At 72.1% G+C, this 111,973-nt stretch carries 103 protein-coding genes, 5 tRNA genes and 2 pseudogenes (2 of these 110 running past the window's edge); 53 read left to right on the forward strand and 57 right to left on the reverse strand.

Features of this window, described 5'->3' with window-relative positions; all coding sequences use genetic code 11:
* On the reverse strand, positions 1-583 hold the 5' portion of the coding sequence (locus RWE79_RS14595) for a glycoside hydrolase family 48 protein (protein ID WP_475940501.1). The gene continues 2,330 nt to the left of window position 1, outside the view; only the first 583 of its 2,913 coding nucleotides appear in the window; the start codon lies at positions 581-583; its stop codon lies beyond the left edge, outside the window.
* Positions 584-807: 224 nt separating this feature from the next.
* Here RWE79_RS14595 and RWE79_RS14600 point away from each other — a divergent pair, with 224 nt between their 5' ends.
* Positions 808-2,301: a cellulose binding domain-containing protein gene (locus RWE79_RS14600; protein WP_475940502.1), complete on the forward strand. Its 1,494-nt coding sequence runs from the start codon at positions 808-810 to the stop codon at positions 2,299-2,301.
* A 94-nt stretch (positions 2,302-2,395) separates the two neighbouring features.
* Here RWE79_RS14600 and RWE79_RS14605 read toward each other — a convergent pair whose 3' ends face one another.
* Positions 2,396-3,424, reverse strand: coding sequence for a LacI family DNA-binding transcriptional regulator (locus RWE79_RS14605; protein WP_475940503.1), 1,029 nt, complete (start codon positions 3,422-3,424; stop codon positions 2,396-2,398).
* Between the two features lie 233 nt (positions 3,425-3,657).
* Here RWE79_RS14605 and RWE79_RS14610 point away from each other — a divergent pair, with 233 nt between their 5' ends.
* The 4 genes from RWE79_RS14610 to RWE79_RS14625 all read left to right on the forward strand — a co-directional run bounded on the left by RWE79_RS14610 (position 3,658) and on the right by RWE79_RS14625 (position 8,624).
* Entirely contained in the window at positions 3,658-4,941 is a 1,284-nt protein-coding gene (locus RWE79_RS14610) for an ABC transporter substrate-binding protein (RefSeq protein WP_475940504.1), read from the forward strand.
* A 181-nt stretch (positions 4,942-5,122) separates the two neighbouring features.
* Positions 5,123-6,127, forward strand: coding sequence for a carbohydrate ABC transporter permease (locus RWE79_RS14615; RefSeq protein ID WP_475940505.1), 1,005 nt, complete (start codon positions 5,123-5,125; stop codon positions 6,125-6,127).
* Positions 6,128-6,153: 26 nt separating this feature from the next.
* Positions 6,154-7,074 (forward strand): carbohydrate ABC transporter permease, encoded by a 921-nt coding sequence (locus tag RWE79_RS14620; RefSeq protein ID WP_475940506.1) that lies wholly within the window; start codon positions 6,154-6,156, stop codon positions 7,072-7,074.
* 86 nt (positions 7,075-7,160) lie between these two features.
* A complete protein-coding gene (locus RWE79_RS14625; RefSeq protein WP_475940507.1) occupies positions 7,161-8,624 on the forward strand; it encodes a GH1 family beta-glucosidase in 1,464 nt (487 codons plus the stop codon).
* Between the two features lie 46 nt (positions 8,625-8,670).
* On the opposite strand, the gene RWE79_RS14630 is transcribed toward RWE79_RS14625, so the two are convergent.
* Entirely contained in the window at positions 8,671-10,002 is a 1,332-nt protein-coding gene (locus tag RWE79_RS14630; RefSeq protein ID WP_475940508.1) for a tetratricopeptide repeat protein, read from the reverse strand.
* Positions 10,003-10,264: 262 nt separating this feature from the next.
* Here RWE79_RS14630 and RWE79_RS14635 point away from each other — a divergent pair, with 262 nt between their 5' ends.
* Together RWE79_RS14635 and RWE79_RS14640 are read left to right on the forward strand one after the other, a co-directional pair.
* A complete protein-coding gene (locus RWE79_RS14635; protein WP_475940509.1) occupies positions 10,265-10,690 on the forward strand; it encodes a hypothetical protein in 426 nt (141 codons plus the stop codon).
* Positions 10,691-10,714: 24 nt separating this feature from the next.
* The gene (locus RWE79_RS14640; RefSeq protein ID WP_475940510.1) at positions 10,715-11,590 is read left to right on the forward strand and encodes a spermidine synthase; all 876 of its coding nucleotides are present in this window, start codon (positions 10,715-10,717) and stop codon (positions 11,588-11,590) included.
* On the opposite strand, the gene RWE79_RS14645 is transcribed toward RWE79_RS14640, so the two are convergent.
* A complete protein-coding gene (locus tag RWE79_RS14645; protein ID WP_475940511.1) occupies positions 11,572-12,126 on the reverse strand; it encodes a hypothetical protein in 555 nt (184 codons plus the stop codon). The two genes, RWE79_RS14640 and RWE79_RS14645, sit on opposite strands and share 19 nt — an antisense overlap.
* 60 nt (positions 12,127-12,186) lie before the next feature.
* On the opposite strand from RWE79_RS14645, the gene RWE79_RS14650 reads away from it, so the two are divergent.
* The 3 genes from RWE79_RS14650 (at position 12,187) to RWE79_RS14660 (ending at position 15,895) form a co-directional block, all read left to right on the forward strand.
* The gene (locus tag RWE79_RS14650) at positions 12,187-12,873 is read left to right on the forward strand and encodes a response regulator transcription factor (RefSeq protein WP_475940512.1); all 687 of its coding nucleotides are present in this window, start codon (positions 12,187-12,189) and stop codon (positions 12,871-12,873) included.
* Complete coding sequence (locus RWE79_RS14655) at positions 12,870-14,264, forward strand: sensor histidine kinase (RefSeq protein WP_475940513.1); 1,395 nt, start codon at positions 12,870-12,872, stop codon at positions 14,262-14,264. The genes RWE79_RS14650 and RWE79_RS14655 overlap by 4 nt, the downstream gene beginning before the upstream one ends.
* A gap of 104 nt (positions 14,265-14,368) precedes the next feature.
* Positions 14,369-15,895: a cellulose binding domain-containing protein gene (locus RWE79_RS14660; RefSeq protein WP_475940514.1), complete on the forward strand. Its 1,527-nt coding sequence runs from the start codon at positions 14,369-14,371 to the stop codon at positions 15,893-15,895.
* Positions 15,896-15,915: 20 nt separating this feature from the next.
* Here the strand turns inward: RWE79_RS14660 and RWE79_RS14665 are convergent, their stop codons facing one another.
* Together RWE79_RS14665 and RWE79_RS14670 are read right to left on the reverse strand one after the other, a co-directional pair.
* Positions 15,916-16,509 carry a histidine phosphatase family protein gene (locus RWE79_RS14665; protein WP_475940515.1) on the reverse strand — a complete coding sequence of 198 codons (594 nt, stop codon included), beginning with the start codon at positions 16,507-16,509 and terminating at the stop codon, positions 15,916-15,918.
* A gap of 49 nt (positions 16,510-16,558) precedes the next feature.
* Complete coding sequence (locus RWE79_RS14670; RefSeq protein WP_475940516.1) at positions 16,559-17,299, reverse strand: TetR/AcrR family transcriptional regulator; 741 nt, start codon at positions 17,297-17,299, stop codon at positions 16,559-16,561.
* A gap of 264 nt (positions 17,300-17,563) precedes the next feature.
* On the opposite strand from RWE79_RS14670, the gene RWE79_RS14675 reads away from it, so the two are divergent.
* Positions 17,564-18,499: a phosphatase PAP2 family protein gene (locus RWE79_RS14675; RefSeq protein WP_475940517.1), complete on the forward strand. Its 936-nt coding sequence runs from the start codon at positions 17,564-17,566 to the stop codon at positions 18,497-18,499.
* On the opposite strand, the gene RWE79_RS14680 is transcribed toward RWE79_RS14675, so the two are convergent.
* Genes RWE79_RS14680 through RWE79_RS14690 form a run of 3 tightly spaced genes read right to left on the reverse strand, consistent with a single transcriptional unit; the run spans position 18,420 to position 22,491 of the window.
* Positions 18,420-19,772 (reverse strand): AAA family ATPase, encoded by a 1,353-nt coding sequence (locus tag RWE79_RS14680; RefSeq protein ID WP_475940518.1) that lies wholly within the window; start codon positions 19,770-19,772, stop codon positions 18,420-18,422. The genes RWE79_RS14675 and RWE79_RS14680 overlap by 80 nt on opposite strands.
* Positions 19,769-21,379, reverse strand: a complete 1,611-nt coding sequence (locus tag RWE79_RS14685) for a hypothetical protein (protein WP_475940519.1) — start codon at positions 21,377-21,379, stop codon at positions 19,769-19,771. Before RWE79_RS14685 ends, RWE79_RS14680 begins: the two co-directional genes overlap by 4 nt.
* On the reverse strand, positions 21,370-22,491 hold the full coding sequence (locus RWE79_RS14690) for a hypothetical protein (protein WP_475940520.1): 1,122 nt from the start codon (positions 22,489-22,491) through the stop codon (positions 21,370-21,372). Before RWE79_RS14690 ends, RWE79_RS14685 begins: the two co-directional genes overlap by 10 nt.
* Positions 22,492-22,603: 112 nt before the next feature.
* On the opposite strand from RWE79_RS14690, the gene RWE79_RS14695 reads away from it, so the two are divergent.
* The 3 genes from RWE79_RS14695 to RWE79_RS14705 all read left to right on the forward strand — a co-directional run bounded on the left by RWE79_RS14695 (position 22,604) and on the right by RWE79_RS14705 (position 23,818).
* Positions 22,604-22,972 (forward strand): hypothetical protein, encoded by a 369-nt coding sequence (locus tag RWE79_RS14695; RefSeq protein ID WP_475940521.1) that lies wholly within the window; start codon positions 22,604-22,606, stop codon positions 22,970-22,972.
* Positions 22,973-23,154: 182 nt separating this feature from the next.
* Positions 23,155-23,727: a bifunctional DNA primase/polymerase gene (locus RWE79_RS14700; RefSeq protein ID WP_475940522.1), complete on the forward strand. Its 573-nt coding sequence runs from the start codon at positions 23,155-23,157 to the stop codon at positions 23,725-23,727.
* Between the two features lie 18 nt (positions 23,728-23,745).
* Positions 23,746-23,818, forward strand: a tRNA-Lys gene (locus tag RWE79_RS14705).
* 169 nt (positions 23,819-23,987) lie between these two features.
* Here RWE79_RS14705 and RWE79_RS14710 read toward each other — a convergent pair.
* The 3 genes from RWE79_RS14710 to RWE79_RS14720 form a co-directional block, all read right to left on the reverse strand.
* Positions 23,988-24,395, reverse strand: coding sequence for an anti-sigma factor antagonist (locus RWE79_RS14710; RefSeq protein WP_475940523.1), 408 nt, complete (start codon positions 24,393-24,395; stop codon positions 23,988-23,990).
* 94 nt (positions 24,396-24,489) lie between these two features.
* Complete coding sequence (locus tag RWE79_RS14715) at positions 24,490-25,734, reverse strand: M6 family metalloprotease domain-containing protein (RefSeq protein WP_475940524.1); 1,245 nt, start codon at positions 25,732-25,734, stop codon at positions 24,490-24,492.
* Positions 25,731-26,987, reverse strand: coding sequence for a M6 family metalloprotease domain-containing protein (locus RWE79_RS14720; RefSeq protein WP_475940525.1), 1,257 nt, complete (start codon positions 26,985-26,987; stop codon positions 25,731-25,733). Before RWE79_RS14720 ends, RWE79_RS14715 begins: the two co-directional genes overlap by 4 nt.
* A 375-nt stretch (positions 26,988-27,362) precedes the next feature.
* Between RWE79_RS14720 and RWE79_RS14725 the strand changes: the two genes are divergently transcribed.
* Positions 27,363-29,102 carry a putative bifunctional diguanylate cyclase/phosphodiesterase gene (locus RWE79_RS14725; RefSeq protein WP_475940526.1) on the forward strand — a complete coding sequence of 580 codons (1,740 nt, stop codon included), beginning with the start codon at positions 27,363-27,365 and terminating at the stop codon, positions 29,100-29,102.
* A gap of 66 nt (positions 29,103-29,168) precedes the next feature.
* Here the strand turns inward: RWE79_RS14725 and RWE79_RS14730 are convergent, their stop codons facing one another.
* From RWE79_RS14730 to RWE79_RS14740, 3 genes are all read right to left on the reverse strand, one after another.
* Positions 29,169-30,899, reverse strand: a complete 1,731-nt coding sequence (locus RWE79_RS14730) for a glycosyl hydrolase family 18 protein (RefSeq protein WP_475940527.1) — start codon at positions 30,897-30,899, stop codon at positions 29,169-29,171.
* Positions 30,900-31,166: 267 nt separating this feature from the next.
* Positions 31,167-32,231 carry an LLM class flavin-dependent oxidoreductase gene (locus tag RWE79_RS14735; protein WP_475940528.1) on the reverse strand — a complete coding sequence of 355 codons (1,065 nt, stop codon included), beginning with the start codon at positions 32,229-32,231 and terminating at the stop codon, positions 31,167-31,169.
* Positions 32,232-32,330: 99 nt separating this feature from the next.
* Entirely contained in the window at positions 32,331-33,824 is a 1,494-nt protein-coding gene (locus tag RWE79_RS14740) for an NAD-dependent succinate-semialdehyde dehydrogenase (protein ID WP_475940529.1), read from the reverse strand.
* A gap of 412 nt (positions 33,825-34,236) precedes the next feature.
* On the opposite strand from RWE79_RS14740, the gene RWE79_RS14745 reads away from it, so the two are divergent.
* On the forward strand, positions 34,237-34,992 hold the full coding sequence (locus RWE79_RS14745; protein ID WP_475940530.1) for an IclR family transcriptional regulator: 756 nt from the start codon (positions 34,237-34,239) through the stop codon (positions 34,990-34,992).
* A 49-nt stretch (positions 34,993-35,041) separates the two neighbouring features.
* Here the strand turns inward: RWE79_RS14745 and RWE79_RS14750 are convergent.
* Positions 35,042-35,114 (reverse strand) — tRNA-Lys (locus tag RWE79_RS14750).
* Between the two features lie 18 nt (positions 35,115-35,132).
* Positions 35,133-36,191, reverse strand: a complete 1,059-nt coding sequence (locus RWE79_RS14755) for a LuxR C-terminal-related transcriptional regulator (protein WP_475940531.1) — start codon at positions 36,189-36,191, stop codon at positions 35,133-35,135.
* Positions 36,192-36,989: 798 nt separating this feature from the next.
* Here RWE79_RS14755 and RWE79_RS14760 point away from each other — a divergent pair.
* A tRNA-Lys gene (locus tag RWE79_RS14760) sits at positions 36,990-37,062 on the forward strand.
* A 179-nt stretch (positions 37,063-37,241) separates the two neighbouring features.
* Complete coding sequence (locus RWE79_RS14765) at positions 37,242-39,404, forward strand: SpoIIE family protein phosphatase (RefSeq protein WP_475940532.1); 2,163 nt, start codon at positions 37,242-37,244, stop codon at positions 39,402-39,404.
* A gap of 49 nt (positions 39,405-39,453) precedes the next feature.
* On the opposite strand, the gene RWE79_RS14770 is transcribed toward RWE79_RS14765, so the two are convergent.
* From RWE79_RS14770 to RWE79_RS14790, 5 genes and pseudogenes are all read right to left on the reverse strand, one after another.
* Positions 39,454-41,961 (reverse strand): beta-glucosidase, encoded by a 2,508-nt coding sequence (locus tag RWE79_RS14770; RefSeq protein WP_475940533.1) that lies wholly within the window; start codon positions 41,959-41,961, stop codon positions 39,454-39,456.
* A 156-nt stretch (positions 41,962-42,117) separates the two neighbouring features.
* Entirely contained in the window at positions 42,118-43,590 is a 1,473-nt protein-coding gene (locus RWE79_RS14775; RefSeq protein WP_475945816.1) for a M1 family metallopeptidase, read from the reverse strand.
* A 153-nt stretch (positions 43,591-43,743) separates the two neighbouring features.
* Positions 43,744-44,835: pseudogene (locus tag RWE79_RS14780) on the reverse strand (penicillin-binding transpeptidase domain-containing protein); the annotation flags it as partial.
* Positions 44,836-44,897: 62 nt separating this feature from the next.
* Positions 44,898-46,484 carry an IS1182 family transposase gene (locus RWE79_RS14785; protein WP_475938642.1) on the reverse strand — a complete coding sequence of 529 codons (1,587 nt, stop codon included), beginning with the start codon at positions 46,482-46,484 and terminating at the stop codon, positions 44,898-44,900.
* 75 nt (positions 46,485-46,559) lie between these two features.
* A pseudogene (locus tag RWE79_RS14790) lies at positions 46,560-46,907 on the reverse strand (penicillin-binding protein 2); the annotation flags it as partial.
* Positions 46,908-46,998: 91 nt separating this feature from the next.
* Between RWE79_RS14790 and RWE79_RS14795 the strand changes: the two are divergent.
* The 7 genes from RWE79_RS14795 to RWE79_RS14825 all read left to right on the forward strand — a co-directional run bounded on the left by RWE79_RS14795 (position 46,999) and on the right by RWE79_RS14825 (position 53,990).
* Complete coding sequence (locus RWE79_RS14795) at positions 46,999-48,090, forward strand: PP2C family protein-serine/threonine phosphatase (RefSeq protein ID WP_475940534.1); 1,092 nt, start codon at positions 46,999-47,001, stop codon at positions 48,088-48,090.
* An 83-nt stretch (positions 48,091-48,173) separates the two neighbouring features.
* Positions 48,174-49,256 (forward strand): Gfo/Idh/MocA family oxidoreductase, encoded by a 1,083-nt coding sequence (locus tag RWE79_RS14800; RefSeq protein ID WP_475940535.1) that lies wholly within the window; start codon positions 48,174-48,176, stop codon positions 49,254-49,256.
* 305 nt (positions 49,257-49,561) lie between these two features.
* Positions 49,562-50,596: a glycoside hydrolase family 6 protein gene (locus RWE79_RS14805; protein ID WP_475940536.1), complete on the forward strand. Its 1,035-nt coding sequence runs from the start codon at positions 49,562-49,564 to the stop codon at positions 50,594-50,596.
* Positions 50,597-50,684: 88 nt separating this feature from the next.
* A complete protein-coding gene (locus RWE79_RS14810) occupies positions 50,685-51,611 on the forward strand; it encodes a hypothetical protein (protein ID WP_475940537.1) in 927 nt (308 codons plus the stop codon).
* 9 nt (positions 51,612-51,620) lie between these two features.
* The gene (locus RWE79_RS14815) at positions 51,621-52,400 is read left to right on the forward strand and encodes an HAD-IIA family hydrolase (RefSeq protein ID WP_475940538.1); all 780 of its coding nucleotides are present in this window, start codon (positions 51,621-51,623) and stop codon (positions 52,398-52,400) included.
* Between the two features lie 121 nt (positions 52,401-52,521).
* Positions 52,522-53,325 carry a hypothetical protein gene (locus tag RWE79_RS14820; protein ID WP_475940539.1) on the forward strand — a complete coding sequence of 268 codons (804 nt, stop codon included), beginning with the start codon at positions 52,522-52,524 and terminating at the stop codon, positions 53,323-53,325.
* On the forward strand, positions 53,322-53,990 hold the full coding sequence (locus RWE79_RS14825; RefSeq protein ID WP_475945818.1) for a class F sortase: 669 nt from the start codon (positions 53,322-53,324) through the stop codon (positions 53,988-53,990). Before RWE79_RS14820 ends, RWE79_RS14825 begins: the two co-directional genes overlap by 4 nt.
* A gap of 72 nt (positions 53,991-54,062) precedes the next feature.
* On the opposite strand, the gene RWE79_RS14830 is transcribed toward RWE79_RS14825, so the two are convergent.
* The 3 genes from RWE79_RS14830 to RWE79_RS14840 all read right to left on the reverse strand — a co-directional run bounded on the left by RWE79_RS14830 (position 54,063) and on the right by RWE79_RS14840 (position 57,118).
* Positions 54,063-54,917 (reverse strand): fumarylacetoacetate hydrolase family protein, encoded by an 855-nt coding sequence (locus RWE79_RS14830; RefSeq protein ID WP_475940540.1) that lies wholly within the window; start codon positions 54,915-54,917, stop codon positions 54,063-54,065.
* A gap of 119 nt (positions 54,918-55,036) precedes the next feature.
* A complete protein-coding gene (locus RWE79_RS14835; protein WP_475940541.1) occupies positions 55,037-55,768 on the reverse strand; it encodes a class E sortase in 732 nt (243 codons plus the stop codon).
* 33 nt (positions 55,769-55,801) lie between these two features.
* Positions 55,802-57,118, reverse strand: a complete 1,317-nt coding sequence (locus RWE79_RS14840; protein ID WP_475940542.1) for a DUF445 domain-containing protein — start codon at positions 57,116-57,118, stop codon at positions 55,802-55,804.
* Between the two features lie 276 nt (positions 57,119-57,394).
* On the opposite strand from RWE79_RS14840, the gene RWE79_RS14845 reads away from it, so the two are divergent.
* Genes RWE79_RS14845 through rdgB form a run of 5 tightly spaced genes read left to right on the forward strand, consistent with a single transcriptional unit; the run spans position 57,395 to position 61,612 of the window.
* Entirely contained in the window at positions 57,395-58,705 is a 1,311-nt protein-coding gene (locus RWE79_RS14845) for an SGNH/GDSL hydrolase family protein (RefSeq protein ID WP_475940543.1), read from the forward strand.
* Entirely contained in the window at positions 58,702-59,823 is a 1,122-nt protein-coding gene (locus RWE79_RS14850) for an aminotransferase class V-fold PLP-dependent enzyme (RefSeq protein WP_475940544.1), read from the forward strand. The genes RWE79_RS14845 and RWE79_RS14850 overlap by 4 nt, the downstream gene beginning before the upstream one ends.
* Before the next feature lie 10 nt (positions 59,824-59,833).
* The gene (gene rph, locus RWE79_RS14855; protein ID WP_475940545.1) at positions 59,834-60,571 is read left to right on the forward strand and encodes a ribonuclease PH; all 738 of its coding nucleotides are present in this window, start codon (positions 59,834-59,836) and stop codon (positions 60,569-60,571) included.
* A gap of 43 nt (positions 60,572-60,614) precedes the next feature.
* Positions 60,615-61,001, forward strand: coding sequence for a hypothetical protein (locus RWE79_RS14860; RefSeq protein ID WP_475940546.1), 387 nt, complete (start codon positions 60,615-60,617; stop codon positions 60,999-61,001).
* Positions 61,002-61,009: 8 nt separating this feature from the next.
* Positions 61,010-61,612 carry an RdgB/HAM1 family non-canonical purine NTP pyrophosphatase gene (gene rdgB / locus RWE79_RS14865; protein WP_475940547.1) on the forward strand — a complete coding sequence of 201 codons (603 nt, stop codon included), beginning with the start codon at positions 61,010-61,012 and terminating at the stop codon, positions 61,610-61,612.
* Between the two features lie 49 nt (positions 61,613-61,661).
* On the opposite strand, the gene RWE79_RS14870 is transcribed toward rdgB, so the two are convergent.
* From RWE79_RS14870 to bcp, 4 genes are all read right to left on the reverse strand, one after another.
* Positions 61,662-61,745: transfer RNA gene (locus tag RWE79_RS14870), tRNA-Leu, on the reverse strand.
* 10 nt (positions 61,746-61,755) lie between these two features.
* On the reverse strand, positions 61,756-62,469 hold the full coding sequence (locus RWE79_RS14875; RefSeq protein WP_475940548.1) for an HNH endonuclease signature motif containing protein: 714 nt from the start codon (positions 62,467-62,469) through the stop codon (positions 61,756-61,758).
* The gene (locus RWE79_RS14880) at positions 62,466-63,104 is read right to left on the reverse strand and encodes an HNH endonuclease signature motif containing protein (RefSeq protein ID WP_475940549.1); all 639 of its coding nucleotides are present in this window, start codon (positions 63,102-63,104) and stop codon (positions 62,466-62,468) included. Before RWE79_RS14880 ends, RWE79_RS14875 begins: the two co-directional genes overlap by 4 nt.
* Before the next feature lie 150 nt (positions 63,105-63,254).
* Positions 63,255-63,722 (reverse strand): thioredoxin-dependent thiol peroxidase, encoded by a 468-nt coding sequence (gene bcp, locus RWE79_RS14885; protein ID WP_475940550.1) that lies wholly within the window; start codon positions 63,720-63,722, stop codon positions 63,255-63,257.
* A 100-nt stretch (positions 63,723-63,822) separates the two neighbouring features.
* Between bcp and RWE79_RS14890 the strand changes: the two genes are divergently transcribed.
* Both RWE79_RS14890 and RWE79_RS14895 read left to right on the forward strand, forming a co-directional pair.
* Positions 63,823-64,155, forward strand: a complete 333-nt coding sequence (locus RWE79_RS14890) for a DUF3618 domain-containing protein (RefSeq protein ID WP_475940551.1) — start codon at positions 63,823-63,825, stop codon at positions 64,153-64,155.
* A 73-nt stretch (positions 64,156-64,228) separates the two neighbouring features.
* Positions 64,229-64,531, forward strand: a complete 303-nt coding sequence (locus tag RWE79_RS14895) for a GroES family chaperonin (RefSeq protein WP_475945820.1) — start codon at positions 64,229-64,231, stop codon at positions 64,529-64,531.
* Positions 64,532-64,689: 158 nt separating this feature from the next.
* Here the strand turns inward: RWE79_RS14895 and RWE79_RS14900 are convergent, their stop codons facing one another.
* Entirely contained in the window at positions 64,690-66,897 is a 2,208-nt protein-coding gene (locus tag RWE79_RS14900; RefSeq protein ID WP_475940552.1) for a transglycosylase domain-containing protein, read from the reverse strand.
* Positions 66,898-67,148: 251 nt separating this feature from the next.
* Here RWE79_RS14900 and RWE79_RS14905 point away from each other — a divergent pair, with 251 nt between their 5' ends.
* Genes RWE79_RS14905 through RWE79_RS14915 form a run of 3 tightly spaced genes read left to right on the forward strand, consistent with a single transcriptional unit; the run spans position 67,149 to position 69,803 of the window.
* Positions 67,149-67,976 carry an ABC transporter permease gene (locus tag RWE79_RS14905; RefSeq protein WP_475940553.1) on the forward strand — a complete coding sequence of 276 codons (828 nt, stop codon included), beginning with the start codon at positions 67,149-67,151 and terminating at the stop codon, positions 67,974-67,976.
* Between the two features lie 46 nt (positions 67,977-68,022).
* The gene (locus tag RWE79_RS14910; RefSeq protein WP_475945822.1) at positions 68,023-68,787 is read left to right on the forward strand and encodes an ABC transporter permease; all 765 of its coding nucleotides are present in this window, start codon (positions 68,023-68,025) and stop codon (positions 68,785-68,787) included.
* A complete protein-coding gene (locus tag RWE79_RS14915) occupies positions 68,784-69,803 on the forward strand; it encodes an ABC transporter ATP-binding protein (protein WP_475945824.1) in 1,020 nt (339 codons plus the stop codon). Before RWE79_RS14910 ends, RWE79_RS14915 begins: the two co-directional genes overlap by 4 nt.
* Before the next feature lie 133 nt (positions 69,804-69,936).
* On the opposite strand, the gene RWE79_RS14920 is transcribed toward RWE79_RS14915, so the two are convergent.
* Positions 69,937-70,170, reverse strand: a complete 234-nt coding sequence (locus RWE79_RS14920) for a PTS sugar transporter subunit IIB (protein WP_475940554.1) — start codon at positions 70,168-70,170, stop codon at positions 69,937-69,939.
* Positions 70,171-70,313: 143 nt separating this feature from the next.
* Between RWE79_RS14920 and RWE79_RS14925 the strand changes: the two genes are divergently transcribed.
* Complete coding sequence (locus tag RWE79_RS14925) at positions 70,314-71,639, forward strand: PTS transporter subunit EIIC (RefSeq protein WP_475940555.1); 1,326 nt, start codon at positions 70,314-70,316, stop codon at positions 71,637-71,639.
* Between the two features lie 110 nt (positions 71,640-71,749).
* Entirely contained in the window at positions 71,750-73,003 is a 1,254-nt protein-coding gene (locus RWE79_RS14930) for a PTS transporter subunit EIIC (RefSeq protein ID WP_475940556.1), read from the forward strand.
* 90 nt (positions 73,004-73,093) lie between these two features.
* Here the strand turns inward: RWE79_RS14930 and RWE79_RS14935 are convergent, their stop codons facing one another.
* The 8 genes from RWE79_RS14935 to clpS form a co-directional block, all read right to left on the reverse strand.
* Positions 73,094-73,846, reverse strand: a complete 753-nt coding sequence (locus RWE79_RS14935) for an MBL fold metallo-hydrolase (RefSeq protein ID WP_475940557.1) — start codon at positions 73,844-73,846, stop codon at positions 73,094-73,096.
* A gap of 244 nt (positions 73,847-74,090) precedes the next feature.
* A complete protein-coding gene (locus RWE79_RS14940) occupies positions 74,091-75,041 on the reverse strand; it encodes a PLP-dependent cysteine synthase family protein (RefSeq protein ID WP_475940558.1) in 951 nt (316 codons plus the stop codon).
* On the reverse strand, positions 75,041-75,319 hold the full coding sequence (locus RWE79_RS14945; RefSeq protein WP_475940559.1) for a MoaD/ThiS family protein: 279 nt from the start codon (positions 75,317-75,319) through the stop codon (positions 75,041-75,043). The genes RWE79_RS14940 and RWE79_RS14945 overlap by 1 nt, the downstream gene beginning before the upstream one ends.
* Before the next feature lie 45 nt (positions 75,320-75,364).
* Positions 75,365-75,469 (reverse strand): putative leader peptide, encoded by a 105-nt coding sequence (locus RWE79_RS14950; RefSeq protein WP_475940560.1) that lies wholly within the window; start codon positions 75,467-75,469, stop codon positions 75,365-75,367.
* Between the two features lie 66 nt (positions 75,470-75,535).
* Positions 75,536-75,961 (reverse strand): M67 family metallopeptidase, encoded by a 426-nt coding sequence (locus tag RWE79_RS14955; RefSeq protein ID WP_475940561.1) that lies wholly within the window; start codon positions 75,959-75,961, stop codon positions 75,536-75,538.
* Positions 75,962-76,026: 65 nt separating this feature from the next.
* Complete coding sequence (locus tag RWE79_RS14960) at positions 76,027-77,478, reverse strand: amino acid permease (RefSeq protein WP_475940562.1); 1,452 nt, start codon at positions 77,476-77,478, stop codon at positions 76,027-76,029.
* Between the two features lie 269 nt (positions 77,479-77,747).
* A complete protein-coding gene (locus RWE79_RS14965; RefSeq protein WP_475940563.1) occupies positions 77,748-78,299 on the reverse strand; it encodes a DUF2017 domain-containing protein in 552 nt (183 codons plus the stop codon).
* Positions 78,300-78,307: 8 nt separating this feature from the next.
* Positions 78,308-78,613: an ATP-dependent Clp protease adapter ClpS gene (gene clpS / locus RWE79_RS14970; RefSeq protein ID WP_475940564.1), complete on the reverse strand. Its 306-nt coding sequence runs from the start codon at positions 78,611-78,613 to the stop codon at positions 78,308-78,310.
* A 91-nt stretch (positions 78,614-78,704) separates the two neighbouring features.
* On the opposite strand from clpS, the gene RWE79_RS14975 reads away from it, so the two are divergent.
* Both RWE79_RS14975 and RWE79_RS14980 read left to right on the forward strand, forming a co-directional pair.
* Positions 78,705-80,033, forward strand: coding sequence for a nicotinate phosphoribosyltransferase (locus RWE79_RS14975; RefSeq protein WP_475940565.1), 1,329 nt, complete (start codon positions 78,705-78,707; stop codon positions 80,031-80,033).
* A gap of 100 nt (positions 80,034-80,133) precedes the next feature.
* Entirely contained in the window at positions 80,134-80,730 is a 597-nt protein-coding gene (locus tag RWE79_RS14980) for an isochorismatase family protein (RefSeq protein WP_475940566.1), read from the forward strand.
* Between the two features lie 113 nt (positions 80,731-80,843).
* Here RWE79_RS14980 and RWE79_RS14985 read toward each other — a convergent pair whose 3' ends face one another.
* Both RWE79_RS14985 and RWE79_RS14990 read right to left on the reverse strand, forming a co-directional pair.
* Positions 80,844-81,143 (reverse strand): hypothetical protein, encoded by a 300-nt coding sequence (locus tag RWE79_RS14985; RefSeq protein ID WP_475940567.1) that lies wholly within the window; start codon positions 81,141-81,143, stop codon positions 80,844-80,846.
* Between the two features lie 69 nt (positions 81,144-81,212).
* The gene (locus RWE79_RS14990; protein WP_475940568.1) at positions 81,213-83,546 is read right to left on the reverse strand and encodes an immune inhibitor A domain-containing protein; all 2,334 of its coding nucleotides are present in this window, start codon (positions 83,544-83,546) and stop codon (positions 81,213-81,215) included.
* A gap of 385 nt (positions 83,547-83,931) precedes the next feature.
* On the opposite strand from RWE79_RS14990, the gene RWE79_RS14995 reads away from it, so the two are divergent.
* Positions 83,932-84,207 (forward strand): hypothetical protein, encoded by a 276-nt coding sequence (locus RWE79_RS14995; RefSeq protein ID WP_475940569.1) that lies wholly within the window; start codon positions 83,932-83,934, stop codon positions 84,205-84,207.
* 75 nt (positions 84,208-84,282) lie between these two features.
* On the opposite strand, the gene RWE79_RS15000 is transcribed toward RWE79_RS14995, so the two are convergent.
* From RWE79_RS15000 to RWE79_RS15010, 3 genes are all read right to left on the reverse strand, one after another.
* The gene (locus tag RWE79_RS15000; RefSeq protein ID WP_475940570.1) at positions 84,283-84,807 is read right to left on the reverse strand and encodes an RDD family protein; all 525 of its coding nucleotides are present in this window, start codon (positions 84,805-84,807) and stop codon (positions 84,283-84,285) included.
* A gap of 50 nt (positions 84,808-84,857) precedes the next feature.
* Complete coding sequence (locus RWE79_RS15005) at positions 84,858-85,541, reverse strand: RDD family protein (RefSeq protein ID WP_475940571.1); 684 nt, start codon at positions 85,539-85,541, stop codon at positions 84,858-84,860.
* 83 nt (positions 85,542-85,624) lie between these two features.
* Complete coding sequence (locus tag RWE79_RS15010; protein ID WP_475940572.1) at positions 85,625-86,695, reverse strand: RDD family protein; 1,071 nt, start codon at positions 86,693-86,695, stop codon at positions 85,625-85,627.
* A 278-nt stretch (positions 86,696-86,973) separates the two neighbouring features.
* Here RWE79_RS15010 and RWE79_RS15015 point away from each other — a divergent pair, with 278 nt between their 5' ends.
* A complete protein-coding gene (locus tag RWE79_RS15015) occupies positions 86,974-87,453 on the forward strand; it encodes an SsgA family sporulation/cell division regulator (RefSeq protein ID WP_475940573.1) in 480 nt (159 codons plus the stop codon).
* A gap of 83 nt (positions 87,454-87,536) precedes the next feature.
* Here RWE79_RS15015 and RWE79_RS15020 read toward each other — a convergent pair whose 3' ends face one another.
* Positions 87,537-88,904, reverse strand: coding sequence for an FAD-binding oxidoreductase (locus tag RWE79_RS15020; protein ID WP_475940574.1), 1,368 nt, complete (start codon positions 88,902-88,904; stop codon positions 87,537-87,539).
* 137 nt (positions 88,905-89,041) lie between these two features.
* Here RWE79_RS15020 and RWE79_RS15025 point away from each other — a divergent pair, with 137 nt between their 5' ends.
* Complete coding sequence (locus tag RWE79_RS15025; RefSeq protein WP_475940575.1) at positions 89,042-89,416, forward strand: hypothetical protein; 375 nt, start codon at positions 89,042-89,044, stop codon at positions 89,414-89,416.
* A gap of 102 nt (positions 89,417-89,518) precedes the next feature.
* Here RWE79_RS15025 and RWE79_RS15030 read toward each other — a convergent pair whose 3' ends face one another.
* The 3 genes from RWE79_RS15030 to hppD all read right to left on the reverse strand — a co-directional run bounded on the left by RWE79_RS15030 (position 89,519) and on the right by hppD (position 91,360).
* Positions 89,519-89,785, reverse strand: coding sequence for a hypothetical protein (locus tag RWE79_RS15030; RefSeq protein WP_475940576.1), 267 nt, complete (start codon positions 89,783-89,785; stop codon positions 89,519-89,521).
* Positions 89,778-90,080 (reverse strand): hypothetical protein, encoded by a 303-nt coding sequence (locus tag RWE79_RS15035; protein ID WP_475940577.1) that lies wholly within the window; start codon positions 90,078-90,080, stop codon positions 89,778-89,780. The genes RWE79_RS15030 and RWE79_RS15035 overlap by 8 nt, the downstream gene beginning before the upstream one ends.
* A gap of 146 nt (positions 90,081-90,226) precedes the next feature.
* Positions 90,227-91,360, reverse strand: a complete 1,134-nt coding sequence (gene hppD / locus RWE79_RS15040; protein ID WP_475940578.1) for a 4-hydroxyphenylpyruvate dioxygenase — start codon at positions 91,358-91,360, stop codon at positions 90,227-90,229.
* Between the two features lie 113 nt (positions 91,361-91,473).
* On the opposite strand from hppD, the gene RWE79_RS15045 reads away from it, so the two are divergent.
* The 8 genes from RWE79_RS15045 (at position 91,474) to RWE79_RS15080 (ending at position 97,835) form a co-directional block, all read left to right on the forward strand.
* Positions 91,474-91,941, forward strand: a complete 468-nt coding sequence (locus RWE79_RS15045) for an Lrp/AsnC family transcriptional regulator (RefSeq protein ID WP_475940579.1) — start codon at positions 91,474-91,476, stop codon at positions 91,939-91,941.
* A gap of 22 nt (positions 91,942-91,963) precedes the next feature.
* Positions 91,964-92,611, forward strand: coding sequence for an ABC transporter permease (locus RWE79_RS15050; RefSeq protein ID WP_475940580.1), 648 nt, complete (start codon positions 91,964-91,966; stop codon positions 92,609-92,611).
* A complete protein-coding gene (locus RWE79_RS15055) occupies positions 92,604-93,824 on the forward strand; it encodes a betaine/proline/choline family ABC transporter ATP-binding protein (protein WP_475940581.1) in 1,221 nt (406 codons plus the stop codon). Before RWE79_RS15050 ends, RWE79_RS15055 begins: the two co-directional genes overlap by 8 nt.
* Positions 93,821-94,630: an ABC transporter permease gene (locus RWE79_RS15060; protein ID WP_475940582.1), complete on the forward strand. Its 810-nt coding sequence runs from the start codon at positions 93,821-93,823 to the stop codon at positions 94,628-94,630. The genes RWE79_RS15055 and RWE79_RS15060 overlap by 4 nt, the downstream gene beginning before the upstream one ends.
* Complete coding sequence (locus RWE79_RS15065; RefSeq protein ID WP_475940583.1) at positions 94,630-95,652, forward strand: glycine betaine ABC transporter substrate-binding protein; 1,023 nt, start codon at positions 94,630-94,632, stop codon at positions 95,650-95,652. The genes RWE79_RS15060 and RWE79_RS15065 overlap by 1 nt, the downstream gene beginning before the upstream one ends.
* Positions 95,653-95,739: 87 nt before the next feature.
* Positions 95,740-96,324: a helix-turn-helix domain-containing protein gene (locus RWE79_RS15070; RefSeq protein WP_475940584.1), complete on the forward strand. Its 585-nt coding sequence runs from the start codon at positions 95,740-95,742 to the stop codon at positions 96,322-96,324.
* 12 nt (positions 96,325-96,336) lie between these two features.
* Positions 96,337-96,540 (forward strand): hypothetical protein, encoded by a 204-nt coding sequence (locus RWE79_RS15075; protein WP_475940585.1) that lies wholly within the window; start codon positions 96,337-96,339, stop codon positions 96,538-96,540.
* 56 nt (positions 96,541-96,596) lie between these two features.
* Complete coding sequence (locus RWE79_RS15080; RefSeq protein WP_475945826.1) at positions 96,597-97,835, forward strand: MFS transporter; 1,239 nt, start codon at positions 96,597-96,599, stop codon at positions 97,833-97,835.
* A gap of 12 nt (positions 97,836-97,847) precedes the next feature.
* On the opposite strand, the gene RWE79_RS15085 is transcribed toward RWE79_RS15080, so the two are convergent.
* The 4 genes from RWE79_RS15085 to RWE79_RS15100 form a co-directional block, all read right to left on the reverse strand.
* Positions 97,848-98,660 carry a S16 family serine protease gene (locus tag RWE79_RS15085; RefSeq protein ID WP_475940586.1) on the reverse strand — a complete coding sequence of 271 codons (813 nt, stop codon included), beginning with the start codon at positions 98,658-98,660 and terminating at the stop codon, positions 97,848-97,850.
* Between the two features lie 26 nt (positions 98,661-98,686).
* Positions 98,687-99,355, reverse strand: a complete 669-nt coding sequence (locus tag RWE79_RS15090; RefSeq protein ID WP_475940587.1) for an IclR family transcriptional regulator — start codon at positions 99,353-99,355, stop codon at positions 98,687-98,689.
* A gap of 280 nt (positions 99,356-99,635) precedes the next feature.
* Positions 99,636-101,444 carry a DEAD/DEAH box helicase gene (locus RWE79_RS15095; RefSeq protein ID WP_475940588.1) on the reverse strand — a complete coding sequence of 603 codons (1,809 nt, stop codon included), beginning with the start codon at positions 101,442-101,444 and terminating at the stop codon, positions 99,636-99,638.
* 110 nt (positions 101,445-101,554) lie between these two features.
* Positions 101,555-102,934 carry an MFS transporter gene (locus RWE79_RS15100; protein WP_475940589.1) on the reverse strand — a complete coding sequence of 460 codons (1,380 nt, stop codon included), beginning with the start codon at positions 102,932-102,934 and terminating at the stop codon, positions 101,555-101,557.
* A gap of 215 nt (positions 102,935-103,149) precedes the next feature.
* Between RWE79_RS15100 and RWE79_RS15105 the strand changes: the two genes are divergently transcribed.
* From RWE79_RS15105 to RWE79_RS15115, 3 genes are all read left to right on the forward strand, one after another.
* Positions 103,150-104,010, forward strand: a complete 861-nt coding sequence (locus RWE79_RS15105) for an alpha/beta fold hydrolase (protein WP_475940590.1) — start codon at positions 103,150-103,152, stop codon at positions 104,008-104,010.
* Between the two features lie 38 nt (positions 104,011-104,048).
* The gene (locus RWE79_RS15110) at positions 104,049-104,267 is read left to right on the forward strand and encodes a DUF6296 family protein (RefSeq protein WP_475940591.1); all 219 of its coding nucleotides are present in this window, start codon (positions 104,049-104,051) and stop codon (positions 104,265-104,267) included.
* Between the two features lie 88 nt (positions 104,268-104,355).
* Positions 104,356-104,430, forward strand: a tRNA-Cys gene (locus tag RWE79_RS15115).
* Positions 104,431-104,547: 117 nt separating this feature from the next.
* On the opposite strand, the gene RWE79_RS15120 is transcribed toward RWE79_RS15115, so the two are convergent.
* The 5 genes from RWE79_RS15120 to RWE79_RS15140 all read right to left on the reverse strand — a co-directional run.
* Positions 104,548-106,878: a xanthine dehydrogenase family protein molybdopterin-binding subunit gene (locus tag RWE79_RS15120; protein WP_475940592.1), complete on the reverse strand. Its 2,331-nt coding sequence runs from the start codon at positions 106,876-106,878 to the stop codon at positions 104,548-104,550.
* Between the two features lie 106 nt (positions 106,879-106,984).
* Positions 106,985-108,091, reverse strand: coding sequence for a (2Fe-2S)-binding protein (locus RWE79_RS15125; protein WP_475940593.1), 1,107 nt, complete (start codon positions 108,089-108,091; stop codon positions 106,985-106,987).
* On the reverse strand, positions 108,088-109,029 hold the full coding sequence (locus RWE79_RS15130; RefSeq protein ID WP_475940594.1) for an FAD binding domain-containing protein: 942 nt from the start codon (positions 109,027-109,029) through the stop codon (positions 108,088-108,090). Before RWE79_RS15130 ends, RWE79_RS15125 begins: the two co-directional genes overlap by 4 nt.
* A 273-nt stretch (positions 109,030-109,302) precedes the next feature.
* Complete coding sequence (locus tag RWE79_RS15135) at positions 109,303-110,925, reverse strand: beta-N-acetylhexosaminidase (protein ID WP_475940595.1); 1,623 nt, start codon at positions 110,923-110,925, stop codon at positions 109,303-109,305.
* A gap of 46 nt (positions 110,926-110,971) precedes the next feature.
* Positions 110,972-111,973, reverse strand: partial view of a hypothetical protein gene (locus RWE79_RS15140; protein WP_475940596.1) — the 3' portion only. 69 nt of this gene lie beyond the right edge of the window; the window shows 1,002 of its 1,071 coding nt (coding positions 70-1,071); the start codon falls outside the window, past its right edge — the gene reads right to left on this strand; its stop codon occupies positions 110,972-110,974.

The raw sequence follows: 111,973 nt of genomic DNA on the forward strand, positions 1-111,973 counted from the left end.
TGGTGTCGGTCCCCAGCAGGGTGGTGTCGCTGTAGAACTCGACCTTGGAGACCGTCGCCCCGTCCGAGGCCGAGGCGGAGGCGGCCAGCGGCACGGTGTCGCCCGCGGTGTACGTGGCACCGGCGGCGGGGCTGGTCAGGGTGGCCACAGGCGGGGTGTGGGCACCGGTGCAGGTGGTGCCGTTGACGGCGTACGAGGTGGGAGCGGTGTTCGTGCCGCTGTAGTTGAAGTTGGCGCCCGCGCTGACGGCGGCGCCGGCGGCGATGGTCTTGTTCCAGTCGAGGTTGGTGACGGTGACGTTCTTGCCGGACTGCGACCAGTTGCCGCTCCAGCCGCTGGTCAGCGTCTGGTTGCCGGTGTAGGCGTACGCCAGCGACCAGCCGGAGATGGCGTCGGCGCCCCGGTTGGTGATGGTGACGTTCGCGGTGAAGCCGGAGCCCCAGTCGTTGGTCGTGTAGTCGACGCTGCACTGTACGGTCGCGGCCTGGGCGGGGGTGCCACCTCCCGCGGTGGTGGTGGCCAGCGGCAGCGCGAGCGCGGCCGCTCCCACCACCAAGAGTCTTCCCGGTCGTCCTCTGGGCATACGAAAGCTCCTCGTGACCTAGGCGGGTGCGTGAACCAGTGGGAGCGCTCCCAAGCGTCGATCCGGCCTGACGCGGTGTCAAGAGACGAAGCAGAAGCCCTGTCGGCGGCCACAACTCCCGAACTCGCGCCGACTCCCTTTCCGCACCGGCCACTTGGCGCTATGGTCTGCCGCGAACCAGTGGGAGCGCGCTCATCCCGACCCCCACCATTGAGGAGTCGCACATGCGACGACCACCGCGCCCTGCGGCACTGGCCTGTGCCGCTGTTCTCGTCGCGGCCGGCGGCAGTGCCCTGCTGCCCTCCGTCACGGCCTCTGCCGCGACGGCCTGTTCCGTCGCCTACTCCGTCACCAGCCAGTGGAGCGACGGCTTCCAGGGCAACGTTGTCATCACCAACGGCAGCGCCCCCACCACGGCCTGGACGCTCGGCTTCGACTTCCCCGGCACCCAGAAGGTCACCCAGGGCTGGAACGGCAAGTGGTCCCAGTCCGGGAAGACCGTCACCGTCACCAACGAGAGCTGGAACGGCGCGATCGCCACCGGCGGCAGCGTCACGGCGGGCTTCATCGCCGGCTGGTCGGGCTCGAACCCCGCCCCGTCCGCCTTCACTCTCAACGGGACCACCTGCAACGTGGACGCGAACCCCACCCCCACCACCAGCCCCACCACGACTCCGACCAGCGGCCCGAGCAGCCCCGCCACCGCCGCGCCGAAGCTGCACGTCTCCGGCGACAAGATCGTCGACGCCTCCGGCAGCACGCACCTCCTGCACGGGGTGAACCGTTCCGGCACCGAGTTCATGTGCGTCCAGGGACGAGGGATCTTCGACGGCACCGTGGACGACGCCGCCATCGACGCCATGCTGACCTGGAACATCGACGCCGTACGGATCCCCCTCAACGAGGAGTGCTGGCTCGGCCTGTCCAACATCGCCAGCGCCTACCGGGGCAGCACGTACATCGACGCGATCAAGGACTACGCCACCCGGCTGGAGGCCCACGGCATCACACCGATCCTGGAACTCCACTGGAGCCACGGCCAGTACACCGGCAACTCCGCCGGCTGCTCCGACCTCTACGCCTCCTGCCAGAAGCCGATGCCGGACACCGAGTACACCCCGTCCTTCTGGCGCTCGGTCGCCACCACCTTCAAGTCCGACCAGGCCGCCGTCTTCGACCTGTTCAACGAGCCCTATCCCGACCGCGCCACCTCCACACTCGACCAGGCCTGGACCTGCTGGCGCGACGGCGGCACGTGCCCCGGCATCGGCTATCCGGTGGCCGGCATGCAGACCCTGGTCGACTCCGTACGAGCCACCGGGGCGCAGAACGTGATCCTGCTCGGCGGCGTCGCGTACTCCAACGACCTGGGCCAGTGGCTCGCCCACCGGCCCACCGACTCCACCGGCAACCTCGCCGCCGCCGTCCACGTCTACAACTTCAACACATGCGCCTCCAGCTCGTGCTGGGACAGCACCCTGGCCCCCGTCGCCGCCCAGGTCCCGCTCGTCGCCGGCGAGATCGGCGAGAACACCTGCGGCCACGGCTTCATCGACTCGTTCATGGCCTGGCTCGACACCCACGGCTCCTCGTACCTCGGCTGGACCTGGAACACCTGGGACTGCTCCTCCGGACCGTCCCTGATCACCGCGTACGACGGCACACCGACGGCGTACGGAGCAGGCCTGAAGGCCCATCTGCTGGCCCTCGACGGCTGACGGGGCAGCGGAACGTGCGCGAGGACGTGGCCCGCGAGCCGGGGGAGGCGGCGCGCGGGTCCGGCCACACCGGGCCCCGCCACACCGGGCCCCGCTACACCGAGTCCCGCTTCACCAGCTCGGTGGCGAGCACGACGTGCCGCCGGCTGACGGTCCGGGCCGCGATCTCCTCCAGCAGCACCCGGGCCATGGTCCGGCCCATCTCCTCCGTGGGCTGCCGCACCGAGGTCAGCGGCGGATCCGTGTGCCGGCAGATCGCCGAGTCCTCGAAGCCCACCAGCGCCACGCCGTCCGGCACCCGACGGCCCGTCTCGCGGAGCACCTGGAGGGCTCCGGAGGCCATCACGTCCGAGGCCGCGAAGACCCCGTCCACATCCGGCCGCCGCTCCAGCAGCGCCCGCATCGCGGCCCGCGCGCCGTCCTCGGTGAAGTCGGCCCGCGCCACGAGCGCCTCGTCGGCGTCCGCGCCGGCCGCCTCCACGGCCTGCCGGTAGCCGTCCAGCCGGCAGCGGGCGACGTACATGTCCAGCGGTCCTGTGATGGTCGCGACCGCGCGCCGTCCCCGGCCGAGCAGGTGCGTGACGGCGGACCGGGCACCACCCACATTGTCGGCGTCGACGTACGACACCGACTCCAGATCGGACCGCCGGCCGTTCAGCACGGCCGGCATCTCCAGCTGCTCCAGGAGGTCGGGCAGCGGGTCGTTCTCGTGCACCGACACCAGCAGAACGCCGTCCACCCGGTGCGCCGCGAGGTACTGCGCGAAGCGCTGCCGCTCCTTGGGCGTCCGTATCAGGGTCAGCAGCAGCTGCATGTCGGTGTCGGCCAGCTCGGCACTCACACCCCGGATGATGTCGGAGAAGTAGGGTTCGGCGAAAAGCCTGGTCTCCGGTTCCGGGATGACCAGCGCGATGGCATCCGTGCGATTTCCGGCCAGAGCCCGGGCGGCCCGGTTCGGCACATATCCCAGCTCCGCGACGGCGGCCTCGACGGCCGTCCTGGCCCGGTCGCTGACCCGCGGCGAGCCGTTGATGACCCTGGACACCGTGCCACGGCCGACACCGGCCCGTGCGGCGACCTCCTCCAGGGTCGGCCTACCGCTGTGCCGTCCGCTCACCGCCATTGCGGCCTCCCAATCGATGCCACCAACGTAGCCAACTGCGCCAACTTAGAACGTCTGCTCCCTTGACACTCCACCGGGGAACAGCCAACCTTCAACACATCACGCATGGGAGCGCTCCCACAGTACCGAATGCATACACATCCCGCACGTATCCCGTCCCGGAGGAACGAATGGGCACGACAACGAAGTCGCACCGAGACCGAAGCAGAACCGCAGCAGTCGCCCTGACCGCAGTGGCCGCACTGGGGGCGAGCCTGCTGGCCGGGTGCTCCAGTGACGGCGACTCCAGCGGCGGATCCGACGACAACGCCGGAACGATCACTCTGAAGGTCGGTGACTTCGGCACCTTCGGCTACAACGAGAAGGGTGCGGGGCTCTACGCGGAGTACATGAAGGCGCACCCCAACATCAAGATCGTCGAGGACAACAACGCCAACGAGCAGAACTACTGGAACGCCACCCGGACCCACCTCGCGGCCGGCTCCGGCGCCGCCGACATCCAGGGCTTCGACGTGTCCCGGATGGGCCAGGTGACCACGACGCTGGCCGGCAAGTTCGTGGACCTCTCCAAGGCCAAGGGTGTCTCCGAGGCCAACTGGGCGCCGTTCAAGTGGGCCCAGGGGAAGTCCAAGGACGGCAAGGTCATCGGGCTCGGCACCGACATCGGCCCGGAAGCGGTCTGCTACAACACCAAGCTGTTCAAGGCGGCCGGCCTGCCGACGGACCCGACGGCCGTCGCCGCCCTGTGGGCCGGCAGCTGGGACAAGTTCGTCAACACGGTGGGCAAGCAGTACCAGAAGAAGGCCCCCAAGGGCACCCACTTCCTGGACAGTGGCGAGGGCCTGTTCAACAGTGTCGTCGGCAGCGGCGCGCAGCAGTACTACGACGACAGCGGCAACCCGATCTACGAGACCAACCCCGCGGTGAAGGCGGCCTGGAAGCTGGCCGGCCAGGCGGTCGCCGGCGGGCAGACCAACGGCATCACCCAGTTCTCGACGCAGTGGGCCTCGGGCTTCGCGAACAACAAGTTCGCGACCACCATCTGCCCCGCGTGGCAGATGGCCAACATCGTCAACAACTCGGGCCCCAAGAACAAGGGTGTGTGGAACATCGCCACCGCCCCGCAGGCCTCCGACTGGGGAGGCTCCTACCTGGCCGTCCCGGCGCAGGGCAAGCACGTCAAGGAGGCCACGGCGCTCGCCGTGTGGCTGACCTCGGCCGCCCAGGAAGCGAAGATCTTCACCACGCCCAACGTCGGCAACTTCCCGTCGAACGTCAAGGCGTACGATCTGCCGGCCGTGTCCGGCGCGAAGAACGAGTTCCTCTCCGACGCCCCGATCGGAAAGATCTTCTCCGAGGCGGCGAAGAGCATCCCGGCCGCGCCGATCGGCCAGTACGACGGCGTGATCCGCAATGACATGGGCAACGGTGTGCTGCTGATGGAGCAGAAGCACAAGAGCGCCGCCGACGCCTGGGAGGCCACGATCAAGCAGATCAAGACGGACATCACCGGCTGATGCCGGCTGCCGGAGCCGCCGCCCGGCCGGCGGCTCCGGCGCTCGTCCCGTGGGGCCGGGAACCCGGCCCCACGCACACCCGTGGGGCCGGCGGACCCGGCCCCGCAACCCGCACCGTCAACCGCACCCGCACCCGCACCCGCACCGCCAGATGCCATAACACCTGGGAAGGACGCCGCTCGTGGCCACCTCCACCACCGCGACGGGGAGCCGCCCCCCCTCTCCACCGCCGCCGACCGAGGAGGCCAAAGCCTCCGACCGGGCCCGCCGGGCGCGGCAGGGTCGCCTGTACCGGTGGGACGTCAAAGCCTCGCCGTACCTGTTCATCGCGCCGTTCTTCCTGCTCTTCGCGGCCTTCGGGCTCTTCCCGCTGATCTACACGGGCTGGGTCTCGCTGCACGCGGTGAGCACGCTCGAACCGAACAAGATGACGTGGAACAGCTTCGACAACTACTCGATGCTGTGGGACGACGAGTTCTTCTGGAAGTCGTTGCGGAACACGCTGACCATAGGGCTGATGTCCGCCGTCCCCCAGTTGCTGGGCGCGCTGGGGCTGGCCCACCTGCTGAACTACAAGCTCCGTGCCCGGGGCTTCTTCCGAGTGGCCCTGCTCGCCCCCTACGCGACCTCGGTCGCCGCGGCGGCACTGATCTTCCAGTTCATCTTCCAGCAGGACGACGCCGGTTTCGCCAACTGGGCACTGCACCTGTTCGGCTTCCAGCCCATCGCCTGGCAGGCCGGCAACTGGTCGTCGCAGTTCGCGGTGTCGTTCATCGTGATGTGGCGGTGGACCGGCTACAACACGTTGATATACCTGGCGGCGATGCAGGCGATCCCCGGCGAGCTGTACGAGGCCGCGGAGCTGGACGGCGCCAGCCGCTGGCAGCAGTTCCGCAATGTGACCATCCCGTCGCTGCGGCCGACCATCCTGTTCACGGTCATCATCTCGGCGATCGGCTCGCTCCAGCTCTTCGGTGAGCCCTTCCTCTTCGGCGGGAGCGGGCAGGGCATCAACGGCGGTGCCGACAGCCAGTACTCGACCCTCGCCCTCTACGTGTACCGGCTCGCCTTCAGCGCCGAGCACCTGGGACGGGCCGCCGCCGTGGCCTGGGTCATCTTCTTCATCGCCGTGATCGTGGGCGGTATCAACGCCCTGATCGTCCGACGCCTTCGCAAGTCCGCGTGACGGGGAGCCGAGCCATCATGACGACCATGTCCACCGTGACCCCGGCCCCGGCCGATCAGAGCACAACCGGCCGAGGGCCGCGCAGGAACCCCTTCAAGAGCCGCGCCGGCCGTCAGGGGCACGGCGGCCCGCTGACCTACGTGATCCTGTCCGTCGTCGCGGTCGCGTCACTCTTTCCGCTCTATTTCGCCATCGTGGCCGCGTCCACCTCGCAGACCCGCATCGTGCAGACCCCGCCGCCTCTCCTGCCGGGCGGGAACCTCCTGTCGAACCTGCGCGACGTGTGGAACTACAACGGGGAGGGCGGCCACTCCCTCGGCCTGGCGATGGTCAACTCGGTGATCGTGGCCGGGGCCATCACCGTGTCGACGGTGCTGTTCTGCACCTTCGCCGGTTTCGCCTTCGCCAAGCTGCGCTTCACCGGGCGCAACGCCATGCTGGTCCTGGTCATCGCGACCATCGCCGTACCCCCGCAGCTCAGCGTGCTGCCGCTGTTCCAGGTCATCGCGGGCCTGCACTGGACGGACCATCTCCAGGCGGTGATCCTGCCGGGTCTGATCAGCGCGTTCGGCGTCTTCTTCATGCGGCAGTACCTGTCCGAGGCACTGCCCTTCGAGCTGCTGGAGGCGGCCCGGATCGACGGGGCGAACTCACTGCAGATCGTGTGGCACGTGGTCTTCCCCGTGGCCAGGCCCGCCATGGCGGTGCTGGGCATGCTGACCTTCGTCCAGGCCTGGAACGACTTCCTGTGGCCGCTGATCGCGCTGACGCCCTCCGGCAACCCGACCCTGCAGGTGGCTCTCGCCAGCATCGGCGGCGGGTACAACATCAACGAATCGGTCATCATGGCAGGTGCCGTGATCGCCACCGTGCCCCTGCTGATCGCTTTCGCGGTCTTCGGCAAGCAGATCGTCGGCGGTGTCATGCAGGGAGCGCTGAAGGGCTGACCCCCGTCCGGCGCCGTCCTGTCCGGCCTTTTCTCCCTTTCCCTCCACCCCCCTCGCACCACCACTAGAGACGGGAGCGCTCCCACATGACCGCGTCCGATATCCGGCCCACCCCCACCGCGACCACCAGCCGCCAGTTCCCGCCGGGCTTCCTCTGGGGCGCGGCCACCGCCGCCTACCAGATCGAGGGCGCCGCGGCCGAGGACGGGCGCACCCCGTCGATCTGGGACACCTTCAGCCGCACGCCGGGGAAGGTCTTCGAGGGCCATACCGGCGATGTGGCCGCCGACCACTACCACCGTTTCCGTGACGACGTGCGGCTGATGGCCGACCTCGGTCTGAGCTCCTACCGGTTCTCGGTCTCCTGGTCCCGGGTGCAGCCGACCGGCCGCGGTCCGGCCGTCCAGCGGGGGCTGGACTTCTACCGGGAACTGGTCGACGAGCTGCTCAAGCACGGCATCGAGCCCGCGGTGACGCTCTACCACTGGGACCTCCCGCAGGAGCTGGAGGACGCCGGCGGCTGGCCGGAGCGGGACACCGCGGAGCGCTTCGGTGACTACGCCCGGCTGGTCGGCGAGGCCCTGGGGGACCGTGTCCAGCGGTGGATCACCCTCAACGAGCCCTGGTGCAGCGCCTTCCTGGGCTACGGATCCGGAGTGCACGCACCCGGCCGTACGGACCCCGTGGCGGCGCTGCGCGCCGCTCACCACCTCAACCTCGCCCATGGCCGGGCGGCGACCGTCCTGCGCGAGACGCTGCCCGCCCGCGCGCAGGTGGCGGCCACCCTCAACCTGCACCAGATCCGCCCGCTGACCGACTCCCCCGAGGACCGGGACGCGGCGCGCCGGATCGACGCGGTCGGCAACCGGGTCTTCACCGGCCCGCTGATCCAGGGCGCGTACCCGCAGGATCTGCTCCGCGACACCGAACGGCTCACGGACTGGTCCTTCGTACGCGAGGGCGACCTCGCCGCCATCCGCCGTCACCCCCTCGACTTCCTCGGCATCAACTACTACTCACCCACAGTGGTATCAGCCACCACTGACAGTGACCCCGTCAACGCCCGCAACGACAACCACGGCGCCAGCGACCACTCCCCGTGGCCCGGCGCCGACAACGTCGCCTTCCACCAGGCCGACGGCCCGCGCACCGCGATGGGCTGGCCCGTGGACGCCACCGCCCTGTCCGACCTGCTGCTGCGCTGCACCCGGGACTTCCCCGGCCTGCCGCTGGTCATCACCGAGAACGGCGCCGCCTACGACGACGCGCCGGGCCCGGACGGCTCGGTCCACGACCCGGAGCGGATCGCCTATCTGCACAGCCACCTCGACGCCGTCCTCAAGGCCGTCGACAACGGCGCCGATGTGCGGGGCTACTTCCTGTGGTCCCTGATGGACAACTACGAGTGGGCCTACGGCTACAGCAAACGCTTCGGCGCGGTCTACATCGACTACGAGACCCAGGCCCGGATCCCCAAGTCCAGCGCCCACTGGTACGCCCAGGTCGCCCGTACGGGTGAACTTCCGGCGCCGCCGGAATCGGGCGCGTAAAGCGCGGTCCGGCGCGGTGGAACGAGGGTGCTGCCGCGCCGGACCGTCACCACGGGCCGTGCCGCAGGAAGTCGGCGACCCCGGCTTCCCTGTGGTGCGGCCGCAGGCTGCGGGCGGCGGTGTCGAGCATGGAGCGGATCCGGGTGGAGCACACCCGGCCCCGGCCGCCGGTCCGGCTGTCGGTCCGGCCCCGGCCGCCCAGCAGGTCCAGGACCCGCGTTCCGACGGCGGCGGCCTCGTCGGGCCGGCCGGCCGCGGCCAGGTCACAGGCGAGTTCGGCTCCGTACAGGGCGGTGTTGCGGGTGAAGTGCGGGTCCTGGAGGCCGACCGCCCGGCGGGCCTGTTCGACGGCGCGCCGGTGGTCGCCCAGGGCGGCCCAGGACTGGGCCTCCAGGCCGGCGAGTTCGGCCTCGCCGTAGAAGGACATCCACTCGGGGTCGGCGTCACGGGTGCCCCGCCCGAAGAGCGACTGGGCCCGGAGCAGGGCGCGTTCGCAGGACGCCCGGTCGCCCAGCCCGGCCCAGCCACCGGCCTCGCGCAGCGCCAGCAGGGACAGCAGCCGGGGTGAGCCGAGCCGCCGGGCCGCGTGCTGGGCGGCCTGGGCGGCGCGCAGCGCCTCGCGGGGCCGGCCGGCGTCCCGGGCGAGGAAGGCGGCGTTGCAGAAGGCGTGCGCCTCCAGGGCCGGGTCGCCCCGGCCGTCACCCGCCGTACGGGCGGTGGCCAGCGCCTCGGCGTAGGAGGAGCGGGCGTCGGTGAAGCGGCCCGAGTCGTGTGCCAGCCAGCCGACGGAGATGGCCAGTTCGCCCGCGCCGGAATGCAGGGCGTCGGCGACGGACTGGCTGTAGCTGCCCTCGTCGAGCAGCCGGTAGGCGCTACGGAGGGACTGCCCGGCCTGCCGGTGCAGACCGTCGGCGCCGTGCCGGTCGTCGTGCAAGCGGATGCTCCGGACGGCCTCCTCGACGGCCCGTACCTCGGATCCGCCGACCCGGTGGCCGCTCGGGGCGGCCCCGAGGGCCAGGGCCGATGCCACCGCGGCCGCGGGGCCGGCCGTCATGAACGCGCGACGCCGCACGTCGCTCTCCTCGTCGGTCTCGTGTGCGGGTGGGACACCGCGCCGCCCCCGGACCGCCTCCCTGCGCTCGAAGCCCAGGTCGCCGAGCGCGTACCCGGGGAACATGTGCCGGAACACCCGCTCGTAGGCGTAGTTGGGGCATCTGATCTCCCCGGACTCCACCCGCCCGATGTAGCGGGCGTCGCAGCTGACCTGCTCGCCGATCTCGCGAGCCGCCCGCCGGACGGCCGCGGCGAACTCTCCGGGCGAGAGGCCGCCGCGCAGGTGCCGGAAGACCCTGTTGGGACTGGAAGGTGACGACGCCATGGCCGAACTCCCGTTGCGCGGTGCGGTGCTGCTGTGCTTGCCGGTGTGCTTGCTGCGGTGTTGGCAGACCGTACTCGCTGTCACCGGTGGACTACCGGTCGATCATCGGTAATTCAGTTACAAAAGGGATATCTCACCTCTCATTCGCCATGAAACGCCACCCCTGACGGCGTCACGGGGGCGTAGCCGTTGACGCTCCGGCGCGTTGAACAGGGTGCAACGGGAACGGTGACCGGTGGTCCGGATCCGAGGAGGATGTGCCGTGTGGGACACCAGTGCGTCGCAGAGGTCGGCCCTCGCGGGCCGGCGCACCCCAGGCGAGGAGCGGAGCGTGCTGCCACCGGGCGAGCCGGAACCGTGCGACCTGGTCACCGTCCCCACCCGGCAGGGCCTGGAGGCGGTGGACATCCTGCGCCTGCGGACCGCCGTCGGCCCGGTGCTGCACGACAGCTCCGGCAACAGCCTCGGCTTCCTCGTGCCGCCCGGCACCGCCGACGGCTGGGACATGCCGGGCAGCGCCTGTACGCAGACCAACGGGCGCGGGCTGACGCTGGCGGGCGAGCCCCCGGTCGCCGGGACGGGATGGCTGGTACCCCCGCACACGGACACCCCGGTCACCGATCCCGCCGTGCTGCGCGCCGCGCTGGGCGAGGCGGCCCGGACGATCGAACTGGTCGACGGATTGTGACCGCCGCCCCCTGATACTGGTGGGGTGGCAGGGAGAAGCAAACGGCAGCGCACCCCCGACAGCGTCAGCGTCCCGGTGGACGGCGGTGTCGCCGAACTCGTACCGGACCGGGAGCGGGCCCGGGCGTGGTCCCTGCTGATCGACGGGGCCCCGCAGTCCCATGTGGACCTGGACGACCCGGAGTACCTGGACTTCGCCTACCAGCGCAGGCTGGGGCATGTCATCGATCTGGCGGCGCCGCCCGGACGGCCGCTCCAGGTGCTGCACCTGGGCGGCGGCGCGATGACCCTCGCCCGGTACGTGGCGGCGACCAGGCCCCGCTCGACGCAGCAGGTCGTGGAGGTGGACGCGGCCCTGGTGGAGCTGGTCCGGCGGGAGCTGCCGTGGGACCGCACCTGGCGGATCAGGGTGCGCGGCGGGGACGCGCGGGCGGGTCTGGCGAAGACACCGGAGGGCTGGGCGGACCTGGTGATCGCCGACGTGTTCAGCGGGGCGCGCACCCCGGCCCATCTGACCAGCACGGAGTTCCTGGCCGAGGTGCGGCGCGCGCTGCGCCCCGGCGGCCGGTACGCGGCGAACCTCACGGACGGGGCGCCCCTGGCGTTTCTGCGGTCGCAGATCGCCACGGTCCGGTCGGCCTTCCCGTACGCCTGCGCGGCGGCCGATCCCGCGGTGCTGCGCGGGCGGCGCTTCGGCAATGTGATCCTGCTGGCCGGTGACACCGCGCTGCCGGTCGCGGAACTGACCCGGCGGGTGGCGTCGGACCCGCATCCGGGACGGGTCGAACACGGCCGCGGGCTGGACGACTTCACGGGCGGCGCGGCGCCGGTCACCGACGCGTCCGCGGCGGCGTCACCGGCACCGCCGGAGGGCGTCTTCGGTCAGCCCCCGGCGACATAGGTCTGGACCGTGGGCGGATGGCCGTTCCAGGTGCAGAAGACCGAGGACGTGGTCGCGTTGTCGGTGGAGGTGAAGTCGACCCGGATCCAACCGTCCTGGGTCCAGACCTTCATCTCCCAGCCCGGCTCCGGGGTCGCGGACACCAGGGTCGCCGCGCTCTCGCCGAGATCCAGTGTGACCCGGCCGCCCTCGACCGGATAGCTGTGCACCTGGCCCGTCGTACCGGCCGCGTAGGTGGCCGCCGCCGAACCGCTGCCCCGGGGGCGCTCCGGGGTGCTCGACGCGGAGACCGGCCCCGATGGAGACGCCGACGCCGAGGGCGAGGCGGAGGACGGCGAGGCCGACGGCGGGGCGGTCGTCCGCTTCGCCGGGCCGTCCGGGACTGCGGTCGCCGCCACCTGTTCGGTGATCGGCAGCGCGCGCGGCGGGTCGTAGACGGTGCCCGCGAGTACGTGATGCACCCCGAACCACGACATCGCCATTGCGGCGCCCGTGGCCATCGTCCACGCGCCGGCGTGCGCCAGTCCCTTCCACATTCGACCTATGGTGCCGTACGCGCCCCCGTTCATGTCCCCCGGATGGGCTACCGTGCGGCCATGGCAAGTGTGCTCGTCGTCGAGGACGACCAGTTTGTGCGGTCCGCGCTGATACGGCATCTCACGGAGGCGGCGCACTCGGTACGCAGTGTGGGCACCGCCCTCGAAGCACTGCGGGAGGTGGCCCAGGTCGGCTTCGACGTGGTGATCCTGGATCTCGGCCTGCCGGATCTGGACGGTGCGGAGGCGCTGAAGATGCTGCGCGGCATCACCGACGTCCCGGTGATCATCGCCACCGCGCGGGACGACGAGACCGAGGTCGTACGGCTGCTCAACGCCGGTGCCGACGACTACCTGATCAAGCCCTTCTCGGTGGAACACCTCTCGGCCCGAATGTCGGCCGTGCTGCGGCGCTCGCGCGCCCGCGAGGACACGCAGGTGATGCGGGTCGGGGGCCTGCAGATCGACACCCTGCGGCGGCAGGCCGCACTGGACGGCACCCGACTGGACCTGACGCGGCGGGAGTTCGACCTGCTGTCCTTCCTGGCCGCGCGGCCGGGTGTGGTGGTCGCGAGGCGCGAACTGCTCGCCGAGGTGTGGCAGCAGTCGTACGGGGACGACCAGACGATCGACGTCCATCTGTCCTGGCTGCGCAGAAAGCTGGGCGAGACCGCCGCCCGGCCCCGCTATCTGCACACCCTGCGCGGGGTGGGCGTCAAGCTCGAACCACCGGAGCCGCCGGCATGAGATGGGCACTGGTCAAGGTGTGCGTGGCGGTGACCGCCATGGTCGTGCTGGCGTTCGCGGTGCCGCTCGCGCTGGTGGTGAAGGAGATGGCCCGCGACCGGGCCTTCACCAACGCCGAGCGCCAGGCGGCGGCGATCGGCCCGGCGCTGGCCATCACCACGGACCGTACGGAACTGGAGAAGGCCGTCGCCTCCACCCAGGCGGGGGCCGACGGGCGGATCGCCGTCCGGATCCCCGCCACCGAGGACGCCGCCGGGGTGGGGATCGGCGACACCCACACCACCGAGGCCGCCCTGGACACCGCGTCCGAACTCGGCCGGGCCTCGACGGTGCCGGTGCCCGGCGGCTTCGCGCTGCTGCAACCGACCGCCGTCTCCTCCGGCTCGGTGGCGGTGGTCGAGGTCTTCGTGCCCGACACCGACGTCACCCGGGGCGTGACCGCCTCCTGGCTGGTGCTCGGGGCCGTGGGCATCGGGCTGATCATCGGCTCGGTGGCGGTGGCCGACCGGCTCGGCACCCGCATGGTCCGCCCGGCCAAACGGCTCGCCGGGGCCGCGCACGACCTGGGGCGCGGGGATCTGGCGGTACGGGTACCGGAGGAGGGGCCGACCGAACTGCGGTCGGCGGCGGCCGCGTTCAACGCCATGGCCGCCCAGGTCGACCAGCTCCTCGCCAACGAACGCGAGCTGGCCGCCGACCTCTCGCACCGGCTGCGCACCCCGCTGACCGTGCTCCGGCTGAACGCCGCCTCCCTGGGCGACGGCCCGGCCGGTGAGCAGACCCGGCAGGCGGTGGCCCAACTGGAGCGCGAGGTCGACCAGATCATCCGTACGGCACGCGCCCAGCAGTCCGCGTCGGGCGGCCCGCTGGCCGTGGGCTGCGACGCGGCCGAGGTCATCCGCGAACGCATGGCCTTCTGGTCCGCGCTCGCCGAGGACCAGGGCCGTACGGCCCGTACGGCGGGCGTCGAACACCCGGTACGGGTCCCGGTCGCCCGGGCGGAACTGGTCGCGGCGCTCGACTCCATGCTCGGCAACGTCTTCCGCCACACCCCGGAGGGCTCCGCCTTCGCCGTCGACGTCCACAGCAGCGACGACGCGGTGATCGTGCTCGTCTCCGACGCCGGGCCCGGCATCAAGGACCCGGCCACCGCGCTGCGCCGGGGCCAGGGCGCCGGCGGTGACGGCTCCACGGGGCTGGGCCTGGACATCGTGCGGCGGGTCGCCGAGTCGACCGGCGGTGACGTACGGGTCGGGCCCTCCGTCCTCGGCGGCGCCGAGATCCGGGTCTGGCTGGCCCTGCGGGCCCCCACCGGGGGCACCCGGCGCGGCCACAAGCTGGCGCGCGGACGCAAGGCCCGGCCGGTCCGGTCCGGAGCAAACGTGGTCTGAACCTTTAACCGGTTCCGATGCGTTGCTCAAGCGCGGCATAAGTCCGTCAACCCCCGCCCTGAACAGGGGGTTTGTCCGAATCGGCCACGCTAGCGTCCCGCTTCATGAGGAATTCGCACCGCAGCCGTAACACCAGCCGCAGGACAAGGCTCCTCGCCGGGCTCGCCGCGGGCGCCGCTGTCGCCGGCGGGGGGTTCGTGCTCGCGGGGACCGCGCAGGCCGCCACGGTGGGCGCCGCGTACAGCAAGACCAGTGACTGGACCAGCGGGTACACGGGCCAGTACGAGATCACCAACTCCGGCGGCGCGCCCCTGTCGGGCTGGACGCTGCGGTTCGATCTGCCGGCGGGTACGACGCTCAGCTCGCTGTGGAACGGGACGTTCACGACGTCCGGCCGGCATGTCACCGTGACGGCGGAGGACTGGAACAAGGACATAGCCGTCGGCAGGTCGGTCAGCGTCGGCTTTGTCGCCTCGTCGTCGTCGAGGGCGGCCGATCCGGTCAACTGCCTGATCAACGGCGTGGCATGCTCGGTCGACGACGGCGCGACCGCGACCCCGAGCAGCCGTCCCTCGGCCTCGGCGTCGGCCTCGGCGTCCGTGTCCGTGTCCGTGTCCGCCTCGGCGTCGGCGTCCGCGTCCGCGTCGCCCTCGGCGTCCACGACGGCGAGTGCCACCCCCACCGCCACCGCGAGCGCGACCTCCACCTCCGGTTCCGGTACCGGTTCCGGCTCGTCGTCGAGCGCCGGCTTCGCCCCCTACGTCGACACCTCGCTCTACCCGGCGTTCGACCTGCTCGCCGCCTCGCGGGCGACCGGTGTGAAGCAGTACAACCTGGCCTTCGTGGTGGACGGCGGCGGCTGCACCCCGAAGTGGGGCGGGGTGACGGACCTGGCGAGCGACGCGGTCGCGGCGCGGATCGGCTCGCTGCGGGCGGCCGGCGGCGATGTGCGGGTCTCGTTCGGCGGCGCGTCGGGCTCGGAGCTGGCGACCACGTGTTCGTCGGCCTCCGCGCTGGCGGCGGCGTACGGGAAGGTGATCGACACGTACGGCCTGACGAAGGCCGACTTCGACGTCGAGGGCGGCGCCATCACGAACTCCGCCGCCAACACCCTGCGGGCGAAGGCCATCGCGCGGCTCCAGGCGAGCCACAGCGGTCTGGACGTGTCGTACACGCTGCCCGCCATGCCGACCGGGCTGACCCAGGACGGGATCGACCTGCTCGCCGACGCCGCCTCCAACGGGGTCGGCATCTCGGCGGTGAACATCATGGCGATGGACTACGGGGCCTCGTTCAGCGGCGACATGGGCGGCTACGCGATCGACGCGGCCACCGCGACGCAGGCGCAGGTCAAGAGCGTGCTGGGGCTGTCGGACGCGGCGGCGTGGCGGACCGTGGCGGTGACGCCGATGATCGGGGTCAACGACGTGGCGACGGAGATCTTCACGGTGGGCGACGCGTCGCAGCTGGTGGAGTTCGCCGAGTCCAAGGGGCTGGGGTGGCTGTCGATGTGGTCGGCGGCCCGCGACAAGCAGTGCGCGGGCGGCGCGAAGTCCTCAGCGGACGCGACGTGCAGTTCGGTCGTGCAGGACGCGGACGCCTTCTCCAAGGCCTTCGCGGCGTACAACTGACACCGGCCCCGCCGAACCGGTCAGTCCAGGTGCCCCGTGTCGTTCCACCGCTCGACGGCCGGGGCACCGTAGGCCCATCCCAGCACCGACAGCGAGGCCGGCTCCAGCCGGAAGAGCGCGCCGCCCGAGGCGGGGAGGCCAAGCCAGCGGGCGGCGAGCATCCGCAGGAAGTGGCCGTGGGCGAAGACCAGGACGTCCCGGTCGGCGGAACGGGCCCAGGCGACGGCCTCGTCGGCGCGGGCCGCGAGTCCGTCGGGGGTCTCGCCGCCGGGGACGCCGTCGTGCCAGATGTTCCACTCCGGCCGTTCGGCGCGGATCCGCTCCGGGGGGAGGCCCTCGTAGGCGCCGTAGTCCCACTCCATGAGGGTGTCCCACTCCTTGGCCCGGTCGCCGAACCCGGCCAGCGCGCAGGTCTCGCTGGCCCGCACCAGCGGGCTGGTGCGGACCTCGACGTGCGGCAGGCCGTTCCAGGGCGCGCGGTGCAGCCGCTCGCCGAGCCGTCGCACGGTGTCCCGGCCGGCGTCGGTGAGCGGGATGTCCGTACGGCCGGTGTGGCGGCCGGTTACCGACCACTGCGTCTGGCCGTGCCGGACGAGCAGGATGCGCGGAGCCATGCGGGAGAGGACCTTCCAGGAGGGCGGGGCGATGCCCTCCCATCATCCCTCACGTCTTCGGCGGACCGGTCGGCGGACCGGTCGACAGGCCGGTCGACAGGCCGGTCAGCAGGCCGCTCAGCAGGCCGTTCAGCCCGTGCTCGTAGCTGTCGGCGCACTCGTCCTGGGCGGCGGTCAGCTCCGGCACCAGGCAGGTGAGGGACGGATAGCGGTCCGGGGGCAGATGGGCGAGCCGTTCACGGATCCGCTCGCGCACCCCGGTCCCCTCGCAGACGCCCTGTTCCGCCTGGCGGCGCCGGACCGCCCACAGCGCGGCGCCCACGGTGTACTGCATGACCGCCACCTGGGCGCGGGCCGCGCCGGCCCGGTCGAGCCCGCACTCCAGCAGCAGCCCGAGCTGGCGGTCGATGACGGCGATGGCCTCGTCACCGCGCATGGGGCGGCTGGTGAGCAGGGGCAGGGCGGCCGGGTGTTCGCTGAAAAGCCGGTATACGCCGCAGCACAGTTCCGTAAGCTGCCTGCGGGGGTTGCCGCCGGTGGGGGCGGGGAGTTCGATCTCGCCGAGCAGGCGTTCGTTCACCGCGTCGTTGATCTCGTCCTTGTTGCGGAAGTGCGAGTAGACGGCCATCGTGCCGACGCCGAGTTCGCCCGCGAGGGCACGCATGGTGAAGGCCTCGGGGCCGTCGCGGTCGAGCAGGGTGACGGCGGCGTCGAGAATGCGGTCGGGGTTCAGCGAGTTGCGGGGCGCACGGTGGCGCCGGGGTGTGCGGGCCGGTTCGGTGACAGTCATGGGGGGATGTCCGGTCGGGGGCGATGGGGGCGTGGACGGTGGGCGGTCGTAGTTCGATTCTCCCGCTTCGGGGAGCAACCCGGGGAATCTCCCCGGCGTCCTTCTGCTCACATGCCCAAGCCAACAGCTTGTTGAACTTGGCACGAATGGTGGGTTTCCAGCAATAACCGGGGCGCCTCTGCGATTGCCTAGCGTACGACGTACGGTAGAGCCTATGACACCGCCGAGCAGCTTCCGCTCAGGAAGAACGGGGAGAACGCTCGCATGACGATCACCGCCACCGCGCCTCGCGCCTCGGCGTACCGGGGCCGGCTCCGCTGGTGGACCGAACTGCCGCTGATCGCGGTCGTCTACGGTCTCTACACCTCGGGCCGGCTCCTCGTACGCGGCGACGTGGACGACGCCCTCGGCCACGGCATCGACGTCCTGCGGGTCGAGCAGGCCTTCGACCTCGATCCCGAACGGTGGCTCAACTCCCTCTTCACCAGGTACCAGGCGCTCGGCATACCGGCGGACTTCTGGTACGCCTCCCTGCACTACCTGGTCACCCCGCTGGTACTGGTCTGGCTCTGGAAGCGCCGCCCCACGGCGTACCGCTTCGCCCGCACCTGGCTGATGATCTCCACCCTCATCGGGCTGATCGGCTTCACCCTGATGCCGACCGCCCCGCCCCGGCTGCTCTCCGCCGGGCACGGCTTCATCGACACCATGGCCCAGTACGGCTCGTACGGCTGGTGGGGCGCCGAAGCCAGCGCCCCGCGCGGCCTCGGCGGCCTCACCAACCAGTACGCGGCCATGCCCAGCCTGCACGTCGGATGGGCGCTGTGGTGCGGCATCATGCTCTGGCGGTACGGGCGTTCACCGCTGGTCCGGGCGCTGGGCGTGGTCTACCCGACCGGCACCGCCCTGGTCGTCATGGGCACCGCCAACCACTATCTGCTCGACGCCGTCGCCGGGATCGCCGTGATGGGCATCGCGTACGCGCTCGCCCGGCCCGCCCTGCGGCTGGTCGACGAGGCGCGGGACGCGCTGCGCCGGCGCCGTCCGGCCACCGGGACGACGGTCTCCGGCTCGGTGGTCGTCGCCACCTCCCGGGACGTCGCCCCCGCCGGCCCTGGCCCTAGGGCCGCCAGCTCACCCGGTGCTCGGCCAGGTGCGCCAGCACCGCATGGTTCGCCTCCCAGCCGTCCGGGAACTTGACGGTGACGCCGAGCTGCACCGGCTCGGTGGACGGATGCTCGTCCAGCAGCTCGGCCACGCCCGCCCGGCAGACCACCACGCACGCGTGACGGTGCCGCGAGGCGAGCACGCACAGCCGCCCGGTCTCCAGATGGAAGGCCGTCGCGTCGGGCCGCCCGGACAGCGGATGCAGGACGACGGTGACGTCGAACTCCCGCCCCTGGAGCCGGTTCGCGGTGTCCACGGCGACACCGGGGACCCCCATCCCGGCCAGCGCGGCCCGCACCGCCGCCGCCTGGTCGCGGTGGGCGGTCCCGACGGCCACCCGGTCCGCGGTCAGCGGTGACGTACCCCGTTCCGAGACGGCGACGCCGCCCCGGTCCAGCAGCCTGCGCACGACGAGGGCGACCGCCCGCACCGCCTCCGGGTCGGTACGCGGGGTGTGCCGGGCCGGGAGCTCCAGCAGCCCCCAGCCGGACGCGGCGGCCTCGTCGAGCACCCGGTCGGGCCCGGAACCGTCCCCGGGGACACCGAAGGAGAGCCGGCGGTCACCGGGACCGGTGCCGCTGCGGAAGGACGTGTACGGATAGAAGGCGTCGGAGACCAGCGGCGCGGCGGAGGCGGGGAGCCGCCACGAGACCGGCAGCCGGTGCTGGGGAAGACCGGGGTTGTGGGCGAGCAGGGTGACCACGGCGCTGGCCGACGGGTCGTAACTGAGCCCGGCCCACTGGTCGGCGCCGACCACGCTGAAGGGGTCGAGCTGGCCGGGGTCGCCGACGAACAACGCCCGCTCGAAGAGCCCCGCGACCTGCAACAGGGCGTCGGAGCGCATCTGGTAGGCCTCGTCGACGATGGCGTGCCGCCATGGCTCGACGTCCTTGACGAAGGCCCACTTGGCGGCGGTGGCGATCACCACCTTCTGCTGGACCAGGTCACCGGCCTTGGCCGACTTCATGATCGACGGATGGCGGTCCAGCACCGGATCCGGGAGCGAGTCGCTGCCGTGCAGCCGCCCGACCGGCAGGCCCGGGTCGGCGGTGGCGAGGCGGTCCGCGAGGTCGTCGACCTGGGCGTTGGTCTGGGCGACGACCATGATCGACTCCCCCGCCGCGACCAGCTCCTGGGCCGCGCGCACCACGAGCGTGGACTTGCCGGCGCCGGGCGGCGAGTCCACCACGACGCCGCGCGCGGTGCCGTGGAGGGTGTCATGGAGGATGCGCTCGGTCGCCCGGGCGGCCGCCGCGGCCGGATCCGGGCTGTCGCGGCCCTCGCGGGACTCGTACGCCTGGCTCACAGATAGTCCTCCGGGGTCACGGGATCGGGGGCGCCGGAAGCCGGCGCGGCGCCGGGGGCTCCGGGGGCGCCGGCTGCGTCACCGGCGGCACCGGCGGCACCGGCGGCACCGGCGGCTGCGTCGGCGGCCGAAACCGGCGGGCCGCCGTGGGTCCACGGCGTGTCCTCCGGGTCGGGCAGCTCGGCGCCGCCGCGCGGAGCGTGCTCGAAGAGAGTCCAGCAGATCCGGTCGCCCTTGTCCGGAACCGACCCGGGCTCGGGCTCCCTGCCGCGCCCCATCCCGTTGACGATCCGCACCACCACCGCCCCGGCGCCGGGGGACGTACCGGGAATCCACTCCACGAACTGCCCCTGCTGCGTCCGGCCCCCGGGCAGCACACGGAACACCTTCACCCCGGGGTCGAGATGCGGCCGGTCCCCGGTGAGCAGCGTCACCAGCGGCCGGGGCTTGGGGATCTTCCCCTCGCTCCAGGCCGCCTCCACCTCGGTGACCTCACCCGCGAACGCCTCCCCGGCCAGCCGCCGGCCGGCCATCACCAGCGGATCGTCCAGCGCCTCGCCGGCCTCCAGCCGGACCTGCGCCGTCTCCCGCCCGGCGAGCTTCTGCGCCGCCGCGACGGCGTCGTCACGGCGCGGCTGCGGCGGCTCCCCGGCCCGCACCCGGTCCCGGTGGCCGGTGTACGACCAGCGGTCCCGCTTCCAGCGCTCCTCGACCCGGCCGCCCGCCGGAAGCGCCCGCAGCAGGTCCAGGCCCTGCCAGACGGCGTCCCAGGACGGGCGGAGCTGGGAGGCGACCAGATCCCGTATCTCCCGCTCGGCACCGGTCAGCCCGGCGTCGTAGCGCTTCATGGCGGGGGCCAGCCGGATGTTGTCGAACACCGGGTCGGTGGCGGGACCGGCCGGCGGACACAGCAGCAGCCCGTCAGGACCGCGCTCGGACTCCGCCCGGCGCGCGGCCGCCGCCCCGGTCAGCCCCCCGGACGGCTCGATCCAGGCCAGCAGGGCACCCAGGTGCTGGTCCTCCAGATTGCTCTGGCCGGTCGCCCAGTGCCGGGTCAGCAGCTCGGTCATGGCCAGCAGCAGCGACGAGCCGGGGGTACGGGCCCGCTCGCCGTAGTGCGTCAGCCAGCGCCCGAGCAGCGGCACCCGGGCCGGGACCGGGAAGGGCGTTTCGGGGTCCTCCTCGGCGGTGCGGCGGAAGCGCGTGGAGCGGCCGAGCAGCCGTACGTACTCCACGGCCGCCGCGTTCGGCACGATCAGCTGCGGGGCGTCCGCACAGACCTCGGTCTCCGCCCGGTTGCGCGTGGCGGGCTCGGTCTCGACCTCGTCCGCGTACGACTCCAGGTACGGCAGCACCATCCGCGCCAGCTCGGCCAGGAACGCGAACCGCAGATCCCGGTCGCGCGGCTGGGGCACCACCAGCAGCCGCGGCTCGTCCCGCTCGGTGCCGAGCAGGGCCCCGAGCGGGGCACCGACCTCGCCGGCGGTGGTGAGCGGGACGAGGACCAGCGGCCGGGGCGACAGATGTCGGTGCCGGACGGTCGCCAGCGGCGTGGCCCGGCCGGCCGCCACCGCCTCCGCGCGGGCCAGCGTCGTGATCAGCGACATCCCTGGACCTCCTGGACCTCGTGGGCCTCCTGGACCTCGTGGGCCTCGTGGAGGGCCTCCGTACGCAGCGCGGCCGCCCGGCGCAGCGCGTCCACCGCCGGATCGGCCGGGTCGCCGTCCCTGCCCAGGGCGGCCGCCAGCACCTGCTCGACCGTGGTCAGGGTGCCCAGCTCGCCGCGCACCCCGCGGCCCAGCGTCTCCACGGAACCGCAGGAGCGGGCCCGGTCCCGGCAGTGGAAGGCCAGCTCACAGGCGGCCAGGCACTCCGGGGCGTACGCCGCCGGGACCGCGTCCACCGCGTCGTGCAGCCGGCTCCCGCCGGCGCCCGGGTCGAAGGTGGCGCCCTCGGGCAGAACGGCGGCGATCTCCTCGATGCGGGTCAGCCGGGTCAGCTGGCGGCGGGTGACGGAGAGCTGCTTGCGTACGTCGACGAGCTGGGCGGTCGGCAGGTTGGAGAAGTCCTTCGGGCAGACCAGCAGGATGTCGTGCGAGGGCTTCGCCGCCCCGCCGACGCCCAGCGCCTCCAGCGCCAGCACGTACACCGCCGCCTGCCGGGCGGCCGCGCCGACCTTCACCGAGTCCGCCGAACCGTCCAGGATCGGGAAGGACTTGATCTCCACCACCGTCCAGGTGCCGTCCGGCCGCACGGCGACCGCGTCCGGCTCCAGATAGGCCGGCGAGCCCGCGACGTCCAGCTTGAGCAGCGGGTGGTCCAGCAGCGCCCAGCCGCCCGCCGCGGTGGCCTCCTCCAGCGCCGCCCTGGTGCGGGCCACCCGGCCCTCCGGGCCCGGCGCCGTCAGCTCGGGCAGCGCCGCGTCGGCCTCCTCGGCACCCAGCAGCCGCAGCAGCTCGGCGTACCCCTCGGCCTTGACCCTGGCCTCGAAGGCGTGGCCGCGGGCGAAGGCGAACTGCGACTGCCCGAACGGCGCCGGACTGCCCAGCGCCTGCGCGACCGCGCCCTTGTCCACACCGGCCGCGTCCAGCAGCGCGCGCCGCCGGCACCCCGGATTCGCCGCCAGTGCCGCCAGGGCCCGCGCGTCCATCGCGCGCGGCGGCACGGCGGGGCCCCGCAGCTCGGCCAGCCGTTCCCGAAGATCCCGCGTATTGCTCACCCGGAAGAGTCTCGCATCCCCCTGTGACAAATCCCCGTCCCCACCGACACTCTGGTTGTCCCCTGCCCGACGCGGGACAATGGAGGGCGCTGACGAACCTGGAGGTACGTACATGTCAGAGCCGAACTCGGCTCACAGCACCGGTGACGGCGCCGCACGGCGGCTCAAACCGGCCCAGCTGCTCTTCGAGCCCGCGGCCGAAACCGAGGAGGAGGAGCACTTCTTCAACCTGGAGACGCTGGACGATCCCCGCCAACTGCTGGCCCGTTCCACCGAACTGGCCGTCGCCTTCAGAGCGGCGGCGGACCGCGCGACCGAGTACCAGGCGATAGCGGCGGCACAACTCGCCGACCCCAAGCGCTTCGACCGCCTCACCGCGGAGGCGATCGGCGAGGGCGCCGGATGGACCGAGGACTACGCCCGCAGGATGGTCGAGTTCGGCCAGGACCTGCTGCGAGGCGGCGGCACGGCGCAGGGATAGCCGCGGGGCCGGCAGCGTGCCGGCTTGCGGGGCGGATTGCGGGGCGGCCGCGGGCGCCCGGCACGCAGGCGAACTCCGGTGGCATACGCGTTCGGGTCAAGATACCCGCGTCTCCACCGGCGTGTACCGGATTCGCCCGATTCACCGTAACGACGCGTACACGCCAGGTAATCGTATATGTCATGAGTGATTGGCAATGGCACCCGCGGCCCGGCGGCATATCCGACTCCGACGCCCACCACACGCAGCACGTCACCCCCGCGGGCGCGGCCTGGCTGGCCTCCGCCAGCGCGTTCCCGCGCAGCGTCCAGGCCCTGTGGTCGGCCCGCCCCGCCGCGCCCAGCGTCCTGCCGTGCGGGACGGCCTTCGACGTGGTCAACCTGCCCCTGCTCTTCGGGCGCCGGGTCCTGGAACAGCTCTGGACCGCCGGCCCCGGTACCGGGCCGGCCGCCGTGCACCGCGGCCGGCTGCTGCTGCTCGTCGCCCCCGGCACCGCCCGTCGGCTCCCCTACCTGCTCTCCTGGGAGGAATGGGGCGACCGTGTGCCCGCCCTCATGTGTCACGGGGCCGGCGACGCCGTGACCATTCCGCCCCTCCAGGGCGCCGGGCGCTCGCGCTGGATCGTGGCCCCCGACACCCGCCGCCCCTGGCTGCCGGGAACGGACGCGCTGCTCTGGGCCTGCGTACGGGCCGCCAGGGCGGACGCGGAATCCGCGTGCGAAACCGATTTTTCCCCGGCCCGGACCGGGTGCTAATCTCTGTCACGTCAGCGAGCGCCGCTAGCTCAACTGGCAGAGCAGCTGACTCTTAATCAGCGGGTTGGGGGTTCAAGTCCCTCGCGGCGCACATGCAGGCAAGGGCGCTCTCCTCGGCGAGGAGAGCGCCCTTCGTCATGCATGCGTCGCACCTCATGCGCCCTACGTCATATCTCATATGCCATATCTCGTATGGCATACCTCGCGCGTCGTATCTCGTGTCTCGTATCTCATATCTCGCATTGGCTCCGGCCCGGCCCTCAGGCGATGGCGCCGTCGGGTTTCCGGGCGATCGCCGAGGCGAGGTCGTCGAACAGCTCGAAATGGCCGGTGAGCCCGGTGAGCCTCAGCAGCCGGCGCAGGGCCGGGTCGGGGCTGACCAGCCGCAGCCGGCCGTCGTTCCTGGTGACGCGGGAGCGGACCTGGCAGAGGATGGCCAGGCCGCAGCAGTCGATGAAGGTGACCTGGCGCAGGTCCAGCAGCAGGTCGGGGCGCGGCAGCCGGGCGAGGGCTTCGAGGCGGTCCGTGATCCGGTTCTTGGCGACGATGTCCAGCTCACCGCGGAGTTCGACCACGGTGATGGCGCCGACGAACCTCTCGGCGGTGACGAACCCGGGCGCGGCCTCGGGTACGAACCCGGGGACGAATCCCGGCTGGACATCGGACATGGCGGCCCCCACTCACGGCGCTGCGCGTATGTACCTGGCATACCCACTTGTCGCCGAACGAGTCAACGTCCGCCCATTGAGAGGCAATTCACATTCACCGGCGGTGTATTCGCACCGCCCACCGGCCGGCCGCGTCGCGGCCGGTCACCTCGACGGTGAGCTGTGCGTCCGGGGCGCGGAAGCGTTCGCCCGCCCGGAAGGGCGCGTCGTTGAGGGAGTTGAAGGATCCGCTGCTGAACTCGCAGGCGCCGGAGCCAGGATGGGCGTCCCGGACGGTGACCGGGCCGTCGCCGGTGCCGATGTCGGTACGGACCTCGTAGATCAGGACGCCCTCGCGGCAGGCCGTGCCGTCGTTGCCGCGGGCGGTGCGCGCCTCCACGACGTAGGCGCGGGTGCGGCCGAGGGGCACGACGACGGCCTTGTGCCCGCCGCCGGGGAGCTCTATCGGGCTGAGGGCGTACGTCCCCCCGCGCACCCCCGGCCGCAGGCAGGCGACCTGGCGGTCGCGCAGCCAGCCCAGGCGCCACTTGTGCCAGGCCAGGAGGTCACCCTGCAGCCCCCAGTCCAGGGACATGCTGTCCCACTGGCCGGCCAGGTGGTCGGTGCGGCCGAAGTCGTCGCGGCCGGCCGCGTAGAGGTCGGGCAGCCCGAAGGCGTGGCCGTTCTCGTGGCTGAGGACCCGGGGGCCGGAGCGGTCGTGGCCGTAGACCAGCGAGACCCGGTCGAGCCGGGCTCCCTCGTCGGTGACGGCGGCGGCAGCGCCGGTCCAGGTGACGGAGAGCACCGCCTGGTCGGCGGAGGGCCCCGCGTTGGGGGTGACGAGGATGTTGACGAGGTCGTACCCCCGGAAGTCGATCTTCCGGTCGGCGGCGTGCAGCAGGTCCCGCATCATCGCGGTGTGCGCGCCCCAGGTGTAGCCGCGCCCGGTCCCGTACGAGGAGAAGGGGCGCGGCATCCGTATCCAGCGCAGCACGGGTGTGGAGGCGTACCGCATCCGACCGTAGCTGGCCCGGGCGAACCAGTCCCGGACGGCGGGGAAGAACTCGCCGTACCGTTCGCGGGCGCTGTACGGGGCCTTGGCGTCGGGGAAGTCGACCATCAGCGTCAGGGCGCGGACCACGCCGGTGGCGCGGGCGTACTCGCGCTGGCGGTGCCCGGGGAATCCCTCCGACATCGGTATGCCGGGCGCGGCCCGCAGCGCGCAGGGCCGGGAGGCGGGCGGCGGGGCGGCGGCGGGGGCGCCGGAGCCCCCGGCGCCGTAAAGGCCGCCGGTCGCCACGAGCGTGGCGGTGACCAGCGCGGCGGCCTTGAGCCGTATGGAGACGGCGGAGGCCGTCACCGGAGGACCGTGACCTTCACGGTCCAGGTACCGGCCGCCGGGTCGTGGTCGGTGACCGTGACGGTGACGGTGCGGCCGGGTCCGGCGTAGCCGTCGTAGGAGAAGCTGTCGCCGACCCTGAGCGGGGCGTCGGCCAGCGGCGGGTAGACGGAGGTGTAGGGGCAGGCCTGGGTGCGCGGGTGGCCGTCGAGGACGTCGACCGGGCCGTCGCCGGAGTCGACGTCGGAGCGGACCCGGTAGAGCAGGACGCCGCTGGTGCAGGCGTCCGTGTCGTTGCCCAGTCCGGCCTGGCGGGCCTCGACGGCGAGGGCCGAGTCGCCCCCGGCCGGGACGACCAGCAGCCGGGTGCCGCCGACGGGGGCCTCCACCGGGGTGAGTTCGTGCCAGCTGGTGCCGACGCGGGGCAGGCATCGCACCTGGCGGGCGCGGAGCCAGCCCAGGCGCCACTTGTGCCAGGCGAAGGGGTCCGGTGCCAGGCCGAACTGACTGCCCATCAGGTCCCAGTCGCCGACGTGGGTGTCCCAGTCGGCGGCGCTGCCGGCGGACGGCCGGTAGTAGAGGTCGGGCAGGTCGAAGGCGTGGCCGGTCTCGTGGGCCAGGACGTTGTGGTCGGGCGGGTGGCGTTCGAAGACGGTGACCAGGCGCCGCAGTTCCACTCCGTCGGCGTGCAGCGGCGAGGCGAGGTTGACGACCTTGGTGGCGTCGGAGTCGACACCGGGCGCGTCCGGGTCGGCGACCAGGTAGACGACCCGGTATGCGGCGAAGTCCACGGTGCCGTCGGCCACCGCCACCGCGTCCCGCAGATAGCGGGCGCGGTCGGCGTCGCCCCAGTCGCGGCTTATCCCGTACGCGGTCGAGGCCTTCGGCATGGTCAGCCAGCGGCGGACGGTGTGCACCCGCAGCCGGAACCTGCCGTACGAGGCCCGGTCGAAGAAGCGCGTGGTGGCCGGGAAGTGGTCGGCCGCCACCTCGGCGGGGGTCAGCAGCGGCCGTGCGTCGGGGAAGGAGAGGAAGACCATCACGGCGTCGAGATCGCCGGCCGGGCGCGGATAGCCGGGGTTCCAGGTGTCCAGGCCCTCGGAGTGGTGTGCCCGGGTGCGGGTCAGTCCGCAGGCGCCGGTGGTGCCGGGTGCGGCGGCGGCCGGTCCGGTGACCAGGGTCCACGCCACGACGGCGGCGAAGACACTCGTCGCGGCGGCCGCCGCCCGCAGGGGGTGTCGATGTGCACGTACGGGTGCGTCTGGTCGTCGCATGTGGACCTCCCGGCCGTCTGTCGGGACACCCACATCACGTTGCTATGGTTCACGGCGGTTTGCCCTGCTGTGATGCTCCGGGCGGGTTACTCTCTGATCACACTCCGATCACTACTGTGCGTTATGAGTAAGCAAGGACGCCCCCTTGGATTCGGCGTCGGCGCGAATCCGATCACGGGAGATCCCACGTGCCGAGAATCACCACCACGGCGGTGGTACCGGCATTCCCCGAACCTCTATGATCGGCGCATTTCCGGTATGAATACCGCCCGTTGGGCGGCCATTCGTTCCCACGACGACCAGGTGTACGAGACGACTGCGATGCGGGAGCCAGCTATGGGCGGAGCTATGGGCGGCCCTGGCATGGGCCCCGACATGCCGACACCGACCGTGACTCATCGTAATCCCACGGCCTCGGACCGGACCGAGCTGCGCGACTACCGCGCCGCCTTCGCCATCGCCCGGCTGCCGATGGCCCTGGTCAGCAGCGACGGCCGGGTCCTGGAGGCCAACCGGGCGCTCGGCGCGCTGCTCGGCGCCGATCCGGTACGGCTCACCGCGCTGGCCGCCGCCGAGCTGGTCGGGCTCAGCGGCGACGAGAGGCTCCGGACGGAGTACGCGGACGTGCTGGACGGACGGAGCGAGCAGCTGCGCTGCGTCCGGCCCGTCCTGGGCCGGGAGGGCCGGACGCTGCGCGCCGAGGTGACCGTCACCCGGGTGCCCGGCGCCGCCGGCCGGACCGTACTGCTGTCGGTGGAGGATCTCGGCGAGCGCCACGAACTGCGCGAACAGCTGCGGCACCTGCGGATGCACGACCCGGTGACCAGGCTGCCCAACCGGGCACTGTTCTTCGAGCGGCTGGCCGCCGCCCTGGAGCGGGCCCGCGAGGGCACCGGCCGGGTCGGGCTGTGCTACCTGGACCTCGACGGCTTCAAGGCCATCAACGACACCCTCGGCCACCGCATCGGCGACCGGCTGCTGGGCGCCGTCGCCGACCGGCTGGGCGACTGCGCGGCCCGGCTCGGCCGCGGCCGGCCGTATCTGGTGGCGCGGCTCGGCGGCGACGAGTTCGCCGTCCTGGTCGAGGGCTCCACCGGCACCGGCCAGGCGACCGCGCTGGCCGAGTCGGTGCTCGCCGCGCTGCAACGCCCCTTCGACCTCGTCGGCCAGCGGCTGGCGGTCTCCGCCAGCATCGGCGTGGTGGAACGCGAGGCGTCCGGCACCACGGCCACCGGCCTGATGCAGGCCGCCGACACCACCCTGTACTGGGCCAAGGCCGACGGAAAGGCCCGCTGGACCCTCTTCGACCCCGAGCGCAACGCCCACCGGATGACCCGTCAGGCCCTGTCCAGCACCCTGCGACAGGCCGTCGAGCGGGGCGAGTTCGTGCTGGAGTACCAGCCGCTCGTCGCGATGGGCAGCGGCAGCGTACGGGGGGTGGAGGCCCTCGTACGGTGGGAGCACCCGCACTTCGGACGGCTGGGGCCGAATCGGTTCATCTCCCTGGCCGAGGAGAACGGTTCGATCGTCCAGCTCGGCCGCTGGGTGCTCGCCGAGTCGTGCCGCCAGGCCCGCCAGTGGCAGAAGGACTACCCCGACGACCCGCTGTTCGTCAGCGTCAACGTGGCCGTCCGCCAGGTCTGGGACTCCGACCTGGTGGCCGATGTCGCCGAGATCCTCGACGACACCGGGCTGCCGCCCGAACTGCTCCAGCTGGAGCTGACCGAGTCCGCCGTGATGGGCTCGGCCGGGCGGCCGTTGCAGGCGCTGCACGCGCTGCACGAGATGGGGGTGCGGATCGCCATCGACGACTTCGGCACCGGGTACTCCAACCTGGCCTATCTGTCCCGGCTGCCGGTCTCCACACTGAAGCTCGACGGCTCCTTCGTGCGCGGCTTCCGCGCCGACCAGCACCCCAACCCGGCCGACGAGACCATCGTCGAGGCGCTGGTCCAGCTCGCCCACCGGCTGGGGCTCACGGTCACCGCGGAGTGCGTCGAGAACGCCGAGCAGGCCGAGCGGCTGCGCCGCATCGGCTGCGACACGGGCCAGGGATGGCTGTACTCCCGCCCGGTCGCAGCCGAACTCATCGCCGCCCTGCGGCGCCCGCGCTAGCGCGGTGACCGCCGGTTCACCGGGTCGGCCCGGTTGCCGGTCCGTCCTGCTCCGCGCCAACACGGCCTAGCCGCAGGTGCCGAGGTCCTGCCAGACGCCCCACTCACCGGTGGTGCCGGGGGTCTCGTTGGTGGTCCACCACTTCGCCTTCCAGTTGTGGCCGCCGTACGAGACGGTGTTGCCGGCCACATAGACGGCGGAGCTGCTCCAGGCGGTGGCGCAGGTGCCTCCGGTCGGTGTGGCGGTGGCGGTCGGGGTCGGGGTGGCGGTGGCCGTGGGAGTGGGGGTGGGGGTCGCGGTGGCCGTGGGGGTGGCCGTGGAAGTGGGGGTGGAGCCCGAGCAGCCGGCCGCCGAGCCGTCGACGGCCGTGGTGATCTCGTTGAGCAGGGTCGTGCCGGTGTCGAGGTCGAGCAGGGAGTACATCATGGCGCCGCCGAGCCCGTGGCAGTGCGCGTAGTCGGCGCGTGCCTGGACGGACCTGGCGTCGAGCCCGGTCCAGAACTCGGTGCCGTTGTAGAAGTACGAGGCCTTGGCGGCGTCGTCCCAGTAGGTGTACGAGGCGTTGTCGACGAGGCCGGTGAGCTCCTTGTAGTAGGCGACGCCGGCGGTCTGGCTGAGGCCGCGCGCGGACGCCGCGCCGGTCGCGGCCTGGGCGAGGCCGTGGTTGCCGCCGGCCGTGACGCCGGTCCAGCCCCGGTAGTAGAGCTCGTAGCCGAGGGTGATCTTGTTCGCCGGGAATCCGCCGGCGATGCCGTACTGGCTGTCGCCCGAGGTCCAGGCGGTCACGGCCTCGTCGATGCTGTACTTCTTCGTGCCGGGGGCGATGACGTCGGTCGGGTCACCGGCCGAGGCGTACAGCGGGGACTGGTGGTAGACCGGGCCGTCGGGGTCCCAGGCGCCGTGCATGTCGTACGTCATGAGGTTCGCGTAGTCGAGGTACTGGCCGACCTTGTCGGTCTCGATGTTCGCGATCTTGTCCTGGCCGGCCGGGAGGGCGGCGGTGAGCAGCATCTTGCGGCTGTTGGCGGAGCCGTAGGCGTCGAGCTGCTTTCTGAACTCGGCCAGCAGGAGCGTGAAGTCGGCCTTGTCGGCGGTGCTGTAGTGGTTGCCGGCGTGGCCCGAGGCGGAGCCGGGGTACTCCCAGTCGAGGTCGATGCCGTCGAAGACGCCGGCGGCCGCGCCGGTGCCGCCGAAGCCGTCGGCGACCGGGAGGTTGCCCTTGATGAAGGTGTCGACGCAGGAGGTCACGAACTTGGTGCGGGAGGCGGCGCTCGCCGCGACGTCCGAGAAGTACTTGGAGTAGGTCCAGCCGCCGATCGAGATGTTGATCTTCAGGTTCGGGTACTTGGCCTTGAGCTTCCTGAGCTGGTTGAAGTTGCCCACGAGCGGCTGGTTCCAGGTGTCGGCGACCCCGTCGACACTGTCGGCGGCGGCGAAGCTCTTGCCGTAGTCGGCGTAGGCGTCGCCGGCACCGTCACCTGCACCGGTGTTGGACTCGTCCTGCGAGGCGGCCTTGTTGACGCCCTCCAGGCAGGTGAGGTTGACCGGGTCGATGTTCGCGAACGAGTAGTTGAGGACATCGAGCTTGCCCGCGATGCCCCGGGTGTCGAGGTGCTTGGGGTAGAAGGCGTTGCCGTACACGCTCCACTGGTCGTAGTACGCGATGTTGACACCGCCGGTGGATGTGGCGGCCGCGGCCTCGGCCGGGCCGCCGAGTCCGGCCAGTCCGGCGAACGCGCCGACGGCCAGGGCGGCGCTGGTGAACGCCGCGACGAGTGGTCTCTTGCTGAACCGCACGCGAACCTCCGGGGGGAGCTCAGGGGGGAGCGGGACGAGGGGGTCGCTGCATGAATAGCGCCGTGATCATGGGCAGGTCAATGGTCTGTACCAAAATCAGGACTAGACCAATTCGGACCGCCGTCACCCTTCCGCCCGCACCCCGCGCGCAGCGCAAAGCCGCTCGTCACGGAGGTGACGAGCGGCTTTAGGACTGCCTTAAGGCGCGGCCCCGGCGCACCGGCGCGGATGGACCAGGCGCGGTCCGGTAACCGGGTTTTAACCGCTTCAGACGGCAGGCGCCAGTCCGTACGCGTCGGCGATCAGCTCGTAGGAACGCAGCCGCGCCTGCGGGGTGTGCCCGTTGGCGGTCAGCATCAGCTCGTCCGCGCCGGTGCGGCGGGCCAGCGCGTCCAGCCCCTCCCGTACGGCGTCAGGCGTGCCATGTACGACATTGGTCATCCACGAGTCCGCGAACTCCCGCTCCGCCGGGCTGAACGGGTAGGCCTCCGCCTCCTCCGGCGAGGGGACCAGCCCCGGCCGTCCGGAACGCAGCCGCATCATCGCCAGTGCCCCGGACAGCACCTGGCGGCGCGCGTCCTTCTCCTCGTCGGCCGCCAGCGCGGAGACCCCGATGAGCGCGTACGGCTCCTCCAGCACCGCGGACGGGCGGAACGACTCCCGGTACAGGTCCAGCGCCGGGACGGTGTTCGCCGCCGAGAAGTGGTGCGCGAAGGCGAACGGCAGGCCCAGCACCCCGGCCAGGCGGGCACTGAAGCCGCTCGACCCGAGCAGCCACACGTCCGGCCGGGCGGCGCTCTGCACCCCGCCCGGCACACTGCCCTGCACCGGTCCCGGCACCGCGTGGATCCGGGCATACGGGTGCCCGTCGGGGAAGTCGTCGTCCAGGAACCGGGTCAGCTCGGCGAGTTGCCTGGGAAAGTCGTCCGCGCCCTCGGCCCGGTCGCCGCGGCGCAGCGCGGCCGCCGTGGCCCCGTCCGTGCCCGGCGCACGCCCCAGGCCCAGGTCGATCCGGCCCGGCGCGAGCGCTTCGAGGGTGCCGAACTGCTCCGCGATCACCAGCGGGGCGTGGTTGGGCAGCATCACCCCGCCCGAGCCCAGCCGGATCCGGTCCGTGTGCGCCGCTATGTGCGCCAGGATCACGGCGGGCGAGGAACTCGCCACGCCGGGCATGGAGTGGTGCTCCGCCACCCAGTAGCGGCGGTATCCCCGCGCCTCCGCGAGCCGTGCCAGCGCCACGCTCGCCCGCAGGGCGTCGCCGGCCGTCAGACCGCTTCCCACCTGCGCCAGGTCCAGCACGGACAGCGGCGGCGTTGTGGTCTCGTTGCCCACTCGGGTTCCTCCTCGGGGTTCGTTCTCCTCCGCGGAAGGTCAACCGGAGCAAGTCTCCGGTTATTCCCGGTGCACGGCATTGTGCGGGATCGCGCGGACTCAGACGTCGAGTGCCACGTACTTGGTCTCCAGGTACTCGTCGATGCCGACGGTTCCGCCCTCCCGGCCGAGCCCGGACTGCTTGACGCCGCCGAAGGGGGCCGCGGGGGTCGAGACGACGCCCTTGTTGAGGCCGATCATGCCCGCTTCGAGCTGCTCCGCGTAGCGGACGGACCGCCGCAGGCTCTCGGTGAAGACATACGCCACGAGTCCGTACTCGGTGTCGTTGGCCAGCGCGATCGCCCGGTCGTCGTCCTCGAAGGTGACGACCGGGGCCACCGGCCCGAAGATCTCCTCGCTGAGCAGACGCGCGTCCGCCGGGACGTCCGCCAGCACGGTCGGCGGGTAGAAGTACCCGGGTCGGTCGTCCAGCGGCGCGCCCCCCACGACCGCGTGGGCGCCCGACGCGACGGCGTCCCGCACCAGCTCGTCGACCTTGTCCCGCCCGGCGGCGTCGATCAGCGGCCCGACCTGGACACCGTCCTCGCAGCCGCGCCCGACGACCATGGAACCGAGCCGCCGCGCGAGCCGCCCGGTGAAGTCCTCGGCCAGGGAGGCGTGCGCGTAGACGCGGTTGGCGGCCGTGCAGGCCTCCCCCACGTTGCGCATCTTGGCGGTGACGGCACCCTCGACCGCCTTGTCCAGGTCCGCGTCCTCGCAGACGATCAGCGGGGCGTTGCCGCCCAGTTCCATGGAGGTGCGCAGCACCTGCGCCGAGCTCTGCCCGATGAGCCGGCGGCCGACCGGCGTGGACCCGGTGAAGGACAGCTTGCGCAGCCGGGGGTCGGCCAGCAGGGGGCCGCAGACCTCGCCCGGCCGGGTGGTGGGCAGCACCCCCAGGACACCGTCCGGCAGCCCGGCCTGGCCCAGGATCTCGCCGAGGGCCAGCATGGACAGCGGGGTCTGGTGGGCCGGTTTGACGATCATGGCGCAGCCGGCGGCGACCGCCGGCCCGATCTTGCGGGTGCCCATCGCCATGGGGAAGTTCCACGGGGTGATCAGCAGCGCGGGCCCGACCGGCTGCCGCATGACCCAGATCCGCCCGTTGCCGTCGGGCGAGGTCTTCCAGCCGCCGTCGATCCGTACGGCCTCCTCCGCGAACCAGCGGAAGAACTCGGCGGCGTACAGGATCTCCCCGCGCGACTCGGCGACCGGCTTGCCCATCTCCAGGGTCATCAGCAGCGCGAGGTCGTCCTGCCGCTCGACCAAGAGTTCGTAGGCGCGGCGCAGGATCTCCCCGCGCTCGCGCGGGGCGGTGGCGGCCCAGGACGCCTGCGCGCCGGCCGCCGTGTCCATCGCGGCGCGGGCGTCCTCGGCGCCGGCGTCCGCCACGGCGCACAGCGCGCGGGCGGTCGAGGGGTCCTCGACCTCGAACTCCCCGCCCCCGGCGGCCCGCCGCCACCTCCCGCCGATCAGCAGACCCTTGGGGACGCGCTCGACGACCAGTTGCTCCCGCTTGTCGGGCATGCCGCTGAAATCGCTGACACCACTCATGGTGGCTCCTCGCCTGTCGGCCCTGCCGGTAACGGACGGTCCGCCTTCCAGATTCGCACGAACGACCCCGGAACGCCGGAGCGCGGGACCCCCGGAGCGGGGCACGGCCCTGGTAGGCGGGACACCCCCGGCCACATACTGGTGTTCGACCACGGCCCTGCCGGAATCCGGTCCCGCCCGAGCGGCGGCGCTCCCATGACAACCGGGCCGTGCCACCGGCATATGCCAGTGTGGCGCGTTCCTGCGTATCCGCCTGAGGGCCGCCACTTAAGTGCTCAACTGGCTCTACCGGAAACCGTATTCGGGCTATCGTGGACAACGGCCCTGCTGCCGGGCCCGGTCGGCTGCCCTCAGCGTCCGTGACCAGCAGCTACAGCAAGGACGCAAACGGTCACACCTGTAGGGGGACACCGTGGCGCTTGAGCACCGACAGATCGCGCCGGTCTACGCGGTCCAGTACGCCCTGCGCGTGCTGGAAGCCGTCGACAGCCATCGGCACGGCGTCACCGCCCAGCAGTTAGCCCGCGAGATCGGCGTACCGATCGAATATCTCACCCAGCTCCTGGCCATGCTCAAGCGCGAGCGCTATCTGCACGCCCTTCCCGGCGGCGGATACGCGGTGGGCGAATCCCTGGTGCTGCTCGGCAGCGCCAGCCGGGACCGGGCACTCGGCGAGAAGATCAAGAGCGTGCTGATGGCGCTGCGCGACGAGGTGGGCGCGGCGGTCTACTTCAGCCGTTACGACGACGGCGAGGTCAGGATCGTCGACTTCGCCGACGGGCCCAGCGCCCCGAAGGTCAACGAGTGGGTCGACTTCCGTTCCGCCGCCCACGCCAGCGCGGTCGGCAAGTGCCTGCTCACGCAGCTCGACCACAACGGCCGCCGCGACCACCTGTCCCGGCACAAGGTGGTGCGGCTCACCTCCCGTACGACCACCAACGAACGGGTGCTCCTCACCAAGCTGGAGAGCCAGCCGGCCAGCTCGCCCACCCTGGATCTCCAGGAGTACGCGGTCGGCACGGTCTGCGCCGCCATCCCCATCACCCTCGGCAAGACGGTCGGCTGCCTGGCCCTGTCCCTGCCGGTCACCGAGGCGCACCGGCTGCGCCCCGCGGCCGACACCCTCAACGAGCGGGCGGCGCCGGTGCTGCTGTCGCTCGCGCTCTAGGGAACGCACGAGTGGCCCCGCGCCGAAGCGAAGGGCCACTCGTTGTCTGTGCGCCGCGAGGGACTTGAACCCCCAACCCGCTGATTAAGAGTCAGCTGCTCTGCCAGTTGAGCTAGCGGCGCTCACTGACGGGAATCATCCTACCTGACCAGTGGAGTGCTCCCGACCACGTCATCGTCGAACGAGGTCCGATCATCGTCCAGCCAGCCGAGTCGCACCATCTTCACCCCCGCCTGGAAGCGGCTCTCCGCGCCTATCTGCTGCATCAGCTCCGCCACGATGCGGCGGACCGTGCGGTCGGAGAGCCCGAGCTTGCGGGCGATCGCCTCGTCGGTCAGACCGGAGGCGAGCAGCCGGACGACCTCGCGGTGGCGGGTGCCCGACACCCCGCCGACCGAGCCCTCCTCCGATATCAGGTCGGTGGACGAGGCCCAGAAGTACTCGAAGAACTGGCGCAGCACCGCGACCATGGCGGGGCTGCGGAGCACCATCGCCGGAGGTGTGGCCTCCTCCTCCGAGGTGGACTTGGAGTCGAGGGAGGGAACCACGGCCACGTCCTGGTCGATGATGATCAGCCGCATCGGAAGAGTCGTGGCGACGCGCACCTCCGCACCGTCGCCGACCAGTTGCTTGAGGTGCGACCGCATGTGCGGCGCCGCGGCCGAGGTCGCGAGGTGGATGGTGCGCATGGCCACCCCGCGCTGCAGCGTCTCGCGGTTGCGGTCGTTGGCCTGGGACAGCCGTCCGGCCGGCAGCGGCCGTCCGGGGTGCAGCGAGAGGATCTCCGACCGGGAGCTGCGCGAGGCCTCGTCCAGGATCGCCGCGATCTGTGCGGGCTGGACCGCCACCTCGATCCGGCCCTCCGCGAGCTGCTGGAAGTGCACCGGCTGGAATTCGGTCACGACCTGGGCCAGCGCGGTGTGCGCGCGGCTGACCGCCGTCACCAGTTCCTCGGCGGTACGCTGGCCGGCCGCCAGCATCTGCGCCATGGACGTGGCGGGCGAGTGCATCGACCAGCCGCTGCTCACCCCGGGGAACGGCGCCGCCAGCCCCAGTTCGGCCAGCGCGTCGAGGACCTCGGCGAGCTGTTCGCGCGTCCAGCCGAAGCCGGCGCAGACACCGTCCGGAGTCCAGTCGGCGTCACGGAGTGCCAGTGCGTAGAGCTCCCGCGCCCGTGCCCGCACAACGTCATCGGCCACAGCCCACACCCCCACAGCTCGTCAGTACACCCCCGGCCCCGCTCAGACTAAACGGCGGAGCCGCCAGTTGGCCCTATTGGGGGCGAGCCGGTCCTATGTGTCCGCATAGGGCCATGTCCGTTTCCGGACCTCGGAAAACAGGGACCGACCCCCGGATCGTCCGACAGAATTCAGTCAGCCGTACGGTTCCTAGGATCACCACGGCGAACACCAGATCTGTCGCTTCCCCGCTCACACCCCCGGGACAGGTAATCATGACCTCGATACGCCGTACTGCCCTTCGCGCCCTGGCCGGCCTCGCTGCCGCCCTGGTCGTGGGCCTCGTCGGCGCGGCCACGGTTTCACAGTCTGCCGCCCCGACCTCAACACAGGCCGCAGTGGCCGCACCGGGCGACATCCTCTGGTAACACCCCAAAGCCACACCCCTCCCCCCACGCTGATGGGCCCGGCATCCTCCCCCCCTCTTGCCGGGCCCCTCAGCATGCCCGCGTACCGGCGGGCGATCACCGGCCGATCGCCGCCGCACCGCGTCATGGCACGCTGTGACGCGGGCCGCGGCGCACGGCGCGGCAGGCGGTCCGAGGTCCCGGCACCGGGCAGCGGGACCACCGGCCGGCCGGCCCGCCGGTATGCGGGTCAACGCAGGTCACAGGGGTGCGGACCACCACGCGTGGCCGCATCCGGCCGACTGCTCCACGGTCACGTCCGGGCCGGCGGGAGCCGCCGGGCGCCCGGCGGGGCGGTCATGGGGTGGTCAGGGGCACCCCGTCCGGCCACGTATGATGGTCTCGTTGGTGAGCGCCGTTAGCTCAATTGGCAGAGCAGCTGACTCTTAATCAGCGGGTTCGGGGTTCAAGTCCCTGACGGCGCACCTTCACGAGGCGCCCCTCCTCCGGGAGGGGCGCTTCTGCGTTTCCCCGTCTCTTTGCCGTCCCCGTGCGAAAATAGGGCGAATGGCACCTGTCTTCATCGGTGGCCCGCGCGAAGGGGCGGGCGGCGGCTACGCTCCCGTACACCTTTCGGGGGTAGGCGGCAGGAAAGAGGACCACTATGCGGGCGCACGACCTCGGGGCCAGGGTCGGCGAGGCAGAAGCGGCACGGGCCGATGCCGCCGCCGCGCCTGGCGGCCTGCTGGACCTGTTGCGGATGGCCGCGTTCGTACTGGACTTCGAGGGCCGGATCACCCTGTGGAGCCCCGAGGCCGAAACACTGTTCGGTTACCCGGCGGACGAGGTGCTGGGACGCAGCGGCGCGATGCTGGTCGCCCCGGAGAACCTCCCCCGGGTCATGGAGCTGTTCGAGCAGGTCAGGGCGGGTGAGTCCTGGGCGGGAGTATTCCCGGTACAGCTCAGGGACGGCACCACCCGGCAGGTGGAGTTCCGCAATATGCGGATGGACGACGCCGACGGACGGATCTACGCACTGGGCATGGGCGCCGACGTCGCCGCCGTACGGAGCGTGGAGACCGACCTGGCCGTCTCCAACAGCCTGGTCGAGCAGTCGCCGATCGGAATAGCGGTCTTCGACACCGATCTGCGGATGGTCCGGGCCAACCGGGCCGAGGAGCAGATCACCGGGATACCGGTCGCCGCGATGCTCGGCCTGCGCGCCGGGGAGATCGCACCCGACGTGGACTCCGGCGCGGTGGAGGCCGCCCTGCGGCAGGTCCTGGAGACCGGAAAGCCGCTGATCGACCTCCAGCTCACCGGCCGGACCGTGGCCGACCCGGACCACGAGCACGCCTGGTCGGTCTCGTACTACCGGATCGAGGACTCGCTGGGAAAGGTGCTCGGCCTGGCCGCCTCCGCCGTCGACGTCACCGAACGCGTACGGCAGACCAACGAGATCGCCCAGGCGCGCGGCCGCCTCGCGGTGATCGCCGAGGCCGGTACGCGGATCGGCACCACCCTGGACCTCCACCAGACCGCCCGGGAGCTGGCCGACGTGGCCGTGCCCGGGCTCGCCGACATGGCGGCCGTGGACGTCCTGGACTCCGTGCTCAACGGGCTCACGTCGGCGGACCCGGTCCTGGACGACGACGGCTCCGCGCAGTTCCGGGCGCTGGCGGTGGCCGCCGGCAGCCCCGGCGACGCCATCGGCGCCGCCGACCCGGTGGGCGAGCTGGCCTCCTACGGGCCGACCCGGCTGATCACCAAGTCGGTACGGCTGGGCAAGGCCCTCCTGGTCCGGCGGGTGGACCCCCGGATGATGCGGCGCATCGCCCGCAACGACGAGGCGGCGGCCGTGCTGCTGGCCTGCGGCGCCCACTCGTACCTGGCGGCGCCGCTGATCGCCCGCGGCGACGTCCTGGGCACGCTCAGCCTCTTCCGCACCGGCAACGATCAGCCCTTCGACGACGAGGACCGCACCCTGGCCTGCGAGCTGGCCGCACGCGCCGCCATCTCCATCGACAACGCCCGGCTCTACGCCGCCGAGCGCGAGACCGCCCTCGCCCTCCAGCGCAGCCTGCTGCCGCAGGCACCGCCGGAGATCGACGGCATGGAGATCGCCTTCCGCTATCTGCCGGCCGTCAGGGACATCGGCGGCGACTGGTTCGACGTGCTGCCGCTCAAGGACGGCAAGGTCGGGCTGATCGTCGGCGACGTCATGGGCAAGGGCGTGCAGGCCGCCGCGATCATGGGCCAGCTGCGCACCGCGACCCGCGCCTTCGCCCAGCTCGGCCTGGCCCCCGACGAGCTGCTGCGGCACCTCGACGACATCCCGGTCAACCTGGGCGGCGAATCCATCGCCACCTGCGTCTACGCGGTCTGCGACCCGGCCACCGGGCGCTGCGTCCTGTCCAGCGCGGGGCATCTGCCCCCGGTGATGATCCCGCCGGACGGCCGGGCCGAACTGCTGGACGTCCCGGTCGGTGTGCCGCTGGGAGTGGGGGGCGTGCCGTTCCGGGCGGTCGAGTACACGTTGCAGGAGGGCGCACTGCTCGCGCTCTTCACGGACGGCCTCGTCGAGGACCGGCGGCGGGACATCGACGTCGGGCTGCGGACGCTGCTGGCTCTGCTGGAGGGTGAGCGGCGGCCCCTGGAGCAGGCCTGCGACGTGGTGCTGGACGCCCTGCACCACGGCCCCGACGACGATGTCGCGCTGCTGCTGGCGCGGTTGGGGCCGCGGGGTTCGGGGCGTCACGGGGTTCGGGGAGTCGCGGGGGTTCGGGGAGTCGCGGGAGTGGCGGGGGTTCGTAAGGTAACTGACTAACGAACCCCCCGATGCGGGGCGCGGCGGCAGGACTTCGTAAGGAAACTTACTAACGAACCTCGACGGTCCGGCTCAGCCGCAGATCGCCCGCCGACGCGCCCAGATGCACCGCGCGCCGGCCCGTCCCCAGCACCCAGCGACGCACCGCCGGGTCCCAGGACGACAGCACCCGGTCCGGGACCCGCAGGGTCAGGGTGCGCGACCGCCCCGGGCCGAGTTCGACCCGCCGGTACGCGGCCAGCACCTTCCGCGCCTGCGGCAGCCGCGGCTCGGGGGACGGCCCGACGTACACCTGGGGCACGTCATGGCCCCGCCGGCGTCCGGTGTTACGCACGGTGAAGCGCACCCGCAGCCCGTGGCCGCCGCGTCCCTCGGGCTCGACGGCCAGGTCCGTGTAGGCGAACGTCGTGTACGACAGCCCGTGCCCGAAGGGGAACAGGGGCAGGACGCCCTCCTGGTCGTACCAGCGGTAGCCGATGTGGATGCCCTCGGCGTACCGCTCGCGGCCGTCGGCCCCCGGGTAGCGGTGCGGGTCGCCGGCGACCGGGTGCCGGTGGTCGGAGACCGGGAAGGTCTGGCTGAGCCGGCCCCCGGGGTTGGCGTCGCCGAAGAGCAGCGCGGTGGTGGCGGCGGCGCCCTCCTGGCCCGGGTAGTACATCTGGAGGACGGCGGGCGTACGGGTCAGCCACGGCATGGCGGTGCAGGAGGAGGTGTTCAGGACCACGATCGTCCGGGGGTTCGCGGCGGCGACGGCCTCGATCAGCGCGTCCTGGTGGCCCGGCAGCCCGATCGTCGTACGGTCCTGGCCCTCGGTGGCGTCCTCGTAGGCGAAGACCACCGCCGCCTCGGCCTGCCGGGCGGCCCGCACCGCCGCCGCGACGTCCTCGGCGCGTGAGCCGGGGGTGACGCGGGCCAGCCGGAAGGCCGTGGCGGCGGTACCGGTGACGGTCAGCCGGTGGGTGCCGGCGGTGAGGGTGAGCGTCCGGCGGCGGACGGAGAGCCCGTCCGGGGTCGTGGAGACCAGGCCCGCGCCGAAGTACTCGCCGTAGCCGGCCGCCCGGGGGAACAGCTCGGTCGCGCCGTCGAGGACGACCCGGGGGCGGGCGGTGGGGGCACCGCTGTAGTGGATCAGCAGCGTCCACTCGCCGTCCTGGGCGGCGGTCAGCCCGACCTCGTGGCGGTAGGGGGCACCGGTGGCGCCGGCGGTGATCGTGTCCTCGAAGAAGACCCGGCCGTAGAGGTCCTCCCCCAGGGCGTACGTGACGCTCCCGGGGCTCCCCGGGCTCCCGGAACTCCCGGCTCTCGCGCGGATCGCGTCCAGCGGGCCGGGTGCCGCGTCCGGGACGACATGCGCGCTGCCCCCGCCGCTCACGAAGGGGAACCGCCCGGTGGGGCCGATCACCGCGATGCTGCGGGCCGCCGCCCCGGTCAGCGGCAGGGCGCGGTCCTCGTTGCGGAGCAGCACCCCGCCCCGGGTGGCCACCTTCAGCGCCGTCCGGGCCCCGGCGGCGGCGTCCCGGGCCGGGCGGGGCGGGGCGCCGCCGTCGAGCAGCCCGAAACGGTCCATGACGGTGAGGACGCGGCGTACGGAGCGGTCGACCAGTGCCAGGGGCACCGTCCCGTCGGCGACCGCCCGGCCGAGCGCGGCCCCGAAGTAGCTGCCGTCCGGCATCTCCATGTCCAGCCCCGCGCTGATGGCGGCGGCCGTGCTGTGGGCGGCGGACCAGTCCGTCATCACCCAGCCCGTGAACCCCCACCTTTCCCGCAGCACGGTGCCGAGCAGATAGCGGCTCTCGCAGGCGTACACCCCGTTGACCTTGTTGTACGCCCCCATCACGGCTCCGGCGCCGGCCCGTACGGCGGCCTCGAAGCCGCGCAGCTCGGTCTCGTGCATCGTCTGCTCGTCCACGACGACGTCGACCGACTCCCGCTCGTACTCCTGGTTGTTGAACGCGAGGTGCTTCACCGTCGCGATCAGCCCCTGCCCCTGGATGCCGTCCACCTCGGCGGCCACCAGGTCCGAGGCCAGCAGCGGGTCCTCGCTGAAGGTCTCGAAGTTCCGGCCCGCGTACGGGGTCCGGATCAGGTTGACCATGGGCGACAGCAGGACGTCCTGGCCCAGCGCGCGGCCCTCGCGGCCGATCACCCGGCCGTACTCCCGGGCCAGCGCCGGGTCGAACGCCGAGGCCAGCAGCGCGGGCGCGGGCAGCGCCGTGGCGTGCGCGGTCACCCGCACGCCGGCCGGGCCGTCGGACAGCCGCAGCGGCGGAATGCCGAGCCGGGCCACTCCGGGGAGGTAACCCGCCTGGCCCAGTGGTGCCGGATCGGTGGCCCCGTGCAGGAAGGTGAGCTTCTCGTCGAGTGTGAGGCGTGCGAGCAGCCGCTCCACATGTGCGGGGTCCGCCGCCCGGACCCCGGGCACCGCACCCGTGAAGGCGCTGGCGGTGGCGGTGGCAGTGGCGGTGGCGACGGCCGCGCCGAACAGACGCAGGGCGGTACGGCGGGATACGGACGGGGGTGTGGCGGCGGGCACTGGTGCGGGCGGGCGTGGGGGCATGCCGGTGCTCCTTCCCTGAAGCTGACCGACCATCAGCTATCAGGGAAGGAGCCCGAAGTCACGTCAACAGGCCCGCGTCACCGGCCCCGCGTCAGCCGGCCCGCACCACCGGCCCCGCGTCACCGGCCCCGCGTCAACCGGCCCGCGTCACCGGTGTCACGACCCGTGGACGTCGTCGGTGGCCTGGATCCGCTGCCACGAACGGGGCTGCTCCGTCCGCGTCGTGCGCACCCCCAGGGCGTGGGCCGCCGGTGCCGCCGGCTTGGCGGTGTCGTAGAGCCAGGTCTTGAACAGTCCGCCCAGTTCCTGCCCGGAGATCCGCTCCGCCAGCGCCCGGAAGTCGGCGATGGTGCCGTTGCCGTACCGCCGCTCGGTCTGCCAGGCCTTGAGGATCCGGAAGAAGGCGTCGTCGCCGACCTGGTTGCGCAGTGCCTGGATGGCCAGCGCGCCCCGGTCGTACACGGCGATGTCGAACTGGTTGTCGGCGCCGGGGTCGCCGGGGGCCACGTTCCAGAAGGCGTCGTCCGCCGGGTGCGCGGCGTAGACGTAGTCGGCGAGTTCCTGCGCGGTGCCCTCGTCCTCGTGCTCGGACCACAGCCACTGGGCGTAGCGGGCGAAGCCCTCGTTCAGCCAGATGTCGGACCAGCGCTCCAGCGAGACGCTGTCGCCCCACCACTGGTGCGCCAGCTCATGGACGACGACCGAGGTGTTGGCGCCGGCCGCGAACTGCCGGGGGCTGTAGAAGACCCGCGTCTGGGCCTCCAGCGCGAAGCCGCTCGGCACGTTCGGGACATAGCCCCCGGCGGTGGCGAAGGGGTAGGGACCGAAGTAGCCGGCCAGCCAGTCGACGATCTCACCGGTGCGTTCGACGCTCGCGCGGGCGGCGCCGTCGTTGTCGCCGAGGTCGGTGGAGTAGGCGTTGATCACGGGGATCCCGCCGTCGCTGGTGCCGGTGGTGATGTCGAAGTGCCCGAGGGCCAGCGTCGCGAGATACGTCGCCTGCGGCTTGTTCTGCCGCCAGTTCCAGCGTGTCCAGCCCAGCTTCGAACTCGTGGACACCAGAGCCCCGTTGCTGATGGCCTGGGTCCCGTCGGGCACCAGCACCGACACGTCGTACGTGGCCTTGTCCAGCGGGTGGTCGTTGCTGGGGAACCACCACCAGGCCGCCTCCGGCTCGTTGGCGTGGACGCCCCCGTCGGCCGTGCGCTGGTAGGACGTGAAGCCGTACCGCTGCACCGCCGAGGGCACCCCGTGGTAGCGGACCACCACCGTCACCTGCTTGCCGGCGGTGAGCGTCCTGGCCGGCGTGATCTCCAGCTCCTGCTCCCCGCTCGCCGCGAACACCGCCGTGTTGCCGTCGACCCTGACCTCGTCCACGTCGAGGGCGAAGTCCAGGTCGAAGCGGGTCAGGTCCTGCGTCGGCGTGGCCAGAATCGTCGCGGTGCCCTCCAACTGGTCGGTGTCGGGCCGGTACTTCAGCCGCAGGTCGTAGTGCGAGACGTCGTAGCCGCCGTTCCCGTACGTCGGGTAGTAGGGATCGCCGATCCCGGCGGCCCCGGGCCCGGCGTCGGCCGCCGAGGCCGGGATCGCCAGTAACAGGGCTGCGGAGGCGGCCGCGAACGTGATCATTCTCTTGCGCACAGGGGTCCTCCAGTGCGGTGGGGAGAAAGGACACTCGGACCCTAGGCAGTCCCACCCGCCCCGGGAACCACATTCCCGGCCGTTGCCACAGCGAGTTCACAGCGGGCAACACGCCTGACGTCAGGCCGGGTTCGGTCCGGCTCAGTTCAGGGCCGCCCGCATCATCGACTTCGCGATCGGTGCCGCCAGCCCGTTGCCGCTGACCTCCGACCGCGCGGCGCCGGACTCCTCGACGACGACGGCGACCGCGACCTGTCTGCCGTCGTCCGCCGTGGCGTAGGAGACGAACCAGGCGTACGGGGTGCCGCTGTTGTTCTCGCCGTGCTGGGCGGTGCCGGTCTTGCCGCCGACCTCGACGCCGCTGATACGGGCGTTGGTGCCGGTGCCGTTCCGCACCACGTTGACCATGGCCTTCCGCAGCTGTTCCGCGGTGTCCTTGCCGACCACCCGGGTGGTGTGGCCGTCGGAGTAGGAGGCGATGGTCCCGCCGTCGCCGTCGGTGACCTTGGAGACCATGTGCGGGCTCGCCAGTTCCCCGCCGTTGGCGATGGCCGCGACGACCATGGCCATCTGGAGCGCGGTGGCGGTGTCGTCGAACTGGCCGATGCCGGACAGCGCGGTCTGCGGCTCGTCCATCCCTGAGGGACAGACGCTCTCGGCGGCGCGGACCGGGATGTCGAGGTCGTCGGTGTTGAAGCCGAACTTCTCGGCGGCGGCCCTGACTTTCGCCTGGCCCAGGTCGACGGCGAGCTTGGCGAAGACGGTGTTGCAGCTGTACTGCAGGGCGGTCTCGATACTGGCGTTCTCGCAGGGCGCCGCGGTGTTCTCGTTGGTGATCGCGGTGGTGGTGCCGGGGGCGGTGTACGGGTCGGGCGAGTCGGTGGCCTCGGTGACGGAGTCGTACAGGCCGTTCTCCAGCGCCGCCGCGGCGACGACCAGCTTGAAGGTCGAGCCGGGGGGATAGGTCTGGCGCAGGGCGCGGTTGAGCAGCGGGCTGTCGCTGTCGGCCTGGAGCTCGGCGAAGGTCCTGCCCTCGGCGTACGTGTTGCCGCTGAAGGAGGACGGGTCGTACGAGGGGGTGGAGGCCACCGCCAGGATCTCCCCGGTCGACGGGTCGATGGCGACGGCCGCGCCCTTCTTGGAACCCAGACCCCGGGAGGCCGCCTTCTGGACGGCGGGGTCGATGGTGGTGACGACGTCCCCGGGGGTGGGCGAGGCGCCGGTGAGGGTGTCCTAGAAGACTGCTGAAAATCTTGTCGAGGGGCTGTCCGGCCGCAGGCCGGGCGGCCCTTTTGCTATGCGGTGGCTGGGGTGAGATGCCAGGTGTTGCTCGTCCGGGTGAGTCCCAGGTTGATCAGTCGGCGGAGGTTGAGGGCGGCGGCGCGGTGGTGGAGCCAGATGTTGTTGGCGATGACGCCGCGGTAGGGAACCCGGCGGTTGCCCTTGGCGACGAGCCAGGCGATGGCGCGTTCGACGGGTGGCCGCCATCGGCGGTATTCGTCCTTCCAGACGGGGTCGGTGGCGGCCTGGGCCCGGGCGGCGGCCAGCAGTTCGTACTGGGGGTGGACGTTGAGGGTGCGTCCGGTCTTGGAGGTGGTGCAACGCGTCCGCAGCGGGCAGTCGGCGCACACACCCTTGAACTGGGCGGTGCGGGCGCCGTCGGGTTTGATCTGGCCGAGGTTGGCGGTGTTTCCGGCCGGGCAGGTCGCGGTGCCTGCGGTCAGGCCGATACGGAAGTCGTCGACGGTGAACCCGCCGGGGACTGCCTGCCGCAACGGCGGCGGCTTGATCACCAGGGTGTGGCCGTCGGCCTGCAGTTGCGCGCGCAGGTCGCCGGTGCCGTAGGCGGAATCGCCGAGCACGGTTAACTCCGCGCCCTCTTCCTCGTCGGCCAGCAGACCGGCGGCGACGGCGGCCTCGTGGTTGTCGGGGCCGTAGCCGCTGGTCAGGGCGACGGCGGTGAACAGCCCGGTCTCCGGCTCGAAGGACGCATGCCCTTTGAAGCCGTCCTGGTGACGGGTGCGGTTTTTGTGGATGTGCCGCGCGTCGGGGTCAACGGTGGACACCGTCCGGTCCGCCACCGTGCGCTTGGCGATGCGCCAGCGCCCGTCGCGTCCGTCGGAGTCCTCGGCGGGTTCCACGTCCTGCCCGGCGACCAGGGCCAGCAGGCCGACCGCGTTCGCCGCCTTCTCCCCCAGGTTCTGCTCGGGCAGGTGCCCGAGCAGGTTGAGGGCGTCGGTGACCAGCGCGTCGACCAGCGCGGCGCGGGCCCTCTCGTCGTCCCAGGCGATCCTCGGCTTGCCCGGGTCGGTGTAGTCGTGTGCCCGGCAGTGCCCCGCGGCCACCTCGTCGGCGCCGGGGACCTCGCGGATCACCCGGCGGATCGCGGAGATGATCTGGGTGACGGTGTCCTGGGTGGCCACCGCGTCATCGAGCACGGTGGAGTCCAGCGCGCGCCGCTGTTTGCCCTTGAGCACGCCGGTCGCGGCCACGACTTCCCTGACCTTGGTGAAGATCCGCATCGGATCGGCCGAATGACGCAAGCGGCGCCGGAAGTACGTCAGCAGCGACGGATCGAACGCGGTGTCGTACAGCCCGAGCCCGCAAGCCGCCTTCCACCGCAGGTCACACCGCAGTTCCTGGACCGTCTCGAAGTCCGACAGCCCCTGCAGGCTCTGCAGCACCACCGTCGCGGCCAGCACCTGCGGCGGCAGACTCGGACGGCCATTGGACGACGGATACATGTCCGCGAACATCCCCGGCGGGAACAGCACCTCACGATGCTCGGCCAGGAACGCGAACACACTCCCCACCGGGATCAACTCCCGGCACGTCTCCCACACATCCGGCCCGACCATCTCCCCGGCCCACTCACCCTGCATGCCTACAAGACTGGCCCCGACTCCACCGAGCCGGGGCCAGAACATGAGATTTTCAGCAGTCTTCTAGACGGTGACCAGACGGCTGTCGGTGCCGTCCAGGACGTCCTGGTAGATGCCTTCCAGCTGCGTCGCGCCGTAGACCTGCGAGCTGTAGCCGGTGACGGGGGCGTAGAGGGCGCCGGCCGGGTAGGTGCGCCGGTACTTCAGCGGGGAGCCGCTGGTGGCCTTGGAGCCGGTGACGGGCTTTCCGGCCACGATGATGTCGCCCAGCGGGTTCGCGTGGCGCGCGATCGCGTTGCGCTGGTTGTGCTTGTCGTCCGCGAGGGCCTGGGACTCCACGGCCTGCGGCCAGCTGACGCGCACCAGCAGCGCGAGCACCAGGAGCAGGCAGAAGACCGAGGCGCGCCTGATCGTCGTATTCATGCCGCTGGGGAAACGGCCGGACGCGATGCGATGGTTCCGCCCGGTGCGCACAGGTTTCCCACAGTTGCTTTTGTCCGCCTATATTCATTAAGTGAAATTTGCCCGGCTGTTCACGCGGCCGCTGCGGCCCGGCATGACCCTGCCGCTGCTCGCGGTCGTCGCGATCTCCGCCACCGACCTCGTGGCGGGCCGGGACCGTTTCGTCACCCCGATGATGGTGATCGCGCCCGCGCTGGCCGCGATCACCACCACCTGGCGCCGCACCCTGGTGGTCGGCCTGATCGGGCTGCTGGCCCAGGCGGCGCTGGCCCCGTTCGACGGGGTACTGGACCCGGAGGACCGGCGGCTGCTCCAGGGTCAGGTCGTCAGCTATCTGACGGTGACCGCCTTCAGCGCGTACATCGCCTGGCGGTACGAGCAGGGCCGCAAGGCCTACGCGGCGGTCCACTCCGTCGCCGAGGCCGCCCAGCACGCCCTGCTGCGGCCGCCCGGGCCCCGGGTCGGCGGGGTGCGGCTGGCCGTCCGGTACGTCTCGGCGTCCGACGCCGCCCAGATCGGCGGCGACCTGTACGCGGTGCTCGACACCCCGCACGGCGTAAGGGCCCTGGTCGGCGATGTACGGGGCAAGGGTCTGGGCGCGGTCCAGACGGCGTCGGTCGTGCTGGGCGCCTTCCGGGAGGCCGCGTACGACGAGGGCGGGCTCGGGCGGGTCGCCGAGCGGGTCGACACCAGCGTCTGCCGCCATCTGGACACCGAGCTGACCGGGGAGTTCACCACCGCGCTCTTCGCCCAGTTCCGCGGCTCCCGGCACGTCGAACTGCTGCACTACGGCCATGTCGCGCCGCTGCGGGTCTCCGCCGACGGGGCCGTGAGCACCCTCGACCCGCCCGACCCCTGGCTGCCCCTCGGGCTCGGCGACCTCACCCCCGCCGGCGCCCCGAAGCCGTGGACCGTGGCCCTGGGCTCCGCCGACGTCCTGGTGCTGTGCACCGACGGCGTCATCGAGGCCCGCTCCCCCGACACCGGCGGCTTCTACCCGCTCGCCGAGCGCGCCGCCGGCATCGTCGCCGGCACGGCGGACGACCTGGAGCCCGCGGTCGACCGGCTCTACGCCGACCTCGTCCGGCACGCGGGCGGCGCGCTCACCGACGACGCCGTGCTGTTGCTGCTGGCCCGGCCGTGACGAAGGCGGGGCGGAGGCGGGGCGGGGCGGGGTGGCCGGGGGCGGGGTTTGCGGCCGGAGGACGGCGTTGATTGGGTGAACCCATGAGTACCCCCCACAGCTCGCGCACCCCCCGCACCCCCTTGCGTGCCGGTCTGGTCGGTTACGGCCTGGCCGGCTCCGTCTTCCACGCCCCGCTGATCGCCACCGCCGACGGTCTGACCCTGGACACCGTGGTCACCGCCAACCCGGACCGCCAGGAACAGGCCCGCGCCGAGCACCCTGGGGTACGGATCGCGGCGGCCCCGCAGGAGCTGTGGGACCGCGCCGGCGAACTGGACCTGATCGTGCTGGCGTCGCCGAATCGTACGCATGTGCCGCTGGCGGAGGCCGCGCTGAAAGCCGGGCTGCCCGTGGTGGTCGACAAGCCGATCGCGGGCACCGCGGCCGAGGCCCGCGCGCTGGCCGCACTGGCCGAGGAGCGCGGGCTGCTCCTGTCGGTGTTCCAGAACCGCCGCTGGGACAACGACTTCCTGACCCTGGCCGCCCTGCTCGCCGCCGGTGAACTCGGCACCGTCTCCCGGTTCGAGTCCCGCTTCGAGCGGTGGCGGCCGCAGCCCAAGGGCGGCTGGCGCGAGTCCGGCGACCCGGCGGAGATCGGCGGCCTGCTGTACGACCTGGGCAGCCATCTGGTCGACCAGGCGCTCACCCTCTTCGGCCCGGCGGCGACCGTGTACGCCGAGTCCGACGTACGCCGGCCGGGCGCCCACGTCGACGACGACACCTTCATCGCCATCGGCCACACCGGCGGGGTCCGCTCACACCTGTGGATGAGCGCCACCACCGCCCGGCTCGGCCCCCGCTTCCGGGTGCTGGGCAGCAGCGCCGGTTACGTCGTCCACGGCCTCGACCCGCAGGAGGCGGCGCTGCGCGACGGCCTGCGGCCCGGCCCCGGCTGGGGCACCGTGCCCGAGTCGGCCCGGGGCACGATCGGCGCGGGCGACGACACCCGCCCGGTGCCCACCCTGCCGGGCGACTACCCGGCGTACTACGCGGCCGTCGCCACCGCCCTGCGTGACGGTACGCCCCCGCCGGTCACCGCGGCCCAGGCGGCCGACGCGCTGGACGTGCTGGAGGCGGCCCGGCTGTCGGCCCGGGAGGGCCGTACGGTGCGGCTCGCCCGGTAGCGGGGGCCGCGTCCGGCCTCGGCCCCCAACAGCGCGGAACAGCACCGAACCGGGCGGAACAGCGCAGAACAGCCAATCGCCGCCGAATCAGCGCGAGTTGGCGCCACGACGCGTCGGTCCGGCGGGTCGCCCTCAGGCGCCGGGCCCCGCGCAGCCATGCACCTGACGGTGCGTTCGTCCCGCGAGGAGCGCCCGGTGGGCCGCCCGACTTGTCACCTTTCAGTGGCATCCACACCGCATTCTGACGGTGCGGTATGTCAGGATTGATGCTGACCGGTCTCGTCCCGCCATCCAAGGGGGAGTGGATGCACGGCACCAACACCGGCCCGGTGCGCAGGGCCGCCTGCGCCGTCTCCGTACTCGGCCTGCTGGCCGCCGCGCTCGCCGGCTGCTCCGGCCCCGGCCGGCCCACCGGCGGGGCGACCCGCGCGCCCACCGCCGCCATGGCCGGCGCGCCCTTCTGGGTCAACCCCGACAGCGCGGCCGCCCGACAGGTCTCGCTGTGGCGGAAGAGCGGCCGGACCCAGGACGCCCGGCTCCTGGAACGCATCGCCTCCGAACCGGTCGCCGAGTGGATCGGCGCCGACGACCCGTCCGGCCAGGCCCGCGGCTTCACCGAGGCGGCCACCGCCGCCGGCCGCCGCGCGCTGCTGGTCGTCTACAACATCCCGCACCGCGACTGCGGCCAGTACTCCCGGGGCGGGGCCGCCGACGGCGACACGTACCGGGCCTGGCTCAACGAGGTGGCCGACGGTATCGGCGACCGCCGGGCCACCGTGATGCTGGAGCCGGACGCGCTGACGCACGTCGTGGACGGCTGCACCCCGGCCGCCTTCCACGAGGAGCGGTACGCGCTGCTGACCTACGCCGTCGAGACCCTCAAGTCGCTCCCTCGGACCCGGGTCTACCTCGACGCGGGCAACGCCGGCTGGGTCCGCGACCCCGGCAGCCTCGTCGCACCGCTGTGGCGGGCCGGCATCGAGCAGGCGGACGGCTTCGCCCTCAACACGTCCAACTTCTACACGACGCAGGCCAACACGGCGTACGGCAAGGAGCTCTCGGCCGAGCTCGGCGGCAAGCACTTCGTCATCGACACCAGCCGCAACGGCCGGGGACCGCTGTCCGGCGGCCATGACGAGGCCTGGTGCAACCCGCCCGGCCGGGCCCTCGGCGAACCGCCCACCACCCGCACCGGCGACCCCCTCATCGACGCCTACCTCTGGATCAAGCGTCCCGGCGACTCCGACGGCCCCTGCAAGGGCGGGCCCTCCGCCGGCACCTGGTGGCCCGAGTACGCACTGGGCCTGGCCCGCAACGCGAACCGCCCGGGCAGCGCCTGACACCTCGTTACGGCAGACGGGTGGCGGGCCGGGGCACGCCGCCCGATCGGCGCCGGATCGGCCGTGCGGCGTGAAAGGTTCCGGTCCTATGAGATGCCGGATGATGCTGCTGTGCGGAGCCGCGGTGCTCGGCGCCGCCGTGCCCCGGCCCGCGGCGGCGGAGGACTTCCCGGTCCGGGCCCGGCTGACCGGGGGCGCCGCGACCTACCGGCCCGGGGCGGCGCCGCGCCCCTTCACCGTGGAACTGCGGAACACCGGCCGTACCGCACGCCACGACGTGCATCCGGTGATCGTGCTGGTGGACCGGGAACGGGCACTGGTCCCGGCCCGGATCCGGCTGGAGTACCGGGAGGCGGCGACGGGCGCCTGGCGGCCGGTGCGGCTGGAGCGGACCGACAACGACGAGAACGTCGGGGTGGTCGGCGGCGACTCCGGGCCCGGGGCGACGATCCCGGCCCGGCGGAGCCTGGAGGTGCCCCTGCGGCTGGGCTTCGTACCGGGGACGGCGCCCGGCCATGTCGCGTTGTCGGCGACCGTCATGGAGCGCCGGGGCCAGGACGGCGACTGGGTGGGCGAGTCGGCACCGTACGCGTTCACGATCGCGCCGGCGGCGAAGGCCCCCGGGAAGCCGCCGGCGAAGCCGTACGCCGAGCTGCCCGCCGGGCCGCGTCCGGACCGGCCCGCGGATCCGCCCGCCCGGTCCGCCGGTCCCGCCCGTCCCGCCCGTCCGGCCCGTCCGGCCCGTCCGGCCCGTCCGGCCGGTCCTGCCGGTCCCGCCGCGAGGCCGCACACCGACCGGCCCGCCCGGCCCGGACCGGAAACCGCCACCCCGTCGGGTCTCCCGGCCCCGCCGCCCGCGCGACAGCTCGCCGCGACCGGCGTGACGGCCCACGAGACCTCCCGCGACCGGCGCGGTCCGGCGCTCGCCCGGCTCGCCCGGCTCGCCGGGCTCACCGCGCCGGCGCTGGTCGCCGTGGGGACAGCCCTGATGATGGCCGCCCGGCGCCGCGATTAGGCTGAACCCATGTCGACACGCAAGCCGATCGAATCGTGGCTCACCGACATGGACGGAGTGCTGATCCACGAAGGCATTCCGATCCCTGGCGCCGACGCCTTCATCAAGCGGCTCAAGGATTCCGGGAAGCCCTTCCTGGTCCTGACCAACAACTCCATCTACACACCCCGTGACCTGCACGCCCGCCTCACCCGGATGGGCCTGCACGTGCCGGTCGAGAACATCTGGACCTCCGCCCTGGCCACCGCCAAGTTCCTGGACGACCAGCGTCCCGGCGGCACCGCGTATGTCATCGGCGAGGCCGGGCTGACCACCGCGCTGCACGACATCGGCTACGTCCTGACCGATGCCGAGCCCGACTACGTGGTGCTCGGCGAGACCCGTACGTACAGCTTCGAGGCGCTGACCAAGGCCATCCGCCTCATCAACGGGGGCGCCCGCTTCATCGCCACCAACCCGGACGAGACCGGCCCCTCGGCCGAGGGCGCGCTGCCCGCCACCGGTTCGGTCGCGGCGCTGATCACCAAGGCGACCGGCAAGGAGCCGTACTTCGTGGGCAAGCCCAACCCGCTGATGATGCGGGCCGGGCTCAACGGTATCGAGGCGCACTCCGAGACCAGCGCCATGATCGGCGACCGGATGGACACCGACGTCCTGGCGGGGCTGGAGGCCGGTATGGAGACGGTGCTGGTGCTGACCGGGCTGACCACCCCGGCCGACATCGACCGGTACCCCTTCCGGCCCTCACGGGTCGTCAACTCGATCGCGGACCTCGTCGACGAGATCTGACCGCTCCACCGGCACGGGTGTACTCGTACGGAGCATCACGGCGTGCGGCGGCGCGCCGCTGGACGGACCTTCGAATCACCGGGTGATGACGCGAGCCCGGATGACTGGAGGTCTGTCCGCCGTGTTCACCTTGGGTTCGCTCCGATTGCCGTTGTTCGCCGCCACCGGTGCGGCCGCCACGCTGTTCGCCATCTGCGGCCCGGCGATAGCCGCCTATCCCGGGCCGGGATCCGGCCCGGGATCCGGCGCCGGGTCCGGGGGCGGTCAGGGCGTCCGGCTCACCCCGTCCTCCGCCACGCCCGGCGGTGACGTGGACATCCGTACCGAGGCCTGCGGGCGGGCGGTGGCCGGCACGGTCAGCTCGCAGGCCTTCGTCTCCACCGTCAGGCTCGCCCCGGCCGCCGACGGCGGGCTGTTCGCGGAGGCGGTCATCAGCTCCTCCGCCACCGTCGGTTCGTACCCGGTCTACGTCAACTGCGACGGACTGCCGCGCGCCGCACAGGGCACGCTGGGCATCTCCCGCTCGGGCGGCAGGCAGTGGGCCGGCGGCGGAGGCGGGGGTACGGGCGGCGCGGGCGGCAGCCAGGAAAGCCAGTGGGGCGGTGGCGGTGGCGGTGCCGCTCCCGGAGGTGCCGCTCCCGGCGGCGGCGCTCCCGGCGGCGGTGCCATTGCCGGTGCCGCCGGCGGTCAGGAGAAGCAGTGGGGGAACGACACCGGGCACGGCGACAAGCAGTGGGCTGATCAGCCGTCCACGCCGATCGCGCCCGTCCCGGCCGGCGGCGGCGGCGCGGCGAAGCTGCTCGCCGCGCGGCAGAAGCCGCACGAGACCGGGGTACCGGTCTCCGTGGCCGCCGGCGTGGTCGCCGTGGCCGGGCTGGCGGGACTGGCCGTGCACCGACGCCGGCGCGGACGCGGCCGGGACTGAGCGCCGTGGACCGAGGTCGGCGCCTCGCGGGTTTCGCCGCCGCGCTGGTGCTGCTCGCGGCCTGGTGCCGGGGCTATCTGCACCTGGACGAGACCGGCCCGCCCGCTGCCGCGCCCGCCGTCGCCGCGGCGGGCGCGGGCTCGGCGGCAGCGGCGGACGAGGGGCGCCCGGCCGCCGTCTACGCCCCGCACCTGCCGCTGTCAGCGGCTCGGCCGTTGCGGGTGGACATCCCCTCGGTCGGGGTCCACGCCCCGGTCGTCGTACGCGGCCTCACCCGGGCCGGCGCGGTCGACCCGCCCCCGTACACGACGCCAGGCGTGGCCGGCTGGTACGGGGCGGGGCCGGCCCCCGGGGCCGAGGGGGCCGCCCTGATCGTCGGCCATGTGGACACCGCGACCAGACCGGCCGTCTTCTACCCGCTGAGCACGGTCGCCCCGGGGGCGCTCGTCGAGGTGACCCGGTCCGACGGCATCGTCGCCGAGTTCACCGTCGAGGCGGTCCAGGTGGTACCCAAGGCGGGCTTCCGCCCCGCGCGGGTGTACGGCTCCGGCGGCCGCCCGGAGCTGCGCCTGATCACCTGCGGCGGCACCTTCGACCGGACCGGGAAGAGCTACTCGGCCAATGTCGTGGTCTACGCCGCCCTCACCGGTACGCATCCGGCGTAGGCCGTGCCGCGATCCAGGACGGACCACGACCCGGCGGCCGCACGGTCCGGCGGATGCCCGGGGCCAGCCGCGCTACGCGTCCCGCAGGAGCTGCCGCTGCCGGCCGAGCCCGTCGATCTCCAGCTCCACCACGTCCCCGGCCCGCAGATACGGCTTGGGCTCGGGACGGCCCAGAGCCACCCCGGCCGGCGTACCGGTGTTGATGACGTCGCCGGGGTAGAGGGTCATGAACTGACTCAGGTACCGGACGACTTCGGCCACCGGGAAGATCTGGTCCGCGGTGCTGCCGTTCTGCTTCAGCTCGCCGTTGACCCAGAGCCGCAGGCCCAGCGCCTGCGGGTCCGGCACCTCGTCGGCGGTGACGAGCCAGGGCCCGAGGGGGTTGAAGGTCTCGCAGTTCTTGCCCTTGTCCCACTGGCCGCCGCGCTCGATCTGGAAGGCGCGCTCGGAGACGTCGTGGGCGACGGCGTAGCCCGCGACGGCGGCCAGCGCCTCGTCGGCGGAGGCCGCGTAACGCAGTTCGCGGCCGATGACGACGGCGAGCTCGACCTCCCAGTCGGTCTTGCGGCTGCCGCGCGGCACCAGCACCGTGTCCTCGGGCCCGACCACCGTGTCGGGAGCCTTCATGAACAGGATCGGTTCGGCCGGCACCGGGCTGCCGGTCTCGGCGGCGTGGTCGTGGTAGTTGAGCCCGATGCAGACGATCTTGCCGATCCGTCCCAGCGGCGGCCCGGCCCGCAGTCCGGGCTCCAGCGCGGGCAGCGTGCCGGCGGCCCCGGCCACCCGGATCCGCGCGAGCGCGGCGTCGTCGGCCAGCAGTGCCCCGTCGACCTCCGTCACCAGGGCCGACAGGTCACGCAGGATCCCGTCACCGTCCAGCAGCGCGGGGCGCTCCGCCCCGGCGGCTCCCACTCGCAGCAGCTTCACAGGACACTCCTTCGCCCGACGCGGTCCCGTCCGACGCGGAAGATCATCGGAGGTCTGGTCAGATCCTCCGGTGCCGCTCCGGCCGTCGCAAGCCCCTGCCCACGGACTGGACGGTACGGTCACGATCCCCGTCGGCGCGGCTCGGCCGCCGTCAGCCGCCCCCAGACCACCAGCCGGTAGCGGGAGGTGAACTCGGGGGTGCAGGTGGTGAGGGTGAGGTAGTGGCCCCGCCCCTTCAGCCGCGCCGAACGGTGGACGGCGCTGTACGGGACGGGGGCGACCACGGTGCCGTCGTGCGGGGAGGTCTGCCGGAGAGTGCGCAGGACGACGTAGGTGTAGCGGGCGGTGGCGGTCTCGACGACCACCGGGTCGCCGGCCCGCAGCCGGTCGAGGTGGCGGAACGGCTCGCCGTGGGTGTTGCGGTGCCCGGCGACCGCGAAGTTGCCGGCCTGGCCGGGCTCGGCGGTGCGGGGGTAGTGACCGACGTAGCCGTGGTTGAGGACCTCGGCCTTGCCGGTGCCCTCGGCGACGGGGACGGTGACGCCGATACGGGGGATGCGCAGGACGGCGTACGCCCGGGGAGCGGAGGGCGAGGCCGCGGATCGACCGGAGGCCCCGGAATGGTCGGATGTCTCGCCGGTGGACGCGCCGGAGTCCGCCGTGGCCGAGGGTGCCGCCCAGCCCGTACCGGCCGCCCAGTCCCGTTCCAGCCGCCGCACCTGCCGGCCGGCGTCGGCGTGGGCCACCAGATTGGTCCACCACAGCTGGTGGACGACCAGCAGCAGGACGACGGCCCCGAAGGTCACCGCCGCCTCGCCGAACCCCCACAGCACCCGTCCGGGCCACCTCACGCGAAGCACCCTAAATGACGCTCCGTCAGATTACTATCCCGCGAAGAACCTGGACACGGAGTAGATCACCAGCCCGGCCAGCGACCCGACGACCGTGCCGTTGATCCGGATGAACTGCAGGTCACGCCCGATGTTGGCCTCGATCTTCCGGGTGGTCTGATCGGCGTCCCAGCCGGCGACGGTGTCGGTGATCAGGGAGGTGATCTCACCCCGGTAGGTCGTCACGACATACGTGGCCGCGTCCTCCAGCCAGCCGTCGACCTTGGCGGTCAGCGCCGGGTCCTGCGCCATCCGCGCCCCCAGCGACAGCAGCGACGCCCGCGCCCGCAGCCGCAGTTCACTGCGGTCGTCGCCGGCCGCGGCGACGACCATGGCCCGCACGGCACCCCAGGCGGACTCGATGAGGTCCTGAACCTCACCCCTGGCCAGCAGGTCCTTCTTGAGCCGCTCGACCCGGGCCCGGGTGTCCTGGTCGGACTGCAGCTCGGTGGCGAAGTCCCGCAGAAAGCGGTCGACGGCACCGCGCGCCGGGTGCCGCGGCATGTCCCGCATCTCGGCGGTGAAGCGCACCAGTTCCTTGTAGACCCGCTCGCCGACCTTGCGGTCCACGAAACGCGGCGTCCAGCCGGGGGCTCCGCCCTGCACCGCGTCCATCACCGAGTCGCCGTGCTCGACCAGCCAGTCGTGCGCCCGCACGCACACCAGGTCCACCACCCGCCGGTGACCGCCGTCCGCGACCACCCGCTCCAGCATCTTGCCTATCCCCGGCCCGACCTCCTGCGCCTCCGCCCGCCGGGTGATGGCCTCACCGACCACCGCCTGCACATCGGAGTCCCGCAGCACGGTCAGCGCCCCGCGCAGCGCCGCGGCGGCCTGCTCGGTCACCCGGTCCGCGTGCTCCGGCTGCTCCAGCCACCGCCCCAGCCGCGCCCCGATCCCGACGGCCCGCAGCCGGGTGCGTACCACGTGCTCGGACAGGAAGTTCTCGCCGACGAAGTCACCCAGCGACCTGCCCAGCGCGTCCTTCTTCGTCGGGATGATCGCCGTGTGCGGGATCGGCAGCCCCAGCGGCCGCCGGAACAGCGCGGTCACCGCGAACCAGTCCGCCATGGCGCCCACCATGCCCGCCTCGGCCGCCGCCGCCACATACCCGGCCCAGGCCCCCGCCCCCGCCGAGTCCGCCCACTTGGCGAGCCCGTAGACCAGCGTCGCCGCCAGCAGCAGCCCCGTCGCCAGCGCCTTCATGCGCAGGACGCCGCGCCGCTTCGCCTCGTCCGAAGCGCTGTACGAAAACCCACCCGCGCCCGAGCCCTCACCCGAGCCCGCAGACGCCGTCTCCGACCCGCTCATCGCCGTCCCGCCTCCGCCCCGGCCCACGCCGGCATCCGCCACCGGGCCGCCGCACCACCCGAGTCCGAGCCCGAGTCCGAGCCCGAGTCCGAGCCCGAGCCGGAGCCCGCGGCCGCCGTCACTTCCGGTCCGGTCATTTTCACCGCTTTCGTCCGGGCCACGGGGGCCTTCCGCGTATTGTCCACGCCACACCGCTTACATTCATGGAACGAACATCGAGTTCCCGGCGTCCGAAAGAACAGACGTCCTCACCCTGAGACCAGGAGACAGCACCGCGTGACCAGATCCATCGGTTATGCCCTGCTCGCCGCCCTCACCGCGCTGGTCGCCATCGTGTCGACCGTCATCCTCAGCGGTGCGGGCCGAAGCGACGTGGCGGCACACGTCGACACCCCCGTCGGGCGGCCGTCCGCTCCGGCGGCGCCGGCCGCCGCCGGGAGCTGGGTGGGGACCTGGGCGACGGCACCGGCCGGGGGTGAACCCGGCACGGACAACGGGTACCCGGGCATGTCGATCCGGAACGTGGTGCACAGCAGCATCGGGGGCACCTCCACCCGGATCCGGCTGTCGAACGCCTTCGGCACGGCGCCCCTGGTGATCGGCCGGGCCACGATCGCCGTGGCGGCCGGCAGCGGCGGCCCCGCCGCCCTGGCGGGGACGATGCGGGTGCTGACCTTCGGCGGCAGCGACACGGTGACGATCCCGGCCGGCGGCAGCGTGGTCAGCGACTCCGCGCAGCTGCGGGTGCCCGCCACCACGGACCTGCTGGTGACGACGTACTCCCCGACCGCGTCGGGCCCGGTGACGTACCACCCGCACGCCCGCGAGATCTCGTACACCGCGACCGGCGAGCACACCAACCAGACCAGCGGGGCGTCCTTCACCGGGCAGAGCCCGTACTGGCGGTACGTCACCGCCGTGGACGTCTTCACCACCGGGGCCGACGGCGCCGTGGTGGCCCTCGGCGACTCCATCACCGACGGCGTCACCTCCACCATCGGCGCCGACCACCGCTGGCCCGACCGGCTCGCCGCCCGCCTCCAGGCCGCCTCCGGGGGCCGGATCCGGATGGGCGTCCTCAACGAGGGCATCAGCGGCAACCGCGTCCTGCGCGACGCCGCCGACGGGCTCAACCCCAGCGCCCTCAACCGCCTGGACCGGGACGTCCTGGCCAGGACGGGCGCCGTGACCGTCGTCGTCGAGCTCGGCATCAACGACATCCTGCGCACGCACGGCCGGATCGACCCCGACCAGATCACCGACGGCCTGCGCCTGATCGTCAGCCGCGCCCACGCACGCGGACTGCGGGTCGTCGGCTCCACCCTGACACCCATGAAGGGCCACCCCGGCTACAGCGAACTCGCCGAGTCCGTACGCCGGCAGGTCAACGCGCAGATCCGGGCCGGAGAGGTCTACGACGCCGTCGTCGACCTCGACCGCGCCCTGCGCGACCCGGCGCAGCAGTACCGGCTGCTGCCCGCGTACGACTCCGGCGACCACCTGCACCCCAGCGACGCCGGATACCTGGCCATGGCCGAAGCGCTCCCGCTGAGCATGCTCCGCCCCAGCACGGTGAGTTCGGCATGACGGCCGCCCCGTCCGGCCTGCCGGGATACGCCGGGCACTTCGGCGAACCCGAGGGCTATCTGGACTTCGCCCGCTACGGACCGCCCTCACACGACGTGCTCGACGCCACCGCCGCCGCGCTCACCGCCTCGGCCCACGCCGGCCACACCACCGTCAACGACCTCATGCTGGCCGAGCCGCGGGCCCGCGCCGCCGCGGCCCGGCTGGCCGGCACGGACCCCGGCCATGTCGCGCTGCTGCCGAACGCCTCCACCGGACTGTTCCACGCCGCCTTCGGCATCGCCTCCGGTGCCGTCCTCGTGCCCGCCGCCGACTTCCCCGCCAACCACTACCCCTGGCGCCGCACGGCCGCCCTGGGCCGCGCCGAACCGCGCTGGCTCGGCTCCCGCCCCACCCCGGACGCCGTACGGGCCGCACTCACCGACGACGTGGTGGCGGTGTCCCTGAGCGCCGTGGACTTCCGCACCGGCTACCGCGCCGACCTCGCCGCCCTGCGCGAGGTCATCGGTCCCGACCGGCTGCTGATCGTCGACGCCATGCAGGCCTTCGGCGTCGCCGAACTGCCCTGGGACGCGGCCGACGTGGTCGTCACGGGCGGCCAGAAGTGGCTGCGCGCCAGCTGGGGCACCGGCTTCGCCGCACTGTCGGACCGGGCCCTGGAACGGCTGGAACCCACCCTCACCGGCTGGACCGGCATCCAGGACGTCGCGGTCTTCGACGACGCCGAACACCCGGCCGCCCAGGACGCGCTGCGCTGGAGCATCACCAACCTCAGCCCGGTCACCGCCGCCGCCCTGGCCGCCGCCCTCGAACTCGTCGAACGGGTCACCGTCCCCGCCATCGCCGCCCATGTCCACGACCGCGTCGGTGAACTCCTCGACACCGTAGAGGAGTCCGGCGGCGAGATCCTGTCACCGCGGGCCCCGCACGAACGCGCCGGCATCGTCTCCTTCCACATCCCCGGCACCGACCCGGCCACCACCGCCAAGGCCCTGCACGCGGAGGGCGTCACCCCCTCGGTACGCGCCGACTCGGTCCGGCTGTCGGCCCACGCCTCCACCACCTCCGGCGCCGTCGCCCGCGTACGGGCCGCCCTCGGCCACCGGGCCAGCCGATAGGCTCCGTGCCATGTCTCGTATCGACGGCCGAACCCCCGACCAGCTCCGCCCAGTCACCATCGAGCGGGCCTGGAGCAAGCACGCCGAAGGCTCCGTCCTCGTCTCCTTCGGCGACACGCGCGTCCTGTGCACCGCCAGCGCCACCCAGGGCGTGCCCCGCTGGCGCAAGGGCAGCGGCGAGGGCTGGGTCACCGCCGAGTACTCCATGCTGCCGCGCGCCACCAACACCCGCGGCGACCGCGAGTCCGTACGCGGCAAGATCGGCGGCCGGACCCATGAGATCTCCCGCCTCATCGGCCGCTCGCTGCGCGCCGTCATCGACTACAAGCAGCTCGGCGAGAACACCGTCGTCCTGGACTGCGACGTCCTCCAGGCCGACGGCGGCACCCGCACCGCCGCCATCACCGGCGCCTACGTCGCCCTCGTCGACGCGGTCGCCTGGATGCAGCGCAACCACCTCGTGCGCCTCAAGGCCCGCCCCATCACCGGCACCGTCAGCGCCGTCTCGGTCGGCATCGTCGACGGCGTCCCGCTGCTCGACCTCGCCTACGAGGAGGACGTCCGCGCCGAGACCGACATGAACGTCGTCTGCACCGGCGACGGCCGCTTCGTCGAGGTCCAGGGCACCGCCGAGGGCGCCCCGTTCGACCGCAAGGAACTCAACGCGCTGCTCGACCTCGCGGTCGCCGGCTGCGCCGAACTCGACACCGCGCAGCGGCTGGTGCTGGAGGACGTCCTCAAGGTCTGAGTTTTTACGCAACCTTGGGGCGGCGCGGCGCGTATACACAGGTATGCACTCACGCGCCCGCCGCCTCGCCCTCGCCGTCGCCCTCCCGGTCGTCGCCGCCACAGCCCTCGCCGGCTGCGCGGCCGTCGACAAGGCCCTCGACTGCGCCCAGACCGCCGCCACCGTCGCCTCCGACGTCCAGAACCTCCAGGACGCCGTGAGCGGCGCCGGGGACAATCCGCAGGCCGCGGTGAACGCCCTGGACCAGATCTCCAGCGACCTCAAGGCCGTCGACACCGACACCGGCGACGCCGACGTCAGCAAGGCGGTCAAGGACCTCACCAAGGCCGTCGACAACGCCCGGGCCGCCGCCGACAAGGGCGACGTCCCCGATGTCTCCCCCGTCCTCGACGCGGCCGGCGAACTGTCCAAGGTCTGCACGACGGGATAATCGGCGCCATGACCCGCCTCATCCTCGCCACCCGCAACGCGGGAAAGATCACCGAGCTGCACGCCATCCTCGCCGACGCGGGACTGACGCACGAGCTCGTCGGAGCCGACGCCTACCCCGACATCCCGGACGTGAAGGAAACCGGGGTGACGTTCGCCGAGAACGCCCTGCTCAAGGCACACGCCCTCGCCCGGGCCACCGGCCACCCCGCCATCGCCGACGACTCGGGCCTGTGCGTGGACGTCCTGGGCGGAGCCCCCGGCATCTTCTCCGCCCGCTGGTCCGGCACCCACGGCGACGACCGCGCCAACCTGGAACTGCTGCTGGCCCAGCTGGCCGACATCGACGCCGCCCACCGGGGCGCGCACTTCGCGTGCGCCGCCGCGCTGGCGTTGCCGGACGGCACGGAGCGAGTCGTGGAAGGCCGCCTCCCGGGCACCCTGCGCCACTCCCCCGCCGGCGACGGCGGCTTCGGCTACGACCCGGTCCTCCAGCCCCTCGGCGAGACCCGGACCTGCGCCCAGCTCACCGCCGCCGAGAAGAACGCCATCAGCCACCGCGGCCAGGCCTTCCGGGCCCTGGTACCGGTGGTACGCGAACTGGTGGGATGACCTTGAGCTGAAGGGCCGCCCGTAACTCCCGGGCGGCCCTTCGTCGTTGTGCGGCGGAAGGGATTCGAACCCTCAAGCCCGTTCAAGGGCCACAGATCCTAAGTCTGCTGTGTCGCCATTGCACCACCGCCGCAGGCCGCCAGCTATGGTACCGGCCTGGCAGCCGCACCGGCATTCCGGTTTACCCACGTCGCGACGCTCCTCCCGCTCCGCCCGCCCCGGCACCAGGTGTCGGTGACCGCGTGGCAGTTCGGACACAGCAGCCGCAGGTTCTCCGGCCGGTTGTCCGACCAGTCGCCGTTGACGTGGTCGACCTCCAGCGTCATCGGTTTGCCGAGCCACCGGGGTCCGGTGCCGCACTCGGCACACCGTTCCGGTACTCCGACCTGCGACAGGGCGCGGCGCAGCACCACTGATCTGGTCCGATTCCGTCCGTCGTTCCTGACAAGCACCTCCCCCGGCGGACGCGGCCGCGCGGGGCCGGGTCTCCCACGCCCGTGCGCCCGCCCCAGAAAGTGCGACGTACCGGTACCGTCCTCCGCCAGCCACTGGTGGAGGAGGGCGCGGTTCCGCGCGTTGTCGGCCCGCCCCAGTTCCCGCAGCGCGCCGGCGACGGAGACCGACGCGGCGACGACCTCCCGCAACGCATCGGGAGCGGGGCGCGCGACCCCGTACGGGCGAGGTCCGGCGATGTGGGAGATGTCGATCCCGAAGTGGGCCAACCGCTTCCTGAGATACCGTTCCTGGTTCTCGTAGGGCGTCCGGCCCAGATATGCCAGGACCTCCCGCATGGTCGAAGACCGGGAAGCCGCTTCCTCAAGGAGTTCACGGGTGTACGGGGCGCCGGAATTCGTCACGGCGTGTCCGCGCGCGAAGCCCGGCGGCGTCGACAGGTGTCCGTCGTCGAATGGCAGTTCGGACACAGCAGCCGGAGGTTCTCGAGACGGTTGTCGCGCCAGTTTCCGTTGACATGATCCACCTCAAGACACAGGGGGCGGTCCCTCCACACCGGTCCGGTCCCGCACAGGGCGCAGCGGTCCTCGACGCCGGATTCACGCATGGCCCGCTTCAGCCGGTCACCCTGGACACGCCGGGCCCCGGCGGGATCCTGAACCGCCAGCAACTCCTGGGCGACGGTGCGACGGCCCGGACGCGCCCTCGTCCCGAAGTGCGATGTGTCGATACCGAAGACTCGTATGCGACGGCTGATGTGGGTGTGCTGACCTCCGACAACCTCGACGCCCAGGTGGCGCAGGACATCGTTCATCGTCGTACAGGCAGCGACGGCCTCGGCGAGTATCTCCCTGGTCCAGCGGCCGCCCTCGCGCTCGAAATGGGACGTGTCGACTCCCAGTCGCCTCATGCGCTCGCGGATGTATCCGCGCGTCGAACTCCTCGGATCGATGTCGAGCTTGCACAGGGCCTCGGTCAGGCTGCGCGACGAGGCCGCAGCGTCGCTGAGACGTTCCCGGGTGTACGGGCTGGCGGCCATGCGTTCCCCCTCCGGAATCGGCTGTGCGTAGCAGCCTCGTACGTGTCAACGAACCGACGGCCGGAAGGGCACGTCCGGGATCCGGCGGAGGGAGGACGGGAGAGGTCCCGCACCGGCGGGGTGCGGGACCTCTCGCGGTGAAGGGGGTTCTCAGATCCGCAGGTCCTTGATGATCTTGGCGACATGCCCGGTGGCCTTGACGTTGTACCAGGCGTGCTCGACGTTGCCCTCCTCGTCGACGACGACCGTCGACCGGATGACGCCCACGACCGTCTTGCCGTAGAGCTTCTTCTCGCCGAAGGCGCCGTACGCCTCCAGGACGGACTTCTCCGGGTCGCCGACGAGCGTCACCTTCAGCGACTCCTTGTCGCGGAACCTGGCCAGCTTCTCGGGCTTGTCGGGCGAGACGCCGATGACGTCGTAGCCGGCGCCGGCGAGCAGCTCCAGGTTGTCGGTGAAGTCGCAGGCCTGCTTGGTGCAGCCGGGGGTCAGCGCGGCCGGGTAGAAGTAGACGATGACCTTGCGGCCCTTGTGGCCGGAGAGGGAGACCGGTGCGCCGTCGGCGTCGGGGAGGGTGAAGTCCGGGGCGGGGTCGCCGGGAGTGAGGCGGTCGGCCATGGGTAGCAGCTCCTCGTAAGCGGGGTGCCGACGGGCGTCGGGACGTGCGGACTGACAGACTGTCGGTCACGGTACCCGGCTAGATGATGGAGGCAGTGCGGTGTCGGAGGCGGCGGAGTCGAGGACCCCTGCGCAGATCGAGGCGGATATTGTCCGCAGGCGGCAGGATCTCGCCGCGGCCCTGGACGAGATCGCGGTGCGCGTGCACCCCAGGACCATCGCGGCGGACACGAAGGCGAAGGCGGCGGCCGCGGTGGACCGCACCGCCGGGCGGGCCTATGTGGCGGTGAACCGGGCGGTGACGCAGGCGCGCGGGCACTTCACGTCGGAGGACGGCAGCCCGCGGATGGAGCGGATACTGCCGGTGGCGATCGGCGTACTGGTGGTGGCGGTGACGGTGGGCGGGCTCTCGTACCGCAGGCGGCGCCGGTAACGTCGTAGCTGTGAGTTCGAACAAGACCGATACGGCGACATTGCCCTCCACCCATGACAAGCTCCCGATCCGGATGCTGCACGACCGCGTGCTCGTGCGCAGTGACTCGCCCGAGGGCGAGCGCCGCTCGGGCGGCGGCATCCTGATCCCGGCCACGGCGGCCGTCGGGAAGCGGCTGGCCTGGGCGGAGGTGGTCGCCGTAGGGCAGAACGTCCGGACGGTCGAGGTCGGGGACCGGGTGCTGTTCGACCCGGAGGACCGGGCCGAGGTCGAGGTGCGGGGCACGGCGTACGTGCTGATGCGCGAGCGCGACCTGCACGCGGTGGCGGCCGAGCGGCTCCAGGGGGCCAAGGACTCCACCGGGCTGTATCTGTAGGCCCGGATCTGCAGGCCCGGATCTGCAGGCCCGATCAGCGGGTCCGGCCTGCAGGCCCGGCCTGTGGTGCCGGCCGGCGGCTCCTGCATCCGTACCGCTTCGGGGTTCCGGGCGCGACCGCACTGCCGCGGCGCGCCCGGAACCCCTTCCGCTACGCGCTACTCGAAGCCGTCGATGCCCTGGGTGGCTCCGCCCAGGTCCCCGATGCCTCCGGTGGTCTCGCCGCCGGTGCCGGTGTCACCGCCGGTCGTGCCGTCGCTCGGTGCCACGGTGCTGGGTGGCGCCGCCGAGGTGGGTGGTGCCGCCGTGGTGGGGGCGGTGGTGGTGGGCGGGGCGCTGGTGGCCGGGGTTGTGGTGGCGGGGGTGCGGGTGACCGGCGGGACCGAGGTGGCGGGGGCGGTGGCGCCCTTCTCCAGGGTGAGGTCGAAGTTCCGTACGGGGGTGCCCCGGAGGGCGTCCGCGGTGTAGGCCGCCCAGATCTGCGTGGGGTAGCCGCCGCCGTTGACCCGGGCCAGGCCGGTCGCGCCGTAGAGCGGTTCCTGCCCGCCGGTCCTGGAGTCCTGGCCCATCACGGCGACCACGGTGGCCAGGTCGGGTGTGTAGCCGGCGAACCAGGCCGCCTTGTCCTCCTCCATCGTGCCGGTCTTGCCCGCGGCGGGGCGGTTGGCGGCCTGGGCGGCGGTGGCGGTGCCTCCGTTGACCACCGAGCGCAGGATCGAGGTGGTGGTGTCGGCGGCGGCGCGCGGCACGGCCTGCTCGGCCTTCCGCTCGGGGAGGGTGACGTCCGAGCCGTCCTTGCTGACCTTGGTCACCAGCGTGTACGGGATGTACTTGCCGTGGTTGGCCAGGGTGGCGTAGGCGGAGGCCATGTCGAGCGGGCTGGCGGTGGCGGTGCCCAGGGCCATCGACGGGTTGGTGGTCAGCGAGGGCGTGTCGGCCGGCAGTCCGAGCGCCACGGCGGTGGCCTTCACCTTGGCGGGTCCGACGTCCTGGGCCATCTGGGCGAAGACGGCGTTGACGGACTTGTCCATCGCACGGGTGACGGTGACGGGCCCGTACGAGACGTTGTCCTCGTTGGCCGGGGCGTAGCCGGTGGGGCCGTCGGGGCCGATGACCTGGCGCTTGTTGGTGCCGTTGTAGACGGTGTACGGGGTGATCAGGGCGCCGCCCTGGGTGCGGGAGCGGTTCTGGACGGCGGAGGCGAAGATGATCGGCTTGAAGGTGGAGCCGACCTGGTAGTCACGTCGCGTCGCGTTGTTGACGAACTGCTTGGTGAAGTCGATGCCGCCGTACATCGCGACGAGGTTGCCGGTTCCGGGGTCGATGGAGGCGCCGCCGGCCCGGACGTACTTGTCGGTCTTGTGGGCCTTGGGGTCGAGCCGGTCCAGGAGCTGGTTCTCCGCCGCGGCGACGAAGGCCTCCTCCTTCTTGCGGTCGATGGTGGTGGTGATGCGGTAGCCGCCGGTGCGCAGGGTGTCCTCGTCGATGATCCGGTTGTCCTTGAGGTAGTCCTTGACGGCCTCGACGAGGTAGCCGCGCTGACCGGACAAGCTGGTGGAGGACCGGATCTTGCCGGGGGTGGGGAACTTCAGGGCCCGGCGGTCGCTCCGGCCGAGCCAGTCCTCCTTGACCATGCCGTCCAGGACGTAGTTCCAGCGGGCGACGGCCTTGGCCTTGTTCTCGGGGTGGGCGACGACGTCGTACTCGCTGGGGGCGTTGAGGAGGGTGGCCAGGTAGGCGCCCTGGGCGACGTCCAGCCGGTCGGCGTCCTTGCCGAAGTAGGCCTGGGAGGCGGCCTGGATGCCGTAGGCGTTGCGGCCGTAGTAGCTGGTGTTGAGGTACCCCTCCAGGATCTCGTCCTTGGACTTCTCGCGGTCGAGTTTGATCGCGATGAAGAACTCCTTGACCTTGCGGATCGCGGTCTGCTGCTGGGTCAGGTAGTAGTTCTTGACGTACTGCTGGGTGATCGTGGAGCCGGACTGCTTGCCCTTGCCGGTGGCGCTGTTCCAGGCGGCGCGGACCATGGCCTTCGGGCTGACCGCGGACTCGTGGTAGAACCGGCGGTCCTCGGCGGCGAGGGTGGCGCGCTGGGCCGACTTGGCGATCTGGGCGAGCGTGACGTTCTCGCGGTTGACCTGGCCGTCGCGGGCCAGTTGGGAGCCGTCGGAGTACAGGTAGACGTTGGACTGGGCGACGGCGCCGGCGTTGGCCCTGGGGATGTCCACCAGCATGTAGCCGGCGATGAAGGCGCCGGCCAGCGCCAGTACCAGCAGCAGGAACGAGCCGACGAACGTGCGCCAGGTCGGGATCAGCCTGCGCGGACCGGTGCGCTGGGGCTTGGCGGCCTTGCCGTTGCTGCTGCTCATGCTCTGTTGGACTCCTCCGCCGCCGCCGAAGGTTGTGCCGCGGCGGAACATCTTGGGTCAATCGTGGCCTACGCCCCGTAAAACACTGTCGCACCACCGGACGGAATCCGGACATCAGCACACACTTGTGACAGCCCTGTGACGGACCGGATGACCGAATTCGCCTCACTCGGACGAGTGAAAAGCCGTTGCGGGGCCCGGCGGGTCCACCGGTAGGCTCGTGCGCTTGCGCGTGATTCGGGGAGGGGCGCATGGAGCGGTGCACGAGCCCGCACTCGGGGCTGTACCCGGCGGTCGCCCTGAGCGGGTTCCGGCGGTACTCCACCTACCGCGCGGCGACGGCGGCGGGGGTGTTCACCAATGTCGTGTTCGGCTTCATCATGGCGTACGCGTACACCGCGCTGTGGGACCAGCGGCCGCACCTGGGCGGCTACGACGAGTCCATGATGCTCACCTACGTCTGGATCGGCCAGGGGCTCTTCGCGACCGTCGCGCTCATGGGCGGCGGCTTCCAGGACGAGCTGATCGAGCGGATCCGCAGCGGTGACGTGGCCATCGACCTCTACCGGCCGGCTGACCTCCAGGCGTGGTGGCTGGCGGCCGATCTGGGGCGGGCCGCCTTCCAGTTGCTGGGCCGCGGACTGGCGCCCATGGCGCTGGGCGCGCTGTTCTTCCGGCTGGCCCTGCCCGCGAACCCGGTGACCTGGCTGCTCTTCCTGGTGTCGGTGACGCTCAGCGTCGTGGTCAGCTTCGGGCTGCGCTACCTCGTGGTGCTCAGCGCCTTCTGGCTGCTGGACGGCGGCGGGGTGACCACGGTCTCCGGGCTGGCGACGGTGTTCTTCTCCGGGATGACGCTGCCGCTCAACGTCTTCCCCGGCACGCTGGGCGAGGTGGCACGGGTGCTGCCCTGGTCGGCGCTGCTCCAGGTGCCGGCCGACATCTTCCTGGGCGTGCACACCGGGGCGGCCGGGCTCGCCGGGGCCCTGGGTTTCCAGGCCGGGTGGGCGGTGGTCCTGCTGGGCGCGGGACGGGCCCTGCAGTCGGTGGCGACGAGGAAGCTGGTGGTGCAGGGTGGGTGAGGCACGGCTGCTGGGCGGCCTGCGGGCGTACGCACTGATCGTCGCCATGTGGACGCGGTCGACGATGACCTACCGGGTGTCCTTCGCGATGACCACCCTGGGCAACTTCGCCGCCACCGGCCTGGACTTCCTGGCGATCCTGCTGATGTTCTCCCGGGTGCCCTCCCTCGGCGGTTTCTCGCTGCCCGAGGTGGCGTTCCTGTACGGGACCACCAGCACCGCCTTCGGCATCGCGGACCTGCTGCTGGGCAGCATGGACCGGCTGGGACGGCGGGTCCGGGACGGCACCCTGGACACGCTGCTGGTGCGACCGGTGCCGGTGCTGGCGCAGGTCGCCGCCGACCGGTTCGCGCTGCGGCGGCTGGGCCGGATCAGCCAGGGCCTGCTGGTGCTGGGCTGGTCGCTGTCCCGCCTCGACCTGGACTGGACGCCGCTGAAGGTGCTGCTGATGCCGGTGATGCTGGCGGCCGGGGCGGGCATCTTCGGCGCGGTCTTCGTGGCGGGCGCCGCGTTCCAGTTCGTGGCCTCCGACGCCTCCGAGGTCCAGAACTCGTTCACGTACGGCGGCAACACGCTGCTGCAGTACCCGCCCACCGTCTTCGCCAGGGAACTGGTGCGCGGGGTGACCTTCGTGGTGCCGCTGTCCTTCGTCAACTGGCTGCCCGCGCTGCGGATCCTGGGCCGTGACGATCCGCTGGGGCTGCCGGGCTGGGTGGACTTCGCCGGGCCGCTGGTGGCCGTGGCGTGCTGTGCGGTGGCGGGGCTGGCGTGGCGGGCGGGACTGCGTTCGTACCGGAGTACGGGGAGCTGACAGGAGGCGATGTGGACGCTGTGGACACGCTGATCGAGCTGGACGGGGTCGAGAAGGTCTTCGACGTGAAGCGGCGGGCCGGGGGCACCGACGGGAGGAAGCCCTGGGGGAGCATGCTGCGGCGTGAGCGGCGGCAGGTGCGGGCGGTGGACGGGATCTCCTTCGCCGTGCGGCGGGGTGAGATGGTCGGCTACATCGGGCCCAACGGCGCCGGGAAGTCGACCACCATCAAGATGCTGACCGGCATCCTGACCCCCAGCGGCGGCCGGCTGCGGGTGGCGGGCATCGATCCCTCACGGCAGCGGACCCGGCTGGCCCGGCGGATCGGTGTGGTCTTCGGGCAGCGGACCACCCTGTGGTGGGATCTGCCGCTGCGGGACTCCTACCAGCTCGTCCGGCGGATGTACCGGATCCCCGACGACCGCTACCGGGCGAACCTGGAGCGGTGTGTCGACCTGCTGGACCTGGGTGAGCTGCTGGAGGTCCCGGTACGTCAGCTCTCGCTCGGCCAGCGGATGCGCGGCGACATCGCGGCGGCGCTGCTGCACGATCCCGAGGTGCTGTACCTGGACGAGCCGACGATCGGGCTCGACGTGATCAGCAAGGCGAAGGTGCGGGAGTTCCTGCGGAGCGTCAACACCGAGCAGGGGATGACGGTTCTGCTGACCACGCACGACCTGACCGACATCGAGCAGCTGTGCCGCCGGGTCATGGTCATCGACCACGGGCGGCTGATGTACGACGGCGGGCTGGACGGGCTGCACGCGGTGGGCGAGAGCGAGCGCACGCTGGTCGTCGACTTCGACCGGGAGCTGCCGCCGGTCCGGCTGCCGGGCGCGCGCTGCGAACGGGTGGAGGGGCCGCGGCAGTGGCTGGCGTTCCCGGCGGGCGCGAGCGCGGCGCCGCTGGTGGCCGAACTGGCGGCGCGCCACCCGGTGGTGGACCTGTCGCTGCGGGAGCCGGCCATCGAGGACGTCATCGCGCGGATGTACGGGGAGCGCGGCGCGGCGGTGTGACGCGCCGACCGCGGCGGGCGGGCTGACCGGGCGGACCGGCCGGCGGGCGGACGGACCGGCGGACGGACCGGCGGGCGGGCCGGTGTGAGCCGCGCGGGGCTGCCGCCCGGCCACGACCCGCCCGCCGGAGGCGTCACATCATGTCCTCGATGTCCGCGGCGATCGGGTCGGCGTCGGTGCCGATGACGACCTGGATGGCGTTGCCCATCCGGACGACGCCATGGGCGCCGGCGGCCTTGAGCGCGACTTCGTCGACCTTGGACGCGTCCTCGACCTCGGTGCGCAGCCGGGTGATGCAGCCCTCGACCTCGACGATGTTCTCGATGCCGCCGAGCCCGGCGACGATCTTCTCAGCCTTGCTGGCCATCTCTTACTCCTGGTGTTTCGGCGTCTCGGCCGTTCGGTCCGAATTCACACGGTAATGCACGGTTACTCAGCTTTTGCGGGCATACACAGTGCGTCGCGTAGGCCACTGGTCTACACCACTTTACCGTCCAGGAGTAAGCCCCCATGAGTTCGGATGCCGCCACCGCGCCGTCGCCGCGCAAGCGCTGGACCGACGTCGCGTTCCAGGGCATGCAGAAGATGGGCCGCAGCCTCCAGTTGCCCATCGCCGTGCTGCCCGCGGCCGGCATCCTCAACCGGCTCGGCCAGCCCGACGTCTTCGGCGCCGACGGCCTGGGCTGGGACCGGCTGTCGAAGGTCTTCGGCGGGGCGGGCGGCGCACTGCTGGACGGCTCGCTGGGGCTGCCGCTGCTCTTCGCGGTGGGCGTCGCCATCGGCATGGCCCGCAAGTCGGACGGCTCCACGGCCCTGGCGGCGGTCGCGGGCTTCCTCGTCTACTACGGCGTACTCCACCAGTTCCCCTCCGACTGCCCGCCCGGCTCGGTCTTCACCTCGATCAGCACCGTCAGCGGCGCCTGCATCCCCCGGGACACCCCGGGCGACGCGGCCGCCGCGGCCTACCAGAACCCCGGCGTCTTCGGCGGCATCGTCATCGGCCTGCTGACCGCCTTCTTCTGGCAGCGTTTCCACCGCACCCGGCTGGTCGACTGGCTGGGCTTCTTCAACGGCCGGCGCCTGGTCCCGATCATCATGTCGTTCGTCGCCCTCGTCTTCGCCGTGCTGTGCGTGTGGGTCTGGCCGCCCATCGGCGACGGGCTCACCGCCTTCAGCCAGTGGCTCACCGACCTGGGATCGGCCGGCTCCGGCATCTTCGGGGTCGCCAACCGCGCCCTGCTGACGGTCGGCCTGCACCAGTTCCTGAACGTCTTCGTCTGGTTCCAGTTCGGCGACTACACCGGGCCCGGCGGCACGGTCGTCCACGGCGACATCACCCGCTTCCTGGCCGGCGACCCGACAGCCGGCCAGTTCACCTCGGGTTTCTTCCCGGTCATGATGTTCGCCCTCCCCGCCGCCGCCCTGGCGATCACCCACTGCGCCCGCCCCGGGCGGCGCAAGGAGGTCGGCGGGCTGATGCTCTCGGTCGCCCTGACCTCGCTGGTCACCGGCATCACCGAGCCCATCGAGTACTCGTTCCTGTTCGTCGCGCCCGCCCTGTACGCGATCCACGCGCTGCTGACCGGCGTCTCGATGGCGGTCACCTGGGGGCTCGGGGTGCACGACGGCTTCAGCTTCTCGGCCGGGCTCATCGACTACGCCCTCAACTGGCACCTGGCGACCAGACCCTGGCTGATCGTCCCGATCGGGCTGGCCCTCGCCCTCGTCTACTACGCGCTCTTCCGGTTCGTGATCACCAGATTCGACCTGGCCACACCGGGCCGCGAGCCGGAGGAGGTGGCGGAGGAGATGGAGAGGTCGGTGACGAAGGAGTGACGGGGTGTCGATGTGACCCAGACCACAGGGAGGGAGGCGTTCCGCCGTCAGGACCATTCGTGCTAAACACTGGTCTACACCACTGAGTGGTATAGACCGGGAGGCACCTCATGACAACCGCCAGCGCAACGGCGGCCCCCGCGGAAAAGAAGCGGGGCTCCGGCCTGTTCCAGGGCCTGCAGAAGATCGGCCGCAGCCTGCAGCTGCCGATCGCCGTACTGCCGGCGGCGGGCATTCTGCTCCGCTTCGGCCAGCCGGACGTGTTCGGCGCCGACGGCCTCGGCTGGGACAAGGTCGCGTCCGTGTTCGCCACGGCGGGCGGCGCTGTCTTCGACAACCTGCCGCTGCTGTTCTGTATCGGCGTCGCGATCGGCTTCGCCCGGAAGGCGGACGGCTCCACGGCCCTGGCCGCCCTGGTCGGCTTCCTGGTCTACAAGAACGTCCTGACCGCGTTCCCGGTCACCGACGCGAAGATCCAGAAGGGCGCCGACATAGCGGCGACCTACAACAACCCCGGGGTCTTCGGCGGCATCATCGTGGGCCTGCTGTCGGCGATCGTCTGGCAGCGCTTCCACCGCACCAGACTGGTCGACTGGCTCGGCTTCTTCAACGGACGCCGGCTCGTCCCGATCCTGATGGCCTTCGTCGGCACCGCCGTCGGCGTCTTCTTCGGCCTGGTCTGGGAGCCCATAGGTGACGTGATCAGCAACTTCGGCGAGTGGATGACGGGCCTCGGCTCGGTCGGCGCCGGGCTGTTCGGCCTGATCAACCGCGCGCTGATCCCGGTCGGCATGCACCAGTTCGTGAACTCCGTCGCCTGGTTCCAGCTCGGTGACTTCACCAACTCCGCCCACCAGGTCGTGCACGGCGACCTGACCCGCTTCTTCGCCGGTGACCCGACCGCCGGACAGTTCATGACCGGCTTCTTCCCGATCATGATGTTCGGCCTGCCGGCCGCCGCGCTCGCCATGGCGCACACCGCCCGCCCGGAACGCCGCAAGGCCGTCCTCGGCATGATGATCTCGCTCGCCCTGACCTCGTTCGTCACCGGCATCACCGAGCCGATCGAGTTCTCGTTCATGTTCATCGCGCCGCTGCTCTACGCGGTCCACGCGGTCCTGACCGCCGTCTCGATGGCGGTCACCTGGGGGCTCGGGGTGCACGCCGGCTTCACCTTCTCCGCCGGCTTCATCGACTACGCGCTGAACTGGAACCTGTCCACCAAGCCGTGGCTGATCATTCCGGTCGGGCTGGTGTTCGGGGCGATCTACTATGTCGTCTTCCGCTTCGCGATCATCCGCTTCGACCTCAAGACGCCGGGCCGCGAACCCGAGGAGGAGGTCGAGGACCTCACCAAGGCATAGCCCCGCGCGGCACGACGCCCCGGGACCCGCGCGGTTCCGGGGCGTCGCCCGCGTTCCGGGGCGTCGCCCGGCGCTGCGCGGCGGCGGTGGCTACAGCTCGTACACCGCGCCCGGCCGGGCCACCTCCACCGGGCCGTCGAAGACCGCCCGGGCGTCCGCGGCGTTCACGGAGGGGTCGGTCCACGGCGGGATGTGGGTGAGGACCAGACGGCGGGCCCCGGCCCGCCGCGCGTGCTCGCCCGCCTGGCGGCCGGTGAGGTGCACATCGGCGACGTCCTCCTTGCCGTCCGTGAAGGACGCCTCGCACAGGAAGAGGTCCGTCCGGTCGGCGAGCCCGAGCAGGGCGTCACTGGGACCGGTGTCCCCGGAGTACGTCAGCGTGCTGCCCTCGTGCTCGATCCGGAAGCCGAAGGCCTCGACCGGATGGCTGACCCGGTCCGCGACGACCGAGAACGGGCCGATCCGGAAGGCGCCGGGTTCGAGCGTGCGGAAGTCGAAGACCTCGCTCATGCACTTCTCGTCGGGCACGTCGCCGTACGCGGTGTTCAGCCGGCGTTCGGTGCCCTCCGGGCCGTGGACCGGGATGGCGTGCGCGGGGCCGCCCCCGTGGCGGTAGTAGCGGGCGACGAAGTACGCGCACATGTCGATGCAGTGGTCGGCGTGCAGATGGCTGAGGAGGATCGCGTCCAGGTCGTACAGGCCGCAGTGGCGCTGCAGCTCGCCCAGGGCACCGTTGCCCATGTCGAGCAGCAGCCGGAAGCCGTCGGCCTCTACGAGGTAGCTCGAACAGGCCGATTCCGCGGAAGGGAACGACCCTGAGCAGCCGACGACGGTGAGCTTCATGTGCAGAAACCTCCGTGGGATGGTCCGGGGGTCTTGCGGTGGCGCGCCACGGTACCCCGATCCCGCCGAAGGGGAGGGGGCGGGCGGGAGCGACCCGCCTCGTGTTCTTGAGCGTAAGGCGCACGGCCCGCCCCCGCGCCTCCCCGGGCCGCCGTTGTGGGCGGAATCACCAGTCCGGCGGCCCTCCCACGGCCGTCCCGCAGCCCCTTCCGCACGGCACCGCCCGGCGGAGCCGGGGCCCGGCTCAGGCCCAGAGCTGGCCGTGCAGCGCGGCGACGGCCGCTTCCGTGGAGGGCGCGGTGTAGACGCCCGTCGACAGGTACTTCCAGCCACCGTCGGCGACGACGAAGACGATGTCGGCGGTCTCGCCCGCCCGGTCGGCCTTGCGGGCGACACCGAGGGCGGCGTGCAGCGCGGCCCCGGTGGAGACGCCGGCGAAGATGCCTTCCAGCTGGAGCAGTTCGCGGGTGCGCCTGACGGCGTCGGCGGAGCCGACGGAGAAGCGGGTGGTGAGGACGGACTCGTCGTAGAGCTCGGGGATGAAGCCCTCGTCGAGGTTGCGCAGCCCGTAGACGAGGTCGTCGTAGCGCGGCTCGGCGGCGACGATCTGGATGCCGGGGACCTTCTCCCGCAGGAAGCGGCCGACGCCCATCAGGGTGCCCGTCGTGCCCAGACCGGCCACGAAGTGGGTGACGGTGGGGAGGTCGGCCAGGATCTCGGGGCCGGTGGTGGCGTAGTGGGCACCCGCGTTGTCCGGGTTGCCGTACTGGTAGAGCATCACCCAGTCGGGGTGCTCGGCGGCGAGGTCCTTGGCGATGCGCACGGCGGTGTTGGAGCCGCCGGCCGCCGGGGAGCCGATGATCTTGGCGCCCCACATGGCGAGGAGCTCCCGGCGTTCGCGCGAGGTGTTCTCGGGCATCACGCAGATGATCTCGTAGCCCTTGAGGCGGGCGGCCATCGCCAGCGAGATGCCGGTGTTGCCCGAGGTGGGCTCCAGGATGGTGCAGCCGGGGGTCAGCCGGCCGGCGCGCTCGGCCTGCTCGATCATGTGCAGCGCCGGACGGTCCTTGACGGAGCCGGTGGGATTGCGGTCCTCCAGCTTGGCCCAGACGCTCACCCGGTCGGAGGGCGACAGGCGCGGCAGCCGCACGAGCGGGGTGTTGCCGACGGCTGCCAGCGGGCTGTCGTAACGCATCAGACCATGCCGCCGGCGACGGCCGGGAGGATGGTGACGCTGTCGCCGTCGGTCAGTTTGGTGGCGATGCCGTCGAGGAAGCGGACGTCCTCGTCGTTGAGGTAGACGTTGACGAAGCGGCGCAGTCCGCCGTCCTGGACGATGCGCTCACGGATGCCGGCGTGCCGGGCGTCGAGGTCGGCGAAGAGCTCGTCGAGCGTGGTCCCGCTGCCCTCGACGGCCTTCTGGCCGTCGGTGTAGGTGCGGAGGATGGTGGGGATGCGGACCTCGATGGCCATGCGTCGGCTCCTGTGACGTGAGGAAAAGTGCGGCTGGGGTGGGCGTCAGGCGCAGGTTTGGGCCGCGCTGGCGAGGCGGCACAGGTCGACGTGCAGCCGCGCCACGAGCAGGGTGCCCGGCGCCTTGTCGCTCACGTCGTGGAAAACCATGCGGTCATCGTATCGATTCCCCTGCCGGATCCGAGACCGTCGTCCCATCATCCGGACCGGCCCGTCTCAGATGTACGTGTCCACGACCGTCACCGGCTCCTCGGTGACCTCGCCGTCCACGATCCGGAACGAGCGGAACTGGAACGGGCCGGCGTCGTCGGTGTCGGCGGTGGAGATCAGGACGTAGTGCGCGCCGGGCTCGTTGGCGTACGAGATGTCGGTGCGGGAGGGGTAGGCCTCGGTCGCGGTGTGGGAGTGGTAGACGACCACCGGCTCCTCGTCGCGGTCGTCGAGTTCGCGGTAGAGCCTGAGCAGGTCCGTGGAGTCGAACTCGTAGAACGTGGGCGAGCGGGCCGCGTTGAGCATCGGGATGTGCCGCTCGGGCCGGTCGGTGCCCGCCGGACCGGCGATGACTCCGCAGGCCTCGTCCGGGTGGTCGGCACGGGCGTGGGCGACGAGGGCGTCCTGGAGGGCCCGGGTGATGGTCAGCATGACGGTCAGGATAAGCAGGTGGCCTCCGTACGGGTGTACGGAGGCCACCTGCCGGGACGTACGTCCTACGCCTTGACGTCCACCGGCACCGCGCGCCGCTTGGCGAACTGGTGACCGACGCCGAGCGCCGCGAACCACACGGCCCACACGTACAGGCCCAGCCGGGTGTCGGCGTCCGTCGCCATCAGGACGACGACGGCGCCCAGGGCCGCGATGCCGATCCAGTTGGTGACCGGCGCGCCGGGCATCCGGAAGTCGGCGGCGGGCAGCAGGCCGGCGCGGACCCGGGCCCGGTAGCGCAGATGGGCGGCCAGGATCATGATCCAGGTCCACAGTCCGGCGCAGGTGGCGACCGAGGTGATGTAGACGAAGGCCTTGCCGGGCGAGACGACGTCGACGATCACGCCGATGCCCATGACCAGCGTGGACAGTACGAGGGCGGGCAGCGGGAGCTGACGGCCGCTGAGCCTGGCCATGGCCTCCGGGGCCTCGCCGTTGGCGGCCAGACCGCGCAGCATCCGGCCGGTGGAGTAGATGCCGGAGTTGCAGGAGGACAGGGCGGCGGTGAGGACCACGAAGTTCATGATCCCGGCCGCGCCCGGGATGCCGACCTGGGCGAAGACCTGCACGAAGGGGCTGACGCCCGGCTTGTACTGGGTCCAGGAGAAGACCGACAGCAGCACGATCAGCGCGCCGACGTAGAAGACGCCGATACGGACCGGCAGGGTGTTGATCGCCTTGCGCAGGGTCTGCTCGGGGTTCTCGGCCTCGCCCGCGGTGATGCCGACCAGCTCGACGCCGAGGTAGGCGAAGATCACACCCTGCATGGCGAGCATGGCCTGCCAGGCGCCGTGCGGGGCGAAGCCGCCGTCGGCCCACAGATGGCTGACGGAGGCGGTGTCACCGGCGGCGGAGAAACCGAAGGTGAGGACCCCGACCCCGATCACGATCATGGCGATGATCGCCACCACCTTGATGGTGGAGAACCAGAACTCCAGCTCGCCGAAGAGCTTGACCGACACCAGGTTCGCCACGAAGAGCGCGACCAGGGCGGCCGCGGCCGTCGACCAGACCGGGATCGCGGGCCACCAGTAGTTGATGTACGCGCCCGCCGCCGTGACCTCGGACATGCAGGCGGTGACCCACAGCGCCCAGTACGACCAGCCGGTGGCGAAGCCGGCGAAGGGGCCGAAGAACTCGCGTGCGTAGTCGGCGAAGCTGCCGGAGGTGGGGCGGTAGGTGAGCAGTTCGCCCAGGGCCCGCATGATGAAGAAGATCACGACCCCGGCGACCGCGTAGCAGGCGATCAGGCTGGGGCCGATCCGGGCGATTCCGGTACTGGATCCGTAGAACAGGCCGGTGCCGATGGCTCCGCCGATGGCGATCATCTGGACCTGGCGGGATCCGAGTCCGCGCTTGTAGCCCTCCTCGGGGGGCGTTCCCGGCGCCCGGGTGCCGGGCGTTCCGCCTGTTTCGTCCGTCTCGTTCCGGTCCGGCTGGACCCGCGTCGAGGCCATGGTCGTGGTGCGCCTTTCGCTCCGTGCCGATCCCCCCGGATGGTGGAGTCGCGCGCCGACGGTCGGCCGGCGCGGCGCTGCGACCGCGGCATGGGTGGCGCCGCGGCCGGCATTCGTGGATTCCTATCACGGGAGATATCGCCGGCAACCGGTGCGAATGTGGCGGGCGCCACAGAAAGAAGCGGACATAGCGCGCCCGAACGGAGAAACCACTCGATCGAGTTGACGGGATCGTTATCCGGAATTGAGCGTCCGCTGAGCGAACGCGGTCACACCATGAGGGTCTCGACCAGGGTCTCCTGGAGGCCGCCCAGCCAGAGGTAGGCCATCACCATGGGCTTGCGGGGGTCGGAGTCGGGGAGCCGGTACAGCTCGGACTCCTCCTCGCCGACCTCCAGCCGGGTGCCTATGGTCAGCCGCAGGTCGTTGAGCGCGCCCAGCCACTGCCGGGACTCGTCGGGGCCGAGCCTGATCACCGGGTTGCCGGTGCCGGCGTCCAGCGTGCGCACGATCGCGAGGGCGTCGTCACGCTTGCGGGCCCGCAGGTCGTTCTCGGTGAAGCGGCGGAAGTCGGAGGACTCGGTGTCGTCGTCGTAGGCGTCGGGGAAGAGCCGGGCCAGCGCGGGGTCCTCGGGGGGCTCACTGGGGCCCTCGGCGAACAGTTCGGCGAGCGGGTCGGCGTCGGGGCCGGTGGCCGGCTCGTCGCCGGGGCCGAGCAGTTCCAGGAACTGCACGCTGAGGCTGCGGAGGATGGAGATCTCGACCTCGTCGAGGGCGATGGCGGCGCCGCCGCCGGGGACCGCCTCGAAGTAACCCGTCATCCGCGCCGTCACCGGTCCTGCTGCAGGGTGGCCCACAGTCCGTAGCCGTGCATCGCCTGCACGTCGCGTTCCATCTCCTCGCGGGTGCCGCTGGAGACCACCGCCCGGCCCTTGTGGTGGACGTCCTTCATGAGCTTGGTCGCCTTGTCCTTGGAATAGCCGAAGTACGCCTGGAAGACGTACGTCACATAGCTCATCAGATTGACCGGGTCGTTGTGGACGATCGTCACCCACGGAACGTCCGGTTCCGGCACCAGGTGCGGGGCTTCTGATTCCGCTTCACGTTCGATCTCGACTGGGGTGGCGACACTCACGCCCCCATGGTGTCACCCCAAGTGGGGGCCATGGCAAACGGGGCCGACACTAATCGTCAAACTGACGAGAGGATGCGCTAGCATCGCGGTCATGAGCACTGCAGACGTGGGGCTGCCCGTGAAGGTCCCGTCCACCGCGCTGTTCACCGACCGGTACGAGCTGACGATGCTGCAGGCCGCGCTGGCCAGCGGCGCCGCGCACCGCCGGTCGGTGTTCGAGGTCTTCACCCGCCGGCTGCCCGAGGGACGGCGCTACGGCGTCGTGGCGGGCACCGGCCGGGTCCTGGACGCGGTGGAGAACTTCCGCTTCGACGAGGACGTACTCGGTTTCCTGGAACGCGAGCGGGTGGTGGACGCGCCGACCCTGGAGTGGCTGGCCGGCTACCGCTTCCGCGGCGACATCACCGGCTACCCGGAGGGCGAGATCTACTTCCCCGGCTCGCCGATCCTGCGGGTCGAGGGCAGCTTCGCGGAGGCGGTGCTGCTGGAGACGGTGATCCTGTCCATCCTCAACCACGACAGCGCCATCGCCGCCGCCGCGTCCCGGATGGCCGTCGCGGCCGCCGGGCGTCCGCTGATGGAGATGGGGGCCCGCCGCACCCACGAACTGTCCGCCGTGGCCGCCTCCCGGGCCGCGTACGTCGGCGGCTTCGTGTCGACCTCGAACCTGGCCGCCGGCTTCCGCTACGGCCTGCCCACCATCGGCACCAGCGCGCACGCCTTCACCCTCCTGCACGACAACGAGCGCGACGCGTTCACCGCCCAGGTGGAGTCGCTGGGCCGGGGCACCACCCTGCTGGTGGACACCTACGACGTGGCCGCCGCGGTCCGCGCCGCCGTCGAGATCGCCGGTACCGGCCTCGGCTCGGTCCGGATCGACTCGGGCGACCTGCTGCTGCTCGCGCACCGGGTCCGGCAGCAGCTGGACGGCCTGGGCGCGAAGGCCACCAGGATCGTGGTGACCAGCGATCTGGACGAGTACGCCATCGCCTCGCTCGCGGCGGCGCCGGTGGACGCGTACGGGGTCGGCACCTCGCTGGTCACCGGCAGCGGACACCCGACCTGCTCCATGGTCTACAAACTGGTCGCCCGGGCGGTGACGGACGAGGCCGACGCGCCCCTGGTGCCGGTCGCCAAGAAGTCGATGGGCGCCAAGACCAGCGTCGGCGGCCGCAAGTGGGCCGCCCGCCGGACGGACCAGGACGGTGTCCCCGAGGCCGAGGTCATCGGCACCGGCCCGATGCCGGACGCGCTGCGCGAGCGGGACCTCCAGGTGCCGCTGGTCCGCGCCGGCGCGGTCGTGGGCCGCGAGCCCATGGCCGCCGCCCGCGCCCGCCACATCGCGGCCCGCGACGGGCTCCCGCTGTCCGCCACCCAGCTGTCGCGGGGCGAGCCCGTGCTGCCGACGGTGTACGTCTGAGCGGGGCCCGGCCCGATGCGATGGCCGGGGGCGCCCGAATCTGCAATACCGTGAACGCCCGGAGCCATCGAAGCCAACGGAGCCATCGGAGGGATGCGCCATGCACCGCGCACTGATCGTCGTGGACGTCCAGAACGACTTCTGCGAGGGCGGCAGCCTGCCGGTCGCCGGCGGGGCGGACGTCGCCGCCGCGATCACCGACCTGGTCGGCCAGTCGGCCATCGTCGGCTACCGCCATGTCGTCGCCACCCGTGACCACCATGTCGCCCCGGGCGGCCACTTCTCCGACCGGCCGGACTTCGTCCACTCCTGGCCCGTCCACTGCGTGGCCGGCACCGAGGGCGTCGGCTTCCACCCGAACTTCGCACCCGCGGTCGCCTCCGGCGCGATCGACGCCGTCTTCGACAAGGGGTCGCACGCCGCCGCCTACAGCGGCTTCGAGGGCCACGACGAGAACGGCGTCGCCCTGGCGCAGTGGCTGCGGGCGCGCGGGGTCACCGAGGTGGACGTGGTGGGGATCGCCACCGACCACTGCGTACGGGCCACCGCGCTGGACGCGGTGCGGGAGGGCTTCGCGACCCGGGTGCTGCTGGACCTGACGGCCGGAGTGGCCCCGGGCACCACGGAGCGGGCCGTGGAGGAGCTGCGGGAGGCCGGGGCCGAGCTGACCGGCAAGCCGGTCGTGGCCGGGGCCTGAGGGCCGCTGAGGGCCACCGGGGGCCACCGGGGGGCGCCTGAGGGCCGTGAGGCCGCTGGGGCCGCCGCTGAGTGCTGCTGGGGCGGCGGGGGCGGGCGAAGCGGGCGGGGGGCTCAGCGCAGTGCGGAGAAGGACTGCCAGCCCACCGCGTCGGCCGCCGCGACGTCCCGCCAGACCAGGCCGTCGGGGTGGTGCAGCACCGCTGCGACCTCGTCCGGGGTGGGCGGGGAGGCGTTGCCGGTCAGCCGGACCGGGCGGAAGCCGAGGTTGCGCAGCCGGGTCAGGGCGCGCTGCCGGTTGGCCGCCAGGACGATGACCCGGATCTCCTCGCCGGGGGCGCCGCCGGGGCGCGGGAGAAGGAGGGCGACGACGACCTCGCCGCTTAAGAGCCTGAAGAATCCGCCGGTGGCCATACGCACATGATCAGCTGATCGGCCCCCGTCCACCAGGGGCGGGGGCCGATCAGGTCCGTTCGGGTGAAGCTACTTCTTCGACGGACCGACGGCGACGGTCATGGTGCTGCCGCCCTTGGTCTGCCACAGGATCCTGATGCTGGTGTTGGTGTTCGGCACCTGCACGCCGCTGTACGGGTTGCTGGCGTAGTAGTAGGTGCCCTTGCGGTCGTCGAAGACCGCGGTGCCCTTCTGGCTCTTGACCTTGGTCGCCACGCTCAGCCTGTGCAGGGTGAGCGCGTCCGTCTTCTCCAGCGAGAAGGTGGAGTCGTAGGCCTGGATACGGCTGCGCATCAGCGTGCCGTCCGACCACTTCAACGGCTTGGCGTGGGCGTCGACCGGCAGGATCAGACCCGCGCCCGGGTGCGCGCTGACGTTGTTGTCGGACTGGGAGGTGTCCCAGAGCCAGATCAGCAGACCGTTCTGGTACGGGAAGTGCTCGACCCAGTCCGCCTTGGTGTCCGCGAAGCCGAAGTTGTACGGGCCGACCTTGAGGGTCTTGTCGTACGAGACGTACTGGCGGTTCTCGGCGACGTAGTACTGCGGGTACTCGCCGGAGAAGGACGCGCCCTTGACGGTGAAGCCGTCGACGGTCCAGTCGCCCTCGCCGTTCTCGGCGCCGTCGGTGAAGACGGTGGCGCCGTCGGCGGTGACGGCCAGGTCGTCGGCCGCGAAGCCCTTCTGGGCGACGCCGCCGTCGGTGGCGTACCGGAAGCGCAGCTTGACGGCCTGCCCGGCGTAGGCGTCGAGCGGGTAGACGAGGTCCTGGTAGCCGTCGACGGTGCCGGTCAGGGCCGGCTGGTCGCTGGCGTCACGCGGGATGGCCGCGTCGCCGACGGTGCCGTCGATCGGGGTCCAGGTGCTGCCGCCGTCCGTGGACACCTCGGTGTAGAGGTAGTCGTAGGAGGTCTCGATGTCGTAGTAGCCCTTGAGCGACAGCGTCGCCGACGACTTCCCGGTGAGGTCGATGTCCCGGGTCAGGGTGTTGTTGAGGCTGTTGCCGCTGCCGCTCCACCACTGGTACGAGCCGGAGGCCGGGGTGACCAGTTCGGTGGTGACGGTCTTCTCGGGCAGCGAGACGATCAGCGCCTGCTTGTCCTTGGTGTTGTACTCGGAGACCCCGAGCTTGGTGACCGACTTCTTGGCCGCCTTGGCGGTGCCGTAGTTCAGCCAGCCGAGCTGGAGCTTGTCCCAGGCGCTGAAGTCACCGGGCAGGTCGCCGATGGCGTTCTTGCCGGTGCCGAGCCAGGAGCCCGAGGACATCAGGTCCCAGAAGCCCGTGGAGTTCTCGGCCGCGCCGGAGGTGTCGTAGTTGTCCGGCAGACCGAGGTCGTGGCCGTACTCGTGCGCGAAGACGCCGAGGCCGCCGTTCTCGGGCTGGATGGTGTAGTCGCCGACCCAGATGCCGGTGTCGCCGATCTCGGCGCCGCCGAGCTTGTTGTTGTCCGGGCCGGTGCTGCCGGCGTCGGTGCCGTAGGCGTACCAGCGGTGCGCCCAGATCGCGTCGGTGCCCTGGGCGCCGCCACCGGCGGACTCGTCCTCACCGGCGTGCACGATCTGGAAGTGGTCGAGGTAGCCGTCGGGCTCGTTGAAGTCGCCGTCGCCGTCGTAGTCGTAGCGGTCGTACTTGTCGTACTCGGCCAGCTGCGCCTTGATCTCGGCGTCGGTGTCACCGGCGGCCTCGCGGTCGGCGACCCACTGGGTGACGGCGTCGCTGACCAGGTTCCAGGCGCAGGTGTCGCAGAGGTTGGAACCGTAACGGGCCTCGTTGTAGTCGACCTTGACCCAGTCCTGGACCTGGCCGTCGACGGAGTAGCGGCCGGAGGAGGCCTTCTCGTAGAACTTCTTCAGGGACTCCTTGTTCTTCGCGGTGGAGAAGTAGAGGTCCTGGTAGTGGTCGACGTTGTAGTCCGCCTGCCACGCGGTGCTGTTGTTGGTGGCGGCGTCGGGCTCCGCGATCTCGTTGTGCGCGGGGCCGGCCGTGCCGCCGTAGGTGGAGTCGACCTTGTCCCCGAACTCGGCGAGGATCGTGAAGATCTTGTCGGTCTTCTCGCGGGCCAGCTCGACGTACTTGCCGCCGCTGAGCTTCACGACCTTGGAGCCGTCGCGGTCCCTGACCGTCGACTTGCCGGCGATGACCTGCTGCAACGCCTGCTGCTTCTGCGCCTGCTGACTGTCCGTCAGTGGACCCTTGAGGTCGTCCTCACGCTGGGACGCGCGTGCCGGGTCCTTGCGTTCGACCTTCGTGGAACCCGATCCGGTGGCCGCCGAGGCCGCCGTGGTGGGTATCACGGCGGCGGCGCCTATCGCGGCGATCGCCACCGCCAGAGCGGCGGATCTGATGGTCCGTCGTTGGCTATTCACGATGTCTTGACCTCCCTATTGTGAGGCCATTGCATCGAAATGATGAGCGAAAAAACAGATCTTGACTTGTGCATGACTGCCCAAGTACGTTAGCCGGTCGGCCGGTTACGGATAGCGGACGAAAGCGCCCCGCACCCGATGGGCATGCGACCCCGTGCGCCCCCCTGTGCTTCCGCACCGTGGGTTAGGTCACGCTTACCAGCTGTTCCGCGAGGGCATGTCGGAACGTAGAGTCTGTGGTCGGCGCGCCACGCATCAAAGCCACACAAGTCGTGCAGAACCGCCCCAACCGACGCTTCGAGTGCCCAACTCATCGACGACATGAGGACGGACCCCCGCCATGCCACGTCCTACCACTGCCCAAATCGCTTACGGTTCCGCGACCGTGGTCCTCTCCACCCTCGCGATGCTCCTGCTCTCCGAGGCGCGATCGGGTATCGGCGTCGTCGTCATAGCGGCAGCCGGCCTCGTGCTCGGCGTACTCGTCGCCATGACGGTGCCCGTCCCGCCGACCGCCCGCGCCAGGTCCCGTACGGCCGGCGCCGCGGCCGCCACCACCAGGGCCGCCGCCGCGACCGCCGCGTCCGCGACCTCGATCCCGCGGATGCGCGTCTCCGCCGAGCACGAGTCGCGGGTACCCGAGGAATCGTTTCACCGCTGATCCGGCACGCACAACGGCGTGCAGGCCCCGGGGAGTCGGGGCCTGCACGCCGTTGTGCGTGCCGTCGCGCTCTGGTCAGCCGGCCCGAACCACCACGGTCTTGGCCGCCTTGTCGTGCAGGCACTGCTGATAGGGCTTGTCCCAGGTGCACCACAGCACGTTCAGCAGCCAGAACAGCACGCCCACGCACGCCGACGACAGGATGCCGGGCAGCGAGTAGACCGCCGCCCGCAGCCAGCCGGCGTTGCCGGGGACGGAACCGTCGGCCAGTCGCGCGACACGGATCCTCAGAGCGGACTTGCCCAGCGTCTGACCGCTGCGCGAGAGCATGAAGCCCTCGTAGACGAAGTAGATGGCATAGGTGAGGACGCCCGCCAGGAGCTGCTTCGCGAAACCGACGCCCTGCGGGTCGTTCCAGTGGCCGCCGTAGATGACGACGGCGAAGACCAGGCCGAGCACGACGAGCAGAGCCGTGTCGATGAGCCTGGCCAGGACGCGCTGGCCCAGCGTCGCCAGCGGCGGCATGCCCTCTGGAGCGGGTGCCGCGCCGGCGGGTTGAGTGCCGTAGACATTCTGACCGTACGGATCCTTATCACTCATACCGCGAGTGAAGCAGTCAATCTTATGGTCGTACAGATGCCCGGCAGAGGTCAGGCCGCGGAAACCACCACGGTCTTACCGGCCTTGTCGTGCAGGCACTGCTGGTACGGCTTGTCCCAGGTGCACCACAGCACGTTGACGAGCCAGAAGATCGAGCCGCAGCACGGGATGATCGGCACCAGCGCGTAGACCGACTCCCGTTTCAGGGCCGCCTCGGTGGTCGGGAGCGTGCCGTCCGCGAGCATGCCCACCCGCACCTTCAGCAGCTTCTTGCCCAGACTCTGGCCGTAACGGGGCAGCATGAAGACCTGGTAGGCGAGATAGACCACCGCGTAGATCACCGACTCGCCGTAGGAGGCACCGGTGTTGGCGTAGTCGAAGTTGCGGAAGGCCGCGCCCGCGACGACGTACACCGGGATGCCGACGATCAGGGCGTCCACGATCCGGGCCAGCAGCCGCCGGCCGCGGTTCGCCAGCGGCGGCATGTTCAGCAGCGGGTCGGGGCCGGGGTCGTTGCCGTACGGGCTGGACGACGGCGGAGGCGGCGGGGCCTGGTCGTACGGCGAACGGTCGTACGGCGAACGGTCGTACGGCGAGCCGCTCGGCGGCGGCCGCGGGGGCTGCTGCGGCCCGGGCTGAGGCTGTCCCGGCTGTGGCTGCCCCGGCTGAGACTGCCCCGGCTGCCACGGCTGCTCCGGCTGCTCCGGCTTGGCGAACGGGTCGTCGGTGCTCATGCACCGAGTGAAACCCGGGGGCCACCCACCCGCCTCCGGCGGCGTCCGTTCGGGTGTCACCGCCGGGCCGGCGGAGGCGCCGGTCAGTCGGCCGCCACGAAGGTCCTCGCCGCCTTGTCGTGCCAGCACTGCCGCCACGGCCGGTCGAACAGGCACCACGCGAGCCCGACGAACCCGATGACGGCCGCGTCCAGGACCGTGTGCGTCAGCCATCTGCGCAACGCGGCCCCGAAACCGGGCTCGTACTGCGACTCGATGTCCAGCACCTTGATCCTGAGCAGCTTCTTGCCGAGCGTACGGCCCCACTTGACGGTCGGCAGCACCTCGTAGAGCAGGCCGGTGACCAGGACGAGGCCCGCGATGATGCCGAACTGCACGCCCGTGGTGCCGTCGATCAGCCACACCGTCACCGTCTCGCCGGTCTGCCTGGCGGCGTCGATCTTGTGCTGGATGTGGTCGTACGCCGCCGAGCCCAGCGGCACCGCCGCCACGGCCGCCACCGCCCCCACGACCAGCGAGTCCAGCAGCCGGGCCACCAGCCGCCGGCCGAGCGACGCCGGCCGCGCCTGCTCCTGCGCCGCCAGCAGGAACGGATCGCTCACCACCGGCTTCCACGGCTGCGGCGCCGCCTCCTCGGACTGCGTCCGGGCCAGTTCCTGCACCTGCTGCGCCCAGGGCGCGGGCTGCGGGGCGGACCGGTCGGCGGGGCGGTCGGCGGCACGGTCGCCGGGCCGCTCGCCGGACCGTTCGGCGGGCTCGGGGCGGCGCTGCGGGCGGGGCGTCTCGCGCACCGCGGCCTCGCGGGCGGCCTGGGCCGGCACGGCCGGCTGAACCGGTCCCCCGGCGGCCCCGGGCGCCTCGGCGGCCGCCCGGTCCGGGGTCTGGGCGACCGGCGCGTCCGGGTCCTCGTCGAGGAACATCGGCCCGGACTCCTGCATCGCCGGCATGCGCGGCGCGGACGGGCCCGCGGGGCCCGCCGGGGCCGCCACCGAGGGAGCCGCCGGAGCCCCCACCGCCGCGGCGGGCGGTGCCACGTCCTCCCCGGGCAGCGGCGCGGGCCGGCTCGTACCGGGGACCCAGGCGGAACCGTTCCAGTACCGGATGTAGCCAGGAATGGACGGGTCCGGATAGTAGCCCGGAGTGGGGGAGGTCATCGTCCGTACGTCCCGTATCTGCTCGGCCGTGTGGGTGCGGGGTCCACATCTATCAGAGACGCAGGCCGCCCGGGCCCCGGCCGACCGTGGAACCACCCCCACGTACCTACCCCATGGGCCCTGCCGCCGCGCCTCGTTCGGGAAAAATCCTCCCGACCGCGCGAAGTCGCGTAATGGTGGGAGTTGTATGCGCTCTCTCCTGGTGCGGGCCCCACGCAGCACCCGCTGCGCTACGACTCCGCAAGGGGTCGCCGCGCCGAGGAAAGGACGACGTCTTCATGCACACCGTGGTCGAACGCGAACTGGAAATGCATCTGGTGCTGTCGCCCGAGCGCAGCATCGCCGTGCCCGCCCGGCTCGGCTACCGCTCGGGCGATCCCTTCGCCGTGCACATCACCTTCCATGTGGGCTCGGACGCGCCCGTCAACTGGACCTTCGCCCGTGAGCTGCTCGTCGAGGGGGTCTTCCGCCCCTGCGGTCACGGCGACGTACGGATCTGGCCCGCCAAGGCCGACGGGCGCAGCGTCATCTGTATGGCGCTCAGCTCACCCGACGGCAGCGCCCTGCTGGAGGCGGCCTCCTCGCCGGTCACCGCCTGGCTGGAGCGCACGCTCCGCGCCGTGCCGCCGGGCACCGAGCAGGACCGGATCTCCATGGACGACGGGCTCAACCAGCTGCTCGCCCCCAGCACCCAGCACGACGAGCTGTGGCTGAGCGATCCCTGGAGCCGGAAGGACGAGACGACGCCTGATTCCTGAAGCAGGCCTGAATCACGCCTGAGTCACGAGCGCCGGGGCGGGCGCCGGGGCGGGCGCCGGCCCGGCACGAGAGCGGCCGGTGCTCAGAAGAGTTTGCCCGGATTGAGGATGCCGAGCGGATCGAAGACCTGCTTGATCCCGCGCTGCATCTCCACCCCCACCGGGCCCAGTTCTCGGGCCAGCCACTCCTTCTTCAGGACACCGACCCCGTGCTCGCCGGTGATCGTGCCGCCCAGCTCCAGGCCGAGCCCCATGATCTCGTCGAAGGACTCCCGTGCGCGCCGGGACTCGTCCGGGTCGGCCGGGTCGAAACAGACCACCGGATGGGTGTTGCCGTCGCCCGCGTGCGCGCACACCCCGATGGTCAGCCGGTACTTTCCGGCGATGGCCGCGACCCCCTCGATCATCGCCCCCAGCGCGCTGCGCGGTACGCACACATCGTCGATCATCGTCGCCGACGAGACCCGCTCCAGCGCCGGCAGCGCCATCCGCCGCGCCTGCAGCAGCAGTTCCGACTCCGCCGCGTCCTCGGCGGGGACCACCTGCGTCGCCCCCGCCGCGGCGCACAGCTCCCCGACGGCCCGGAGGTCGCCGGACGGATCGTGGGTGTCGAAGGCGGCCAGCAGCAGGGCCCCGGTGCCGGCCGGCAGGCCCATCCTGGCGAGGTCGTTGACGGCCCGGACCGTCGTGGCGTCCATCAGCTCCAGCAGCGACGGTACGTGGCCTCCGGCCATGATCGCGCACACCGCCTCGCAGGCCGCGGCCGCCGACGGGAACTCCGCCACCAGCGCGAGCTGCACGGGCGGCGCCGGCCGCAGGGCCAGTACGGCCTTGACGGTGATCCCGAGGCTGCCCTCGGAGCCCACGAACAGCCGGGTCATGTCGTAGCCGGCGACGCCCTTGGCCGTCCGGCGGCCCGTTCGCAGCAGCCGGCCGTCGGCGAGGACGACCTCCAGGCCGAGCACGTACTCGGCCGTCACGCCGTACTTCACGCAGCACAGGCCTCCCGAGCCGGTGCCGATGTTGCCGCCGATCGTGCACTGCTCCCAGCTGGAGGGGTCGGGCGGGTAGTACAGCCCCTGTTCGACGACGGCCCGCGACAGCACCGCGTTCACCACCCCGGGCTCCACCACCGCCACCCGGTCGACCGGGTTGATCTCCAGGATCCGGTCCATCCTGGTGAGCGAGAGGATGACGCAGCCCTCGGACGCGTTCGCCGCCCCCGACAGGCCGGTGCGGGCGCCCTGCGGCACCACGGGCACCCGCAGTGCGGTGGCGGTGCGCATCACGTGCCGCACCTGCTCCGTGGTCCGGGGCAGCACCACGACGGCCGGCGCGCCGGAGGGGCAGAAGCTCGCCATGTCGTTGGCGTAGGACGCCGTGACATCGGGGTCGGTGAGGATCGCGTCGTCCGGGAGCCCGGCACGGAGCCGGTCGATGAGGTCGCTCATGCGTCCAGCCTCGCACCGGGCCGCGCGGCGCGGAAGATCCCGATCCCAACCCCGCCGCCGTGTTGGGGCAAGCGCCCATGTGCCCCCGTTGCCGTAGCCTGGTCTCCGCTGTGAGACCGACGAGCCGCAAGTGAGTCATGAGCACACAGCCAGTGCACTACGGGCCGCACGATGAGCCGATCATCGCGATGCCGGAGCTCACTCTCGCTTCGCTGCGGGCAGCTGTGGCTACGATCAGTCCCTCGGATCTGTCCGTCTTCAAGCGTGAGCGTGACGAGGCGTTCATGCACGCTGCCGCTGAGGGTGCCGTCCCGGTCCGCATGTTTCTTCTGCGCTGGGCCGTCTTCGTGGCGATTGAGCGTCGGCCGGACGTCTCCGCGAGATTCCACGCTGCCGAGCGGGTCGTCCGGGAAACCAGGGATGCCGACCGGTGGCAGGCAGCCGCCGAGGAAATCGCTGCCATCCAGCAAGCCGCGCACCTCGAAGTCGAACATGTCCGACTGGGCGGTTGACTCGATCCCCGAGTGGGATCTCCTGACCGCGCGGCGCGGAAGATCCGCGACGGGCAGGCCCGGCCGTGCCGGGACGGCTCCACGCGGGCCAGGTCCTGCGATTCAGAAGGGGAAGATCCGCGTGAGGACCACGCGGTGCCCCTCTTCGTCGATCACATACTCGGCGATGCCGCCACCGTCCGGGATGGGCACAGTGCGCCAATGACCGCCCTGGGCAGCCTCGGCGCTGCTCTCCATCCATGGATCCTCGGCGATGGCGACCGTAAGGGCCACAATCTTCGAAAACAGCGCGACAGCAAGCCCGGGGTCTGCGAGGGCGTCGGCCACGGCCGCTGACGGTTCCACCGGCCAGAGGTCGTCGTCACTCACCAGGCATCGCTCCGCCACGGGCGATCCGTCGCCGCATCACCTCGTCCATGGTGACCGTCTGCAGCGTGCCGGCTTCTGCCGCGGCGGTGATCCGCTCCCGTTCCGGGTCGGTGTCCAGCATCGCCTGCCCCCACCAGGTGGCGAGGACATGCTGCAGTTCGGGGCCGGCCTGTGCCTCGCCGATCTCGCGGTAGAACTCCATGCGACGGGCACCACTCAGCGCATCGGCTATCCCGTTGATCGTGCGAGGGACCCGGGGGCCGGGGTGGTGCGGATGTACGGGCTGCGCGCTCATGTGTCCATCCTGCCATCGCGGGCTCCGGACTCCGCCGGATTTCACCCGAAAGGGGACCGCGCACCGCCCGCCCGGATGCAGCGGCGCCGGGCCGTGCTTCTCCCCCGTGGAGGCATGGTCCGGCGCCGGAACGGCGACTGAAGCGCTCAGAGATTGCCGCGGAGCGCCTGCTCACGCTCGATCGCTTCGAAGAGGGCTTTGAAATTGCCCTTGCCGAAACCCATCGAACCGTGTCGCTCGATCATTTCGAAGAAGACCGTCGGGCGATCCTGAACAGGCTTGGTGAAGATCTGGAGCAGATAGCCGTCCTCGTCCCGGTCTGCGAGGATTCGGAGTTCACGCAGCGTCTCCACCGGGACCCGGGTGTCGCCGACCCACTCCCCCAGCGTGTCGTAGTACGAGTCGGGGGTGTCGAGGAATTCGACGCCGGCCGCGCGCATGGCGCGTACGGTCGCGACGATGTCGTTGGTGGCGAGTGCGATGTGCTGGACGCCCGGGCCGCCGTAGAACTCCAGGTACTCGTCGATCTGGGACTTGCGCTTGGCGAGGGCGGGCTCGTTGAGGGGGAACTTCACCTTCCGCGTGCCGTCGGCGACGACCTTGGACATCAGGGCGGAGTACTCGGTGGCGATGTCGTCGCCGACGAACTCCTTCATGTTGGTGAAGCCCATGACGCGGTTGTAGAAGGCGACCCACTCGTCCATCCTGCCGAGCTGCACATTGCCGACGCAGTGGTCGACGGCCTGGAAGAAGCGCTTCGCGGGCGGCTCGACGACGGGGGCGGCGGCCTCGTAGCCGGGCAGGTAGGGGCCGTCGTAGTCGGTGCGCTCGACGAGGGTGTGGCGGGTCTGTCCGTAGGTGGCGATGGTGGCGAGCACGACGACGCCGTGGCCCTGCTCGTCCTTGAGTTCGTGCGGCTCGACCAGCCCGGTCGCGCCGTGCGCGACGGCGTAGGCGTAGGCGGCCCGCGCGTCGGGGACCTCGATGGCGAGGTCGATGACGCCGTCGCCGTGGGTGGCGACGTGGTCGGCGAGGAAGCGGCCCCACTCCGTCGACGGCTTGATGACGGAGGTGAGGACGAAGCGGGCGCCGCCGGACTCCAGGACATAGGAAGCCGTCTCGCGGCTGCCGTTCTCGGGGCCGGAGTAGGCGACGCGCTTCATGCCGAAGGCCGTCGAGTAGTAGTGGGCCGCCTGCTTGGCGTTGCCGACGGCGAAGACGACCGCGTCCATCCCCTTGACGGGGAAGGGGTCCCGGAGCTCAGTCTCAGTCTCAGTCATGGCAGCAGGGTCGCCCCGTGGCTCAGGATGCGCAACAGTTCGCCGAATCACTGGACACTCTGTACGGCGAACGGCGAATCCAGCCGTGCATTATGGGCAACGGAGGCAGCGACATGGGAATCGACCGGCTGGACGGGCGGCTGATCAAGCTGCTCGCCGAGGAGCCGCGGATCGGCGTCCTGGAGGCATCCCGACGGCTCGGGGTCGCCCGGGGCACGGTGCAGGCCCGGCTGGACCGGCTGCGGGCCAATGGGGTGATCCGCGGGTTCGGGCCGCAGGTGGATCCGGCCGCGCTGGGGTATCCGGTGACGGCGTTCGCGACGCTGGAGATCAAGCAGGGCCAAGGCGCCGACGTACGGGCACATTTGGCCACCGTGCCGGAGGTGCTGGAGCTGCACACGACCACCGGGCACGGGGACATGCTGTGCCGGCTGGTGGCGCGGTCGAACGCGGATCTTCAACGTGTGATCGACCGGGTTCTGGGTTTTGATGGCATCGTGCGGGCCTCCACCGCGATCGTCATGGAGAACCCGGTCCCCTTGCGGATCATCCCGCTGGTGGAGCAGGCGGCGGAGGACTGAGGACGACTGGGGACGGCAACCCGTGAACTTCTGGGAGTATCTCCGCAGCCGGCACCAGCAGCTGCTGATCGACGCGTATCAGCACGCCAGCGCCGTCCTCCAGTGCATGGTCGTCGCCACCGTCATCGGTGTGCTGCTCGGTGTCGCGACCTACCGCCGCGACTGGGCCGGCAATCTGGCCATCACCTCCACCGCGACCATCCTCACCATCCCCTCCCTCGCCCTGATCGGTCTGCTGGTCCCGGTGCTCGGGCTCGGTGTGCCGCCGACCGTGACGGCACTGGTGCTGTACGGGCTGCTGCCGATCGTCCGCAACTCGGTCGTCGGGCTGCGCGGGGTCGACCCGGGCCTGGTGGACGCGGCGAAGGGGATCGGGATGTCACGGCTCATCCGGCTGCTGCGGGTGGAACTGCCGCTGGCGTGGCCGCCGATCCTGACCGGGATCCGGGTGTCGACGCAGATGCTGATGGGCATCGCGGCCATCGCGGCGTACGCCTCCGGGCCGGGGCTCGGCAACGAGATCTTCCGCGGGATCGCCTCGCTGGGCAGCGCGAACGCGCTCAACCAGGTGCTCGCCGGGACGCTCGGCATCATCGTCCTCGCGCTGATGTTCGACGCCGTGTACATCGCGATCGGACGGCTGACCATTCCGAGGGGGATCAGTGGCTGAGACCGCGGGCGCCGCCATCGTGCTGGAGAACCTGACCAAACGCTATCCGGGCAGCCCGGAGCCGGCGGTGGACAGCGTCAGCATGGAGATCAAGGCCGGCGAGACCGTGATCTTCGTCGGGCCGTCGGGCTGCGGGAAGTCCACCACGCTGAAGATGATCAACCGGCTGATCGAGCCGACGTCCGGACGGATCCGGATCAACGACGAGGACGTCACCGACATCGACCCGGTGAAGCTGCGCCGCAAGGTCGGGTACGCGATCCAGTCCTCGGGGCTGTTCCCGCACATGACGGTGGCCGAGAACATCGCCCTGGTGCCGAAGATGGTGGGCTGGTCGAAGTCCCGGGTCCGGGACCGGGTCGAGGAGATGCTCGACCTGGTGGGGCTGGACCCCCGGGAGTTCCACGGGCGCTACCCGCGGCAGCTGTCGGGCGGCCAGCAGCAGCGGGTGGGCGTGGCGCGGGCGCTGGCGGCGGACCCGCCGGTGCTGCTGATGGACGAGCCGTTCGGGGCGGTGGACCCGATCACCCGGGACCATCTGCAGGACGAGCTGATCCGGCTCCAGCACGAGCTGCACAAGACGATCGTCTTCGTCACCCACGACTTCGACGAGGCGATCAAGCTCGGCGACCGGATCGCGGTACTGCGGGAGCGTTCGCACATCGCCCAGTTCGACACCCCCGAGGCGATCCTCACCAACCCCGTCGACGACTTCGTCTCCGGCTTCGTGGGGGCCGGGGCCGCGCTGAAGCGGCTCAACCTGACCCGGGTACGGGACGTGGGCATCGCCGACTTCCCCACGGTGGGCGTCGACGATCCGCTGCAGCTCGTCTTCGACCGGCTGCGGGGCTCCACCACGACCAGCGAACTCCTCCTGCTCGACCGGCGGGGGCGCCCGTACAAGTGGCTGCGGCGCGGCGACCTGATGCGCGCCAAGGGCTCGCTCGCGCGCGCGGGCACGCTGGTGCAGGACACCGTGACCATGGACGCCACGCTGCGCGACGCGCTGGAGGCGGTGCTCATCGACAGCAGCGGGCGGGTGGCGGTGACCGGGCGGCGCGGGGAGTACATCGGTGTCGTGGACATGGAGACCCTGATGAACTCGGTGCACGAGATGCTGGAGGCCGACCGCCTCAACGCCATCGAGCACCAGCACGGCCTGGAGGAGTCCCGGTCGCAGACCACCCGGGCCGAGCAGGAAGGCACGGTGTGAGCACGACGGCCCGGCCCGAGCCCGAACCGGGGTTCGAACCGGAGGCCGGCTTCGTCGCCGACAAGCCGCCCCGGCGGCTGACCTGGCAGCGGCTGGTGACCACCCCGGTGGTGCTGGGGCTGGTGCTGCTGGCGACCTTCCTGTGGTTCACCAGCATCAGCCTGGACAGCATCGCCGAGAACTCCGTGGCCGGCGGCATCGTACGGCTGCGCCTGTGGCAGCACATCAGGCTCACCGCCATCTCCACCTTCTGGGTGCTGGTCATCGCCATCCCGCTGGGCATCGCCCTCACCCGCCGCCGGCTGCGCCGCGCCGCGCCCGCGGTCACCGCGCTGGCCAACATCGGCCAGGCCACGCCCGCCATCGGCCTGCTGGCGCTGCTGGTCATCTGGCTCGGCATCGGCGCCCGTACCGCCATCGTCGGCATGGTCGCCTACGCGGTGCTGCCGGTGCTGTCCAACACCGTCGCCGGGCTCAGGGCGATCGACCCGACCCTGGTCGAGGCGGCCCGCGGCATCGGCATGTCGGCCCTCGGGACGCTGGGCCGGGTCGAAATCCCGCTGGCCGTCCCGCTGATCCTCGCCGGGGTGCGGACCGCCCTGGTGCTCAACGTCGGCACGGCGACCCTGGCCACCTTCGGCGGAGGCGGCGGGCTCGGCGACATCATCACCTCCGGGATCGTCACCCAGCGCACGCCGGTGCTGGTGCTGGGCTCCGTACTGACCGTCGTCCTCGCCCTGTTCGTGGACTGGCTGGCCTCCCTGGTCGAGACCGTCATGCGCCCGCACGGCCTGGAGGTGGGCTGATGCGCCGGGTACGGGCACGAGCGCGCGTACGGGCAGGAGCACGAGCGCGCGTACGGGCACGGGTGCGGCTGTCCGTCCTGCTGGGCACCGCCGCGGCCCTGGCCGCCTGCGGCCTCAAGAGCGGCAGCCCCATGACCGACGACGTCACCCCCGGCTCGATCGGCCGGGGCCTGCCGCTGAGGGGCGCCTCGCTGACCGTCACGTCCAAGAGCTTCAGCGAGAACATCATCCTGGGCCAGATGATCGGCCTGGCCTTCAGGGCGGCCGGCGCCGAGGTGCTGGACCGCACCAGCATCCAGGGTTCCATCGGCGCCCGCGAGGCGGTCCGCAAGGGGCAGGCCGACGCGATGTACGAGTACACCGGCACCGCCTGGATCACGTATCTCGGCCACACCGAGCCGATCACCGACCCGCAGAAGCAGTGGCAGGCCGTGCACGACGAGGACCTGCGCAACGGGCTGACCTGGCTGCCGCAGTCCACCCTCGACAACACCTACGCCCTGGCCATCAGCCGGGCCAACAACAGGAAGTACCGGCTCAGGACGCTCTCGGACGTCGCCGCCCTGTCGCAGAAGGACCCCGGGGCCGTGACGCTGTGCGTGGAGAACGAGTTCGCGGCCCGCGAGGACGGGCTGCCCGGCATGGAGAAGGCGTACGGGATGGACATCCCCGCCTCGCAGGTCCAGAAGATGGACACCGGGATCATCTACACGCAGGTGGCGAAGAGCGGCTCCTGTCTGCTGGGCGAGGTCTTCACCACGGACGGCCGGATCGCCTCCCTGCACCTGGACGTGCTCGACGACGACCGGCACTTCTTCCCGAACTACAACGCGGCCCCGGTGGTCAACACCAAGGCGCTGAAGCGCTGGCCGGCGATCCGCGGGCTGCTGGACCCGATCACCAGGAAGCTGACGACCCGGGTCGCCCAGCAGCTCAACGGCCAGGTGGACGTCGACGGCGACGACCCGCACGAGGTCGCCAAGCGATGGCTGGTGAAGGAGGGCTTCATCAAGGAGCCCTGAGCGGGCGGCCGTTGGGCCGGGGTATCGCCATGAACCAAGTGCAAATACTCCGTTGCAAAGAAGTCTTTGCACCCTTACGGTTCTGCCATGGCCGAACCAGACCCCCACGTCCATGTCGTCGACCCCCGTTCGCTGCGGGCCCTCGCCCACCCATTGCGGCTCAGCCTGCTGGGCGCGCTCCGCGAGTTCGGGCCCGCCACCGCCTCCGGGCTCGCCGCCCGCCTCGGCGAGTCCAGCGGCGCCACCAGCTACCACCTGCGGCAACTGGCCGCGCACGGCTTCGTCGAGGACGACCCCGGACGCGGCACGGCACGCGAGCGGTGGTGGAAGGCGGTGCACCGCGGCACCCGCTTCGACAGCATCGAGGAGTTCCTGAAGCACCCGGACCCCACTGTGCGCGGCGCGATGGACCTCGTGATGCACCAGATCGCCACCACCCACACCCGGGAGCTGAACACCTGGCTCGGCACCATGCGCGACTGGCCCGAGGCCTGGCAACGCGGCTGGGACATGAGCGACTTCACCCTCCGGCTGACCCCCGAGGACGCCGAGGAGCTGCGCGAGAAGCTCCAGGAGGTCATCGAGGGCTACGGGACGCGGGCCCCCGAGGACGACGAGGCGGCCGCCGCCTACCGGCTGCATGTGCACGGCTTCCCCCGCTCCATCGACTGACAAGGACCGACCATGCATTCCGACATACATCTGAGCCTCCACCGGCTGCGGGTCGCGGAGTTGCGCGAGCGGGCCCGGACCCGGACGCTCGTCCGTTCCGCCCGGGAGCCCGGGCCCCGCCGCCGCCCGGCACTACGGGCCCGGCTGGGCTGGGGACTGGTCGAACTGGGGCTGCGCCTGGTGCAGCCCGTACCGCGTCGCGTCGTGCGGCCGTGACCGCCGAGGGGGGCGTGGACGCGTGCGCCGGCGCGGTGGCCCAGCCCGCACCGCCGGTGCGCGACCGGCGGCCGCTGTGGCTGGTGCTGACGGCGAACGTGATCTCGGTGAGCGGGAGTTCGCTGAGCCTGATGGCCGTGCCGTGGTTCGTGCTGCAGACCACCGGCAGCGCCGCCCGGGCGGGCGTGGTGGCGTTCTGCGGGATGCTGCCGATGGTGGGGGCGGCGCTGTTCGGCGGGCCGGTGATCGACCGGATGGGCCGGCGCCGGGCCAGCGTGGTCACCGACGTCATGTGCGCGGTGGCGGTCGCGGCCGTTCCGCTGCTGCACTTCGCCGGAGCGCTGCGGTTCTGGGAGCTGTGCGCGCTGATGGCGGTGAGCGGCCTGTTCGGCGCCCCCGGACAGACGGCGCGCACGGTGCTGCTGCCGGCCCTGGCCGAACGCGCGGGCGTGGGCATGACCCGGGCCGCCGGGTTCTTCGACGGGGCCTCGCGCGGGGCGCGGATGGCGGGCGCGGCGGTGGGCGGCGTCCTGATCGCGTTCTTCGGCCCGGTGAACGTCCTGCTGCTCGACGCGGGGACGTTCGCGGTGTCGGCGCTGCTGATCGGCGTCGGCCTGCGCGGCATGGCGGCGGCCGGCCCCCGCTCCGCCCCCGCGGGCGGCCCGCGGCAGACGTACCGGGCCGAACTGCGGGAGGGCGTGCGGGCGTTGACACGGTCACGGCTGCTGCTGGGCATCACCTTGATGGTGATGGTGACCAACGGCCTCGACCAGGGCTGGAACTCGGTGCTGCTGCCCGTCCTGGCCGACCGCCGGCTGGGCGGCGCCGTCGATCTGGGGCTGCTGACCGGGCTGTTCGCCGGCTCCGCCCTGGCCGGGGCACTGCTGTACGGGGCGGTGGGCCACCGCTTCTCCCGCTGGGCGGTCTACACGGGGGCCTTCATCGTCTGCGGCCTGCCGCGGTTCGCGATGGCCGCGTACGCGCCGCACTTCCCGCAACTGGCCGCCGTGATGGTGCTCGACGGCCTGGCGGCGGGCATGCTGAACCCGGTGCTGATCGTCGTCATCTACGACATCGTGCCCGAGGAACTGCGCAGCCGCGTCCTGGGCGTGACCAACGGCGGCGTCATGGCCTTCACCCCGCTGGGCGGCCTGGTGTGCGGCTTCCTGGCCGACGCGATCGGCCTCACCGCCACCCTTCTGGCGGCCGGCGGCCTGTATCTGCTGGCCACGCTCTGCCCGCTGGTCTTCCCCTCGTGGCGCACGATGGACCGGCCGGCGTCGAGCGGCGCCTGAGGTGACGAGGGCCTAGCAGGAGGGGACCTTGCCGCCGCCGTTGAGGGCGGCCAGGGCGCTGATCGCGGTCTTCAGGGTGGTGACGGGGACCAGCCGGAGGCCGGAGGGGAGTCCGGCGCGGGCGTCGGCGCACTCGGCGCGCGGTACGAGGAAGACGGTGGCGCCGTCGCGCCGGGCGGCCCGGGTCTTGAGGGGGACGCCGCCGACCGCGCCGACCGTACCGTCGGCGGTGATGGTGCCGGTGCCGGCGACCCGGCGGCCGCCGGTGAGGTCGCCGCCGGTGCCGTTGCCGTCGATCTTGTCGATGATGCCGAGGGTGAACATCAGCCCGGCGCTGGGGCCGCCGACGTCGGCGAGGTGGAGGCTGACCTTGACCTGCGAGGAGGACCGGCCGAGGTACTTCAGCGCGGCGGCGGTCGCGGCGTCCTGGGACTCGGTCATCTGGGCCTGGTTGTGCTTCTCGATCTCCTGGACGGTGCCGCCGGTGGGGTAGACGGCGGCACGCGGCATCGCGGCCTCGTCCTCGGCGAACCAGGCCTTGACGACGTCCGACAGGTGCACACTCGCGTCGGGCTGGGTCGCGGCGATGGTGGTCATCCGCAGCTGCCCGCTGGTCCTGCGGGTCGCGGTGCCGCTGACGGTGATCACCTGCTTGCCCTTGCTGGCGCCGAGCACGTTGGCCGTCAGCCCCGGGACGACGATCGACACGGGCAGCGGGGCCAGGGCGGCCACCGCGAGCAGGGCGAGGACCAGGGCGGCGCAGACGGCGAGGGTGCGGCTCCGGGGGCTCCAGGGCTTCCGGGACACGGCGGCGGCGAAGGGCATGGGGGTGAATCTAGTTCACGCGCTCCTCAGCGCAGCGCGTCGGCCACCTCGATGGCCGCCTCGACCACCCGGGGCCCCACCCGCTCGGGTATCGAGTCGGCGAGCATGACGACCCCGACGCTGCCCTCGATGCCGGTCACGCCGAGCAGGGGCGCCGCCGCGCCGCTGGCACCGGCCTCCAGCTCGCCGTGGGCCAGGACGAAGCCGGGCCGGCCCTCGGTGCGCCGCTGCTCGGGTACGTAGGGGTGCACGCCGCGCCCGGCGAGGATCGCCAGGCCCGCGGCGCCACGCTCCAGGGTGTGGCGGAACCCGGTGCGGTAGGCGACGTGGTAGTCGGTCCAGCTGGGCTCGACCACCGCGACGGCGAGCGCCTCGGTGCCGTCGACCAGGGTGAGGTGGGCGGTGGCGCCGATCTCCTCGGCGAGGGAGCGCAGGGCCGGCAGGGCGGCCTCGCGCAGCAAGGGGTGCACCTGGTGGGCGAGGCGGAGGACTCCGAGGCCCACGCGGGCGCGACCGCCGAGGTCGCGTCGTACGAGGGCGTGCTGCTCCAGGGTCGCCAGCAGACGGTAGACGACCGTCCGGTTGACGCCGAGCTTGCCGGCGAGTTCGGTGACGGTGAGGCCGTGATCGGTGTCGGCGAGCAGCTTGAGGACTCGCAGGCCCCGGTCGAGCGTCTGAGAGGTCTCCGCGGTCACGACGCCCCCTTCTCGTGAGTGGCGGCGTCCCCGGTGCCCGTCTGCCGGTCCCGCGGCAGGGCGCGGAGAGCCGCCGGTCTGGCGGTGGTTACCGGCTGCGCTCCGGGGCGGCACTGACACGGAGCGCGTTGCGTGACCGGCACGGTATCCACTCGGTACCGCTCAGCGGAAGACTCCGTCCACAATCCGGTCAGGTTTTATGCGAATCCCCGCATACCTCACCGTGTACCTCATATGCCGGTGCGTCCCCTCCGCACGTCGGCGCACGTTCAGCGCAAGCTCACCGCATCCGGGTGGCCCACTCCTGGACCTTCTTGATGCGCTCGGTCAGCTGCCCGGCCGTGGCCTCCGCGCTCGGCGGACCGCCGCACACCCGGCGCAGCTCGTTGTGGATGACGCCGTGCGGCTTGCCGCTCTGGTGGTTGTAGGCGGCGACCAGGGTGTTGAGCTGCTTGCGCAGTTCGAGCAGCTGCTTGTGGGTGACGATGGGACGCCGCTCGGCCGGCATTTCGAGCAGGTCGGCCTCCCCGTCGGGCTTCCGGCGGCTGTGCGCGATCTGCCGGGCCTGCCGCTTCTGCAGCAGCATCTGCACCTGGTCCGGCTCCAGCAGGCCCGGGATGCCCAGGTAGTCCTGCTCCTCCTCGCTGCCCGGGTGCGCCTGCATGCCGAACTCGGCGCCGTCGTAGAGGACCCGGTCGAAGACGGCGTCGGACTCCAGCGCCTCGAAGGGCAGCTGCTCCTCGTCGCCGGTGTCCTCGTCCTGCTCGCGCTCGGCCTCCGCGAGGAGCTTGTCCTCCTCGGCGTAGATGTCCTCGTCGCCGCCGTCCTTCCTGGGCTTGTCGAGGACGTGGTCGCGCTCGACCTCCATCTCGTTGGCGAACTCCAGCAGCATCGGGATCGTCGGCACGAAGACGGACGCCGTCTCGCCCCGGCGGCGGGACCGTACGAAGCGGCCCACGGCCTGGGCGAAGAACAGCGGGGTGGAGATGGTGGTGGCGTAGACCCCGACCGCCAGGCGCGGGACGTCGACGCCCTCGGACACCATGCGGACGGCCACCATCCAGCGGGCGTCGCCGCCGGCGAAGTCCTCGATCCGCTTGGACGCGCCCGTGTCGTCGGACAGCACCACCGTCGCCTTGTGCCCGGTGATCTCCTTGATCAGCTTCGCGTACGCCCTGGCGCTGTCCTGGTCGGTCGCGATGACGAGCGCGCCCGCGTCCGGGATGCCCTTGCGGACCTCGGTCAGCCGCTGGTCGGCGGCGCGCAGCACGTTGGGGATCCAGTCGCCGGTGGGCGCCAGCGCCGTCCGCCACGCCTGGCCGATCGCGTCCCTGGTCATCGGCTCGCCCAGGCGGGCGGCGACCTCGTCGCCCGCCTTGGTGCGCCAGCGCATGTTGCCGCTGTAGGAGAGGAAGATGACCGGGCGCACGACGCCGTCGGCGAGCGCGTTGCCGTAGCCGTAGGTGTAGTCGGCGGAGGAGCGGCGGATGCCGTCGTTGCCCTCCTCGTACGTCACGAAGGGGATCGGGTTGGTGTCCGAGCGGAACGGGGTGCCCGTCAGCGCGAGGCGGCGGGTGGCCGGCTCGAAGGCCTCCAGGCAGGCCTCGCCCCAGGACTTGCTGTCGCCCGCGTGGTGGATCTCGTCCAGGATCACCAGGGTCTTGCGGCTCTCGCAGCGGTTGCGGTGCAGCATCGGGCGTACGCCGACACCCGCGTAGGTCACCACCACGCCGTGGTACTCCCGGCTCACCGGGCCCGCGCTGTACTCCGGGTCCAGCTTGATCCCTATCCGCGCCGCCGCCTCCGCCCACTGCTTCTTCAGGTGCTCGGTCGGCGCGACGACCGTGATCTGCCGCACCAGATGGTTGTGCAGCAGGTACGAGGCGAGGGTGAGCGCGAAGGTCGTCTTGCCGGCGCCGGGGGTCGCCACCGCCAGGAAGTCACGGGGCTGCAACTCGACATAGCGGTCGATCGCGCCCTGCTGCCAGGCGCGCAGTTTCCCGGCCGTGCCCCACGGGGCGCGGCCGGGAAAGGCCGGCGACAGATGGTGCGAGTGCGGGTGGGAGCTGGTGGCTGCGGTGGTAGTCACGGTCTCCGGGCGGGGTCGGGGCTTGCGTTGTGAAAACCCGGCCAGCCTACCGGCGCCCCGGCCGCCCCTCCGGCAGAACGGCACCGCGTCCGCCGCTTGTGCGACATGAGTCACACGGGACCGCCGTCCTCCCGGAGCCGTCCCGCCACCCAGACCCCGGTCAGGGCGATCGCGGCCATGGGCAGCAGGACCGCGGTGAAGGCGGCCGCGTGGGTGGCGCCGCCCAGAGCGGCGAAGGCGGTACCGGCGGCGCTGACCAGGACGACGTTGGCCAGGGCGTCGCCGACCTGGAGGGCGGCGGAGTTGGCGCCGGCCTCCTCGGGCCGGGACAGCCGCAGGAGCAGGACGGCGAGCGAGGCCATGACCATGCCGATGCCGAGGCCGCCGACGGCCCAGGCCAGCGCCGCGGTCCAGGCGGGGGCGCCGGGCGCCAGGGTGAGGGCCGCGCCGGCCACGGCGAGGGCGGACAGCACCATCCCGGCGCGGGCCAGCCGGATCCGGTGGGGTTCCAGGCGGGGGCGGGACTGGAGGTAGGAGCCGAGGCCCCAGGTGACGCCGCCGCCGGCCAGCGACAGCCCGGCCAGCGTCGGGGACAGGCCGCGCTGGGTGACGAGCATGAGCGGGACGAAGCTCTCCGCCCCGATGAAGGTGCCGGCCGCCACGCCCCGCAGCAGCACCACCGACGGCAGCCCGCGCGCGGCCCGGAACGTGCCGCGCGGCAGCAGCCGCAGGGCCGACGGGACCAGCAGGGCGGCGCCCGCGGCGGCGGGCAGCAGGGAGAGCGGGCGCAGGTCCTGGCCGGCGTACTGGAGCAGCGCCGCGCCCAGCGCGACACCGCCCGCCAGGCGCAGCCGGCGCCGGTCCGGCCGGGCCCCGTCTCCCCCGCCGGTCGTACGGCGCAGCGCCGGGAGCGCGGTGAGCAGGGGGACGACGACGAGCACGGGGATCGCCAGGAAGACCCAGCGCCAGCCGAGGTTCTCGGTGACCGTCCCCGACACCAGCGGGCCCACGATGGACGGCACCACCCACGACGCGGCGAAGGCCGCCATCACGGTCGGCCGCAGCCGTTCCGGGTAGGCCCGGCCCACGACCACGTACAGCGCCACGATGACCAGTCCGCCGCCCGTCCCCTGCACGGCCCGGCCCAGCACGAAGGGCCACATGGACTGGGCGGTGCCGGATATCAGCAGCCCGGCCGCGAAGCCGCCGATGCCGGTGGTGAGCGGGGGCAGCGGTCCGCCGCGGTCGCACCACTGGCCGCTGACCACCATCGCGAACAGCGAGGTGGTGAAGTAGGCGGAGAACGCGAACGCGTACAGCGCCAGTCCGTCCAGTTCGCGGGCCGCGACCGGCATCGCCGTCCCGATCGCCGTCGCCTCGAAGGCGATCAGCAGGACGACGCTCACGATGCCGAGGGTCAGCGCCCGGTAGGGGCGGGACCACACGGTGGTGGTGATGTCGTCCGCCGGCAGGGACGGCAGGGGCTCCACAGACCCCAGGGGCTCCACAGACCCCAGGGGCTCCACAGACCCCAGGGACTCCAGGGACGGGAGGGGCTCCAGGGGCTGCTGCCCGGTCGGGGATTGCGGCTCTGCGGCTGTCACCCGAACAGCGTAAGGGGCGTAGTGGCGTTTCACCCCTGCCGTTCGACTGACCCCGGCTCCGTCCCTGGACTTACGACCTCCGCGCAGGGAAGGCGTACGGCATGCCGCACTTCATCTCGTACGACGGAACCGAGATCTCCTACCGCGTCCTGGGCGACGGCCCGGCACTGGTCTGCCTGGCCGGGGGCCCGGGGCGGGACGCCGGCTATCTGGGTGACCTGGGCGGGCTGGACGCGGACCGCTCCCTGGTCGTCCCGGACAGCCGCGGCACCGGGGAGACTCCCCCGGCGGAGGACCCGGCCGCGTACGCCTTCCCGGGCCTGGCGGCGGACGTGGAGGCGCTGCGCGAGCACCTGGGGCTGGAGCGGATCGCCCTGCTCGCCCACGACGCGGCCGCGGCCACGGCCCAGGCCTACGCGGCGGAGCACCCCGACCGGCTGACGCACCTGGTCCTGGTGGCCCCCGGCTCACGCCTGCAGGGCGAGCTGCCGGACGACGCCCGGGAGCTCTTCCAGGCGCGGGCGGCCGAGCCCTGGTGGCCGGACGCGATGGTGGCGCTGCACGACCTGGAGGACGCCGCCGACCTCGACGAGGTCAGGGAGCTGCTGCTGAGGATCGCCCCGATGGCGTACGGCCGCTGGGACGAGCCGCAGCGTGAGCACGCCGCGGGCGAGGCGGTCCAGCTGCACCCGGTGCCCCGGGCGGGCTTCTGGCAGGGCGTGGACGAGGCGGCCCGGCTGGCGATTGCGCGGGGGCTCCGGAAGGTGGCCTGCCCGGTGCTGGTGATCACCGGCGACCGGGACGCGGTGAGCGGGATGCGGGCGGGAAAGGTGGTGGCCGAGTCGTTCCCCGCCGGCCGCTGGCAGCCGCTGCACGAGGTGGGGCACTACCCGTGGGTCGACGAGCCGGACCTCTTCCGGCCGGTTGTCGAGGAGTTCCTGCGGGAAGAATCGCCGGCCTGACCCGCATCACTCGCCCATTAGTGGGCATACAGTCCGATATGGGGCATGAAAAGAGTTATGAGCTGACTTTCCCGGAGTCCGGCGACACGGTCGTGGTGAAGGCGACCGAGCGCAAGGGCGCCGGGGGTTATCCCGTCTACGCCGACGACACGGGCATCGTCCAGGCCGAGATCAGCGACATGGGCGAGGTACGGATGCTCGCCAGCGGCGGCCACCAGAGCCACGACCTGCCGTCGCGCGCCGTCGCCCATTCGTGAACGCCCGTGAACATCGCGTTGCGGAGCCGCCCCGGCCGTTGACCTCCCCCCGGCCACCCCGCCTATGGTCGACCTACGTGGTCACCATGGCGGTGTGCCCGAGTGGTTGAGGGACTCGCCTGCAAAGCGAGTTACGCCGGTTCGATTCCGGTCACCGCCTCCAGCGCCCTTCACCGGGGCGTACAAGCAGGGCGGTCTTCCCCAGGGAGGACCGCCCTGCTGCCGTTCGCCTCGGATTCCGTCTCAGTCGGCCCGTACGAGCGCGCCGGCGGCGGCCGCGTCAGGCCTGCTGGGGCTTGGCCACCGCGTGCTGGGGGCGGATGGGCAGGCGGGTGACCGGGCGGCCGGTGGCGGCCCGGACGGCGGCGGCCACGGCGGCCGGCGAGGTCACGACGGGGACGGCGCTGACCGCCTTGGCGCCGAAGGGGGCCACGACGTCGCGTTCCTCGACGAGCTTGACGATGCGGATGTCGGGGGCGTCCAGGGCGGTGGGCAGGGCGTAGCCGGTCAGGTTGGGACGCTTGATGATGCCGCGGGGGGCCCGCAGGTCCTCCATGAGGGCCATGCCGACGCCCTGGGTGACGCCGGCCTCGACACGGGCGGCGAGCTGCCGGGGGTTGAGGATCCGGCCGACGTCCTGCGCCACGGCCATCTCGACGACCCGGACCGAGCCGAGCTCGATGTCGACGTCGACCACGGCCCGTACGGCGCAGAAGGCGATGCTGACGAAGGCGTCGCCCTGGCCGCTGTCGTCGAGCGGGTCGGTGGGGTGCGGGCGGCACTGGGCGGTGGCCCAGAGCTCCTTGCCGGCGAGCTCCTCGTCGACGGTGGTGGACAGCACGCCGTCGTACGAGGTGATCTTGCCGTCGGCGATGGTCAGCAGCTCGACGGACATGCCGAACTTGGCCGCCAGCGGCTGGAGGAGCTGGGTGCGGACCATCTTGGCGGCCCGCTCCACGGCGCCGGCGGAGACCCAGGTGTGGCGGCCCCGCGCGGAGGCGCCGGAGGGCGGCTGGTCGGTGTCGGAGGGCAGCACCCGGACCTCTTCGACGCCCAGCACCTCCTGGACGACCTGGCGGGCCAGGGTGGTGAAGCCCTGGCCGGTCTCGACGGCGGCGCAGATGACGGTGGCCTGGCCGTCGTGGATGCGGACGGTGGCGGTGGACACCTCGTCGGTGCCCTCGGCGCCGAGCATGTGCACCATGCCCAGCGCGTAGCCCACGCCGCGCCGGACGGCGCCCGGCTCACCCGCGCCCTCGGGGCCGCCGGGCAGCAGCCACTGCGACTCGTCGTCCTCCAGCGGCAGCGGCGGCAGGTCGGCGTCGCGGACGGCCTTGAGGAGCTCACCGACCGGCGCCGGGCAGGTCACCGTCTGGCCGGTGGGCAGCAGGTCGCCGGTGGCCATGACGTTGCGCATCCGGATCTCGGCCGGGTCCAGGCCGAGTTTGGCGGCGAGCTTGTCCATCTGGCCCTCGTAGGCCGCGCAGACCTGCATCGCGCCCTCGCCCCGGACATGGCCGGACGGCGGGTTGTTGGTGCGTACCGCCCAGCCCTCGACGAAGACGTGCGGGACGACGTAGGGCCCGGCCGCGAAGGCCACGGCGGCGGCGAGGGCGTCGGAGGAGGTGTCGGCGTAGGCGCCCGCGTCCAGCAGCACCTGGGCCTCCACCTTGACCAGGCGGCCCTCGGCGTCGGCGTGGTGGCGGTAGCGCAGAAGCGTGGGGTGGCGGTGGGAGTGGCTCAGGAACGACTCCTCGCGGGTCGCCACGAACTTCACCGGGCAGCCGGTCCGCAGCGCCAGCAGCCCCAGCGGGATCTGCACGCCGGAGTCCTCACGGTCGCCCATGGCGCCGGGGACGCCGGTCACGACCACCTTGACGCGGTCGGCCTCCAGGCCGAAGCAGGCGGCGGCCAGGTCACGGTCGGTGTGCGGGTCGGTGGAGGCCACGTACAGCTCGACCCCGCCGTCGGGTCTGGGGACGGCCAGGCCCGCCTCGGCCCCGATCGGGGCCGGGTCCTGGCGGCCGACCCGGTACAGGCCCTCGACGACGACGGCGCCCATGGCGTCGGGGTCGCCGAAGCGCAGCGGGATGTGGCGGATGAGATTGCCGTCGGGGTGCAGCGGTTCGGCCGAGAAGGCCCGTTCCGGGTCGGTGACCGGCTCCAGCACCTCGTACTCGACCTGGATGGCGGCGGCGGCCAGCCGGGCGGTGTCCGGGTGGTCGGCGGCCACGGCGGCGATGGCCTCGCCGTGGTGCCGGACGGTGTCCGCGGCGAAGACCGGCCGGTCGGCGACCCGGCGGCCGTGGGCCGCGTCGCCGGGGACGTCCTCGTGGGTGACGACGGCCCGGACGCCGGGCATGGCGGCGGCCTCGGTGGTGTCGACGGAGATGATCCGCGCGTGCGGGTGCGGGGAGCGCAGCACGGACGCCCACAGCAGGCCCTCGGCCCACAGGTCGGCGGCGTACGGATAGGTGCCCTGCGCCTTCGCGAGCGCGTCGGTGGGCGGGAGCGAGGCGCCCAGGCCGTGCGGCGTCTCCTGCTCGGGAGCGGGGGTCGCGGCCGGGGTGCCCACGGCGGGCGTCGCGGTCGCCGCGTCGGGGCCGGTCATGCGGATTCCCTCTCGGTGCGCCATGGGCGTCGTCGTCGCGCCGGTGTCCGGTGAGTGGTCGCGGGCCCGACGTCGGGCCGGAGCCGGCGACCGGTGTCGCGGGTTCTCACTCCGCGCCTCCCCGGCCGGTCTGGTGCGGGATGCGGGCGGCGGAGGCCTCGGTCCCGTCCGTCTCGGTGTCGGCGACGGCCTCGCGGGCGGCGACGACATCGCGGACCGCGTCCAGGACGCCCCGGTAGCCGGAGCAGCGGCACAGGTTGCCGCAGATGGCCTGGCGGGTCTCCAGCTCGGTGGGGCTGTGGTTGCCTTCGAGCAGGTCGTGGACGGTCATGGCGAGCCCGGGGACGCAGAAGCCGCACTGGACGGCACCGCAGTCGGCCAGCGCGCGCTGGACGTCGGAGGGTTCGCCGTTCTCGCTGAGGCCCTCGACCGTACGTACCTCGGAACCGGCGGCGGTGGCGGCCGGGACGAGGCAGGAGGCGACCAGCCGGCCGTCGACCTGGACCGAGCAGGCACCGCACTCGCCCTGCTCGCAGCCGTCCTTGGCGCCGGCCAGGCCGAGCCGCTCCCGCAGGACGTAGAGCAGGGACTCGCCGAGCCACGCGTCGGTGACGGGGCGGTCGGCGCCGTTGACCCGCAGTACGTAGGAGGCCAGCGGATGGTCGCTGTGGGCCGCTTCCAGGGCTTCGAGGACCTCCGGGGCCTGCGGCACCGGGCCGGCCTCCCCGAAGGCGTCCGTGCCGTCCGCGGCGTCCGCCGCGGGGTCGGTCCCGGGTTCGTGGGAGGGCTCGTGGAACGGCTCGTGGAACGGCTCGTGGAACGGCTCGGGCTCGGGCCGGTACTCCGGCTCCACCACGGGCGGGAGCACGGTCCCGGGCCGGTACTCGCCGGTCTCCTCGGGGCCGCCCTCGGTGAAGGGCAGCACCCACTCGCCGGCCGGCTCCGCGGACCTGGGCACCGGCACGGTGCCCGCGTACGAGCCGACCGAGTACTCGCCGGACTCGTCGGCGGTGTCGCTGACGGTGGGGATGGCCCAGGTGGGCTGGTCCTCGACCGGGACGGGCTCGGTCTGGGGCAGCGGGAGCTGGGCGGCGAAGGAGACATGCATCGTCTGGTCGGCGTCGTACTCGGCGCCGTGCGGCAGTGGCTGCCACACTCCCTCGGTCATCCGCCCGTCCATCGTCCCGTCGCCGTTGTCGTGCTGGTCGCTCATGCCAGGGCCCTCCCCAGTGCGCGGCGGGCCAGTGCCGCCACCGTACGCCGGAGCTGGATCGCGGCGGGCGGCAGTTCGGGGGCTGGGGGTACCCCCATGCCCCCTTGGGCGTGGGGGAGGGTGCCGTCCCCGGCCGGGAGGGGGTCGGGGATGCAGGCAGCGGCGACGTACTCACCGAAGGCCGTGCAGGCCTCGGGGGCGAGGGTGCGCTGGCCGTCCCAGTCGATCAGGGAGGCGACCCACCGCTCGGCCTCCAGCGGCCGCAGCGGCACCGGCGCGACCGCGCCCACCGCGCAGCGTACGCCCCTGCGCTGGGGGTCCAGCACCAGGGCGACCGAACACACCGCGCGGCCGGGGCCGGTGCGATGGGTGGCCTTGAGGAAGGTCTGCGGGGCGTGCAGCAGCGGGATGCGCACGAACGCCAGCACCTCGCCGGTGCGCAGCGGGTCCATGCCGGTGAGCAGGTGGCCGACCGGCAGCTCGCGGTTGCCGGACGGGCCGGCCAGCAGTACGGACGCCTCCAGGGCGGCCAGGACGGGCAGCGCGTCCCCGGTGGGTGCGGCGGTGACGATGTTGCCGCCCAGGGTGCCCGCGTTGCGGATCTGCGGGGGGCCGGCGGCGCGGGCCGCGGCGGCCAGCGCGGGGATCAGCGCGGCGAAGTCGGGTCGGCCCATCCGGGCGTGGGTGAGGCCGGCGCCGAGCAGCGCCGCTCCGTCGGCGTACTGCCAGCCCCGGATCTCGTTGATCCGGCCGAGTCCGACCAGCGCGGAGGGGCGCAGCATGCCGGAGTTCACACCCGCCATGAGGTCGGTGCCCCCGGCGACGGGCACGGCGGTGGGCGTGGCGGCCAGTGCCTCCACGGCCTCGTCGAGCGAGGACGGCAGCGCGACGTTGCGCGTGTGCGCTGTCTGCGCCGTCTGCCGTGCGTACGTGCTCACGCAGCTGCCCCTTCCCGGCCGTCCGCGATGCGGTAGCCGTACGGTACGTGCTGACAGCCCGGACGTGGCAACTCTGGCACATCTTCGCCGCCGATCAGCGCGAGGGTCACAAAGGAGCTCCGGCTTTCCCGGGGCATCCCCGTATGAAAAGCATCCCTTTCTGGCTTTTTGTACCCGGCCGGGCATTTTGCCGATCTTCACGTGTGTTGTGGTGTTTGGGCCAACCCACCCTGCCAGGAGCGCGCTTGCGCCGGGCGGAGCTCGCCCGGTGCCTCACACGATCGGGGGCGGTCCGTCGCTCGGGCGTCCGATCACCCCGGGGCGGCGCTGCCACGGCAGCGGGCCGCCGGGCGGCCGGTACTCGACGCCCAGCGCGTCAAGCCGGGCGTAGTGCTCCGTCATCCGCGCGGCGAAGCCGGCGTAGTCCCGCTCGGCGGGTGCCGGGAGCGGCGACCAGACCACCTCGGCGAAGGCTGCCAGGCGCGGGAAGGCCATGTAGTCCACGGCGCGGGCCGAGTCCATCGTCTCGGTCCAGATGTTGGCCTGCGCGCCGAGGACGTGTGCGGCCCGCGGTCCGGTCAGCTCCGGCGGCACCGGCTCGAAGCGGTAGACGTCCTCCAGGGTGCGTACGTGGGCGATCGGGACCGGCTCGTCGTCACGGTCCGACTGCCGCCAGTCGAGGTAGACATGGCTCTGCGGGCACATCACCACATCGTGGCCGGCCCTGGCGGCCTCGATGCCGCCGGCGTATCCGCGCCAGGACGACACGACGGCGCCGGGCGGCAGGCCCGCGCCCGGCCGGCCGCCTTCGAGGATCTCGTCCCAGCCGACGAGGCGCCGGCCGCGGTCGGCCAGCCAGCGGCCGAAGTGCCGGATGATCCAGCTCTGCAGCTCGTCCTCGCCGGCCAGGCCCAGTTCCCCGATCCGGGCCTGGGCGGTCGCCGAGGCCCGCCACTGGTCCTTGGGGCACTCGTCGCCGCCGACGTGGAAGAAGGGGCCGGGGAAGAGGTCCAGGAGTTCGGCGAAGACGTGCTCGTAGAAGCGCAGGGTGTGCTCGGTGGGGGCGAGCACATGGGGACTGATGCCCCAACCGGTCAGCACGGGCAGGCCGGTGGTGTCGACGACGTCGGTGTTGCCCAGCTCCGGGTAGGCGGCGACGGCCGCCTGGGAGTGCCCGGGGATGTCGATCTCGGGGACGACGGTGACCTGCCGTTCGGCGGCGTAGGCGACGATCTCGCGGATGTCGTCCTGGGTGTAGAAGCCGCCGTGCGGCCGCTCGTCCCACAGCGCCGACCCGCGCAGCCCGACCTTGGTGCGGTCGCGCCAGGCGCCGACCTCGGTCAGCCGGGGGTAGCGCCTGATCTGCACCCGCCAGCCCTGGTCGTCGGTCAGGTGGAGGTGCAGGACGTTGAGTTTGTGCGCGGCCAGCAGGTCGACGTAGCGCAGCACGGCATCCTTGGGCAGGAAGTGCCGGGCCACGTCGAGCATCGCGCCGCGCCAGCCGAAGCGGGGGGCGTCCTCGATCACGCAGCGCGGCACGGAGCGCGAGGCCCCGGGCAGGGGCGCCTTGCGGTACGCCGCCGGGCCGAGCAGCTGACGCAGCGTCTGGGCGCCCCAGAAGACCCCCGCCGGGCCGCCGCCGGTGATCGCGACCCCGTCGGCGTCCACGGTGAGCCGGTACGCCTCCGGGGCCAGGGAGTTGTCGACCGCCAGGACCACCCCGCCCTTGCCCGGCGGCAGTTCCAGGCCGGTCGCCGCCCCGAGCGTGGCGCGCAGCCAGCGGGCGGTGCCCCCGGTCCCCGGGCCCGCGTCGAGGGTGGTCGCGCCGGTCAGTTCGTACGACGGAAGGCCCGGCGCGACGTCATGGACACGGCGCGGGGCGGGGATCAGCTCCATGGGTCCATGGTGCCGCGCGGACCACGATTGGTCCAGACCACTCGCCTCAGCCGGGTATCCGCCGGCGGCGGTCCCGTACGTCCAGGTCCACGGCGACGGCCGATCCGGCGAAGAACCAGCCCACATGCGCGAGGAACAGGGCCAGCCACCAGCCGGTCCGGACCGTCCCGGCCAGCGACAGCGCCAGCGCGCCGCCCACCAGAGCGGCCACCGCGCCCAGTTGCAGCGCGGCGACCCGGCTGGGCAGCAGGTCACCGCGGAGGAACGCCTCGCCGTACCACCAGCTCACGGCACGGGCACCGGCGAGCAGCACCACAACGGCGCCACCCGCGGCGAAGCCGACCGACCAGGTGGACCAGGGGTCGCCGTCGGCACCGTCGGCGGCGGCCAGACCGGTCGTGACGAACGGGAGCAGCGGCAGCAAGGCCGTGCAGTGGTTCGCCGCCACACCGGCCCTGGAGGGGTCGGCCGCGATCTCGGCCCGGGCCAGGGAGCGCATGGACAGCACCCGGCCGGAGGCGCTGGTGCCCGAGCGGCGGGCCTGGGCGACCCAGAGGCCGGTGGCCAGCACCGCGCCCACGGCCAGGACGGCGGCCAGGCTCCAGTCGTCGAAAAGGCAGACCAGCGCGGCCGAAGCCAGCGGGGGTATCACTTTCAGCCACAGGAACGGCTTCCTGAACCGCGCCGGGTCCGCCCCCAGTTCCACCGCCCGGCGGGCCACCGCGTCCAGCTCCGCCCGGCGGCCGCGGCGCCCAGAACCGGCCAGGGCACGCCAGAGCGCCACCTGCGCCTCCGCCTCACCGGGCGCCAGCGCGACCGCGCGGCGGGCTGCGGCGACGGCGTCGGGGGTGCGTTCCAGCATGCCGTACGCGTCCGCGGCCAGGGCCTGCGGTTCCCAGCCGTCGGGCTCCGCCTCGGCGGCCCTCAGCGCGACGGAGAGCGCGGCGTGCGCGTCACCGAGCACCAGCAGGACGATCCCGGCCAGGATCAGGACCTCGGTGTCGTCGGACCCGGCGTGCGCCAGGGCCCAGCCGACGGCCTCACGGGC

This window comes from Streptomyces sp. RLA131 (genome assembly GCF_056270125.1).

What these genes read in the sequence shown, in the direction of transcription:
- RWE79_RS14600 (WP_475940502.1), top strand. Translation starts at nt 808, where the DNA reads ATGCGACGACCACCGCGCCCTGCGGCACTGGCCTGTGCCGCTGTTCTC.
- RWE79_RS14605 (WP_475940503.1), bottom strand. Translation starts at nt 3,424, where the DNA reads ATGGCGGTGAGCGGACGGCACAGCGGTAGGCCGACCCTGGAGGAGGTC.
- RWE79_RS14620 (WP_475940506.1), top strand. Translation starts at nt 6,154, where the DNA reads ATGTCCACCGTGACCCCGGCCCCGGCCGATCAGAGCACAACCGGCCGA.
- RWE79_RS14625 (WP_475940507.1), top strand. Translation starts at nt 7,161, where the DNA reads ATGACCGCGTCCGATATCCGGCCCACCCCCACCGCGACCACCAGCCGC.
- RWE79_RS14630 (WP_475940508.1), bottom strand. Translation starts at nt 10,002, where the DNA reads ATGGCGTCGTCACCTTCCAGTCCCAACAGGGTCTTCCGGCACCTGCGC.
- RWE79_RS14645 (WP_475940511.1), bottom strand. Translation starts at nt 12,126, where the DNA reads ATGTGGAAGGGACTGGCGCACGCCGGCGCGTGGACGATGGCCACGGGC.
- RWE79_RS14650 (WP_475940512.1), top strand. Translation starts at nt 12,187, where the DNA reads ATGGCAAGTGTGCTCGTCGTCGAGGACGACCAGTTTGTGCGGTCCGCG.
- RWE79_RS14655 (WP_475940513.1), top strand. Translation starts at nt 12,870, where the DNA reads ATGAGATGGGCACTGGTCAAGGTGTGCGTGGCGGTGACCGCCATGGTC.
- RWE79_RS14660 (WP_475940514.1), top strand. Translation starts at nt 14,369, where the DNA reads ATGAGGAATTCGCACCGCAGCCGTAACACCAGCCGCAGGACAAGGCTC.
- RWE79_RS14665 (WP_475940515.1), bottom strand. Translation starts at nt 16,509, where the DNA reads ATGGCTCCGCGCATCCTGCTCGTCCGGCACGGCCAGACGCAGTGGTCG.
- RWE79_RS14670 (WP_475940516.1), bottom strand. Translation starts at nt 17,299, where the DNA reads ATGACTGTCACCGAACCGGCCCGCACACCCCGGCGCCACCGTGCGCCC.
- RWE79_RS14675 (WP_475940517.1), top strand. Translation starts at nt 17,564, where the DNA reads ATGACGATCACCGCCACCGCGCCTCGCGCCTCGGCGTACCGGGGCCGG.
- RWE79_RS14685 (WP_475940519.1), bottom strand. Translation starts at nt 21,379, where the DNA reads ATGTCGCTGATCACGACGCTGGCCCGCGCGGAGGCGGTGGCGGCCGGC.
- RWE79_RS14695 (WP_475940521.1), top strand. Translation starts at nt 22,604, where the DNA reads ATGTCAGAGCCGAACTCGGCTCACAGCACCGGTGACGGCGCCGCACGG.
- RWE79_RS14700 (WP_475940522.1), top strand. Translation starts at nt 23,155, where the DNA reads ATGAGTGATTGGCAATGGCACCCGCGGCCCGGCGGCATATCCGACTCC.
- RWE79_RS14710 (WP_475940523.1), bottom strand. Translation starts at nt 24,395, where the DNA reads ATGTCCGATGTCCAGCCGGGATTCGTCCCCGGGTTCGTACCCGAGGCC.
- RWE79_RS14720 (WP_475940525.1), bottom strand. Translation starts at nt 26,987, where the DNA reads ATGCGACGACCAGACGCACCCGTACGTGCACATCGACACCCCCTGCGG.
- RWE79_RS14725 (WP_475940526.1), top strand. Translation starts at nt 27,363, where the DNA reads ATGCCGACACCGACCGTGACTCATCGTAATCCCACGGCCTCGGACCGG.
- RWE79_RS14740 (WP_475940529.1), bottom strand. Translation starts at nt 33,824, where the DNA reads ATGAGTGGTGTCAGCGATTTCAGCGGCATGCCCGACAAGCGGGAGCAA.
- RWE79_RS14765 (WP_475940532.1), top strand. Translation starts at nt 37,242, where the DNA reads ATGCGGGCGCACGACCTCGGGGCCAGGGTCGGCGAGGCAGAAGCGGCA.
- RWE79_RS14770 (WP_475940533.1), bottom strand. Translation starts at nt 41,961, where the DNA reads ATGCCCCCACGCCCGCCCGCACCAGTGCCCGCCGCCACACCCCCGTCC.
- RWE79_RS14775 (WP_475945816.1), bottom strand. Translation starts at nt 43,590, where the DNA reads ATGATCACGTTCGCGGCCGCCTCCGCAGCCCTGTTACTGGCGATCCCG.
- RWE79_RS14785 (WP_475938642.1), bottom strand. Translation starts at nt 46,484, where the DNA reads ATGCAGGGTGAGTGGGCCGGGGAGATGGTCGGGCCGGATGTGTGGGAG.
- RWE79_RS14800 (WP_475940535.1), top strand. Translation starts at nt 48,174, where the DNA reads ATGAGTACCCCCCACAGCTCGCGCACCCCCCGCACCCCCTTGCGTGCC.
- RWE79_RS14805 (WP_475940536.1), top strand. Translation starts at nt 49,562, where the DNA reads ATGCACGGCACCAACACCGGCCCGGTGCGCAGGGCCGCCTGCGCCGTC.
- RWE79_RS14810 (WP_475940537.1), top strand. Translation starts at nt 50,685, where the DNA reads ATGAGATGCCGGATGATGCTGCTGTGCGGAGCCGCGGTGCTCGGCGCC.
- RWE79_RS14815 (WP_475940538.1), top strand. Translation starts at nt 51,621, where the DNA reads ATGTCGACACGCAAGCCGATCGAATCGTGGCTCACCGACATGGACGGA.
- RWE79_RS14840 (WP_475940542.1), bottom strand. Translation starts at nt 57,118, where the DNA reads ATGAGCGGGTCGGAGACGGCGTCTGCGGGCTCGGGTGAGGGCTCGGGC.
- RWE79_RS14850 (WP_475940544.1), top strand. Translation starts at nt 58,702, where the DNA reads ATGACGGCCGCCCCGTCCGGCCTGCCGGGATACGCCGGGCACTTCGGC.
- rph (WP_475940545.1), top strand. Translation starts at nt 59,834, where the DNA reads ATGTCTCGTATCGACGGCCGAACCCCCGACCAGCTCCGCCCAGTCACC.
- RWE79_RS14860 (WP_475940546.1), top strand. Translation starts at nt 60,615, where the DNA reads ATGCACTCACGCGCCCGCCGCCTCGCCCTCGCCGTCGCCCTCCCGGTC.
- rdgB (WP_475940547.1), top strand. Translation starts at nt 61,010, where the DNA reads ATGACCCGCCTCATCCTCGCCACCCGCAACGCGGGAAAGATCACCGAG.
- RWE79_RS14880 (WP_475940549.1), bottom strand. Translation starts at nt 63,104, where the DNA reads ATGGCCGCCAGCCCGTACACCCGGGAACGTCTCAGCGACGCTGCGGCC.
- bcp (WP_475940550.1), bottom strand. Translation starts at nt 63,722, where the DNA reads ATGGCCGACCGCCTCACTCCCGGCGACCCCGCCCCGGACTTCACCCTC.
- RWE79_RS14895 (WP_475945820.1), top strand. Translation starts at nt 64,229, where the DNA reads ATGCTGCACGACCGCGTGCTCGTGCGCAGTGACTCGCCCGAGGGCGAG.
- RWE79_RS14900 (WP_475940552.1), bottom strand. Translation starts at nt 66,897, where the DNA reads ATGAGCAGCAGCAACGGCAAGGCCGCCAAGCCCCAGCGCACCGGTCCG.
- RWE79_RS14905 (WP_475940553.1), top strand. Translation starts at nt 67,149, where the DNA reads ATGGAGCGGTGCACGAGCCCGCACTCGGGGCTGTACCCGGCGGTCGCC.
- RWE79_RS14910 (WP_475945822.1), top strand. Translation starts at nt 68,023, where the DNA reads ATGTGGACGCGGTCGACGATGACCTACCGGGTGTCCTTCGCGATGACC.
- RWE79_RS14920 (WP_475940554.1), bottom strand. Translation starts at nt 70,170, where the DNA reads ATGGCCAGCAAGGCTGAGAAGATCGTCGCCGGGCTCGGCGGCATCGAG.
- RWE79_RS14925 (WP_475940555.1), top strand. Translation starts at nt 70,314, where the DNA reads ATGAGTTCGGATGCCGCCACCGCGCCGTCGCCGCGCAAGCGCTGGACC.
- RWE79_RS14930 (WP_475940556.1), top strand. Translation starts at nt 71,750, where the DNA reads ATGACAACCGCCAGCGCAACGGCGGCCCCCGCGGAAAAGAAGCGGGGC.
- RWE79_RS14935 (WP_475940557.1), bottom strand. Translation starts at nt 73,846, where the DNA reads ATGAAGCTCACCGTCGTCGGCTGCTCAGGGTCGTTCCCTTCCGCGGAA.
- RWE79_RS14940 (WP_475940558.1), bottom strand. Translation starts at nt 75,041, where the DNA reads ATGCGTTACGACAGCCCGCTGGCAGCCGTCGGCAACACCCCGCTCGTG.
- RWE79_RS14945 (WP_475940559.1), bottom strand. Translation starts at nt 75,319, where the DNA reads ATGGCCATCGAGGTCCGCATCCCCACCATCCTCCGCACCTACACCGAC.
- RWE79_RS14950 (WP_475940560.1), bottom strand. Translation starts at nt 75,469, where the DNA reads ATGGTTTTCCACGACGTGAGCGACAAGGCGCCGGGCACCCTGCTCGTG.
- RWE79_RS14955 (WP_475940561.1), bottom strand. Translation starts at nt 75,961, where the DNA reads ATGCTGACCATCACCCGGGCCCTCCAGGACGCCCTCGTCGCCCACGCC.
- RWE79_RS14960 (WP_475940562.1), bottom strand. Translation starts at nt 77,478, where the DNA reads ATGGCCTCGACGCGGGTCCAGCCGGACCGGAACGAGACGGACGAAACA.
- RWE79_RS14965 (WP_475940563.1), bottom strand. Translation starts at nt 78,299, where the DNA reads ATGACGGGTTACTTCGAGGCGGTCCCCGGCGGCGGCGCCGCCATCGCC.
- RWE79_RS14975 (WP_475940565.1), top strand. Translation starts at nt 78,705, where the DNA reads ATGAGCACTGCAGACGTGGGGCTGCCCGTGAAGGTCCCGTCCACCGCG.
- RWE79_RS14980 (WP_475940566.1), top strand. Translation starts at nt 80,134, where the DNA reads ATGCACCGCGCACTGATCGTCGTGGACGTCCAGAACGACTTCTGCGAG.
- RWE79_RS14985 (WP_475940567.1), bottom strand. Translation starts at nt 81,143, where the DNA reads ATGGCCACCGGCGGATTCTTCAGGCTCTTAAGCGGCGAGGTCGTCGTC.
- RWE79_RS15000 (WP_475940570.1), bottom strand. Translation starts at nt 84,807, where the DNA reads ATGAGTGATAAGGATCCGTACGGTCAGAATGTCTACGGCACTCAACCC.
- RWE79_RS15005 (WP_475940571.1), bottom strand. Translation starts at nt 85,541, where the DNA reads ATGAGCACCGACGACCCGTTCGCCAAGCCGGAGCAGCCGGAGCAGCCG.
- RWE79_RS15010 (WP_475940572.1), bottom strand. Translation starts at nt 86,695, where the DNA reads ATGACCTCCCCCACTCCGGGCTACTATCCGGACCCGTCCATTCCTGGC.
- RWE79_RS15015 (WP_475940573.1), top strand. Translation starts at nt 86,974, where the DNA reads ATGCACACCGTGGTCGAACGCGAACTGGAAATGCATCTGGTGCTGTCG.
- RWE79_RS15020 (WP_475940574.1), bottom strand. Translation starts at nt 88,904, where the DNA reads ATGAGCGACCTCATCGACCGGCTCCGTGCCGGGCTCCCGGACGACGCG.
- RWE79_RS15025 (WP_475940575.1), top strand. Translation starts at nt 89,042, where the DNA reads ATGAGCACACAGCCAGTGCACTACGGGCCGCACGATGAGCCGATCATC.
- RWE79_RS15035 (WP_475940577.1), bottom strand. Translation starts at nt 90,080, where the DNA reads ATGAGCGCGCAGCCCGTACATCCGCACCACCCCGGCCCCCGGGTCCCT.
- hppD (WP_475940578.1), bottom strand. Translation starts at nt 91,360, where the DNA reads ATGACTGAGACTGAGACTGAGCTCCGGGACCCCTTCCCCGTCAAGGGG.
- RWE79_RS15045 (WP_475940579.1), top strand. Translation starts at nt 91,474, where the DNA reads ATGGGAATCGACCGGCTGGACGGGCGGCTGATCAAGCTGCTCGCCGAG.
- RWE79_RS15065 (WP_475940583.1), top strand. Translation starts at nt 94,630, where the DNA reads ATGCGCCGGGTACGGGCACGAGCGCGCGTACGGGCAGGAGCACGAGCG.
- RWE79_RS15070 (WP_475940584.1), top strand. Translation starts at nt 95,740, where the DNA reads ATGGCCGAACCAGACCCCCACGTCCATGTCGTCGACCCCCGTTCGCTG.
- RWE79_RS15075 (WP_475940585.1), top strand. Translation starts at nt 96,337, where the DNA reads ATGCATTCCGACATACATCTGAGCCTCCACCGGCTGCGGGTCGCGGAG.
- RWE79_RS15085 (WP_475940586.1), bottom strand. Translation starts at nt 98,660, where the DNA reads ATGCCCTTCGCCGCCGCCGTGTCCCGGAAGCCCTGGAGCCCCCGGAGC.
- RWE79_RS15105 (WP_475940590.1), top strand. Translation starts at nt 103,150, where the DNA reads ATGCCGCACTTCATCTCGTACGACGGAACCGAGATCTCCTACCGCGTC.
- RWE79_RS15110 (WP_475940591.1), top strand. Translation starts at nt 104,049, where the DNA reads ATGGGGCATGAAAAGAGTTATGAGCTGACTTTCCCGGAGTCCGGCGAC.
- RWE79_RS15120 (WP_475940592.1), bottom strand. Translation starts at nt 106,878, where the DNA reads ATGACCGGCCCCGACGCGGCGACCGCGACGCCCGCCGTGGGCACCCCG.
- RWE79_RS15125 (WP_475940593.1), bottom strand. Translation starts at nt 108,091, where the DNA reads ATGAGCGACCAGCACGACAACGGCGACGGGACGATGGACGGGCGGATG.
- RWE79_RS15135 (WP_475940595.1), bottom strand. Translation starts at nt 110,925, where the DNA reads ATGGAGCTGATCCCCGCCCCGCGCCGTGTCCATGACGTCGCGCCGGGC.